82 protein-coding genes and 2 pseudogenes are annotated in these 97,917 nt (G+C 60.4%); 59 read left to right on the top strand and 25 right to left on the bottom strand.

The window, feature by feature from the left end:
• Positions 1 to 68: 68 nt before the first annotated feature.
• From AWT76_RS02875 to AWT76_RS02835, 9 genes and pseudogenes are all read right to left on the bottom strand, one after another.
• Positions 69 to 714: pseudogene (locus AWT76_RS02875) on the bottom strand (VirB8 family type IV secretion system protein).
• 298 nt (positions 715 to 1,012) lie between these two features.
• Entirely contained in the window at positions 1,013 to 1,534 is a 522-nt protein-coding gene (locus AWT76_RS02870) for a type IV secretion system protein (RefSeq protein ID WP_407071402.1), read from the bottom strand.
• Positions 1,531 to 2,697, bottom strand: coding sequence for a lytic transglycosylase domain-containing protein (locus AWT76_RS02865; RefSeq protein ID WP_072244824.1), 1,167 nt, complete (start codon positions 2,695 to 2,697; stop codon positions 1,531 to 1,533). The genes AWT76_RS02870 and AWT76_RS02865 overlap by 4 nt, the downstream gene beginning before the upstream one ends.
• A 4-nt stretch (positions 2,698 to 2,701) precedes the next feature.
• On the bottom strand, positions 2,702 to 2,917 hold the full coding sequence (locus tag AWT76_RS02860; RefSeq protein WP_072244823.1) for a hypothetical protein: 216 nt from the start codon (positions 2,915 to 2,917) through the stop codon (positions 2,702 to 2,704).
• Positions 2,914 to 5,298 (bottom strand): VirB4 family type IV secretion/conjugal transfer ATPase, encoded by a 2,385-nt coding sequence (locus AWT76_RS02855; protein WP_072244822.1) that lies wholly within the window; start codon positions 5,296 to 5,298, stop codon positions 2,914 to 2,916. The genes AWT76_RS02860 and AWT76_RS02855 overlap by 4 nt, the downstream gene beginning before the upstream one ends.
• Positions 5,288 to 5,566: a VirB3 family type IV secretion system protein gene (locus AWT76_RS02850; protein WP_072244821.1), complete on the bottom strand. Its 279-nt coding sequence runs from the start codon at positions 5,564 to 5,566 to the stop codon at positions 5,288 to 5,290. The genes AWT76_RS02855 and AWT76_RS02850 overlap by 11 nt, the downstream gene beginning before the upstream one ends.
• Before the next feature lie 9 nt (positions 5,567 to 5,575).
• Positions 5,576 to 5,866, bottom strand: a complete 291-nt coding sequence (locus AWT76_RS02845; RefSeq protein WP_072244820.1) for a TrbC/VirB2 family protein — start codon at positions 5,864 to 5,866, stop codon at positions 5,576 to 5,578.
• The gene (locus AWT76_RS16585; RefSeq protein ID WP_407071403.1) at positions 5,863 to 6,441 is read right to left on the bottom strand and encodes a lytic transglycosylase domain-containing protein; all 579 of its coding nucleotides are present in this window, start codon (positions 6,439 to 6,441) and stop codon (positions 5,863 to 5,865) included. Before AWT76_RS16585 ends, AWT76_RS02845 begins: the two co-directional genes overlap by 4 nt.
• A gap of 130 nt (positions 6,442 to 6,571) precedes the next feature.
• A complete protein-coding gene (locus AWT76_RS02835; RefSeq protein ID WP_072244818.1) occupies positions 6,572 to 6,931 on the bottom strand; it encodes a hypothetical protein in 360 nt (119 codons plus the stop codon).
• A 221-nt stretch (positions 6,932 to 7,152) separates the two neighbouring features.
• Between AWT76_RS02835 and AWT76_RS02830 the strand changes: the two genes are divergently transcribed.
• The 5 genes from AWT76_RS02830 (at position 7,153) to AWT76_RS02815 (ending at position 12,648) form a co-directional block, all read left to right on the top strand.
• Positions 7,153 to 7,401: a hypothetical protein gene (locus AWT76_RS02830; RefSeq protein ID WP_072244817.1), complete on the top strand. Its 249-nt coding sequence runs from the start codon at positions 7,153 to 7,155 to the stop codon at positions 7,399 to 7,401.
• Between the two features lie 180 nt (positions 7,402 to 7,581).
• Positions 7,582 to 8,583 carry a DUF4236 domain-containing protein gene (locus AWT76_RS02825; RefSeq protein WP_072244816.1) on the top strand — a complete coding sequence of 334 codons (1,002 nt, stop codon included), beginning with the start codon at positions 7,582 to 7,584 and terminating at the stop codon, positions 8,581 to 8,583.
• A 13-nt stretch (positions 8,584 to 8,596) separates the two neighbouring features.
• A complete protein-coding gene (locus AWT76_RS16580; protein WP_141655852.1) occupies positions 8,597 to 8,917 on the top strand; it encodes a GIY-YIG nuclease family protein in 321 nt (106 codons plus the stop codon).
• 163 nt (positions 8,918 to 9,080) lie between these two features.
• The gene (locus AWT76_RS02820; RefSeq protein ID WP_072244815.1) at positions 9,081 to 10,871 is read left to right on the top strand and encodes an ATP-dependent nuclease; all 1,791 of its coding nucleotides are present in this window, start codon (positions 9,081 to 9,083) and stop codon (positions 10,869 to 10,871) included.
• On the top strand, positions 10,864 to 12,648 hold the full coding sequence (locus tag AWT76_RS02815; RefSeq protein WP_218055467.1) for an ATP-dependent helicase: 1,785 nt from the start codon (positions 10,864 to 10,866) through the stop codon (positions 12,646 to 12,648). The genes AWT76_RS02820 and AWT76_RS02815 overlap by 8 nt, the downstream gene beginning before the upstream one ends.
• Positions 12,649 to 13,166: 518 nt before the next feature.
• Here the strand turns inward: AWT76_RS02815 and AWT76_RS02810 are convergent.
• From AWT76_RS02810 to AWT76_RS02800, 3 genes are all read right to left on the bottom strand, one after another.
• The gene (locus AWT76_RS02810; protein WP_072244813.1) at positions 13,167 to 14,369 is read right to left on the bottom strand and encodes an IS91 family transposase; all 1,203 of its coding nucleotides are present in this window, start codon (positions 14,367 to 14,369) and stop codon (positions 13,167 to 13,169) included.
• 11 nt (positions 14,370 to 14,380) lie between these two features.
• Complete coding sequence (locus AWT76_RS02805) at positions 14,381 to 15,253, bottom strand: tyrosine-type recombinase/integrase (protein ID WP_072244812.1); 873 nt, start codon at positions 15,251 to 15,253, stop codon at positions 14,381 to 14,383.
• Between the two features lie 265 nt (positions 15,254 to 15,518).
• The gene (locus AWT76_RS02800; RefSeq protein ID WP_245638756.1) at positions 15,519 to 16,118 is read right to left on the bottom strand and encodes a rhomboid family intramembrane serine protease; all 600 of its coding nucleotides are present in this window, start codon (positions 16,116 to 16,118) and stop codon (positions 15,519 to 15,521) included.
• Positions 16,119 to 16,421: 303 nt separating this feature from the next.
• Between AWT76_RS02800 and AWT76_RS02795 the strand changes: the two genes are divergently transcribed.
• The 11 genes from AWT76_RS02795 to AWT76_RS16575 all read left to right on the top strand — a co-directional run bounded on the left by AWT76_RS02795 (position 16,422) and on the right by AWT76_RS16575 (position 35,472).
• On the top strand, positions 16,422 to 17,078 hold the full coding sequence (locus tag AWT76_RS02795) for a hypothetical protein (RefSeq protein WP_072244811.1): 657 nt from the start codon (positions 16,422 to 16,424) through the stop codon (positions 17,076 to 17,078).
• Positions 17,079 to 17,316: 238 nt separating this feature from the next.
• Entirely contained in the window at positions 17,317 to 18,159 is an 843-nt protein-coding gene (locus AWT76_RS02790; RefSeq protein ID WP_072244810.1) for a hypothetical protein, read from the top strand.
• A 355-nt stretch (positions 18,160 to 18,514) separates the two neighbouring features.
• Positions 18,515 to 20,518 (top strand): AAA family ATPase, encoded by a 2,004-nt coding sequence (locus AWT76_RS02785; RefSeq protein ID WP_082700072.1) that lies wholly within the window; start codon positions 18,515 to 18,517, stop codon positions 20,516 to 20,518.
• 48 nt (positions 20,519 to 20,566) lie between these two features.
• On the top strand, positions 20,567 to 21,553 hold the full coding sequence (locus tag AWT76_RS02780) for a helix-turn-helix transcriptional regulator (protein ID WP_072244808.1): 987 nt from the start codon (positions 20,567 to 20,569) through the stop codon (positions 21,551 to 21,553).
• A 33-nt stretch (positions 21,554 to 21,586) separates the two neighbouring features.
• Positions 21,587 to 23,155 carry an ADP-ribosylglycohydrolase family protein gene (locus AWT76_RS02775; protein WP_072244807.1) on the top strand — a complete coding sequence of 523 codons (1,569 nt, stop codon included), beginning with the start codon at positions 21,587 to 21,589 and terminating at the stop codon, positions 23,153 to 23,155.
• 251 nt (positions 23,156 to 23,406) lie between these two features.
• A complete protein-coding gene (locus tag AWT76_RS02770; protein WP_245638755.1) occupies positions 23,407 to 25,830 on the top strand; it encodes a PD-(D/E)XK nuclease family protein in 2,424 nt (807 codons plus the stop codon).
• 2 nt (positions 25,831 to 25,832) lie between these two features.
• The gene (locus tag AWT76_RS02765) at positions 25,833 to 29,039 is read left to right on the top strand and encodes a UvrD-helicase domain-containing protein (RefSeq protein ID WP_245638754.1); all 3,207 of its coding nucleotides are present in this window, start codon (positions 25,833 to 25,835) and stop codon (positions 29,037 to 29,039) included.
• Positions 29,036 to 30,151: a DUF6361 family protein gene (locus AWT76_RS02760; protein WP_072244804.1), complete on the top strand. Its 1,116-nt coding sequence runs from the start codon at positions 29,036 to 29,038 to the stop codon at positions 30,149 to 30,151. Before AWT76_RS02765 ends, AWT76_RS02760 begins: the two co-directional genes overlap by 4 nt.
• Positions 30,148 to 31,908, top strand: a complete 1,761-nt coding sequence (locus tag AWT76_RS02755; RefSeq protein ID WP_072244803.1) for a phospholipase D-like domain-containing protein — start codon at positions 30,148 to 30,150, stop codon at positions 31,906 to 31,908. The genes AWT76_RS02760 and AWT76_RS02755 overlap by 4 nt, the downstream gene beginning before the upstream one ends.
• A complete protein-coding gene (locus AWT76_RS02750; protein ID WP_072244802.1) occupies positions 31,905 to 35,000 on the top strand; it encodes a helicase-related protein in 3,096 nt (1,031 codons plus the stop codon). Before AWT76_RS02755 ends, AWT76_RS02750 begins: the two co-directional genes overlap by 4 nt.
• Positions 34,987 to 35,472, top strand: a complete 486-nt coding sequence (locus AWT76_RS16575; protein WP_141655851.1) for a hypothetical protein — start codon at positions 34,987 to 34,989, stop codon at positions 35,470 to 35,472. The genes AWT76_RS02750 and AWT76_RS16575 overlap by 14 nt, the downstream gene beginning before the upstream one ends.
• 71 nt (positions 35,473 to 35,543) lie before the next feature.
• Here AWT76_RS16575 and AWT76_RS02740 read toward each other — a convergent pair whose 3' ends face one another.
• Positions 35,544 to 36,611, bottom strand: a complete 1,068-nt coding sequence (locus AWT76_RS02740; RefSeq protein WP_072244800.1) for a helix-turn-helix domain-containing protein — start codon at positions 36,609 to 36,611, stop codon at positions 35,544 to 35,546.
• A 226-nt stretch (positions 36,612 to 36,837) separates the two neighbouring features.
• On the opposite strand from AWT76_RS02740, the gene AWT76_RS02735 reads away from it, so the two are divergent.
• The 9 genes from AWT76_RS02735 to AWT76_RS02700 all read left to right on the top strand — a co-directional run bounded on the left by AWT76_RS02735 (position 36,838) and on the right by AWT76_RS02700 (position 46,812).
• A complete protein-coding gene (locus tag AWT76_RS02735; RefSeq protein ID WP_072244799.1) occupies positions 36,838 to 37,722 on the top strand; it encodes a recombinase family protein in 885 nt (294 codons plus the stop codon).
• Between the two features lie 293 nt (positions 37,723 to 38,015).
• Positions 38,016 to 39,161, top strand: a complete 1,146-nt coding sequence (repA, locus tag AWT76_RS02730; protein WP_176699316.1) for a plasmid partitioning protein RepA — start codon at positions 38,016 to 38,018, stop codon at positions 39,159 to 39,161.
• Positions 39,151 to 40,074, top strand: a complete 924-nt coding sequence (locus AWT76_RS02725; protein ID WP_072244797.1) for a ParB/RepB/Spo0J family partition protein — start codon at positions 39,151 to 39,153, stop codon at positions 40,072 to 40,074. Before repA ends, AWT76_RS02725 begins: the two co-directional genes overlap by 11 nt.
• A 203-nt stretch (positions 40,075 to 40,277) precedes the next feature.
• A complete protein-coding gene (locus tag AWT76_RS02720; protein WP_072244796.1) occupies positions 40,278 to 41,411 on the top strand; it encodes a helix-turn-helix domain-containing protein in 1,134 nt (377 codons plus the stop codon).
• A 113-nt stretch (positions 41,412 to 41,524) separates the two neighbouring features.
• Positions 41,525 to 43,708 (top strand): ParB/RepB/Spo0J family partition protein, encoded by a 2,184-nt coding sequence (locus AWT76_RS02715; protein WP_072244795.1) that lies wholly within the window; start codon positions 41,525 to 41,527, stop codon positions 43,706 to 43,708.
• 100 nt (positions 43,709 to 43,808) lie between these two features.
• Positions 43,809 to 44,282 carry a hypothetical protein gene (locus AWT76_RS02710; RefSeq protein ID WP_072244794.1) on the top strand — a complete coding sequence of 158 codons (474 nt, stop codon included), beginning with the start codon at positions 43,809 to 43,811 and terminating at the stop codon, positions 44,280 to 44,282.
• A 386-nt stretch (positions 44,283 to 44,668) separates the two neighbouring features.
• Complete coding sequence (locus AWT76_RS16825) at positions 44,669 to 44,833, top strand: hypothetical protein (RefSeq protein WP_007803240.1); 165 nt, start codon at positions 44,669 to 44,671, stop codon at positions 44,831 to 44,833.
• A 285-nt stretch (positions 44,834 to 45,118) separates the two neighbouring features.
• Positions 45,119 to 45,742 carry a hypothetical protein gene (locus tag AWT76_RS02705; RefSeq protein WP_067296441.1) on the top strand — a complete coding sequence of 208 codons (624 nt, stop codon included), beginning with the start codon at positions 45,119 to 45,121 and terminating at the stop codon, positions 45,740 to 45,742.
• Positions 45,742 to 46,812 (top strand): helix-turn-helix domain-containing protein, encoded by a 1,071-nt coding sequence (locus AWT76_RS02700; protein WP_067296439.1) that lies wholly within the window; start codon positions 45,742 to 45,744, stop codon positions 46,810 to 46,812. The genes AWT76_RS02705 and AWT76_RS02700 overlap by 1 nt, the downstream gene beginning before the upstream one ends.
• A 132-nt stretch (positions 46,813 to 46,944) precedes the next feature.
• Here the strand turns inward: AWT76_RS02700 and AWT76_RS02695 are convergent, their stop codons facing one another.
• A complete protein-coding gene (locus AWT76_RS02695; RefSeq protein WP_072244793.1) occupies positions 46,945 to 47,265 on the bottom strand; it encodes an H-NS histone family protein in 321 nt (106 codons plus the stop codon).
• Between the two features lie 427 nt (positions 47,266 to 47,692).
• Between AWT76_RS02695 and AWT76_RS02690 the strand changes: the two genes are divergently transcribed.
• From AWT76_RS02690 to AWT76_RS02615, 18 genes and pseudogenes are all read left to right on the top strand, one after another.
• Complete coding sequence (locus AWT76_RS02690) at positions 47,693 to 48,097, top strand: single-stranded DNA-binding protein (RefSeq protein WP_009827211.1); 405 nt, start codon at positions 47,693 to 47,695, stop codon at positions 48,095 to 48,097.
• Between the two features lie 276 nt (positions 48,098 to 48,373).
• Positions 48,374 to 49,585 (top strand): hypothetical protein, encoded by a 1,212-nt coding sequence (locus AWT76_RS16570; protein WP_141655850.1) that lies wholly within the window; start codon positions 48,374 to 48,376, stop codon positions 49,583 to 49,585.
• Positions 49,586 to 49,719: 134 nt separating this feature from the next.
• On the top strand, positions 49,720 to 50,919 hold the full coding sequence (locus tag AWT76_RS02685; protein ID WP_072244792.1) for a DUF932 domain-containing protein: 1,200 nt from the start codon (positions 49,720 to 49,722) through the stop codon (positions 50,917 to 50,919).
• 127 nt (positions 50,920 to 51,046) lie between these two features.
• Positions 51,047 to 51,190, top strand: a complete 144-nt coding sequence (locus AWT76_RS16565) for a hypothetical protein (RefSeq protein ID WP_245638753.1) — start codon at positions 51,047 to 51,049, stop codon at positions 51,188 to 51,190.
• A gap of 111 nt (positions 51,191 to 51,301) precedes the next feature.
• Entirely contained in the window at positions 51,302 to 52,513 is a 1,212-nt protein-coding gene (locus tag AWT76_RS02680) for a site-specific integrase (RefSeq protein WP_072244791.1), read from the top strand.
• Complete coding sequence (locus tag AWT76_RS02675) at positions 52,510 to 53,430, top strand: tyrosine-type recombinase/integrase (protein WP_072244790.1); 921 nt, start codon at positions 52,510 to 52,512, stop codon at positions 53,428 to 53,430. The genes AWT76_RS02680 and AWT76_RS02675 overlap by 4 nt, the downstream gene beginning before the upstream one ends.
• Positions 53,427 to 54,416: a tyrosine-type recombinase/integrase gene (locus AWT76_RS02670; protein WP_072244789.1), complete on the top strand. Its 990-nt coding sequence runs from the start codon at positions 53,427 to 53,429 to the stop codon at positions 54,414 to 54,416. Before AWT76_RS02675 ends, AWT76_RS02670 begins: the two co-directional genes overlap by 4 nt.
• Positions 54,417 to 54,525: 109 nt before the next feature.
• Positions 54,526 to 54,858 (top strand): annotated as a pseudogene (locus AWT76_RS02665) (JAB domain-containing protein); the annotation flags it as partial.
• Between the two features lie 109 nt (positions 54,859 to 54,967).
• A complete protein-coding gene (locus AWT76_RS02660; RefSeq protein WP_072244788.1) occupies positions 54,968 to 55,486 on the top strand; it encodes a DNA repair protein RadC in 519 nt (172 codons plus the stop codon).
• A 102-nt stretch (positions 55,487 to 55,588) separates the two neighbouring features.
• A complete protein-coding gene (locus tag AWT76_RS02655) occupies positions 55,589 to 56,080 on the top strand; it encodes a DUF6878 family protein (RefSeq protein ID WP_072244787.1) in 492 nt (163 codons plus the stop codon).
• 10 nt (positions 56,081 to 56,090) lie between these two features.
• A complete protein-coding gene (locus tag AWT76_RS02650) occupies positions 56,091 to 56,468 on the top strand; it encodes a DUF6915 family protein (protein WP_072244786.1) in 378 nt (125 codons plus the stop codon).
• A gap of 1 nt (position 56,469) precedes the next feature.
• The gene (locus tag AWT76_RS02645) at positions 56,470 to 56,667 is read left to right on the top strand and encodes a hypothetical protein (RefSeq protein WP_072244785.1); all 198 of its coding nucleotides are present in this window, start codon (positions 56,470 to 56,472) and stop codon (positions 56,665 to 56,667) included.
• A gap of 76 nt (positions 56,668 to 56,743) precedes the next feature.
• Positions 56,744 to 57,163, top strand: coding sequence for a hypothetical protein (locus tag AWT76_RS02640; protein ID WP_072244784.1), 420 nt, complete (start codon positions 56,744 to 56,746; stop codon positions 57,161 to 57,163).
• Positions 57,156 to 57,800 carry an antitoxin of toxin-antitoxin stability system gene (locus tag AWT76_RS02635; RefSeq protein ID WP_072244783.1) on the top strand — a complete coding sequence of 215 codons (645 nt, stop codon included), beginning with the start codon at positions 57,156 to 57,158 and terminating at the stop codon, positions 57,798 to 57,800. Before AWT76_RS02640 ends, AWT76_RS02635 begins: the two co-directional genes overlap by 8 nt.
• Positions 57,801 to 57,857: 57 nt before the next feature.
• The gene (locus tag AWT76_RS02630) at positions 57,858 to 58,451 is read left to right on the top strand and encodes a DUF6088 family protein (RefSeq protein ID WP_072244782.1); all 594 of its coding nucleotides are present in this window, start codon (positions 57,858 to 57,860) and stop codon (positions 58,449 to 58,451) included.
• Positions 58,444 to 59,463: a nucleotidyl transferase AbiEii/AbiGii toxin family protein gene (locus AWT76_RS02625; RefSeq protein ID WP_072244781.1), complete on the top strand. Its 1,020-nt coding sequence runs from the start codon at positions 58,444 to 58,446 to the stop codon at positions 59,461 to 59,463. Before AWT76_RS02630 ends, AWT76_RS02625 begins: the two co-directional genes overlap by 8 nt.
• Positions 59,464 to 59,605: 142 nt before the next feature.
• Positions 59,606 to 59,818 (top strand): hypothetical protein, encoded by a 213-nt coding sequence (locus AWT76_RS02620; protein ID WP_072244827.1) that lies wholly within the window; start codon positions 59,606 to 59,608, stop codon positions 59,816 to 59,818.
• 12 nt (positions 59,819 to 59,830) lie between these two features.
• Positions 59,831 to 60,910, top strand: coding sequence for a hypothetical protein (locus AWT76_RS02615; protein WP_176699315.1), 1,080 nt, complete (start codon positions 59,831 to 59,833; stop codon positions 60,908 to 60,910).
• 114 nt (positions 60,911 to 61,024) lie between these two features.
• Here AWT76_RS02615 and AWT76_RS02610 read toward each other — a convergent pair whose 3' ends face one another.
• Positions 61,025 to 61,318 (bottom strand): hypothetical protein, encoded by a 294-nt coding sequence (locus tag AWT76_RS02610; RefSeq protein WP_072244779.1) that lies wholly within the window; start codon positions 61,316 to 61,318, stop codon positions 61,025 to 61,027.
• 176 nt (positions 61,319 to 61,494) lie between these two features.
• On the opposite strand from AWT76_RS02610, the gene AWT76_RS02605 reads away from it, so the two are divergent.
• The 11 genes from AWT76_RS02605 to AWT76_RS02555 all read left to right on the top strand — a co-directional run bounded on the left by AWT76_RS02605 (position 61,495) and on the right by AWT76_RS02555 (position 82,148).
• Positions 61,495 to 65,874 (top strand): bifunctional class I SAM-dependent methyltransferase/DEAD/DEAH box helicase, encoded by a 4,380-nt coding sequence (locus AWT76_RS02605; RefSeq protein WP_072244778.1) that lies wholly within the window; start codon positions 61,495 to 61,497, stop codon positions 65,872 to 65,874.
• Positions 65,875 to 65,877: 3 nt separating this feature from the next.
• Positions 65,878 to 66,909, top strand: a complete 1,032-nt coding sequence (locus tag AWT76_RS02600) for a DUF7146 domain-containing protein (RefSeq protein ID WP_072244777.1) — start codon at positions 65,878 to 65,880, stop codon at positions 66,907 to 66,909.
• A 368-nt stretch (positions 66,910 to 67,277) separates the two neighbouring features.
• Positions 67,278 to 68,210, top strand: a complete 933-nt coding sequence (locus AWT76_RS02595; RefSeq protein ID WP_072244776.1) for a DUF2493 domain-containing protein — start codon at positions 67,278 to 67,280, stop codon at positions 68,208 to 68,210.
• Between the two features lie 86 nt (positions 68,211 to 68,296).
• Positions 68,297 to 68,557, top strand: coding sequence for a WGR domain-containing protein (locus AWT76_RS02590; RefSeq protein ID WP_072244775.1), 261 nt, complete (start codon positions 68,297 to 68,299; stop codon positions 68,555 to 68,557).
• 174 nt (positions 68,558 to 68,731) lie between these two features.
• Entirely contained in the window at positions 68,732 to 69,628 is an 897-nt protein-coding gene (locus AWT76_RS02585; protein ID WP_072244826.1) for a BrxR family helix-turn-helix transcriptional regulator, read from the top strand.
• Positions 69,625 to 70,083 carry a BREX-3 system P-loop-containing protein BrxF gene (gene brxF / locus AWT76_RS02580; protein WP_072244774.1) on the top strand — a complete coding sequence of 153 codons (459 nt, stop codon included), beginning with the start codon at positions 69,625 to 69,627 and terminating at the stop codon, positions 70,081 to 70,083. The genes AWT76_RS02585 and brxF overlap by 4 nt, the downstream gene beginning before the upstream one ends.
• A 10-nt stretch (positions 70,084 to 70,093) precedes the next feature.
• Positions 70,094 to 73,819 carry a DUF6079 family protein gene (locus AWT76_RS02575; protein WP_072244773.1) on the top strand — a complete coding sequence of 1,242 codons (3,726 nt, stop codon included), beginning with the start codon at positions 70,094 to 70,096 and terminating at the stop codon, positions 73,817 to 73,819.
• A gap of 35 nt (positions 73,820 to 73,854) precedes the next feature.
• Positions 73,855 to 76,620, top strand: a complete 2,766-nt coding sequence (locus AWT76_RS02570; RefSeq protein ID WP_072244772.1) for a DNA methyltransferase — start codon at positions 73,855 to 73,857, stop codon at positions 76,618 to 76,620.
• The gene (locus AWT76_RS02565) at positions 76,617 to 79,430 is read left to right on the top strand and encodes a DEAD/DEAH box helicase (RefSeq protein WP_072244771.1); all 2,814 of its coding nucleotides are present in this window, start codon (positions 76,617 to 76,619) and stop codon (positions 79,428 to 79,430) included. Before AWT76_RS02570 ends, AWT76_RS02565 begins: the two co-directional genes overlap by 4 nt.
• Entirely contained in the window at positions 79,427 to 81,430 is a 2,004-nt protein-coding gene (pglZ, locus tag AWT76_RS02560; RefSeq protein WP_072244770.1) for a BREX-3 system phosphatase PglZ, read from the top strand. The genes AWT76_RS02565 and pglZ overlap by 4 nt, the downstream gene beginning before the upstream one ends.
• Positions 81,420 to 82,148: a hypothetical protein gene (locus AWT76_RS02555; protein WP_072244769.1), complete on the top strand. Its 729-nt coding sequence runs from the start codon at positions 81,420 to 81,422 to the stop codon at positions 82,146 to 82,148. Before pglZ ends, AWT76_RS02555 begins: the two co-directional genes overlap by 11 nt.
• A 24-nt stretch (positions 82,149 to 82,172) precedes the next feature.
• Here the strand turns inward: AWT76_RS02555 and AWT76_RS02550 are convergent, their stop codons facing one another.
• From AWT76_RS02550 to AWT76_RS02540, 4 genes are all read right to left on the bottom strand, one after another.
• Positions 82,173 to 83,315, bottom strand: coding sequence for a Fic family protein (locus AWT76_RS02550; protein WP_072244768.1), 1,143 nt, complete (start codon positions 83,313 to 83,315; stop codon positions 82,173 to 82,175).
• A 148-nt stretch (positions 83,316 to 83,463) separates the two neighbouring features.
• The gene (locus tag AWT76_RS16820; protein WP_170119136.1) at positions 83,464 to 83,634 is read right to left on the bottom strand and encodes a hypothetical protein; all 171 of its coding nucleotides are present in this window, start codon (positions 83,632 to 83,634) and stop codon (positions 83,464 to 83,466) included.
• Between the two features lie 151 nt (positions 83,635 to 83,785).
• Positions 83,786 to 84,442: a hypothetical protein gene (locus AWT76_RS02545; protein WP_072244767.1), complete on the bottom strand. Its 657-nt coding sequence runs from the start codon at positions 84,440 to 84,442 to the stop codon at positions 83,786 to 83,788.
• 10 nt (positions 84,443 to 84,452) lie between these two features.
• On the bottom strand, positions 84,453 to 85,172 hold the full coding sequence (locus AWT76_RS02540) for a ParA family protein (RefSeq protein ID WP_072244766.1): 720 nt from the start codon (positions 85,170 to 85,172) through the stop codon (positions 84,453 to 84,455).
• A 562-nt stretch (positions 85,173 to 85,734) separates the two neighbouring features.
• Between AWT76_RS02540 and mobC the strand changes: the two genes are divergently transcribed.
• The 5 genes from mobC to AWT76_RS02515 all read left to right on the top strand — a co-directional run bounded on the left by mobC (position 85,735) and on the right by AWT76_RS02515 (position 92,426).
• Entirely contained in the window at positions 85,735 to 86,319 is a 585-nt protein-coding gene (gene mobC / locus AWT76_RS02535; RefSeq protein WP_072244765.1) for a plasmid mobilization relaxosome protein MobC, read from the top strand.
• A gap of 91 nt (positions 86,320 to 86,410) precedes the next feature.
• Entirely contained in the window at positions 86,411 to 88,663 is a 2,253-nt protein-coding gene (locus AWT76_RS02530; protein ID WP_245638752.1) for a relaxase/mobilization nuclease domain-containing protein, read from the top strand.
• On the top strand, positions 88,656 to 90,638 hold the full coding sequence (locus AWT76_RS02525; RefSeq protein ID WP_072244763.1) for a type IV secretory system conjugative DNA transfer family protein: 1,983 nt from the start codon (positions 88,656 to 88,658) through the stop codon (positions 90,636 to 90,638). Before AWT76_RS02530 ends, AWT76_RS02525 begins: the two co-directional genes overlap by 8 nt.
• Before the next feature lie 574 nt (positions 90,639 to 91,212).
• Entirely contained in the window at positions 91,213 to 91,521 is a 309-nt protein-coding gene (locus AWT76_RS02520) for a helix-turn-helix domain-containing protein (protein ID WP_072244762.1), read from the top strand.
• Positions 91,518 to 92,426, top strand: coding sequence for a reverse transcriptase family protein (locus tag AWT76_RS02515; protein WP_072244761.1), 909 nt, complete (start codon positions 91,518 to 91,520; stop codon positions 92,424 to 92,426). Before AWT76_RS02520 ends, AWT76_RS02515 begins: the two co-directional genes overlap by 4 nt.
• Positions 92,427 to 92,475: 49 nt before the next feature.
• Here AWT76_RS02515 and AWT76_RS02510 read toward each other — a convergent pair whose 3' ends face one another.
• From AWT76_RS02510 to AWT76_RS02485, 6 genes are all read right to left on the bottom strand, one after another.
• Positions 92,476 to 93,411 carry a hypothetical protein gene (locus tag AWT76_RS02510; RefSeq protein WP_072244760.1) on the bottom strand — a complete coding sequence of 312 codons (936 nt, stop codon included), beginning with the start codon at positions 93,409 to 93,411 and terminating at the stop codon, positions 92,476 to 92,478.
• 47 nt (positions 93,412 to 93,458) lie between these two features.
• Positions 93,459 to 94,484 carry a TrbL/VirB6 family protein gene (locus AWT76_RS02505; RefSeq protein ID WP_072244759.1) on the bottom strand — a complete coding sequence of 342 codons (1,026 nt, stop codon included), beginning with the start codon at positions 94,482 to 94,484 and terminating at the stop codon, positions 93,459 to 93,461.
• On the bottom strand, positions 94,484 to 94,903 hold the full coding sequence (locus AWT76_RS02500) for a hypothetical protein (protein ID WP_072244758.1): 420 nt from the start codon (positions 94,901 to 94,903) through the stop codon (positions 94,484 to 94,486). The genes AWT76_RS02505 and AWT76_RS02500 overlap by 1 nt, the downstream gene beginning before the upstream one ends.
• Before the next feature lie 17 nt (positions 94,904 to 94,920).
• Positions 94,921 to 95,955 (bottom strand): ATPase, T2SS/T4P/T4SS family, encoded by a 1,035-nt coding sequence (locus tag AWT76_RS02495; protein WP_072244757.1) that lies wholly within the window; start codon positions 95,953 to 95,955, stop codon positions 94,921 to 94,923.
• A 1-nt stretch (position 95,956) separates the two neighbouring features.
• Positions 95,957 to 97,279, bottom strand: coding sequence for a TraB/TrbI/VirB10 family type IV secretion system protein (locus tag AWT76_RS02490; RefSeq protein ID WP_072244756.1), 1,323 nt, complete (start codon positions 97,277 to 97,279; stop codon positions 95,957 to 95,959).
• Positions 97,276 to 97,917, bottom strand: a 642-nt coding sequence (locus tag AWT76_RS02485; RefSeq protein ID WP_176699314.1) for a TrbG/VirB9 family P-type conjugative transfer protein, incomplete at its 5' end; no start/stop codon positions are given. The genes AWT76_RS02485 and AWT76_RS02490, both read right to left, overlap by 4 nt.

Genomic DNA, 97,917 nt, shown 5'->3' with positions numbered 1-97,917 from the left:
GGGCGCCATGAGCGCCAGCGCACCGGCGACCAGAAGGGCGTGAACGGGTGTGAGAACTGGAACAGAAGTCATTCGGAACGGTCCGATCGGATGGCATATTGGGTAACGGTGAAGCCGAAGGGTTTTGCCAGACGTCGTCGATCGAGCGGGTCCGTTCGGGCTGAAAAGCGAACATCAATGTTGCGGTGAAGGATCCGTCCTGCGCGCCCTGCGGGCTGGTCAGGCGCTTTCTGAGGCGGACCTGGGCGCGGTTGTCACCGATCAGCGTGATCGAGGCGATCTCGACGGCCATCTCTGCCGCGGGGCCGTAGCGGGTCGGCGGATAGCTTTCCTGCCCGGAGGACACATGGCGCGCATGCTGGCCTCGGCCGCCCCGGTGGATTGCGCCAGCACGCGGCGCACGCGCAGGTCGTTGTCGAGCTGGTTGTAGGCCTCGCGGTCAAGGATGTAACGGTAGATCTGCGCCTCGATAATGGCCGGGCGTTCGGCAAGCGAGACCGTCTCAACCGTGGCGTTCGGCAGAGCGAGACCAGTCGCGGGATCATAGGGCACGACGACCGGCGGCGGTGTCTCGACCATCAGGGCGACAGCAGCGGCCGCAAGGCAGCCAAAAACGCCAAAGCCTGCCCCGCCAAGGCCGATCATCCGCCAGAGCTGCTCCCTGCGCAGTGCGCCATGGATCAGTTCCTCCTCAACGAGTTCGCGCGTGCTCATGCCTGCCGTCATATCTGGAGCCTTGCTCATGGCGCGAGGCTCGGCAGGGTGAAGTCCATGTAACGGCGCTCTTCGGCGACGGTGGCGGCATCCACCACGCCCGCATTGCCCGCGCCGAGGGTTTGGATCGCTTCGAGTTCCACATCCGCGTCATGGCGATCGCGAGTTCCGCCGTGACGCGGGTGTTGTGGTCCATCGACGCCTTCAGGTCTTCCATGTCCGGGATCAGGGAGACGAGTTGCTCGACGCGCTGCAGCGATTGGCCGCCTCGGCGTGGCTGTCTGGGCTGCGGCCGACATCACGGCGCCGGTCGTGGCGCGGGTCGCAACACCTTCTGCGCCCGGATTGCCGCTGGTGGCGATCTCGCGGAGTGAATCCTCATCGAAGCCCGCACTGGCCAGCGCCTGTTCCATCTGGGTGCGCAGGGGCCCCGCGTTAGGCCGATCAGGCTCGACCAATCGCCGGCCTGGATGCCGCGGATCAGGCCTGGGATGTCTTCGAAATTGGCTTGCAACAGGTTGTCGAGATCGCCGCCCATGGCGAGACCGAGGATACTGCGCGGCCCGGTGAGCGAGGCATACATCTCGTTCAGCTGATCGAGCTGGCCTTGCAGCGTCTCGAGCTGTGCCAGCGCATTGTCCAGAAGATCGGTCTGGATCCCGAAATCCTGCAGCATCTGCTGAAGCTGGCGGATTTCCTGGGCGATGTTCTGGGTGTCGACCGTGGGCACGCCTTGCGCGGTGACAGGGCCCGCGAGGGCAGTGGCCAGCGCGAGCGTCGCGGCGGTGGTGATGAGGGAAATGCGCAAGCGCCGGATCATCGCAATGTCTCCTGGGTGAAATCCATGTATTGCCGCTCGGCGGCTTGGGCCGCGGCCATGGCGAGTTGCTCCTCGCTCAGCGGTTGGGTGTGAGCGGCCTTGATCCGGGTCCGGATCGCGACCAATCGGGCCAGCTCGGCGCGCGCATAGGTGTTGACTGCGATGGCCTCGTGCAGGTCTTCGGTCTCGCCAATGCGGGTGATGATGTCCTGAACACGCAGGGCAGCTGCGCGGACCGAGACCAGCGAATAATCCCCATAGACGCCTGCCCCATGGGCCGAAAGGCTGAAGCTCGCGTTCGCCAGAAGGACAGGGTCGATGGTGCCGAGCGCATCGATGCCGCCCACGGCGGCGAGGTAGCTGTTGTATTGCTGCGGGATCACCACGACGTAATGCTGGGTTTCCGCAAAGGGCGGGACGCCGCCGTAGTTCTGAACGTTGCCCGGGCCTGCGTTGTAAGCGGCGAGCGCGTGGATGATGTTGCCATCGAACATATTCAGCATCTGCGCGAGGTACCGCGCGCCGCCGGTGACCTGCAGCCAGGGATCGTCGTAATAGGCCGGATAGATTCCGAGATCGCCCGCCGTGCCGGGCATGATTTGCGTGAGGCCGAAGGCCCCAACGGGGGAGCGGGCCCCGATCTGAAAGCGGCTCTCTTGCCAGATCAGCGCCTGCAGAAGGCAGCGCCACTGGACCAGCGACAGGCCAGCACGGCTCACGCCAGGCAGACTGTGGGTGTGGCGGGCCGCGCGGATGATCAGCTCTTCGATCCCCTCCCGGGCATCTCCGAACATCCGGGCGGCAGCCGGGTTGTTGTCATCGGGCGCATAGAGGCTCGCCGCCGCACTTTCGACGCCGCCTGCGGCCTCCTGCCCCGCCTCGAGCCCGGCGACTGTGCCTGCGACATCGCCGGAGCCGAGGGACATGGCATCCATCAGCCCCTCTAGCGAGGCGAGTTGCTGGCGCTCGATCTCGGCCAGTTCCTCCTCCCGGCTGAGCCGGTCCTGCTGCAGCGCCAGATCGCGGTCGGTCTGCTCGAGGATTGCCTGCCGCTCTGCGAAAAGGCGTAGATCAAAAGTCGGCACGCCCTGGGCAACCGCTGGCCCGACGCTGGGACCAGCCAGCGCAAGGCCGATCATCGAGAGGGGGAGCCAGGTCCGCATCGGCTCAGCCACCCGCCCCCAGCATCACGAAATCGCAGGCCGTGTCGCGCCGCGTGACTTCCGCCCCCATGGTCGAGATCGTGGTCGTGGCGGGTCCCGCCTGCGTGGGCGCATCGCGGAAGTTGAAGCAGTTGGCCTGCGCGGGATTGTGCTGCGCACAGGCTGTCAGGGTCAGGCCGAGGCCAAGCAGCACGACGCTGCGGGTGATGGTACGGGTCATGTCACTCTCCAGAAATCAGGGCGGTCACGGTAGTCGGGGCCGACAAGAGCCTCGCCCTTCTCCATGCCGCCGAGGATGGTCACGAGGGGGCCAAGGGCGCTGAGATCGGCGTCGATCACCACCGAACCCCGGTCATCGCGCACGAGCGCGAGGCGCGAGGCGGAGCCGACGCCCAGAAGCACGTCGAGTTCCTTGTCGCTGAGGCCGAGCATTGCGTAGTCGGCGGCCGAAGCGCGGATGTTGGGCAGGAGAACTTGCGTCGGTACGGCTTCCACGATGGTCTTTCCGGTCCGGGTCCGCTCAAGCTGACTGGCATACTGGGTCATCATCACGACGACGGCGTTCTGTTTGCGCGCTGTCACCAGCCAGTTCGACAGCCGCTCCGCGAAATACGCATTGTCGAGCGCCTTCCAAGCCTCGTCGATGACGATGATCGTGGGCTTGCGGTCTTCGATCACGCGCTCGACCCGGCGGAAGAGGTAGGAGAGGACCGCCATGCGTTCCCGCTCGCTCTCGGAATCGAGGATGCCGGTGAGGTCAAAGCCCGCGACGTCTCCATCGATGCTGAAACTGTCCTCGGCATTGGCCCCGAAGATCCAGCCGTAGCGACCCTCGGCCGTCCATTCCTGCATCCGCTCGAAGAGATCGCCCTCGTCATCGGTCGAGACCAGCAGCGAGGCGAAATCCGACCAGTTCCGAAGCCCTGCATTTCCGGCGCTGGCGTTCTGGCGCACGACCTCCTGCAGACGATTGGTCTGCACCGGGGTCAGAGGCCGGTCCCGGCGCTCGAGGAGGCTTGCGAGCCAGTCGGCCAGCCAGGCCTGACCGCGCGCGTCGATCTCGGTCTGCAGGGGGTTCAGCCCGGTGGGGCGCCCCGCCCGCACCGTCGAATAGCTGCCGCCAAGCGCGCGGACGGCCATCTCCATGCCAGCGCGATAGTCGAAGACGAAGAGCCGCGCGCCTGCGCGCCGGGCCATGGTCATCAGGAAAGCCGCCAACACGGATTTGCCGGAGCCGGGGCGGCCGAGGATCAGGGTGTGGCCACCCGTAGGCTCGCGATCCGGCGCGCCCTGTTCGTGGAAGTTGAAGCGGAAGCCGCTGCGCTCGGGTGTCGGGAAAAGCGCGATCGGCACGCCCCACGGCACCTCGCGCCCCGTCTTGCCAAGCGGTGTGCGGTGGAAGGTGGCGAGATCGGCGAAGTTGTGGTTCGTGATCGCGGCCTTTCGGCTGCGCGCGCCGGTGTTGCCTGGATGCTGCGCCATGAAATGCGCCCGCGCCCCAAAGGCCTCCGAAATCAGGTTGATCCCGGAGGTGGCAGAGATGTTGCGGATCTCGGCCGCGATATCGTCGAGAGCGGCCTGGCTGCGCGCATAGACGGCCACCGTCATGTGATGCTCGCCAAAGATCAGGCGTTTCGATTCCAGATCGTCTTGCGCGAGTTCCAGTTCCTGGGCGAGACTGACGGCTCCGTCATTGGCGGCCTGCATAAGCCGCAGCTGCCGCTTGATCCGGCCTCCCATGATGTTGGCGTTGATCGGCACGAAGGAGTGGGTGACCACCATGTCGACGGGCAGGTTCAGCTCGTCGAGCATCAGGCTGTCGGTCTTGGCAGGGTAGTTCTTCACCGCGAAGATTGCGCCGAGTTTGTCGCCTACGGCACCGTCGGAGAGCGCGATGGTCGTGCCGCGGAAGGTGACGCGGGTATTGGCGACATCCTCTGCGATCACGCCCAGGCGCGACCGCGGGAAGAGCGGATGCTCCTCGCCAGTGTTCAGAGATCCGAGGAAGCCCAGAAGCTCGCCAGTGCTGGCTGCAAGCAGGCGGGGCTTCAGCTCATCGAAAGACGACAGCAGAAACCCCACCACCTCGTCGAGCTTGCGCAGGCGCCGGGTCGTGTCTGCGGCATGCCGAGTGCGCGAAGTCCCTAGACCAAACGGCAGGCGACTGCCCGCCTCGGGGCGCTTCAGGACCGTCAGGGTCAGTGTCTTGTCGCGCAGGCCCGCCTGACCCAGATGCGCGCGCCAGCGCTGATCGACGGCGGCCGCGAACCCCTCGCCCGGGATTGGTGGGAGGGTCACGTCGACCGCTTTCGAGACCTTGTGCAGGTAGAAGGAAAACTCGGTCCCCACCTGCGCAACGATGCCTGCCAGGAGCCCGCCGATCCGGTCGAGATGGATATCCTCGCTCGTGGTGCTGTTCACCCCTTCAAGCCGGATGCATTGCATCAACTCGTTGCCCCGCGTCCGGATCGTCCGGTCGGTGACGAGGCTCACATAGGGCAGCATGGACGAGAGCCGTTTTTCGCCCTTGACCCATGCGGGTAGCGCAGTCAGCGGATCGAGGGCGTCGGCCACATCATCGGCAATTCCATCACGGGGCATAGCTGTCGCCCCCATGGAGCTTGCGGTTCACCGTGGGCGGGGTTTCTTGCAAGGTGATCACCATGACATCGAGGAAGTTCGGATCCCAATCCGCAGCTTTCCAGAGCGCAGGCCAGGCCAGTCCTGCGCCCACGGCCACAATCCAGCTCTGCACCCAGAGGAACAGCAGCGTCGAGCCGAAGAGCCAGACCATGGCATACATGATCGGCAAGCCCATCAGCTTGGGCGGCCTGAGAAGGCCGATGAACACGCGGGACTGGTCGGACATGGGTGCTTCTCAGGTCGTCCAGATGGCAGCGACGATAGTGGGTGCTGCGGCGATGCCCGCGATTGCGACCACGACCCAGAGCGCCTGGCGGAAATCGAGGATGCCGAAGAGCCACGAGAGAAACACGCCGATAAGCGCGAGCGTGCCGATCACGATGCCCAAAGGACCGGTGATCGCATCGACGATGCCCTGAAGCAGGGTCTGCACGGGCGAGAGGTCAATGCTTTGGGCCAGAGCGGGGCCCGCCAGCACGATGAGGGCCATCGCGCCGAGCGCGACAAGGGAAGATTTGGACGTCACGACAGGTCTCCTCTCAGCCGCTGGAACACGGCTGTCACACGGGCCACATGGCCTTGGGTTTCTCGAAAAGGGGGAATGCCGCCATGGCGGGTGACCGCATGAGGGCCAGCATTGTAAGCCGCGAGCGCCAGCGCGGGATCGCCGAACTGCTCGAGCATCATCAACAGGTATCGCGCCGAGCCGTCGAGGTTCTGCGCGATGTCATGGGGATCGACGCCCAGATCGCGCGCGGTGTCGGGCATCAGTTGGCCGAGCCCAATGGCCCCGACCGGGCTCAAGGCGCGCGGGTTGTAGGCGCTCTCGACCTCGATATTGGCGCGGTAGAACAGCGCCCAATCGGTGACCGACAGACCTGCCTGACGCAAAGCGTCATGGCTGCCGTAACGCAGCGCCGTGGTCTCGATGGCGTGGAGGATTTCGGGGGCGGCGCGGATGGCGCGCGGGGCTACCATTGCGGCAGCCGTGACATCGCTCAGGGGATCATCATCCCCATGGGACTGCGGTGCTGCAAAGAGAAATAGGCGATCTGGAAGGGGCCCAGTCTGGGCATCATCGTCGCCGGTGAACGAGCGCAAGGTGCTCGTGGTATCAGTTGTGTCGATCAGTCGGCCATCGGGACTGACTTGGAAGATGAAACCGTCGGCAAGGGCCGGGGGTGCGGAACAAACACCTGTACCCAATGCAACGACGAGCGCAAACGCGCGGTCAGTTGTCCTTGACCAGAACCGGACCGGTTCGTGGCTCGGGCGTGCGCCCGGGTGCTGCATGGCGCTCGCGGATGCCTTCGACGAGCGGGATGTTGGCAGTCTTGCAGCCCATGTCGGCAAGGAAACTGACAAGACCGACAATCGTCTTGAACTCGCGAACCTTGAGATAGCTACGGCTCGTGACGAGCATCTTGTCGTCACGCCCGTCCTCAGCAACGGCACGGATGACCCATGTGCCGTACCAACTGTTGTGGCGCTTCTCGGCGCCTTCCTTGCAGACCACCTCGATGAGGTAGTGTTCGGCCAGCAGGCCGCGCAATCCGTCTTCTGTAACCACATTCGGTGCTTCTTCTATCATGGCCTTCCCTTGGGTCCTTTCCTGCCTGAGGTGCAGTACCGGTCCCACGGGTTCGAAACACCGTGGGCGATACAAGACAACATAAACGTTAGCAAGACAATAATATCGACTTGACGAAGATCACCTTGCTTCGATAAGAGTGATACCCGACAGATCGACAATCTTAAAGGCGGCAAAGGAGTTTTGCCCTGCACATAAACTGTGCGCGCAATATAACCTTGATGCTGCTGATCCTGGGCGTTGGAGCGGCCGGTCCGGCTGCTGCCTGCATTTCCCCCGGGCGACCGTTTCTTCCCCAGTCTCAAGAGGACATGCGGACCTACGCGGATCTGATCCGGGGGGATTTCGAGGCCTACATCGCCGATGTTCAAGACTACTTCCGTTGCCTGGACGAGGAGCGCGCGCGGGCCTTTGTCGAAGCCAGGGAAGTGAGCGAAGAATATGGGCGGCTCATCGAGGCTGTCGAGTAGCCCCATTCCCGCTGGCACTGAGCGCCTTTGCTTCTATGCCGATGATACATTGATGATTTTGTTGGAGCATGTTCGGTTTCGATCCTGTCCAAGGCCCCCACGCATCGGTTGCCTGTGCGGCCGCGATGCGGTTCAATCAGAGTTCGTATCCGGCCAATTTACTGAAAGGATTTACACCCCGTGTCTTTGCGTTTCTGGCAACGTATCCGTCTTGCGCGCGGGGTGACGCTGAACCTCTCGAAATCGACGGCTTCTCTGTCGTTCGGACCGCGCGGTGCCAAATACACCGTCAGCCCCCGTGGAAACCGCGCCACAGTCGGCCTCCCGGGCACGGGCCTCTTCTACACCATCCAGGACCGCAATGGCGCGCGTTCAGCCACCCCAACGCGGGACAAGCTGTCCCTCGGGTTTTTCCGAAGGCTCGTTACCCCACCCGAGGAAAAAGCACTGGTGGACGGACTGCGCGCGCTCAACGACGGCGATGAGGATGAGGCGCTGTCCCAGCTGGAAGCTGCGAGCGATCTGCCCGACGCCGCCTGGATGGCCGGCATGATGTGCCTGAAGCGGGAGGCATTTGCACGGGCGCGCGGGCATCTGGAAATCGCGCTTGCGGCGGGCGATAGGCTCGGCGCGCTGTTCACGAAATATGATCTCTCGCCGCAAAGCACCCTGCCGATCGCCAAGGGCATCTTTGCGCATATCTCCCCCACCGAACGCGGCACACGGCTTGCGCTGGTGGAACTGTGCGAGGCAAGCGGGGACGCCGAAGGCGCGGCGCAGCATCTCGAGCGACTGCTGGTCATAGCGCCGGAGGATCCCGTGGTTCTCTTGTCCTTCGTCCAGATCGCACTCGACACGCCCCAAGATCACAACCTGATGGACAGGGTGATCGATTTGACCGTCGCCGCCCAGAACGAGACGCCGATCGATACGGGAATTTTGCTCTACCGGGCTCGGGCGCTAGCGGCTCGCAGCCTGCCTGACGCTGCCATCGACGTACTCACCCGCGCTGGCCGCCGCCGCAAGGACCGCCCCGATCGTCTACTCCACCAGATCCGTCATGACCGCGCTGAGCTTTACGAACGCGTGGGTCGCAAGGCCCAAGCGCGACGTGAGTTCGAGAAACTCTACGCGGAGGCACCGGAGTTTGAAGGGTTGGCTGAGAGGCTGGGGTTGAGGTGATGAGTTCGTCGCGATGGGCGGGAAAACCGTCATTAGCTGCAGCCGAGAGATCAAATCGCATTTTGAAGCAAAGCAGACGTCATGTCTGGATTGGCGGGCGAAGCTGGAAGACAATAAAGGGGTGTATCTGACCACGGACATTCACACAGGCCGACGCCATATCGGCTCGGCTTATGGCGACCTCGGCACCTGGTCGCGCTGGCGTCAGTACATCGATACTGAACACGGCGGTAACGTTGAGCTGACCAGGCTCGTGCGTGAGCAAGGCTTGTACCCTATTGTCATGAGCATTTCCATTTTCCCTGCTCGAACAACGCACCGCCCGCACGCTTGACGATTTGAAGATAGCCCGCGAAACCTTCTGGAAGCGCGTCCTGCTGACAAGCGGCGACCAAGGGATGAACGGGAACTAAGCCACAGCTCAGGTTTTTCTCGATCCGGAAAGCCTGAGCTGATAGCGTTAGATATTTGAAAATAGTAAGAATTCGAGGGCGTCAGTGCATCTTTCACGCATCCAGATAAAGAACTTCAGAAACTTCGCCGATTTTGACGTCAGCGTTGGCGGGAATCTCGTGGTCGTAGGGGAAAACCGCGTCGGCAAGAGCAACCTTCTGCACGCTCTGCGCCTCGTTTTCGATCCGGCGATGCCTGACAGCGCGCGGCAGCTTGGGTTGTCGGACTTCTGGGACGGCTTGGACGAGCTGACAAAAGACGACAGCATCTTGGTCAGTGTGGAAATTAAGGGATTTGAGGATGACGAGGACATCCTCGCGATACTGACGGATTTCAGGCTTGACGATGATCCTGAAACCGTTCGCCTGACCTACGAGCTTCGCCCTCTTGCTGACCTGGAAGATGATCCCACCTCGGCGGAAGACTACGAGTTCATCTGCTATGGAGGTGAGAGCGAGGCCAAGCAGTTCGGGCATAAGCTTCGGCGGCGGATCACGATGGATGTTCTGCCAGCCTTGCGCGATGCCGAAGCCGACTTGTCGGTTTGGCAGCGCTCCCCACTTCGCCCGCTGATCGAAGAAGCCTTTAAGAGCGTGGATACCGATTCACTGAAAGAAATCAGCGAGGCAATCGAAGAAGCCACGGCAAAGATTACTCAGTTCGACGAAGTATCGACGCTTGAAAAGAATATCGCTGACTTGTTCCAAGAGATGAGCGGTCAGAAACAGGACATTCATCCCACGCTCGGGTTCAGCCCCACTGATCCTGCGCGCCTGTACCGATCCGTCCGCCTGCTAATTGATGAGGGCGCGCGTGGCATTAGCGATGCCAGCCTCGGGTCGGCCAATCTTGTATTCCTGACGCTGAAATCACTCGAATTGCGGCGACTGATCGAAGAAAACCACCGCGATCACACTTTCTTGGCCATTGAAGAGCCAGAAGCGCACCTGCACCCGCATCTTCAACGATCAGTGTATCGCCACGTGTTTACCGAGGCACAGGAAGCTGGCGCGCCGCTCACCATGTTGGTAACGACCCACTCCCCGCATATCGCAAGCGTTGCACCGTTGCGTTCTGTCGTGTTGCTGAAGGACGAAGGGGATGCGGGAACAAAGGGCTATGCGGCAGAGGCGATCAACCTTGAAGATGATGAAGTTGACGACATCGCTCGGTACTTGGACGTAACGCGCGCCGAAATCTTGTTCGCGCGAGGCGTGCTGCTAGTCGAGGGGGACGCGGAGCGGTTTCTTGTGCCTGCCTTTGCTGAAGGGCTTGGTTACGTGCTGGATGAAATGGGCATCACGGTATGTTCGGTCGCTGGTACGAATTTTCGGCCGTACGCCAAGTTCCTAGTCGGCCTTGGTATCCCCTTCGCCGTGATTACCGATTGGGATCCTATTCAAGGTAAAAAGCCTCTTGGCCGCAACCGCTCCTTGCGGCTTGTTAAAGACATCGAGACACAGCGCACGGGGACAGAACCGACAGCGCTGATCGAAGAGCTTGATGCTATCGCGGATCACGACGACTTTGCAGAGCGCTGCGAGGCCTACGGCATCTACACGAATAGCAGGACGCTTGAAGTAGACCTGTTTGATGATGGTTTTGCGGCGGCCATTATCGCGGTTCTCAGGGAGTATCCGTTTAGCGCGGCGCGCAAGGAGCATATCGACAACTGGGAGGCCGATCCCGAAGAACTCGATCCCGCCTTGCTGCTGAAGATGATCGACACGATTGGCAAAGGCCGCTTTGCGCAACGGATGCTGTCATACATCGACGGCATAGAAGCGCCCGACTACATTAAGGATGCGATCAAGTACGTGGCCGAACGTGTCTGATCGCCGCCTCTATCTCAAAGCTGCTGAAGAGTTGCGCCCGAACTCCGGCCAGTGGGCTGCCTACGAGTCTGAAGGCCACTGTGTTGTCATCGCAGGACCAGGCAGTGGCAAGACGAAGACACTTACGACTAAGCTGGCGCGCATCTTATCCGAGGATGTGCAAGAACCACGCGGCGTAGCCTGCATCACGTACAACAATGAGTGCGCGCGCGAACTTGAACAGCGGCTTGATGCGCTCGGCATCGAGCCAGGCGGGCGCGTGTTTATCGGCACGGTTCACTCGTTTTCTTTGACGCAAATTATCCTGCCCTACGCCAAGGTTGCAGGCATGGGGCTACCTGGTGATTTCCAGGTCGCCACACTCCAAGAACAGCGCGGCGCACTGGAGCGTGCGTATGATCGTGTCATAGCGCGCGGGGAAGACCCGCATAGATTTTGGCGTCTTCGGATGGATCGTTACCGCCGCTCGCACTTGAAGCGCGATACGGCAGCCTTCCGGGAACAGGACGCAAAGTGTGCTGAGTTGGTTGTCGCTTACGAAGAAGAGCTGCGCCGCGCAGGCCTGATCGATTTTGACGACATGCCCCTGCTGTCCGTGCGCGCGTTGCGGGAACATCAATGGCTTCAGGACGCGATCAAGGCCAAGTACCCCGTCTTGATTGTCGACGAGTATCAAGACCTTGGGAGCGCCCTGCACCAGATGGTGATGGGCTTGTGCTTTAGTACGGGCATACGCTTGTTCGCGGTCGGCGATGTCGATCAGTCCATATACGGTTTTACCGGAGCAAACCCTGTCCTTCTTGAACGCCTTTCGCAGAGGGAAGACGTCGAGACCGTCAGGCTGCGCCTGAACTATCGCTGCGGGTCAAAGATCGTCACTGCCTCGCAGTACGCTCTTGGTGAAGAGAGAGACTACGAAGCCCCAGAGGGCGCTGAAGAAGGAACAGTTTTCTTTCATCCGGTGAACGGAAACTATGACGGGCAAGCCGGATACGTTTTCGACACTCTTATTCCCGATGCGATGGCTCGTCTGCCCGACCTTCGGCTTGGCGAAGTTGCAATTCTCTATCCGGCTGCCTGGATTGGCGATGCCGTTGCGAATGCAGCCCAGGCGCGCGGCTATGCAACCATTCGTGCCGATGGCAACGCGATCTACCCCCGATCTAGTCGCCTGATGCGATGGCTTGAGCAATGCGGGACGTGGTGCTGTGAAGGATGGAAGTCGGGAAACCCTAGATTTTCACGCCTGATCGATGAAGGCTGCCGCGTATTCGCTGAATCGCTTACTTCGGAAGAGTCACGCCTCGACTTTCAACGGGCGCTGATGCGCTTGCTTTGGGAACACCGAGAAAACGCGATGTCGCTACATGATTGGCTATTGAGCGTCCGGCACGAGATACTGCGTGAGTTGTTCGCGGGGTCACGGACCTTGGCAGATGAAAGCGACACGCTCGACGCATTCATTCTTAAAACAGCTCCCGGTGGTGCGAATGAAGAAATGACCTTGGGTCAATTCTGCGGCCACGGCGAAGGGAATAATCGGATCAACCTCACAACCTTGCACAGCTCCAAAGGGCGCGAGTTCAGGCTTGTCGTTATGTTCGGCATGGACGATGGCAGAATTCCTCGCCCGAACCCGAACGAAAGAGAAACCAGAGAGGCGCGCCGCCTCTTCTATGTCGGCTTCACCCGTGCTGAAGAGGAAATCCATATGCTTCACAGCGCGAACAACCCATCGCCCTTCGTAATTGAACTCGCAGAAAGACTAGAGGAATAACGCCACTCAATTAGCGAGATGTCCCTGTGAATCACATAAGCCATCTAATAGCCTTTGTTTATTCCTTATCCTTGCCCGTATGATGAACCTACCCCATTGAACAAGCCTCGCACTCGCTCAATGGGGCAGATTCGCCGCACTGGCGCGATCTACACGCTGGATCACGTGACTGAAAGACCTCTGAATCGGACGCTTGACCGACTGGCGGCGACGGCAGCTTTGTCCAAGGTTTGTGGCTGCTGTCAGCGCGAGCTGCAGCGGCGACAAATCTGACAAGGAGGAAAGCGCGGGCGGATTTCGGTGCTATGGGGATAGTGGCTCAAGGCTTGGTTGGCCGATACCATGACGCTTGAAGCTGACGACGCCGATCCGTGTCGGCCAGGTGATCTGTCTGGACCGATGCCGCCGGATCGTCATTTTGCTGTTGCCATGGGCTTGCTGCAACTCGGGTTTCGGTGGAGTGGCCGCAACGACTGCTCCGGTGCCTATGGATGGTGGAACCAGGTGTGACGGTTGGATCATGCGGCATCCTTCCATGGCGGGGCGCGGGATTTTGGTGTTTGGCCGCGGGTGAAGGTCTCAATGACGATCATGCCGCCACCGCATTTCGGGCAGGGCTGATGCGTGTTCGGATCGGCGGGATCGTCAGTTACGGCTTCACTTGTTGCCTCGTCCGGCTTTGGCTCCGCATCGAGCAAACGCCTGATCTTCTCGATCCTGTCGCGTCGGATGCCGTTCGCCAAGAAGCCCGCGTGGCGGATGCGGTGGAAGCCTGATGGCAGGACATGGTTGAGGAAGCGGCGAATGAACTCGCTCGTGGGCAGGCGCATGACCTTCATACGGTCGCCGCGCTTGATCCTGTAGTCTTTCCAGCGGAATGCCACAGTGTCGGCATCGGCACTGACGAGGCGGTGGTTGGAGATCGCGACGCGGTGCGTGTAGCGGCTCAGGTAGGACAGCACGGCTTCGGGTCCGCCGAAGGGTGGTTTAGCATAGACGACCCAGTCAAGCTTCCGCAGCGGGGCGAGATGGGCAGCGAAGGCATCCGGGTCGGCAAGCCCCGCCAGTTTCCCAAAGAAGCGCAGCTTGCCGGTCCGGTGCAATCGGATAAGCCCCTCAAGGAACAATCGCCGGAACAACCTCGACAGAACCTTCACTGGCAGGAAGAACCCCGGGCGGCAATCGATCCATCTCGTGCCATCAGGCGACAAGCCACCGCCCGGGACGACGACATGCACATGGGGATGGTGGGTCATCGCCGATCCCCAGGTGTGCAGCACGCTGGTCATGCCGATCCGGGCGCCGAGATGCTTCGGATCGGCGGCAATGGTCAAAAGCGTCTGGGCCGACGCCTTGAACAGCAAACCATAGACCGCCGCCTTGTTTTGATGCGCGATATCGGCCACCTGCGCCGGCAGCGTGAAGACCACGTGGAAATACTCGACCGGCAACAGATCCTCGATGCGCGCCTGCATCCAGTCCCGTGACGCCACGCCCTGGCACTTCGGGCAATGCCGATTGCGACACGAGTTGTAGGCGACGTGCTCGTGACCGCACTTGGTACATGCCGACACATGCCCGCCGAGGGCGGCGGTGCGGCAGTTCTCGATCGCAGACATCACTTTGAGCTGCCGCAGGTTCAGATGTCCGGCGTGCTCGCTGCGATAGGCAGCCCCATGGGCGCGGAAAATATCCGCGACCTCCAGTCTGGGACGCGACACGGAACCCGCGCTTAACCTGGACCGGCCTCTCTGCGTACCAGCAGATCAAGCGGGCTGGTGACGTCCCGGATCGTCTTGGTCGCCACCTTCGTATAGATTGTCGTGGTCTCCAGTTTGGCGTGCCCGAGCAGCACCTGGATCACCCGGATATCGGTGCCGCCCTCCAGCAGATGGGTGGCAAAGCTGTGTCGCAGAGTGTGGGGCGACGCCTGCTTCCTGATCTCTGCAAAGTCACAGGCCACCCCGAAGGCCCGGTTGAACTGCCTCGTCGAGATCGGATCGATCCTGTTGCGCCCAGGAAAGAGCCAGCCCGCGGGCCGGGCTTCGCGGTAATACTCGCGCAGAAGTTCAAGCAGGCTCGGCGACAGCATCACATGGCGGTCCTTGCGGCCCTTGCCCTGGTCGATGCGGATCAGCATCCGGTCGCTGTCGATATCGCCGACTTTCAGGTGGGTGACCTCGCTCGCCCGCAGCCCGCCGCCATATGCCACGCTGAAGGCCGCCCGGTATCTGAGCCCGGGCCCCGGCGCGGCTTCAAGAATGCGCGTAACCTCCTCGGCGCTCAGCACCACGGGGATCTTCTTGGCCGCCCTCTGGTAGCGCATATGCCGCTTCATCTCGGGTCGCGGACACGTCGTTGCAAAGAAGAAGCTCAGAACCGTCAGCCGGTTGTTGAAGGTCGGCGCGCCGATGCCGCGCTCCTTCATGTCGAGCTGAAACGCGCGCAGCTCCTCCGGGGTCGCGGTATCGGGCGAATGGCCCAGAAACCGGGTGAACTCCCGCATCGCTCGCAGATACATCGTCTGCGTCTTCGGCAGCAGCCCCTTGATCTGCATATCTTCGAGAAACCGCCGGCGCAGGGCGGGAATATACTGGTCGGACATGAAAACCTCCTGTCATCCGATTGAGAAGGTCCCAATCGTCCGACAGGCGCGCCCATCCACCAAATCCAACCACCGCGATCAGCGCGCTACACTCGCCGCAAGCGCCCCTACCGCGAGAGCGGTTTCGTCCATGTCCACACTGCGGCCTTCGACCTGCCCGACGACGCTGAACGGTGCCACGAAAGGCCGCTTCGGTAAAGCCGCGCCGCAGCCATGGTAAGCCCGGCGAAGGCCCGGACTGGGCCGGGCACGTCAGTTGTGGCGCTTAGTCCAGATCGACGCCGCCGAGGCGCGGCGCATGGACATGCGTTCGGACCAGGAAGGCAGCGGCCGCACCCGCAATGGCACCGAAGAGGTGCGCCTCCCACGAGACGCCGGGTTGGCCCGGAAGAACGCCCCAGAGAATGGAGCCATAGAGGACACCGACCAGTAGTGCCGCGCCCAACGTGATCAGCGAGCGATCCACGAGGCCGCGCACGACGAGGAAACCGAACCAGCCGAAGACCAGTCCCGACGCGCCGATATGGATGGCCGAGCTGCCGAACAGCCAGACGAGGCCTCCCCCGAGGCCGATCACCACAGCGTTCACCGGCAGCAAGGCCCGCGTGGTTGTAGCCACCAGAAGACCACCCATCACCAGCAGCGGCGGCGTATTGGCCATCAGGTGCCCGAAGCTTCCATGCAGGAGGGGCATTAAGATGATACCATCCAACCCATCGAAGTGCCGCGGGATCAGCCCGAACGCCGGGTTCAGCCCGTAGCCGGTGATCCAGTTGACGACCTGGATCGCCCAGAGCAGGGCGATAAAGGCGAAAAGCGCCGCTGCGCGCCGCAAGAAGGCGCGCATGTGATCCCGGTTCTTCATGGCGGCGACAGTAGACGTCTCCGCAAGGCCTTCAACGGCTTTCGCGCGCCACTGTGAAACGGCTAGGGGACCGAGGTTCAGGGCGGCGAACCTCGCCACGACCCAAACCAAGAGCGCGGCTGCCTATCGAAGGCTTTGGCGAGGCATCAGAGCCAGTTTTCCAAGAATGGTGAATGCCATTCCATCCCTTGCCGCTCGCCTTCGACGCTCTGCCGAAGCGAACGCTGTTTTCAGCGATCAAATCTGCTTGCTATCGTTAGTGTTGTTTTGTATCGCCGCACCATTATAGCTGGAGTCGGCGTCATGAATCACAAGGTCCGGACCGCAGCAGCAGCTGCGGCCATCACAGTATCGAGCCTCGTCGGTTCGGTCGAGCCGGCGCAAGCCTACCAAGTCGACTGTGCCATTTTGCTTTGTCTCGCGGGCGGCTGGCCGGCATCGGCGCCCTGTGCCCATGCGCGTGCGGTCTTCATCCGCAGGATCACACCCTGGCCGATCGAGCCACCCTTGCAGATCTGGCGTTGCCCGATGGGGGTGTCGTTCACCGCCCCTGCTCCCCTCTCGCCGATGGAACGGCTTTACGACATCGCCTTCCGGGAGGCGCCTCAGGTCAGCGTGTCGCAAGCTCCGCTGCCCCTGGTCCAAGCCCAGTCAGACGAGCAGGCCGACATCGACATTTCGGGCGATGCCTTTGACTTCGCCCGCAGCATCCGCGTCTTTCACATCCAGTTCAGCCAACGCGAAAACCGGGATGGCGATTGCAACCGTTACGACGCCACGCGCCTCGGTTCCTACGGTGTGCAGGGTGACTATCGATGGACACGGTCGAGTGTCGCACAGGTCCCGCCCGCCTCACAGCTGCCCGACACCGGGCACTGTAATTGGGTCAGCTACCGCTCGGTCTTCGTGGACTGGCGGGATCATGAGGGGAACTACGGTTTCGAAGAGGTCCGCTACTGAACTTGCCCGGGCCTGTCCGAGGCAGGTCCGCACCCAATCATCTTGCACCTGTGACGGTGCACCGAACCCAAAAAGGGAAACGACGCCAGACCGAAAAGCCTGACGCCGCGCTAGAAGAACCCGTGAACAAGGATCTTCTAGCGCACTGTCCGAACCGCCGCAACCAGCAAAGTTGTTTTGCCGGCAAGAATGTTGTTTGCTCTCGGCATGGGGTCGTCTCTCACAGGAGACACCAACCATGGAACCCACGACCGGCCTGATCCTGAGACGGATCACCCAGACAGAGCTGTCCGTTTCCGCCCACAAGCTGGCGACCGTCATCCTCGACGCCATTGCGTGGAAGGAGGGCTACAACGGGCTGCCGCGCGGGACGGCCGCCTTCACCCTCGCCGACCTGGCGTCCAAGATGGGCATCTCGCGCCAGTACCTGACCGCGCTGCTGGCTGAACTCGAGGCATCCGAGCTGGAGCTGATACGCGAGAAGCCCAACGGCAAATTCGCCCCCTGGCTGTTTCGCTTCACGGCCTTCGATACTGAAGACGGCGATCAGGATGTTGCGTCAGGCACAGGCGACACATCACTATCTAGAGAAAGAAATAACAAAACTATTTTTTTAGGACAAATCACTATTTCTGAAGCGTCCAACGTCTTCCAGACTTGTTGGGCGGAGTTGATCAAAGCTGCGAAAAGGGCCCTGCCCTGCTGGAACGTCGACACGCAGGTGATCTGGGACCGCTTCCTGGCCTTCAACCGGGCGCGCGGGAACGACAGGGTTCCTGCCGGCTACCTGCTCGGGTTCATGCGCCGATGGCGAACCTCACCTGGTTCGGTAAGCCGACCGGCGGAAGCGCCCACGCCAAGACAGGCAGCGGATCCACGGGAGCGTGAGTTGCACGCTCAGATAAAGGCCGCACCCAGCGGTAACCGGCAGTTTCACGCTTCAGACCTGTGTCGGCTCATCGGGCAGGCTGCCTACGACGCGCGGGTCGTCGATGTCATCCGGCAGTTCGGCTGTCCAAGGTTCACCGCGACTCTCGCCGTTCATGGGAGGGCCGTGATAGCTGGAGAAATTTCGCGATGACGTTGGAGGGTTAGCACACGCATGGCCAAAAAGGGGTAAAACTGCCAAGGCATTCGAGAGTGTCAATCAGAGCAGATCGGCAACCGTTGCAACCAAGCATTGTTGGCCAGAACAGAGTGCCAACGGCCCTGCATTGCCACCTCGCGGATCAGCGTCTGCACTTCCATCTTTGTGATGCTTCGCTGGACGGTCGTGCGACAAACGCAGGCCAAGGACTCGGCCTTCGGGCTAGAGACAAGTGGTCATTTTCACCATGGCGCTCATGCAAAAAACATCCCGACGAACCTTCTCCTCGGGGTATGTCCATATCTGACGTATTGCCATGTCACTTCTGTCGAAACGACGGAGCTGAGCAATGACGCACGAACAATATCTCGCACTTGAAATGATCGCTCGATTGGCCAACCGTTTCGGTCCAGCCAGCCGTATAGCAAAGGAACTGCCCGGCTGGCTGGAGTACCTGACCGAAGTCGAATGTCCCGAACGGCCTCGTACCCGACCAAGCTCTCAATGGTGGAACAAGATCAGGACCCTCGCGCATGACCTTGTGCCGACCGCCGGGGGCGGAGAGGGCGAGATCGTTCAGCGCAACTCAACCCTCCTTGGCGAGCATTTCGGGCTATCCCCGGCCGAAACATCCATGTTGACCTTCGTCGCGTTCTACAAGTTGTTCGACGGGTTCGAGCATGTCGTCGATGGCGCGCTGGAAACCAGAGAGGTCACGGTGCCACTGCTTTTGTCGTGGTTCTGCGCTGCGCCCGAGCCTGAAATCCGCGCAGCCATGCGCGCATCCGGCCGACTGACAAACTCGGGATTGGTGCAGCGCAACAGCGGCGGACGTCATCGCCGGATGCCGTTCGATCTGTCCGATCGCCTGACCCTAGCGCTACTTGCCGAAGTCGATTGCATTACCGACCTGATTGCCCTGATGTTCCCGCGTGCAGCTACGCCGCAGGCTCAATGGCAAGACTTCGAAGGTCTAGGCCAGGACGCGGACCTGATGCGTGACCTGCTGTCCAACGCGATGGCCAAACGCCAACCAGGCGTGCACATTCTTCTCTACGGCCCTCCTGGCACAGGCAAGACCGAGTTCGCCAAGGTGCTCGCGCGTGAGGTCGGAGCCGAACTGCGCTCGGTCGGAGAAACGGACGATGACGGAGGCGAGCCGTCGCGCCGGGAGCGCCTGGCCGAACTCACCATGGCATCTCGCATGCTGGGGCAAAGATCGGATACCGTGCTGCTGTTCGACGAGATGGAAGACCTGATTGGTGGGCACAGCTTCCGCTTTAGCCATGACATGCCGTCGAAGGTCCATTTCAACCGAATTCTCGAAACCAATCCGATCCCGGTGATCTGGACCACGAATTCAGTTCACGCCTGTGACCCTGCCTTTCTTCGGCGGATCAGCTACTCGGTGATGATGCGCCCGCCATCGGGTCGTGTGCGAGCGCGTATCTGGCAACGCCTCGAAGAGCGACATGGTGTCGGGATACCGGACGCCGCCCTGCCGGATATGGCAGAACGTCATGATCAGGCCCCGGCGCTTGTTTCGGACGCGATGGTGGTGGCAAGGCTTTGTGATGGTGGGCCTGATGTTGTCTCGCAGGTACTTGATGCCGCCGCCCGTCTGGCAAAGGGCGGAGCCGATAGCGCGCCGCGGCATTATTCAGAAGTGCCTTGGCAACCTGGTCTGGCTCGCGCCGACGCCAATCTGGCCAAGATCGAAGCGCGCCTGGCGTCTCCGAGCGCACCTCGCCGGGTCAGTTTCTGTCTTGAAGGACCGGCGGGGACCGGCAAAAGCGCATGGGCACGGCATCTGGCCCGGGTCATCGGCATGCCGGTAATAGAAAAGCGCGCCTCGGACCTCATGTCGAAATGGGTTGGCGAAAGCGAGCAGAACATCGCGCGGGCCTTTTCTGACGCACGCGCCGACGGTGCCATGCTCATCTTCGACGAGGCGGACAGCTTGCTAGCTGACCGTCGTGGCGCGGAACGCAGCTGGGAGGTGAGCCAGGTCAATGAGATGCTGACCTGGATGGAAAGCCACCCGTTGCCCTTCGTCTGCACTACCAACTTCGTTGAAAAGCTCGACCCTGCAACACAGCGCCGGTTTACCTTCCGCATCCGCTTCGATTTTCTCTCCGCCGATCAACTTCCGCTGGCTTGGGCTGCGCATTTTTCATGTTCACCACCGAAAGAATTGTCTACGCTTGATCGACTTGCTTCGGGAGATTTCGCGAACGTTGCCCGTAGAATGGAGGCACTGGGTGTTTCGGACCCAGAGGAAATTCTGCGCGCTCTGATCCTTGAAGATGAGGCAAAGACAGGAACAACGCGACCGATTGGCTTTGGCCGTTGACGCAAAGTGCGCCGTCAGAATGATTGTACTGTATTGCCAGGAGGAGTCATGCGCTACGCTCGCCAAGAAGATTTGCAACGACTCGCTCTGATAATGCAGGGGTCAGCGGAGGGGATTTCGCTTTCTGACATAGAGCGAGAATTCAGCGTATCCCGTCGCACGGCAGAACGCATGCGTGATGCCGTACGCAACGCCTACCCTCAAATTGAGGAAATCTCCGGCGAAAGCGGTCGAAAATACTGGCGCTTCCCGCCGGGATCATTGGGTCGCATGGCTGAACCCACGCTTGATGAACTGACCGCCGGCCACCGCGCTGCCGCTATTGCGCGGCGCGAGGGCGATGAGCTAACAGCGGAAACATTGGAGCGCCTTTTGGTAAAGGTGCAGGCAATGTTCCGCGAGGATCGCCGCCGGTCGATTGCTGCTGACCTTGAAGCACAACTATTGGCTGACGGCGTTGCCTTCCGGCCCGGCCCTCGAGAAAAAATCTCGCCCGAGACTTTATCTACAATTCGCGAAGCAATCCTTGCAGGGGTCATGATCTCTGCTGATCATCGTGCCCGTGCTTCGGCAAAGCTTTCACGTAATACCCGACTCGGCCCAATTGCCATGTTATTTGGTCAAGGGCGCCAATACCTTTTGGCTTGGAGCGAATATCAGAACGATCTTCGACTGTTTGCACTGGCTGGGTTTGAACGGGTTTCGTTGGAACCTGAGGTCTATGAGCGCCCCAAAGGGTTCGATCTGCAGGAATGGCTATCAGAGAGCTTTGGTGTATGGCGGGAGGAACCGCTTGATGTCGTCTGGCGGTTTCTGCCTGACGTTGCCGATGAAGCTGCGGGGTATCTGTTTCATCCCAAACAGCAGACCGAGCGGATGGAGGACGGATCACTGATCGTCCGTTTCCGCGCCGGAGGACGGCAGGAGATGGACTGGTATCTGGTGAGGTGGGGCGATCAGGTCGAGGCGCAGTTTTTGGCAGTTTCTGGTAGCCCAGTTTCTGATACGACCGAAACTGACGCACCCCAAGAGTAACTTCAGCTCGAATCGACAAAGAAAGTACAGCGCTTGCTTCGTGACAGCACATCCCACCCCCTTCGCATCGACAGCCTGCCTATTGGGAACGGTCATCTCGGTCTAACCCTTTGTCCTGGCAAGAAAGGCGACAGTGTCTTTGGCGAGGGATGGGACCGCGATCTGGATGTTGATCTGGACGTGATAAGGGCCTGGGGAGCGAAAGCGGTCCTGACCTTGATCGAGGACTCTGAGTTCGATCTGCTTTCTGTCACGGAGCTTGGTGATGCGGTAAGGGCACGCGGGATGGATTGGCATCACATCCCGATCCCCGATCTGGGTGTGCCAACGCCACAGGCCATGGCGCGCTGGCGCGAGTTGTCGCCCCGCCTTCACCGCATTTTGGAAAATGGCGGCCGGGTGCTGGTCCATTGCCGGGGCGGGCTGGGACGCGCGGGGACGATTGCTGCCATTCTGCTCGTTGAGCGCGGGCGTTCAGCGGGCGAGGCAATGACCCTCGTCCGCGCAGCACGGCCCGGGGCAATCGAGACGCGGGTTCAGGAACGCCTTGTGAGCGATTACGCCCGACATGAAGGGCTACCCCTGATCCGACTACATGCCAGTCTACTGGGTGGCGCTATCGGCGACAGTCTGGGTGCCGAGATCGAGTTCCTGTCGCTCGCGGAGATCCGCCGTCGTTTCCCGGACGGCATTTCGGAGCTCCCACCGCACATGGGTGTGCACGGCGCAATTACAGACGACACCCAGATGACGCTGTTCACGGCCGAGGGAGTCTTGCGCGCGCGCGTACGCGGCGCTCTGAAGGGTATCTGCCACCCACCGTCCGTTATCCATCACGCGCTGTTGCGCTGGTACAGAACCCAAGGCAGCAATCCGAAAGTTCAGACCGACGATGTGGGGCTAATCAACGACCCACGCCTTCAGGTCTGCCGCGCGCCGGGCAATACCTGCCTGTCATCCTTGGCGGCGAGCGCCCAGTTTGGGGACCCTGCACAAAACAGCAGCAAAGGATGTGGAACCATCATGCGGGTGGCCCCCATTGGCTTGATGTTCCCGCGCGACCAGGTGCGCGCAATGGCCATCGAGACATCCGCCCTGACGCATGGCCATCGGACCGGCCAGCTTGCAGCGGCAGCCTGGGCGGAAATGCTTGCCGATGTCACTGCAGGCGCCAAGCTTGAGGAGTGTGCAGCCCAGACTGCAGCGACCTATGCGCGATTGGCTGGGGGCGAAGAGACTGCACAGGCAATTCAAGCTGCGCTTCGCGCGCCTCGAGACGGTACTGGGGAAACAGTCGAATCCTTGGGTGGTGGCTGGACCGCCGAAGAGGCGTTGTCGATCGCGCTTTATGCCTGCCTGGCCGGAGGCTCCTTCGAAAAGGCCCTCCTGATTGCAGCCACCCATGGTGGGGACAGCGATTCAACTGCGGCGATTGCTGGCAATATGCTGGGTCTGATTGATCCTGCCGCTGTCCTTCGACACCGGTGGGCCGATATCGTTGAAGGTGCAGACATCATCTCGCAGCTGGTGCGGGACTACAGGGAGCTTTCATCAGATATCGATGCGGCAGAGGAACTCTTCGAAGTCTATCCGGGTGGGTAATCGTAGGGTCAAACATCCGAAAACGGGCTTGTTAAGCGCGCAGAAGAGAACGGGAATAGTCGTATAAACCATTGATCCAGAATAGCATCCCGTTACACTATTCAATTTATGCAGCGAGATCGAAACTCATGTTCTACCCTTTTCTCGTCGTCGATCCTCGCTCCGGCCTGCAGTACCGGCTGACTGATACCGGCCTCGCTGAGCTTTCCCTTTCACCCAAAGCGCCAGAATGGGCGCCGGGGCGGGCGATTTTGGAGAACCCCGATCCGGTCTGGCGCGATAGCCTTGCCAATGCGCCGGTCGAAACGATCTCGGCCATCAGTACGGCGCTGGAGGGTCTCGTGTTGGCCACTGGCAATCTGCGCGCCCCAGCGGCGGGGGCGATGGAGGTCAGCCGCGCTCAGCGGCATCTGAATGCGCTTATCGAACTCTGGCGCAAGCTGGGTGACACCTTGCCCGAAGGGCTGGCCCCGGTGCGCCATGTGCTGGAGCTGCCGCATGGGCGGTTTCTTGACCCGCTACCGGTGGTTCAGGGATCGCTCGATCCGCATGCGCCAGCCGCAATGAAGGCTCTTTACGCCCGGCTTCAGCAGGAATTCGGGGCCGTAGACGTACCCGCCAAGAGGCGCCCGGCGCGTGAAGGGTCGCGGTTGCATGCTTTGCAAGGCGGGGTGGCCGAGGCATCAATCGAGGCCGGGCCAAAGGATGACAGCCTCGCCTTTTATGGTCTGCGCGATTTGGCTGCTTGCGCTGATTTTGCCGCCGCCCGCGCGCGTGCCCTGATTGAAAGCGGTGTCTCGGCGCGGGAGATTGCTGTGCTAGCCTCTGGTGACCCACGCCAGATTGCCCGCGCCTTTGCGGAGCAGGGCGTGCCGATTTCCGGGCTTCCCGCCAGCCTGCCCGAGCGCGACATCATCGGTGAGACAGCACTTCAACTGGCACTGGCCAAGCGAACACCCACACCTGCGATGGTTCTGGCCAGCCTCGCCCTGTCGCCGCTGATGCCATGGTCCGCACAGACCGGGCGCGATCTCGCCGAAAGCCTGATTAGCGGTGATTTTCGGGGAGAGGTCCTTTCGCCCACCCCCGCGCACAAAGACCTCTGGACGGACATTCGCGCCTCAGCGGGCAGTCTGGCCCAACTGCGTTTCCTGATCGACCGTATCTGTGAGCGCATTGCGCAGGGACATGACGTCCGCGCCCGTCTGTCGATCCCGCCCGGCGAGGGTAGCCCAGACTGGGAAGCGATCCTGCGCGGTATCCAGATTGCATCCCCGTCAAGTGCCGATCCAGAGCGCAACCTTGAAGGTGTCAGCCTCTGGTCTGCACAGGAAACGCCGTGGCGGCCCTGCCGGCATCTGATCGTCACGGATTTCACCGATGGTCTGTATCCGACGCGTCCGCGCGCCAATCCGATGTTTCTGGACAGCGAAATCATCACGATCCGAGCCACGACAGGGCTGCAACTTCGCGGCCGGGCTGAGGGTTTGGCGCAAAGCCTGTCTCTTTTCGATCAGCAACTTCAGACGGTTACCGGCACAGTTACCTTTCTGATCCCGTGGCGCGATCTGTCTGGGGCACGGCAGCAACCCTCGGCAGGGCTTTCCTTGGTCGCGCGGGCGATATCGGGCGTCGAGGACGCGCAGGATCTGATCCTGGACCTGTCGCGATTGCCGCCCGGCGATTGGCCTGTGGCGCACCACCGCTTGTCGCCCCTTCCAGAACCGGACGATCTGCCCAAGGCCCTGTCTTTCCCCGGCCTCGACTTGTTGGCCCTGCGGCGCAAGGATGATGGAACAACCAAACCTCAATCGCCGTCTCGGCTGGAAACGCTTCTGGTCAGCCCCTTGGCCTGGCTTTTGGACGAGGTGGGGGCCGGCGACATGTCCTGGTCGGCAGAGGAACTTGATGTCATGGCCAAGGGCAACATTTCCCATGACGTGTTTGAACATGTATTCCTCAAAGATCAGCCTGTGCCGGAACCTGCGGCACTGACTGCGGCGGTCGCCGAAGCCTATGATCGCGCGCTCACCCGCCATGCGGGATTTCTGCGCAGCGCATCATGGGAAATGGAGCGCAGCGGCCTCGAACGTGAGATTCTTCAGGCAGCGCTGCGCTGGCGCGAACATCTGCTGGCGCTTGGTGCAAAGATCATCGGTAACGAGATCTGGCTGGCCGGTGAGGCGCATGGCATCAACCTGCACGGCAAGGCCGATGCGATCCTTGAGTTGCCTGACGGTGCGCTGCTTGTCGTCGATCACAAGAAAAGTGGCACATCGGCCCGCCGCAGGCGAATGGAGGCTGGATGGGATCTGCAAGCGGGGCTTTATCGTGACATGCTAGCCCGTCCCATTCGGCGCGACGGCGATGGAATGGACCCTCTGATCGGCCGAAAGGTCGGTATTGCTTATCACCTGATGAATGATGGTGGGCTCTTAACTTCCGGCCTTGTGCCTGCAGAAGGATCACCCGCCCGCGACATGGGCGATGCCGTCAATGATGCGGCTGTTGCAATGCTTGCTGAACGGCTGGCGCAGCTTGGCGCCGGGCGGGTCGTACTGAACACCTCGGCCGACGAGGGGTTTTTCAAGAAAGAGGCGGGGTTCACACCTTATGCGCTGACTGATGGCTCGACCCTGGTTACCGCGTTCATTCGCCAGATCGAGGAGGCATGACCATGAACGGAGCAGACTCAGACCGAGGATTGGTCATCGTGCCCGCCGGCGCGGGCGCAGGGAAAACCCATCGTATCAAGACCCAGCTTTCCGACTGGGTGAAGCGCGGCGTGGTGCGGCCCGAACGTATTCTCGCAGTGACATTTACCGAAGCCGCCGCGGGCGAATTGCGCGAACGTATCCGGGCGGGTCTTCTTGCTGATGGACTGGTCGCCGAGGCCATGGCGGTTGAGCGAGCCTACGTCTCGACGATCCATGGGCTGGGCCTGCGGCTGTTGACGGAACATGCGCTGGCGGCGGGTGCCTCGCTGCAACCGCGCCACCTTGGCGATGCCGAGCGGGACCTGCTGATCCGGCAGGCGCTGGCGCATGCCAAGGCGCTTGACCCGATCAAGGCCGAACCTGAGCGGTTCGGATATCAGCCCAACTGGCAAAAGGGCGAAACGGTCGAAGATTCCCTGCGGGGCCGGGTTCTATCGATGATCGACCTGTTGCGGGGTCTGGGTGACAAAGGCGGTGATCCAGGCCTGATCGCACCCGCGTTAGCGCGGCTCGATACGATCTATGGCGAGGTGCTCGCGGATCCCGCCGCCGCCCGTGATGCTTTGGCGGCGGCGATTTCCGCCATGCTTGCCGCCTTTCCCGAGGGCGGCATGGCCACCGTTACCGCCAAGGGCCCCCGCGAGACGCTGGAAAAGAACCTTGCCCTTTTTCGTCGCGTTGACCGCGATCCAACCCTGCTGGACCGGGACTGGAGCCTCTGGCAGTCCCTGCGTAATCTTTTCACCTCGAATAGCAAAACGAAGACGCCCGAGGGCTATGATGATCTTGCCACCGCGATCATTCAGGCCGCAGATGCGCTGCCTGCGCATCCCGGCCCCTTGGCAGATGCAAAGCTGCATTTTCGGTGCCTGATCGCTTGTGCGCAGGAAGTGATGGAGGCGTATGAAACGCGCAAGAAAGCACTTGGGCTGATTGACTATGCCGATATGATTGCGGGTGCAGAACGGCTTTTGCGCACCGATCCAGCAGTGCGCCAAGCTGTATTGGATGAGATCGATTGCGTCATCATCGACGAATTTCAGGACACCAATCCGGTGCAGTTCGCGCTGCTGTGGCAGTTAGGTGCCCGCGCGCCACGTACGCTGCTGGTGGGGGATGTAAAACAGTCGATCATGGGGTTTCAGGGGGCTGACCCTCGGCTGTCGCAGGCCCTTGCATCGGCCAACCCCGATGCGACGCAGCCCCTTGACCGCAACTGGCGGTCAACACCGGCGGTTATGGACTTCGTCAATGCCATGGGCGCAGGGCTGTTTGGCGCAGGCTACAACCCGCTGTCCCCGACCCGTGATCCGGTGCCCGGTCCTGCGCTGGAAGTGCTGAACATCGTCAAAGGGCGCGGGGTGAGAAACTTCTCCAAGCCGCAGGAGCACATCGCCGAGCGCATCGCCCGTATCCTCACTACAGGCGAAACAATCACCGATCGGCACACCAAGGCCACAAGGGTCGTCCGCCCCTCTGATATCGCGCTTTTGGTTTGCCGCCACGCAACTGCCGCCCGCTATGCCGAGGAACTGCGGGCGCGTGGCGTACCTGTTCGCATCGCCGAAGATGGCTGGGCGACATGTCTGGTTGTTCAGGCCGCCCGTGCTGCACTGAGCTATGCCGCGAACCCTGCCGATACCAATTCGGCGCTTTTGCTGCGCACCCTCGGCCCCGATCCCCTGAGCCTGCAATCTGCAATGTCTGCGCAAATCGAAGGACGGCTTGCGGATGATCCGGTTCTCATGCGACTGGCGGCTCTGTCAGACCACCTTGCAAGCTTGCCGATTTCCAACGCACTGGATCTTGTGATCAATGTCGCTGGGCTGCGGCTTTGGGCTGACCGTCAGCCCGATGCGGCACAGGCGCGTGCAGACCTTCTGCGACTTGAAGCCGAAGCAAGCGACTTTGAATCTGCCCATCGTGACCTTAAAGCCGCCGCCGGATTCCATGGCGAAAGCGCCAAGGTTTTTCTGGGCTGGCTTGATGCCCGATCAGGTGAGCGCGATTTCGACCGCCGTCCCGACCCTGCTGCAAACAGCGCCGAAGCGGTAGAGATCGTGACCTGGCACGCCTGCAAGGGTCGCGAATGGCCGATCACTGTGGTGGCTGAATTCGATCACGGCATCGAAGAATGGCCGGGAAGCACTGCGACCCAGTTCACCGCGCTTGACAAGATCGACGATATGGACGCCGTGCTGGCCTCGGCCGCGCTAATCCACACGCCCGGATTTGCGGCCCCAGAGGCCGAGCGGCGGTTCATTGAGGATCGTCGCGCGGATTTCGAGGCCAATGGGAAGAACCTGCTGTACGTCGCCCTGACACGGGCGCGCGATCGGCTGGTGCTGGAATGGCCGGGCTTCATCAAGGAGCGCGATGAGGAAGCACCTGAAGCCAATTGCCTGTTCCATGTATTCACAGATGCCTGCGCGCCGCAGATCGGTGGTGATACACTGCGCATCGGCGGGATTGATTGCCCGGCCATCATCAGGCAGTTGCCTGAACACGCGGGCTTCACCACGTATTCCGAGGCAGAGATCACGGATACACCACGGCTCGGCAGCGCTACCCCCTTGCCTGCTGTAGACTTGACGCCTTGGAGGTTGCAGCCATCACAAGCCACGACGGCCCTGCCTGCACCAGAAAGCCAAGGTATCAGCTTGGGTACGCCATGGCCCGGCAAAGTCAGTGACGCGGCCCGTGGGACAGCGATTCACCTTGCATTGCGGACTTGCCTGACGCGGCCTGATCTTACTGAAGGCCTGCCCCAGGCTACCGGGTTAGACGACACAACTATGGAACTGGTCGCGGCGCGAGCAGCTGCGCTGAACGCCTGGCTTGCGGCCGATGGATACACCGATCTGCTTTGCGAAATCCCTCTTCTAGGACGTACTAAAGAGGGTGCTGAAATTCCCGGTATGGTCGACCTGCTGGCAGTTGGGCCGAAGGGTTGCCTTTTGATCGACCACAAATCTGGCGGTGCGGGTGAGGGTTTCGGCCTCTACTGGCCGCAGCTCTCCAGCTACGGCGCACTGGTGGCAAGACTGTTCCCGCAGCATCCGCTGCAAGGGTTGGCTGTGTTCTGGATAGACCATGGGCGGCTGGAACTGGCGCAGCTACCCGTCACTGTCAGATCGACAAACATCATTTCTGAGGTCGGTAGATGACTAATTCAGCCTTGGGATGGGTCTCTTTCGGCAGCGCCGAGGCCGAGGCAGTGAACGCGCTCATGGGCGCATTGACCGACAGCGAAGCTCGAGACGAACTCGGGATCGGCGCGATCCGCGATGGATTTTCGGATTTGCTGTTCCCGGGCACCAGCACGGTTCAGACACGATTGCGCTATTTCCTAATGATACCTCAGATTTTTCATGACATCGATCTGCGCGCTCGGGACCGTCAGGCGGCGTTGCGAGACGCCGAGGCCGGCCTAATCGCCCGAATTCTCGCGTTGCCCGAGGGAGCTGACCGCGACCAGCTAATCGGAGTCGATGCAGGCGCAAAGCTGAAGCGGATGCCCAGTGCGATCTATTGGGGTGGTATTGGTGCATGGGGTATTCGGCTGGACGACAGAGCCCGCATACGAGACGTTCTGGAGCGGATGGCTGAGGGTGAGAGATGCTGGGCTGAAATGCCGTCTATCCCGAAAGATGACACGCGAGGCTTTAATCTAACAAAGGACGAGGCTGACTGGATAGTCGATCGCTGTGCCTCTTTGCGAGATGGCCAGACGCTGCTGGGGAACCTCATGTCTAGAGCCCGCAACATTTCCCAAATCAACGACCTGAACAAGGTGGCTCAGCTCGACCTTCCCCATAACCTGCAATTGCAACTCAATCACGCGCTTGCCTTCGCAAATACGCTTTTTGGTGCATCTCTGCTCTACAACCTCTTGCTGGCAGAGCGGTTCGCCCCCGACACGGTCGAGCAGTGGCAGCAGCAATTGGGCGAGTGGCAGAAAAGTGAGATCGCACCGGCAAAGGACGCGCGCACGCTGATTGCCCCGTTGCTAGAAGCATCGGCAGAGATCGCCTTTCGTCCTAACGATTGCACTATGCGTTTCCTCAATGCCTGGCTTGGTGTCATGCACGCCCCGACAAGCAACGATGCACGCGACATCATAATCGCCCGAGAGCGACAGGCTAAACCTGGTCGTGCCCGCCTGCAGCTCAATGGCGATTATAACTGGAGCGGCAGCTCAGGCGCGGGACGGCTGACCTTCCGCTGGGGCCGGGTTCACCGCTACCTGCAGGATATTTCCGAGGCGAAAGAAGCATGAAGGGCGAAAAAATCCTCGCCCCGGCTGAGCGCATTGATTTCGGAGAAGCCTTGGTGCCGCCCGAAGGTTATCGTCTGGAGGCGGCCATTGGCACGACTTTCTCAATGGACATTGCGACTGCCCTCACAGTGCCCGTCGCCATGGCATTGCGTGGAGGGATCGAGCGTGACGAGCTGATCGAGAATCCGCTTGCGGCACTGGCTGCAATGCAGCGCCTACAGGATCGTGTCAGGATCTTCGTAGAGGTAGGCAATATTCATCCACCAGTCGGCAAGCGCAATGCACTGATCAGCTTGCTTGAAGGACTTGTCGTCGAGGTGGCGCCGCCAAAGCGGGCGAGTTTCCACCCCAAGCTCTGGCTGATGCGCTTTTCCCCAGAGGCCGGAGGCACGACTCGTCAAAGGTTGGTGATGATGTCTCGTAATCTGACGAGGGATCGATCTTGGGATGTAGCATTGCAGCTTGAGGGCGAGGAAACGGAGAAAAACCAAGGAGGAAACCAACCACTTGTCGACCTCATTGACTGGATGCCTGGGCCCAAGCCCCGAGCTTTGCAGGAACTGCGTAACCAGCTTGCTTTTGTGAAATGGCAAGCCGTGCCAGGATTCCGCAAGCCCGTGTTTCACGCACACTTTCCTCGGTCGCCTCATGTCTGGCGGCCAGGCAAGGGGCAGATGGCCGTTATCTCACCGTTCTGCGATGATGCGGCATTGGACATGTTAGGGCGTGAACGGATCTGCGCTCTGGTTGCCTGTGATGACTGGCTCGCCCGTTTGGACGATGTTCCGAAGTGCAGCATGACGCTGATGGACCACGCCGTACCCGAACAGGAACCGACGGGTCATCAGGAACGCGCAGGGCTTCATGCCAAGATCTTCATCACTGAGAATGCCGATGAGACTACGATTACTCTTGGATCCGGCAATGCAACCTCAGCGGGCCTCGCGGTCAGCGGAATGCGCAATATCGAGGTCTTTGCCACTTTGAGGGGCAAGACGGCTACAGTCGGCGGCATTGGTCTCGATTCCGAGGGAATTCTGGGCCATGACGGCCTCAAGCCGCTGCTGGCGGACTGGTCACCTCGCTCGCTGAGCGAAGAAGAGGTAGATGAAGCACGGTTCGAGGATGCCGTCCGGCAGGCCCGGCACGCAATCTTCGCAGCAAGGCCGCAGCTCACGTTCGCAAGTGTAGAAGACCAATGGTCGGCTGCGCTGCAAATGAAGTGTCCCGCAATTCCGGGTATTGTGCAGATCCATGCCCGGCTTGCGACACAGCATGGTTCAACGGCTATCGCGGGAGCTGGGCCTTGGATACTGGGCCTTGTAGGTTTGCTGAATGTGACCCGCTTCATTCAGATCGATTTGACAGGCGATAACGAAAAAACCGCTAGCTTTGTCACGCAGGCCGAGGCGCATGGGCTTCCAGACAGCGAGCCCCGTCTGCGGGCATTGATGGCAGAAATCATCAAGACCCCGGAGCAGATGCTGAGTTTCGTCCATGCGATGCTCGAGGTGCAACCCGACTTAACGGGCTTGATGCGAACGGGGAGCCGCAGCGGCCAAAAGACGGGTCAGAGCCAGCGCGCGGAGCCCCCAGTTCTGGAAACCCTGCTAAAGGTTCTTTTGTCCGACGACGGGCCCGCCCGGATGGCCGAGTTGGACAAGTTGCTACGGTTGATCCCTGCGGATACCCAGACTGCCGCCGAATTTCATGACCTCTGGTCCAAATTCATTGCCGTGAACGGAAAACGCAGATGAGCTTTGACCCTGAACCGGTTTTGTCGACACTGAAGCCATTCCAGCGCGCAACTGTGGAATATGTCATTGGCCGGTTTCAGGCAGGCGCGCAGCGCTTTCTGGTTGCGGACGAGGTTGGCCTTGGCAAGACGCGGGTCGCGCAGGGAGTGATCTCGGTGCTGCTGTCTCAACTGTCCAATGGCGAGCGGGCCGATATTATCTATGTCTGCTCCAATGCGGCGATCGCGCGTCAAAACCTGCAGATCCTGAATGTCTTGCACGATGGTGAGGTTCTGCCCACACGTCTGACCCTGCTTTCCGATCCGAGAACAAATCTGCACGAAAATGGGGTTAATTTCATCGCGCTTACTCCCGGCACCAGCTTTGACAAGACCGGCGGGCTTGGCCTCGCGCGGGAGCGGGCGCTTGTCCATCATCTCCTGCGCGGCAAGGTGCATGCAACCCGATTGAAAAACCTGCTGCGCGGCACTGTTCGAAAAAAAGAAAACTGGCAGCGCTACCTGGACGACGTCCCCCAACTCGACGCGGGATACCGCGAAGAAACCGCGTCTGTGCTCATGGCCGGGGACATGGAAGTAAGTATCCGGGATGCAAACCTGAAACGTTCCGAGGAACGCAATCCGATCACTAAGGCCCTGCTGCAGCGTCTTGCCGCGCATTCTTTGACCTCATTGCGTCCGAAACTGATCATCTTCGATGAGTTCCAGAAGTTCCGCGACCTTTTCTCCGATACGGAGAGTGAAGCGCAGGCCCTGATGCAGCAGTTTCTCCGGACAGAACATCATGGCGCAAAAATACTTTTTCTGTCGGCAACCCCCTACAAGATGCTGACGATCAAAGGTGATGACCCGGAACAGGGCGATCACCAGGAAGACTTTCTCGCAGCTATTAGAATGTTGCATGGTGGGGGCGAGGTCGGGAACACCGCGGCAAAAGAGCTGAAAGCAGAGATGCGGCTCTTCCGTGAGAGTCTGCGCTGCTACGCACAGGGTCTGCCAAACGAGGCGGCAGAGAAGCGCAATCAAGTCGAAGACCGCTTGCGCGGTGTCATGAGCCGCCAGGAAAGGGTTGCCGCGACTAGCACCGATGCTGGGCTGAGCCGCGAAGAGATTACAGCAGATATACGGGCCGAAGATCTTCGGCAGGCTCTGGCAGTAGACCGTGTTGCCCGGCAGGTCGGCGGCCACAATCGCGCGGATTACTGGAAATCCGCCCCGTATCTTTTTAGCTTCATGCCCGGCGAGTTCGATCTCGCCAGGAAAATTGCTGGTTACGATAAGCGTGCTGACCTTGCCAGCACTGCGCGCCCAGCACTTTTATCAAAACACCGGATCCATAACTTCGAAGCTGTACCAGCCAACAATGGACGCATGCGAGCACTGATGGAAAACGTCTTCAAGGAAGGTGAACTTCACAGACGTTTGTGGTTACCCGCCAGCCTGCCCTATTTGTCCGGTCAGCCGCCTCTGACCAAATCGCTGGTATTTTCTGATTGGCAAATGGTCCCTGAGGCCATTGCGGCCCTGACCTCGCACGAGGCAGAGCGCAGGCTACGTCATGAGCGCGGGATCAAAGGTCCTGCAAAGAAGAAGGAAGCGAGGCTGCTGCGTCTGAGTAGCGCGGCGGAAGATTTGGGCAGCTCAATGCGGGTGATGTTGCTCCTTTACCCGTCAGACTTTCTGGCGCGGGCGGTGGATCCTCTGGAAATCTGGCGGCAGAACAGTAGCTTGAGTGCAGAAGACATGCTCGCCAAAGCCAAGGTGCGAATTGCATCCGCCCTCGCCGACCAAATGTTGCCCCCCACACGTGGTGCAGCCCCATGGGAATTGATCGCATGGCTTGACACATCATGGGCCGGAACCCCCGATATTCCTCGCCCGCTAAATGATTGGGTTGGCAAAGTTCGCCAAGGTCTTGACGCAGGTTCCCGCGACGATAGCAGCGCGCCCTCGTTGCTGGATCAATTCAACGCCGGTGAAAACGTTAGCGCAACCGTACCCGTCAGCGACGCGGCGGTAACGTTTCTCGCGCGTGTGGCGCTTGGGTCTCCGGCCGTTTGTCTGCTCAGATCACTACGCCGTTATTCAAAAGAGCCGTCGGCAGATCTGGCATCGACCGCTTCCAGTGTCGCGCTTGGCTTCCTGACAATGTTTAACCACCGGGAAGTCCGACCTTTGCTACTTTCTGGCGGGGAGGAAGGGGCTTGGTCAAAGGTCATCGACTATTGCGCTGAACATGATCTTCAGGCGGTGCTCGATGAGTATTTGTTCCAGCTCACTGGAGGGAAACTGACCCCCGAAACCATTCCCGGAAAACCGCCATACGAGGGGCTGGCCCGGCGGGTGAGAGACGCGGTCGGCCTGCGAACTGCCCAGATTACTGCGCGCAATCCGTTCACCGGCAAAAGCTTCAACATGCCTTCGCACATTGCGGCCCGCTTTGCTGCAAACGCTGCGAAAGACGGCGAGGGCGGCCAGACACGCCTGGACACCCTTCGCGAAGCGTTCAACTCGCCCTTCCGCCCCTTCGTTCTCGCATCAACATCCGTTGGGCAAGAAGGTCTGGACTTCCATCACTACTGCCACCGAATCTGGCACTGGAACCTGCCTGGAAGCCCGACAGACCTGGAGCAACGCGAGGGCCGGGTTCAGCGGTATCTCAATCACGCGGTTCGCCGCAACATTGCAACCTGCCAGGTTGCAGCCGCCCGCGAAACCGATGGCCCTGCCTGGTCGGCGATGCTCGCCGCCGCAGAAGAAGAGGTCGAAGACCTAGGCATGTCACGTCTGGGGATGTGCCCGCACTGGCTGTATACTGGCAACCTCGACGCCCCTGCCCTCATCGAGTCTATTCTGCCTTTGCCTCCTTTTTCCCGCGAGGCGAGACTTACACCTTGGTTGATAAAGACCACGGCACTCTATCGACTTGCCTTCGGGCAGCCGCGACAGTCCGACTTGCTTGCGATACTCGAAACAGCCGCGTCCCAAAAAATACAGTCGCTCATGATCCGCTTGGCACCAGGAAATTTCACCTACGCACCCGATAGCGATTGCGACAAACTGCAAGGAGACGAACAGCATGAAATACCGTGACCATGATGACCCAGAGATCTTCAAAGAATGCGTTTCGGCAATCACGTTGCAAGGCCGCCCGCAAGGGCTTCTGGAAGAATGGCTTTCAGAATCGGAAGTCACCATTACTGTTGCACCTGGACCCCGCAAAGGGCCGAAAAAGGCACGACCATGGCTTGCCGTGGAAGACCTAGATGGACTGCCATGGACGAGTAAAGTACGTGAGGCCGTGATTGAATCCGACCATCTCGAAACATCATCCGGTCTGTTTATGCTGAGTAATGTGGAGCGGATTACTATCTTCGTTCTAGGCGACTCCTTTGCCGATTCTGATCTCGAGACGTTCCAAAACGCGATAGAAAATTTTGAAAAACTAAGCTATCTCAGTATCGTAGTGGCTCCAAGTGCGCTCGCCTATGCAAAGGAGCACTTTGTGTGGAAACGTTCAGGCGTTACCTTTGCCATTGCGACGGAGTCTCACCGCCGCAGGTGAAACCCTCGACATCGGCGCCATCTCACCACTGCGATCTTACTCTTAAACCACCGGGAGTTTCGCTGCGGTCTTCAGTTCGCCGCACGCCACATCCGATACCTTCCCTGCCCGGTCATCTCGCGGACCAGACCCTTTTCCTCCATCCAGGCAAGGTTACGCTGGACGGCGGCGCGGCTGGCACCGGTCAGAGCTTCGGCCATCGGGGCGGATACAAGGGGCCATTCGGTCAACACGGCGCGCAAGGCGCGAGGAGTCTTTCCCGAAAGTGAGGTCATCTCGGCTTCCGCCCGCACTGACCACGCTTCAATATCGTCGAGGTGCCGCATCGCGGTCAGACACGCCGTCTCCATTCCGTCAAGCCAGCGGGCTAGACGTTCAGCGGGTGGACCACCGGCGCGCAGCCCCCCTGCCCCGCCCATGGCTAGAGGTGCAAAGACTGCTCCCTTACCCTCACTGGTCGCGATCCGCGCAGCTGTGACGGCCGCCTCCATTCGATCGCCTTGCTGCCCGAGTCCCGCGAGGCTCCAGAGGTGAAAGCCCATGCAAGCACGGCTGATCGGGTGCAACTCGGAGGCTTGCGCCGTCAGGTCCAGCCAACCGCCGGCGCGATCCGCAAACGGTTCGGCCTCATCGGCGAGGTTCTCGGGGTCGCGGCGGTCAAGGAAGGCCGAAAGGTCCACCTCCGGTCCTGGTCCACCGGATAGCCGCCGCACCGCCCAACCGACACGCGCGAGCGCGGCAGTGTCGTTCTGTACCCCACACAGTCGCATGGAGATCCAGAGCGCCAGCCGATCTGGGCCGATGCGGTCACCCGCGAACCAGCTGAGGTCGGCAGCCTCGAACAGGGCAAGCCTGTGCCGCCATCCTTCTAGGCCCCGCTTCAGCCGGTCGTCCAGCGCACCGACGCGACCGGCCACACGAGCAAGACGCGCGGCATGGCAGGCTTCTGCTTTCCGCCAATCCTCGAGGACAACGGCTTGACACGGTTCGGCCCGTGGTCCGGGAGGCAAATAATCCAGCTCCTCTTCCATGGGACCGGGCAGGAACCAGAGATCGTCCTCGGACGACTGTTCCACCTCCTCAGCGTCGAGGAAGAGAGCATAAGATTCATCATGGAAGACAGTCGTTTGAGGCTTCATATGTGCAAAATACTAGAATTAAGCACTTTACCCAAGGGTTTTGTCGGAGTGCGTTCACGCTCCTTATATAGCACGCGCGGGCGATGGTCGGCGAGGGCTCTCTGATCGCGCTCAGCCTATGGAAACCAAGGGCTTTCCGTTGAGCAGGGGCACAGAGAGAGCCCTTGCATCCGTTTTCAAACGGTCGTTTATTAGTAGTATATGAAACTGCAAACGGCCTGTTTTGATGCCCCTGATCGGCTATGCGCGCGTATCGACCGAGGATCAGACCCCCCTGCCCCAGTCGCACGCCCTGAAATCAGCGGGCTGTGTCGAAATCCATGAGGAACAGGCTTCTGGCGGTGATCGTGCGCGGCCTGTGCTGGCGCGGGTGCTGGAACGGATCGGCAAGGGCGATACGCTGGTGGTGGTCCGGATTGACCGCCTCGCGCGATCCCTGTCGCATCTCTTGGAGGTGATCGAGCGGCTCGAGGCCAAGGGTGCCTTCTTCCGGTCGATTCAGGACCCGATCGACACCGGATCCCCGCAGGGCAAGTTCACCCTGCAGGTTCTGGGTGCAGCAGCCGAGTTCGAGCGCGCCTTGATCCGTGAACGGACCAAGGCTGGGCTTGCCAGCGCGCGAACAAAGGGGCGGGTCGGCGGAAACCCTGGCCTACGCGCGCGGGATCCGGCAGCGCTGCGCAAGGTGCGGCTGGCGCGACAAGACGGCTACATGGAGCGTCTGAACGAGACGGCACAAGATTGGGTACCCCATGTGCGCCGGTTGCGACCCGACTTGGCCTGGGAAGACGTAGTGCGCATCATCAACGGCCCCTTGCCCGAGGCGCGTCGCTGGACCCAAAGCCGTCTCTTGCGCGCTGTGAAGGCATATGTCCGCGACGGCTTCCTGCCGGCCGAGGTGCTGGCCCGCGCCGGGCGCCGCGAAACCGACGACCGTCTGCCCGCCATTGTCGCCGGAATCAAGGGCGCGGACCCCGGCATCACGCTTCAGGCGATCTGCACCCGGCTGCAGGCGATGCGCGAACGCACGCCGCGCGGGCGGACAAGCTGGCAGCCTTCGTCGGTGAAGATGCTGCTGGAGCGGGCCGAGAGGCTGGGGTTGCTCGACTGAGATCCCGGAGAATCGTCCATCCGATTCTGCCGACTGATTTCTGTACGCACTCACAATACATCTTGTGGTCACTTCGCAGCTGGCAACGAGGTGTTGAAGTAGAGTGAGAGCGCAGTCGCCCAAGACGCTGATTTTTAACAGTTTACCGTCGACAGAAATGGGTGCCTTCAACGCCCCCAGGCCGCTCAACGGTTTGGTCTGGATTTATCCACAATATCTGTTAAGCTTTGCAAAACAATAAAGACTTGAGGGCAGTGATGAACGGGATACGGGCCTCCCAGAGATTTGAAGTCATGTCCAAGCGGCTTGGTAGTCGGTTGCGTGAACATGCGCAGGAAACCTTCCCACCGGACGCTCAGAAGGGTCTCCGCCGCTTCGCCATGCGGGAAGCGGCTGAACTTCTTCGCATTAATCAGAATACCTTCCGCCATCATGTGTCAAACCTCGAAGGCTTCCCCGAAGGTGTTCTGGAGGGCGGCAACCGCCGTAGCTTCTCTGCAGACGAGATGGTCGAGGCACAACGCGTACTTCTCGAGACTGGAAGGATCAAGCCAGAAGAACACCCGCACAGAAGACCGGGAGAGGCTTGTCAGGTCTTGACGATTTTCAACCTGAAAGGTGGTTCGGCAAAGACGTCATCTGTTGCCCATGTAGGACAACTACTGGGTCTCCGCGGCTACCGGGTCTTGCTGATCGACCTCGACAGCCAGGCAAGTCTGACGAACCTGTTCGGGGTAACTCCCGAGCTTGATCCGGATATGCCAACTTCATACGATCTTATCCGATCCGACGATCCATTGCCCGCAGCAGAGATCATTCGCAAAACGAACTTCCCGACCGTGGATCTGATCCCGGCATCCATGGACATCATGGAGTACGAGTTCGAGGTCGCCTTGAGCTTCAGACACGGCGCCACCACGTTCCATAGCCGCATCCGGGAAGCGCTTGAGCCCGTCCTCAACCGATATGATGTGGTGATATTTGACACCCCACCGCAGCTGAACTTCTCTGTGATCTCTGCCCTCTTTGCATCGACCGGGGTCCTGATCCCGCTCAACGCGTCGATGCTCGATGTCATGTCGCTGGCGAGCTTTCTGGGCATGGCGAGCAACCTGATGGGCGTCGTAGAGGCACACGCCCCGGAACATGGACTGAACTTCGTGCGAGTTCTGATCACACGCTACGAAAATACGGATGGTCCGCAGGTGCAGATTTCGTCTCTGCTTCGGACAGTCCTCGGGGATGCCGTGCTGTCTGCCGAGTTCCTGAAATCAACAGCCGTGGGTGATGCTGCGAACACCCAGCAGAGCATCTTCGAGGTCGAACCTCGCGACGTGAACCGCAGAACTTACGAGCGCGCGATCGAGTCCGTCTCGCGCGTGACCGACGAAGTCGAACGCGAAATCCTGAAAGCATGGGGGCGTATCCATGGCGCGTAAGGTCTTCGGGGACTCACTCAAGAACGCGATGGGCAAAACGCCGCCTTCGGACGACGATCTGGATGTGAAGCGAACGAGCCCGACTGTAGCTCGCGCACAAGCATCCGTGCTCGAAGAGGATAAACACGCCACGCGGCTGATCGACCCGACCGCCATACGGATGTCCGCGGTCATGGACCGCATCGATCCAAGCGATGGCCTGGATGAGCTTGTCTCGTCGATCCGCGAGCACGGTCAAAAGGTTCCAGTGCTGGTTCGCCGAACCGAGGACGGTGCGCTTGAGATCGTCTATGGACGCCGTCGGCTTCTCGCTTGTCGCCAACTTGGTCAAAAAGTGCGCGCTACGGTCATGGAGATGACCGACGAGGAAGCTCTCATTGCCCAAGGCGTAGAGAATAATGCGCGCCAAGATCCATCGTTCATCGAAAGGGCTCTGTTTGTCGCCGGGATCATTCGAGAACTTGGGAAAACCGACGAAACGCGCAAGAACGCTCAAACGATCGCGTATCGGGCACTTCAGATCGATGAATCGCTCGTCTCGCGGATGAACCGTATCGCTACAGGCATCCCGATGGAACTAATCCAGGCTATCGGACCTGCACACGGCGTTGGTCGACGGGTTTGGGAAAAGCTTTTCAGGCTGTGCGAGAAAGACGTCGCGAGAGCCCGAGAAGTTGCCGGCGAAATCCCTCGCAACGTACCGGGCCCCGACCGTCTCGAAGCGGCGGTTACCTTGCTGACAGCGACCAAATCGTCGACGCAGAAGACACGTCCCAGTGAGCGCGTGAAGATCGGCCGAAAAGGCAACCGCATCACCATCGATGTGGACGCGGATCTTGTCCCTCGTGTTGAGGAGGCAGTCCGGAAGCTGGTCACAGAGCTTCTTGACCGCGGTCAAGACAGGCCAGAGTGACGACCCCGTGTCTTGACCGCGGTCAAGACATCAACAGAAACGAGCAGAGAACGAAAGGAGGACCGGCTAGAAAAAGAAAGACCCCCCGAAAGCGATGCTTCCGAAGGGCCTCAATCAGTCTCGACACCTGATTGATACCCCCAAAACGAATCGATTTCAACACCGCTCGCGGTGAACGGGGAAGCTTTTTCTTCCGAAACACCATGAGACATGCAACTGAAACAACGACCGCCCTGGCGGAACGGATATCTCTGCCCTGCCCTAACCCCTACGAGCTTCTGGGCCCGGTTCGCGTACTGAGGAAGGAGCTCGGTCTCACAACCAATGACCTCGCCGTTCTGACCGCGCTCATTAGCTTCCTACCCCGAAAAGAACGTGAGATTCAGGACAGCCAGCGACTTACGCTCACTGTCGTGTTCCCGTCGAACGCTTCTCTGTCAGAGCGCGCAAATGGACTCGATGAGAGAACACTTCGACGCAGCCTGGGACGCCTCTCAGCTGCTGAACTGATCGAACGCAAGAACTCAGCAAATGGCAAACGCTTTCCGCTGCGGTATGGAGGCGTTATCAGAGATGCCTTCGGCATCGACCTGAAGCCCTTGATCCAGAGGTACGGCTCGCTCGCGACGCAAGCCTTGCAACTCACCGAAGAACACGAGCGCTTGCGCTCACTGAAGGCTGAGGCGTTGGCCCTACGAGCTTCGCTACTCCAACAAACACGCTTCGATGAAGCAAAGCTCTCTACCCTCAACACGATCAGAAATATCCTGCGTCGAGCAACATTAACCGTTGATGCAGTCCTGAGCGTTATCTCGGAACTTAGAGCCCTCGGAGCCGATACCGACGCAAGCTACGGTGAACACCATGCCGCAGCAAAAGCTGGTTCCGAAGATAATTTACAAGCCATCGAACACCGACCTTATGCACCAGAATCCAACGATCTGCCCGCCACAAACGGACAAAATGTCCGGCACATAGAGTCTATAAAAAAAGATATTAAAAAGATTGCTCCTTCTACGGCCAATCGCGGTGAACAAACCGAAAAAACCAAACCGACGATGAACCGAGACCCAGCACGCATGGCATGGGAAGATTTCACCCATGTTGCAGGATTTTTCCCAGAACCGCCGCGTACAGGAGAAGCTCTCACCCGCATTCTATACGACCTCGGTCGATTGCTTAGAATAAGCCAAGACGAACTGCGGCATGGCATCCAGAAAGCTGGCGCGGGAAAACTGCTTCTCGTCTTCGACTACCTGATAGCAAGAGCAGACACGATCAAACACCCTGACGCCTATTTCGAAAGGATCCTACGCACACAACTTGCTCCCACATGAACTTCTTGACCGCGGTCAAGAACAACCGCGAGAGGGAAAGGAGTGTTGGTTTGAGGGTGACGGGAAGTGAGATCGGGAGAGTGGCTTCCGGCGCCCGTCGTGGAGAAGATCTGATGACCAAAGCTGTCCAGAAAGTCACCCTGTCCCCGTCGCGGGATATCCCTTTTGACAAGCTGGTGCTGAGCCAGTCCAACGTGCGGCGCATCAAGGCTGGCGTGTCCGTCGAGGAACTGGCCGAAGACATCGCTCGCCGCGGCCTCTTACAGAGCCTGAGCGTGCGGCCCGTATTGGACGATGATGGGACCGAGACCGGCAAGTTCGAGATCCCGGCCGGTGGCCGCCGGTTCCAAGCATTGTCCCTGCTGGTGAAGCAGAAGCGTTTGGCGAAGACCACGCCCGTTCCTTGCATCGTGCGCGATGCTGCGTCCGACATCCTGGCCGAAGACGATTCCCTTGCAGAAAACATGCAGCGCGTCGCCCTGCACCCGCTCGATCAGTTCCGCGCGTTTGTGGCGCTGCGGGACAAGGGTCAGAGCGATGCAGAGATTGCCGCCGCCTTCTTCGTGACGCCGCAGATCGTGAAGCAGCGCCTGAAACTCGCTTCCGTCGCCCCTACCCTGCTTGAGATCTACGCCGAGGATGGCATGACGCTGGAGCAGCTTATGGCCTTCACCGTGAACCCCGATCACGCGCGTCAGGTTCAGGTCTGGGATGTGATCCATTCATCCTGGAACAAGGAGCCATTCCAAATCCGGCGCATGCTGACCGAGACCTCGGTCCGGGCGTCTGACCGACGCGCGGTCTTTGTGGGTGTTGATGCCTATGAAGCGGCGGGCGGCACGATGCTGCATGACCTGTTCCAAGGCGATGATGGAGGTTGGCTCGAAGACCCTGCCCTGCTTGATCGGCTGGTGACGGAAAAACTCCAGGCCGAGGCAGAGACGGTTGCAGTTGAGGGCTGGAAGTGGATCGAGGTCGCACTCGACCTGCCCTACGGCTACAGCCACGGCCTGCGGTCCCTGTCCGGCGATCCGGCACCGATGACGGATGACGAAGGCGCGGCCCATGCCAAGCTTCTCGCCGAGTACCGGGCGCTGGAAGAAGAATACGCAGGTCAGGATGATATCCCTGAAGAGATCGACGCGCGGCTTGGCGTGTTGGAAACGGAGATGGAAAAGATCGAGACCCGGCCGTTGATCTTCGACGCGGAGGAGATCGGGCGGGCAGGGGCGTTCGTCACGCTCGACCGCTACGGCGCTCTGGCAGTCTATCGCGGCTATGTGCGTCCACAGGATGAGCCCGTTGACGAGACCGCGGTCCAGGATGGTGCTGATCCTGCGCTGGCGGGGCAGGGGGCTGATCGTGATCTCACCGATGGCCATGGCAGTGCCGTTCATGGCGGAACCGTCATCACGTCGGGTGGCCAGCTGATCGGAGCAGACTTGCCGGAGGATGAGGACGACGGGGCATTGAAGCCACTGCCCGAGCGGTTGGTCATGGAGTTGACGGCCCACCGGACGCTGGCGCTGCGTGAAGCGATCGGGCGCTCGCCGGATGTCGCGCTGACGCTGCTGCTGCTGAAGCTGGTGACGGACACCTTCCGCACCTCCTCTGCTTCGGGAAGCTGTCTCGAGGCATCCGTGCGTCAGGTCTATATGTCGGCGCAGGCGCCCGATCTGAAGGACAGCGTGGTGGCAAAGCTGGTCGACGAGCGTCACGCGGAATGGGAAGCCAATCTGCCGCTTGGCGATGATGCAGCACTCTGGGACTATCTGACGGTTCTCGACCAGGGCAGTCGGCTGGCCTTGCTGGCGCATTGCCTCAGCTTCGGCGTCAATGCTCTGCATGAGAAGGTGAACCCATACGGGGCAGGCATCTCCGCAGGCGGACTGACCCGTCGTATGGCGCATGCCGATCTCGTGGCGCGCGCGACAGGTCTCGATATGGTGGAGGCGGGATGGGAGCCGACGGTGGACACCTATCTCAACCGCGTGCCCAAGGCCCGCATCCTCGAGGCCGTGCGCGAGGCGAAAGGGGAGGGGACTGCCCAACTCCTCGATCACCTGAAGAAAGGCGAGATGGCCAGTGAGGCCGAGCGCTTGCTGAAGGGCAGCGGCTGGTTGCCCGAGGTCCTGCGCCGGAACGATCTCGTGGCGCTGGACGGTGAGGGCCATGCCGAAGGGCAGGGGGCGGATGTCGATGCCGAAGTGGCCGACAGCGTCAGTGAGGCTGACCTTCCTGCATTCCTGACGGATGACCTGCCTGCTGAAGGCGCGTCGATGCTGGCCGCGGAATAACGTGTTCCAGCAGGGGGGCGGGCATTCCGCCCCAAATCACCCTATAACATAACAATATCAATAAGATGAGTGCGATTACTCGCATTCGGAATGAGGAATCATGTCTGCAACAACCATCATCGACACAGCCCCCCTCGGGGCGCTCATTCGCTACACCGACGGCAGCCCCAAGCCACCGGCACGCTTCACCAAGAAGCTCGCAGCCTGGGAGCGCTCTAACGGCGTCGGCCGCCTTGTTAAAAAGGAACCACCTCGGCCCTATCCGACATGGACGGCTCCCGCGTCGTTCACGCTGCATGAGGGCAACTTCTCCTCGGACGGGGTGATCCTCGTGACCATCATGCGCAGCCATTCTGTTGACAGCGCCCTCGTCTTCGAGGTGGCCGAGGACCCGAAGCCCGGGCAGGTGCGCGTGCTTCTCGACTTCGGCGGCAACACGGAGCTGCTGCATCTGGCGGAATCCATGACTGCGGCCGAGCTTTGGATCGCCAAGGAAGGATACCGCAATGCGCGACTTGAAATCGTCGCCGATGAAGATGGCGAAAGGGCAGGGGGCGCGGACCTGGCCGCCTGAGCCCAACTGAAACCGAGGGGCCCGCCCAAGCGCGGGCCTCTCATCCATCACAACCTTGTCTCGCGATGTCGCGGGGCGCCAAAGGAGCCATCCCCAAGGAAGGACGTCTTCAACCAAGATCTAGGCCGGGAGGTTGGAGGCAAAAGCATCAGCGGGACAACCGGCTCCAGTCGTCAGGGCACTATCCCCCGCTCGCCATTCCCTTCCTTGCCCCGAATCCCGTCTTCGAGATCAACCCACGAGGGGTCGGACTACGGGCAAGCCCGTGCCGCCGGGCGGATTCGGAGCAAGTCCGAACGCACCCGGTGATGTCAGCCAGTATTCGGGCCTGCGGGGTCCTGTCGCGCGGGGGATGGTCCCCCGCCTCCAAGACAGGAGCCAAACAGATGTCCCGCAAAGATGCACACGCCTTCGCCGCCTCCCTCGCCGCCACGCTCATGGTCTCGATCGTCGTCTTCCAGGCAGGGGATGGAACCTTCGGCGCCGTCCCCGCCGATGAAATCGACGGGGACGAGGTCGTGATCGTCTCGGAGTACGATCCCTTCGGGTGAGGCTTTGGCCTCACTTCCCGAGGGCCCGGGCACGGCGCAGGTGCGCCTCCGGGCCTATCGGCGACCAAGTGATCGGCGATGCCGATCTGAAGAACGCCGGTGTGCCACCCTGGCGCAGATCGTGGTGCGCACAGGCCGCTGGGAGCCGACCTTCACCGCGAAGCGCACGAATGGCAGCGCAAAGCAGCGGGCTGACATTGCAACCATCGAAGCATCGGGAAAATTTCACTTGCCTTTAAGAAACACAACATCGTATGATGTAGAAAATCTTAAAGGGGCTGAGCATTGCCGTCATTCAACACCGTGATAGTCTCCACGCTGGTGGACGTTGAAACCCGCCTTGAGGACTTTGGCGTCACTCGCCAGCAGATCATGGCTATCGGACAAACCGCCCGCGCCTATGCGGACGACGCCAGCCCCTCCATGCCGCTCAACGCGGCTGGAATGTTGTCTTACATTCACGGCGTTGGCGAACTCCGCCAGCAGCTTGTCGGTCCTGACTACGTGCCGGACAGAACTTGCGGCATTGAAGCGGTTGTAAAACGTGATCGCACTGTCCGCATTGGCTTCCAGAACGTTGATAAATGCTGTGTCAATATGCCGCCCCTGCCACGCTCCGAAAAGGGTAGCGGCGCGGAAAGCCTTTCTGGACCCGATTTGTTCGTCAACGCAGGTATGAAACCCGGCCCCCTCACCGCCGTATTGAAGGACGGTATCCGTACCTACTATGTCATGGTTGGCCTTGATGGCAGTGTGGAACTGTCTTGTCCCGTGATCGAAAAGGGTAAGTTTGTTCACTGGATGGAACGGATATACATCTATTCGCCTGACAGCGACTGGGAGGCAGACCCGCAAACCGATACCGGCCCCATTGAAGACTTCGACATCACCGTTTCCTTCAAACACTAATGTTCAACGCAGATCGTCTCAAAACAGCCCGCGAACGGCGGATGCTGACAGCGAAGGGACTCGCAGAGCGCGTAGGCGTGTCTGCGGTCACTCTCTCAAAGTATGAAAACGGGCATCCGCCCGATGAAGCGACAGCGAAGCGCCTCGCGTTCGCGCTTTCCTATCCAATTGATTTCTTTTACCGGGAAGCGCCAGAGCGTATTGATACCGACGCCGTTAGCTTCCGCAGTCTGTCGCGTATGAAGGCCAAAGAGCGCCGAGCTGCAGAAGCAGCGGGATCGTTGGGAATCGAGCTTTACGAGTGGATCGACTCCCGCTTCAACCTGCCCGCAGCCGACCTTATCGACCTGAGCAAAGAGCGCAGCCGCCCGCATGTCGCCGCCCGCCTTCTGCGCCAGCATTGGGGCATAGGCGACAGGCCTATAGGAAACGTTCTCAAGCTGATCGAGTCAAAGGGTATTCGCGTCCTTTCCCTGTCGGAAGCGACCAAGCATGTTGACGCTTTCTCGTTTTGGCGCGGGGAACATCCCTATGTTTTCTTGAACCAAGAGAAGACGGCGGAACGGTCCATCTTTGATACGGCACATGAGCTTGGACACCTTGTCTTGCATCACCACGCAGGGTCGAAAGCCGACAAAGAGGCAGAGACGCAGGCCGACAGATTTGCATCGGCATTCCTCATGCCCGAAAACGACATGATGGACTATGCGCACCTTTTCACAGTTGGGCAGATCATTTCGGCCAAGAAGCGTTGGAAGGTATCGGCCATGGCCTTGGCATACCGCCTCAATTCTCTGGGCTATATCAGCGAATGGAACTACCGTTCTTTGCTGATCGAGCTTGGGAAGCGAGGCTATCGAAGCGGCGAGCCAGACGGAATCGAGCGTGAGGTTTCGACCGTGCTCGCAAAGGTCTTGGCCGCTCTTTGGTCAAAGGGCATGACTAAGGACGACATCGCCAAAGACCTTGGGATTCCTTTGGGGGAAATCGAGGCCCTTATTTTCCGACTATCGCCAGATCAACGGGCCGTTAATGAGCCGCACAAACCGGCGCTGCGAGTGGTGAAGTAGCACTGCAAAGCCGGATCCATGAAAGTGTGACGATCACCCGATTCGGCAGTTAATTGTCCGCTCTGTCCAGCCCTGTCATTTCCCGATGCTGTATAGAAAGGCGGTTCAGGGTTGATCGCGTCGCCCACACCCTCAACTTATGGCTAGGTCACTCGCTGTGTTGCCCGCGTCTAACGCCTCCACGAACCACTGCGGTTTGCGCCCTCGACCGGACCAAGTGAGCGCCGGGTTCTCAGGGTGCCGGTACTTCGCCGCTCCAGGCACCCGCGTGGTTTTCATCTCAGTGCCGACAAGTTCGGCCAGAGAGTAGCCCATTTCTCTGGCCACAGCTTCGACCTTGGTGCGGGCTTCCGCCTTCTGTCGAGCCTCAAAGGTGGAGATCGCCTTGGCGATGTCCTTCTGCATTTTCTTCAGCTCGGGAAGCGACAACGCCTCGAGATCGTAATCAGCCATGCTATGCCTCGTGTCCTGAATGTTCCGGTATCGATAGCCCGCCGGGGCATTGGCTCGCAACTCCCGTAGGCAGGGGCATGTGACGAGGGTTGGTTGAACTATATTCGGTGCCGCCAGTGGAGTGCTGGGCTTGGGTTCAGGGGGTCCCGATTGGCAGGATGACAGGGTCTGGCATGGGCTCCCCGCGCCTCTCTGACTTCTGGGCCATCCCTTCGACTGACAATCCCCTAATCCCGTTCGGTCTCCTGCGCGCAACCCCGCGTCAGCCCGGGCCGTGTTGGCCGCCTATGGCGTCCTGCCCGCTCCACCCCGGTCCTTTGGGGGTTTCCGGTGTCCATGCTGTCCACCGTGCACGCATCACCCGACGGGCTTTTTCCGGGTCTTGTCGAAGGGACGGTCCCGAAGACAGGAAACACAGGAGCTAATCATGCAAAACATCGTCATCCTCGCCGGCAACATCGGTCAAAAACCCGAAACCCGCACCACCCAGGGCGGCACCAACATCACCAACTTCAGCCTTGCCACCTCACGCCCCCGCCTCTCGGAGGGTCGCGTCCTGCGCGACGAGAACGGCTACCGGATCATGGACACGGAATGGCACCGCATCACCTGCTTCAACGGTCTCGGCAAGACGGTCGCCGAGCACTGCGAAAAGGGCATGAAGGTCCTCGTCCATGGCCGCATCCACTACAGCAAGTGGATCGACAGCATGGGCAACGACCGCTACGGCTGCGAGATCATCGCCGAGAAGGTCGACTTCCTGAGCCGCCCGAAGTCGGCTGAGAACGAAAACCCCGAGCTGGTCGACCGCGACGACGAGATCCCGTTCTGAGGAACGGGGTCTCCCCCTCGGGCCCGGTGGGGCAACCTGCCGGGTTCGCGGGATTGCAGCGAGGCGGCTTAGAGCACAAAGTGCCCTCGCCGGGACGGATCCACGTTGCACGCGCATTCGTTCGCTTCGCAGCCTTCCACCAAGCATTATGCTTGGTGGAAGGCTGCGAAGCCTCGATACGTGTTTCGAGGCTGATAGAAACTGGGGAAGGGGACTTCCGAAATGAGCATTAATGATGCAAATTTCTGCAACTAGTATTGGAATTTTGGTGCCAAATTGACCGGACACAATCATTACCCTTGGTGCACATGTGGGTGGTGCGTTGGCGGCGGTAACCGAAACGGTGGAGGTGCCTCCGTCGCGCCCGAAATAAAGACACTTCGGCCGATCTACTCCGAGTATGAAAAGCGCCATGCGACGCAGACGCTGAAAGGCTACGGTGCAACAAGCTACTCTCGCTGCTTCGTCAATCCCAATGCATCCTGCCCCGTCTGCGGTCAGCCCGTCTATTTTTATTCCAATGAACACGGTAGCCGCGTCTTCTTTGATGAACTTGGAAAACCCTGGGCGAAGCACCCTTGCACCGACAACGGGCGCCCCGCCTCTGGCTCTGTGCGTGCTCGCCCCTCCAGCCGACCAGTTGCTGAAATCAAAGAAATTCTTGGTGCCGAGCAAAAAATCGACCAGAGAATACTACCTGTAGGTCGGCAAGCCAGAAAAAAATCGTGGAAGCTTGCAGTGGTAGTTGAAGTCCATTTTGCAGACTTCCTGATGGAAGTTCAGGTTGAAGACCTTTCAAGTGAAAATCATCAGAAACATCGTTTCTTCATTTACTGTGATCAGCCGCTTCTATCTGAAGGCGACCTCGTCAGTCGCCGTGGAGAGGCGTTCTCTTTTCTGCATCCATTGTCACTTGAAGACATCGAGGTTACCAACGGTGACCGGATAATGGACTTCGAGGCGCTGGAGAAGGATCTTGACCCAAGTGTTATTCCCAATGAGGTTTCAGAACTTATGCCATCCGAGAGGAGGCACTTTGGGTTAGGAAGCGGCCGAACTGCCAACATGTCAGGAACATTGCGTTCTGTCCTCGAAGATTTCGCCAAAAAGGGGATAGTGGGGCCCAAACTTGTTTCCCACTATTTGAATGAAACAGGCCGTGTGACTGCTGATGGTTCGCATTGGACTCCTCGCCTTGCTTTTTTTCTGATTGCGTTATCTGGCGTCTCCCAAGTGAAACCAGTTAGGCAAAAGAAACGAACCTCAGGTAGCAAACCTCAAAAGGCTCGGAAGCCGCAACCACATGCACGCGCCAAGAAGCGCCCACGTTCATCAGGAACCCTGTCTGGCAATTCGGTTTCGCAATCAGCCAATAAAATTAGCAAGCTACGTTCCGAACCCGAAGCTCAGCTCTCCACCGATGTAGGTGAGTGGGCACGTATGCTCTCAAGGCTTGGGCGGGTTTCCAGAAAAGACGACGACGGTTGATGATTGCCCGAAACTACGATTGCCCGCATTTCTGCCTTCTAAGAATCTTTCGAGAGTAAGAGGAGTGCCGGTTTCCCGGTGACGGGTTGAAGGCTGGGAGAGTGGCTCCCGGCGCCTGTCACGGGAGATAGCCGATGGGCGTTGTAGAAGTTCTGGATCCGGTACAGCCGGCGCGGGCTGGTGGCTGGAAAGTGGATGTGAGCCGGGGTGAACGGAACGGGCGGGTGTCGTCCGAGTGGTTCAACCGGCCGGATGACGAGCGGTATCTGTCGCTCGATGATCTCTGGGCCAATGTGAAAGGCCGGTCGGAGCGCAGCCGCAGCCGTGTGGTGCAGACGGCGGATATCCAGGTCGAGGCCGCGCGCGACAACCCCGAGCGGTTGCACCTGATGCTGCCGAAAGCCGAGGCGCCTGTCGCGCCGACGCATTGGGCGTTCGGCCAGCTTGCCAGCATTGTCGGCGCGCCGGCCTCCTATCTGCGGCAGTTGCCCGCGCCGCTGGCGGGGATCAACCTGCAATATGGCCTGACCAACCACCGCGCTGAGCAGGTCAAGACCTTTGAGACCGAAGATGGCCGCACGGAGTTGCGCGCCGTGACCGGCCCCGATTATGGCCGCATCCATGACCACGAGCTGGTCGAGGCGGTGCAGCGCATCGCGGGCAATGGCACCGGTGACACGCGCTGGAAGGTGCCGGGCGTGCTGGACTGGTCGACCGGGGTCTACAACCCCGATGTCGAGATCAGCCGCGACACGACCACGCTCTATGCCTCGGACCGCGACGTCTTCCTGTTCCTGGTCGATGATCGCAACCCGATCGAGGCGGGCAAGCTGCCGGACGGCTCCCCCGATCTCTACTTCCGGGGCTTCTACTGCTGGAATTCGGAGGTGGGCGCAAAAACCCTCGGCATGGCGAGCTTCTACCTGCGGGCGGTGTGTCAAAACAGGAATCTGTGGGGGGTCGAGGATTTTCAGGAGATCCGCATCCGGCATTCGAAATACGCCGCCTCCCGCTTTGCCCATGAGGCGGCCCCGGCGCTGACGCGCTTCGCCAATTCCTCGCCGCAGGGCTTCGTGAACGGCATCAAGGCCGCGCGGCAGCAGATCGTGGCGCGCAGCGATGAGGATCGCGCGGATTTCCTGCGCAAGCGGGGCTTCTCGAAGGCGGAGTCCGGCAAGATCATCGAGAAGGTGCTGATGGAAGAGGGCCGCCCGCCCGAGAGTATCTTCGACTTCGTGCAGGGCATCACGCGGCTTGCGCGCGACAAGACCCAGCAGGATGCGCGCCTCGAAATGGAAGGGCGCGCGAAGAAGCTCCTCGACCGGGTCGGCTGACAGAGCCCCCACGCAGCGATCGCCCGACACCGGGGCGGTCGCTGTAGCCTTTTTCTCAACATGCACGCCGCTGGCTTTGCCCCGAAAGGGCAGGGGGCTTCGGTGTGCGCATTTCAGCGAGACGCCCATGACCCCCCAAGAAGAAACCGTCATTCTCGAGGCCCGCGATATCCTCGGCCGTTACCTCAGCCAGAACCCGGTGATCGGGAGCTGGCAAGCGCTGATGGACTATTGCGCTTTTTATGCCGATGCTAGGATTATGCCGACATAGCCGTGTAAGCATCTGAATAAGAAGCAATCGACATCATTCCTGTTGGCATAATCCTCGGGCCTGAAGCTTGGTATCGTCTCCTTTTTCGCATCGAAACGAGGAGACCTCACGATGAACAAACTCAAGAAGAAACGGGTCAAGAACCCTGTCACGGCCCTTTCCGTGGGCCTCGAGGAGAATTTGCATAAGCTAGGCTACGCCGCTGACACGATCTGGAAGCAGCGCAGGCTGTTGAATGATTTGCTCTCTTGGCTAGCGGGCCAGCAGATGGAGCTGAGCAATTTATCGGAGGTTCAGGTTAATCGGTTCATGGGCGATCGTCGCGCCGCAGGGGTGCGCAAGCTAAAGACGCCCAAGGCACTGGGTCACATTCTCCACCATTTGCGCGGGCTGGGCTTGGTGCCCAACCCCGAAGCACTCAAGGAACTCGGCCCCGCTGGTCCAATCTTGGACCAGTACCGGCGATTCCTGAGATCAGAGCGTGGTCTTAGTGGGACGACAGTGGATCGTTATGTCGATTGTCTGCGGCCATTCCTTGACGCGCGTATTCAAGATAGCGGTCTCAATCTTGCGAGCCTGACCTCCGCCGATGTCACATCCTTCGTGGTGGCTTGGTGCCCTTCGCGGAACACAGGCGTGGCGAAGCTGACCCTCACGGCGCTGCGGTCTTTCCTCAGGTTCCTACACCTCGACGGCGTCACGGAGCGCCCGCTGGCCCCGGCTGTACCTTCAGTCTTACACCGCCGACTTGCAGGACTGCCGAAGGGACTCGAACGCGATCAGGTACGACGGCTTCTCGCTGCCTGCGACATCAGCTCGACCGACGGCGTGCGCGACTTGGCGATTTTAACCCTGCTTGTTCGATTAGGCCTGCGGCGCAGCGAGGTCGCCAAGCTTGGGCTTGATGATATCGACTGGCGCGCTGGCACGGTCTGCGTACATGGCAAGGGGAACCGTCATGAGCGGCTACCCCTTCCGGCAGATGTCGGTCAGTCCGTTGCCCAATACCTGCGCCACGCACGACCCACGAAGGCTGAGGGTCGTATGGTCTTCGTCCGGCATATCGCACCTCATCGCGCACTCAGCCCGAGCCGGGTCAGCACCATCGTGGCGGAAACCGCCCAGCGTGCTGGCCTTGGGCGCGTTCATGCGCACCTGCTTCGCCACACTGCAGCGACAGAGCTATTGCGCGCCGGCGCCTCTTTGTCTGAGATCGGACAGCTTTTGCGTCACCGCCGAGCCCAAACTACCGCGATCTACGCCAAGGTCGACCGCACCAATCTGCGCCTGATCGCGCGTTCTTGGCCGGAGGACGCGCAATGAGCCACCTCCGAAGTGCCCTTGCCGATTATCTGACGATGCGGCGTGCCTTGGGCTACAAAATGGATCAGGTCGAGCGACGTCTTCGCCAGTTTGTTGCGTTCGCAGAGGAACGTGGCGAGACCCATGTTCGGACCGTGACAGCGCTCGCCTGGGCAACGCTTCCTTCAGGCGCAGATCCTGTTTGGACCAATAGGCGACTGGCTGACGTGCGTATCTTCGCCCGGCACCTGCATACGCTCGACGGGGTCAGCGAAGTGCCGCCAGACGATCTCATTCCAGCACGAAGACGGCGCACAACGCCCTACCTCTTCACCCCACAGGAGGTGGCCGACTTGATGCGCGCCACGGAAATCTTGCCCGGATCACACGTACAGGCCACCTACCGGGTGCTGATCGGCCTGCTGGCGGTGACCGGCATGCGGATTGGCGAGGCGATCGGCCTCGATAGTGACGACCTCAATATCGGCGACGGCATAGTGACGATCCGAAAGGGAAAGTTTGACAAGGCACGGGCATTGCCCCTGCATCCGACGACAGTCGCTGTCTTGCAGAACTACCTTCTTCGATCCGATCGTCCGCGTCCTTCCAGCGCGCCGGTTCTCTTGATCAGTGCAACTGGAAAGCGGCTGCGCTACAACATCGTGCAGCCTACTTTCCAGAAGCTGCTGCATTATTGCGGCATCGTTCCGCGTTCGCCGACCTGCCGACCCCGGATTCACGATCTACGGCACAGCTTCGCCGTCAGCACCATCGCCGACGGATATCGAACGGGTGCACCCGGCTCCCGCTTGGCCACTCTGGCCACCTACCTTGGTCATGCCGACCCCAAGCACACGTACTGGTACTTGTCGGCAGCACCAGAGTTGCTGGGCTTGGCCGGCGATAGGCTTGAGCGTCACCTTACAGGTGAAGCATGACTGAGCTCGCAACGACCCTGCAGGCGTTCTTCACTGACCGCCTCGTCCGCCAGCGTCAGGCCAGTGCCAACACGATTCAAGCCTATCGTGACACCCTGCGGTTGCTTCTGGTCTTTGCTGCGGATCGACAAGGCAAGTCACCGGTCAGACTCGACATTGACGACCTCGATGCGCCGCTTATCGGTGCTTTCCTGGACCATCTAGAGCACGGACGACAGAATGGCGTGCGCACCCGCAACGCCCGGCTGGCCGCGATCCGCTCCCTGTTCCGCTATGCAGCCCTGCGCCATCCCGAACATGCCGCCACCATCGAACGCGTTCTCGCAATACCGCCGAAGCGCTTTGAGCGACGGCTGGTGACCTGGTTAGCCGAGGCCGAGATCGATGCACTGCTGGCCGCTCCGGATCGGGCGACTTGGACCGGGCGGCGCGACACGGCGCTGTTTAGTCTCGCAGCCCAGACAGGACTGCGGGCGTCTGAGCTGATCGGGCTGACCCGTGCCGATGTCCAACTCGGAGCAGGTGCGCATGTCAGTTGCACCGGCAAAGGGCGAAAGCAGCGCATCACGCCGCTCACATCCGGCACCATCGGGATCTTAAGGGCTTGGCTTGCCGAGCGGGCGGGACAGCCTGGGGACCCGCTGTTCCCGACACAGACCGGACGCGCCCTCAGCCGCGATGCGCTTGAGCGCAGGCTGGCCAAATACGTTGCGGAAACGCAGAGCAAATGTCCAACAATGGCAAAGAAGCGCGTCTCCATGCATGTGCTGCGCCATTCTGCCGCCATGCGCCTCTTGCGCGCCGGGATCGACACCTCGGTGATCGCACTCTGGCTCGGCCACGAACAGATCGAAACGACCCAGATCTACCTGCACGCGGATCTGCAGATCAAGGAAAGAGCCCTCGAAAGGACAGCCCCGATCACCATGAAGCCCGGCCGCTTCCGGCCAACTGACAATCTCCTCGCCTTCCTCGAGGCTCTCTGATTATGCCAACCCCTTCCCAGCGATCTCCGCCAGAAACAACGATCTAGAAACCAACATCGGCATAATCTCGGCCTCGGCATAAAAAGCGTTATGCAGACTTCGGCATAACGCTCTGACCGTCCGAGGTCCCATCGAGCGATTCCATGTCCTCTATCTCGACCGCAAGAACCGCATCATCGCCGATGAGCTTTTGTCGACCGGCACGGTCGATCATGTGCCGGTCTATCCGAGCGAGGTGATCAAGCGGGCGCTGATGCTGAACGCCAGCGCCCTGATCCTGATCCACAACCACCCGTCGGGCGATCCCACGCCGTCCGAGGCCGATCTGAGCATGACCAAGGAGATCCAGAAGGGCTGCAAGTTTCTCGGCCTGACGCTGCATGACCACATCATCGTCGGCGCCGGGACGGAGCTGAGCCTGCGGGGTCTCGGCAAACTCTGACGCTGTGGCTAGATCCATCACCGTCGCCCCTTCGAGGAAGAGGGCGGCGGTTTGGTCTTTGACGGATGAGGCGGGGAGAGCGGCTTCCCGCGCCGTCGGAGATATTTCCATGTTTGAGCTTCCCCTGCCTATCCAGCCGAACTCGCGCCCGATGGGGCCCGTTCCAAATGGCGCAACTGTCGCTTCTGATCCCAGCCTGCCTTTCGCGCTGACGCGGATGCACCGGACGCCGGCAGCCCTGATGTCGGGCACCGCTGCCCCCGTGGTTGTTGAGCGTTTTGCGACGCTGGCCGACGCCATGCAGGGGGCCTTTGAGCATGCAAAGGATAACGGCCTCGATGCAGCGCCGCAGCTTCTGGCGATCCTTGATTGCGACCAGCGACTGGTTCTTGCCGGGGCTGCCAGTCATGGCGCAGTGGCTTGGTGCCACCCTGTCGCCAATGCTCTTGAGGCGCGGGCCGTCGTGACCGAGGCCGTTCAACTTCGCGCCCAGGCTGGCCGCGCCACTGATTGGCACGAGCCTGAACTGGCGCAGCGGCTGCGTCACCGTGCCGATCTGCTGGATGCCCGCCTTGTCGATCCGCTCTGGCGCGGCTTTGCCGCCCGGGCGCTGCAGATCGCGGCGTGACGCCCGAGAGACAGAGGATGGCTGGGAAGGGTTTGAGCCTTCGGGGCGCAGAGGAGTGCGCCACCCGGGGGTCTGACCTGTCCTCACCGAATGGAGATATCCATGACCCAGACTGAACCCACTCTGGCCGCCCCGCTGCGGCCTTCCACCGTCGATTTCGGGGCGATCCTTGCCGCGCATGCCGAACGCGAGGCCCGGACCCTCGCCTTGCGCCCCGGCAACAAAGACCGCCTGTTCGACGGCCTTATGGCCGCCGGAATCACCCATGTCACCGTGACCTTCGACGGTGCCGGTGACAGCGGCCAGATCGAAAGCATCGGCGCCTGGGCGGGTGAGACGGCTGTCGATTTTCCCGCGACCGAAATCCCCTATGCCGCGCTCACCTGGGACGACCCCGAGGTGGAGATGCGGCAGCTCTCGCTGGAAGATGTCGTCGAGCAGCTGGCCTACGATTTCCTCTCCGACACCCATGGCGGCTGGGAGAACAACGATGGCGCCTGGGGTGAGTTCTGCTTCGACGCCGCGGCCCGCTGCATCCATCTCGAGTTCAACGAGCGCTTCACCTCGTCCGAACTCTACACGCACGATTTCTGAGGGGGCGACGATGGCACATCCCTACCACCACGCCCTGTCCTCAGTGAAGAAATGGGGCGGCATGGTCGATGATTTCATCGCGGTGCATGCCTGGTTCGACCAGAGGAAGGAGATCACCGTCGATTTTCGGCACCGGGCGCTCCGTCATCATGCCGAGGGCATCTTCATGGCCGAGACGATCTTCGGCCAGACCCTCACGCTCTCGACCGGGCGCATCATCCCGACCCGCTGGGTCGGCGAACAGCACGTGAAGGAAGACCTCGGCTGCATCCCGAGCTTCGCCGACTGGGTGAAGGCCATCCGGCCCGAACCCTGGATGGGCCGGTCCGAGCGGATCGAGGCGCTGGTCGATCCGCATCTCGCCTCGCCCGTGGTCGAGGTGAGCTGACATGACCGATCCAGCCTATCAGCGCCTCGGTCTGTCGCCGACGGCATCGCCCCAGACAGTTCTGCGCGCGGCGGTCCGGGCGCTGCACCCCGACACGCGCGCGGTGCGCAGCTTCCGGACGGCGCGCAAGCGCTTCTACCGGCAGATGCTCTGCGCGCATGCCGCGCGGCAGGCATCGGGCGACAATCCGACCGGCTGATCGCTTCCAACCAACCCTTCATCTCAATCCAGTGCCCGGCCCCAAGGCCCGGGTTTCTCAATCTCAGGAGGTCCCCATGGCGGATTACTTCACCCATTTCTCATGCCTGATCGACGTCGGCAGCCCCGAAAAAGCCGCCCGGGCCCTTGCCCTGTTCCAGGGCTTGCGCGCCGCGGATCAGGACGCCGATGACCCGGAGGTCTCGGGCTTCACTCTTGAGCGCCAGGACGCGCCCGAGGGCAGCACCCTCTGGATCCATGACGACGAGCACGGCGATGTCGAGGCGGTCATCCACTTCGTGCTGCGCCTTGCGGAAGACCTCGACCTCACAGGTCTCTGGGGGTTCCAGTACGCGCTGACCTGTTCCCGGCCTCGCCTCGACGCCTTCGGCGGCGGCGCGCATATCATCGATCTCGGTGCCCGCAAATCCATCGGCTGGACCAGCACGCATGAATGGCTGGCCGCCGCGCTGAACGGGGAGGACGTCGATGCCTGAGGTCATCTGCACAACAGTCTACCAGTTTCCCGAACTCTCGGAGGCGGCCAAGGAGAGGGCGCGCAGCTGGTATCGCGAGCTTGGGCCCCACGACGACTGGTGGGACGCGGTCTACGAGGATTTCGAGCGCATCTGCGATATTCTCGGCGTCCGGCTCAAAACCACGCCTGTGCGGCTGATGGGCGGCGGGACGCGGGCCAAACCCTGCATCTGGTTTTCAGGATTCTGGAGCCAGGGCGACGGAGCGTCGTTCGAAGGGTACTTTGGTCACGCGAAGGGCGTCGCTGCACGCATCCGGGACTACGCCCCGACCGACGCGACGCTGCATGGCATTGCCGACCGCTTGCAGGCCATCCAGCGGCGCAACTTCTACAAGCTTGCTGCCGAGGTCAGCCATCGGGGCCGCTACTACCACGAATACACCATGTCCGTGGACGTCACGCGGGACAGCCCGACCTGGCAGCCGCCGACCGAAGACGCCGAGGAGATCGTGACCGAGGCGCTGCGTGATCTGGCCCGCTGGCTCTACCGCCAGCTTCAGGCTGAATACGGCCACCTGACCTCGGACGAGGCCATAGAGGAGGGGATCATCGTCAACGAGTACACCTTCACCGAAGGGGGGCGCCGCTTCGGGTGAGACGGCACGGTTGAAAACTGTCAGAAATCTGTGTATATTTCTGACAAAGGAGCGATCATGGAGCGCATGGCCGAGAGCATAATGAATGTCGCGACGACGTTGCCCGAGGGGGTGCCCTTGGCAGCGAAGGGCCTGCTGCACCTCGGCTCGCGCGCGGCGGTCGATCAAACGCTGTCGCGTCTGGCCGCGCGCGGCGAATTGATCCGCGCTGGCCGCGGCATCTACATGCGCCCCGTCCAGACACGCTTTGGTCCGCGCAGTCCGTCCGCTGAACAGGCGATTGAAGCGCTCGCTGTGCAGCGGGGCGAGACGATCGTGCCGAGCGGTGCTGCCGCGGCAAACGCTTTGGGCCTGACCACGCAGGTGCCGGTCAAGTCGGTTTACCTCACCTCGGGACGAAGCCGTGTGCTGAACCTTGGCCGGCAGGCAGTCGAACTGCGTCATGCGCCGCGCTGGCAGTTGGCCCTTGGGAGCAAGACCTCGGGCCAGGCCGTCCGTGCGCTGGCATGGCTCGGGCCGGATGAGGCTCCCAAGGCCCTGCAAATCCTGCGATCCAAGCTCACGGAGACGGCAAAGACCGAACTCGTGTCCGCCGCGCCGCAGTTCCCGACTTGGCTGGCACGATTGATCGGAAGGATGGTCCATGGCTGAGGCATTCCTGCGCCTCACTGCCAAAGACCGACTGGATGCACTTGGCGTCGCAGCCGATCGGCTTGGCCGGCCAGCCCACCTCCTCGAAAAGGACGTCTGGGTGGTCTGGGCGATCCAGCAATTGTTTGGATCGCCCGTCGGCACAAACCTCGTCTTCAAGGGTGGCACCTCTCTGTCGAAGGCCTACCAGGTCATTGACCGGTTTTCCGAGGATGTGGATCTGACATTCGATATCCGGGCGCTGATCCCTGATTTGCTCGAGGGCCGTGAAGATGCCATGCCCGCCACATCCAGCGAAGAGCGGCGCTGGTCGAAGCGCGTCCGACAGGCTTTGCCTGAATGGGTGGCCGGGACCATCCAGCCGATCCTGCAGCAGGCAATTGATCGGGAAGGGATCGATGCCGGCCTTCGGATTGACGGCGACAAGCTGTTCATCGACTACCCGCACCTCGCCCAAGGCACTGGATACGTTTCTCCGAGCGTAATGCTGGAATTCGGCGCGCGTTCTACCGGAGAGCCGGCATCAGCGCGCGACATTGTTTGCGATGCCGCGTCGGTGATCGAAAGCGTGGAGTTTCCGGTTGCTCGTCCCCGCGTGATGCATGCCGAGCGAACGTTCTGGGAGAAGGCGACGGCTATCCACGTCTTCTGCTTGCAGAAACGTTTGCGCGGCGATCGCTTCTCGCGGCACTGGCACGACCTTGCTAGGCTAGATGAGGCGGGCATTGCCACTGCCGCCACTGAAGATCGGGCGCTCGCGGATGCCGTGGCTCGCCATAAGACGATGTTTTTCTCTGAAAAGACCGCCGATGGCGCAAAAGTTAACTACAGCGCAGCAACAGCCGGACATCTGCAACTGGTCCCAAGCGGTGAGGCATTGATTGTTCTCGCAGATGATTACCGCCGGATGGTCGAAGATGGTCTCTTCGCCACGTCACCAGAGCCCTTCGATGTTTTGATGGACCGCTGTGCTGAGATCGCGCTCAGGGCGAATGCCGCTTTCAAAACTTGAGGGAGCCTTTCCGATGGGAACGGGTTTTATGCGAAAAGCTTCTCGGGCAGTGAGAGGTTCGTTCCACCTTTGTTCCGAGCGGCGTCTATGGTATATGTTGGGTCAGTTATCGATTCTGGCACACGATATGGAGGCCGAGGGCATGGCAAAGAAATCAGGCGGCAACGGGCATTACCGCAGCGCAATCACAGGTCGCTACGTCACCACGGCGCACGGAAAGCGCAGCCCCAACACGACGGTCTATGAAAAGACAGGCGGCGGCGCGACCGGGTCGGCGCGCAGCGCCAAAACCGGACGTTTCGTGACTGAGGGGTTTGCAAAGCGTAACCCTCGCACGACCGTGAAAGAAGATTGATGGAGGCAGGACATGAAGGACTTGAGGCTTCGCAATCTTGAAAAGTATCGGACGGGCGGAACGCAGGATCGAATGGAACTTTCGCTGCCCAGGCCAACGAGTCCTTCGGGCAAGGTGTATCATTATTCCCCAAAGGAGGATGCTGCCCCGCGTCTCTTCCTAGTGGGTGAGGCACCAGAAGAGCGTACGATCTCAGATGTTAACAGGTCTCGCATGCGTCGCGAGCCGGGGCCGGGGCAAACGGTCTGTCCGTATTCCGGCCATATGGCTGATGATGAGGAATTCACACACGCTGATGATATTGCGGCGGTGAAAAAGCACGCGGTCTGGTTGGTCGAAAATGATGTGAGCGATTGGCTCGGTGAATATGCCAAGGATTTCAACCGCAAGTTTGGAAAAGGTGGCCTCATCTCCATGAAGATGGAGCACAAGCCGCGGCGGCGTGTTGAACCGCTTGCGATACGAGAGGATTTGCTGCGCAGCCTAGATTGCGGAGTATGCGGTCGATCCTACGGGGTCTACGCACTCGCCTTGTTCTGTCCCGATTGCGGAGCACCGAACGTAGCGATGCATTTTCGTCGCGAGGTTGAGATTGTTGGGGAGCAGATTGCTCTGGCAGATGACCTCGATGAACAGGGTAGAAGCGAGATTGCCTATCGCGTCATGGGGAACGCGCATGAAGATGTTCTGACCGCCTTTGAAGCGACGCTGAAGACGGTTCATGCGTACTTGGTTCGCACGCATCTGCCCGAGATGGTCGAAAAACTCATCGGCAAAAAAGCGATCGGCAATGCTTTCCAGAATGTTGACCGTGGTAGGAGTGTGTTTGCCAAGATTGGGATCGACCCATTTGATGGCCTGAACGATCTCGAAATCGAAAATCTGCGTCTGAACATTCAAAAGCGCCACGTTCTCGGCCACAATCTCGGCGTGGCAGACGAACACTATGCGAGCTTCTCAGAAGATCACGAACCTGGTGAGACCGTCACGCTGATTGGTGAGGATGTGAAGCGGTTTGCAGATTATTGCCTGAGAGTGGTCGAACGACTTGAGGAGTATCTGCTTTCGAACGTGACACTGTCGGAGCCCTAAGCTGTTCCCATTGAATACTCGCTGTTTCTAAAGCTCAGCGCACAAGTCGGTTTTTACGCCAAAGCTTCCACGAGCAAGGCTTCGCGCCCTTCACTGACTTTCAGCTGATCACTCTCACTTGTTCCCGTCGATCCACTTCGACATCAGCCCCTTGTCTTGGAAACACTCATCCGGCACGGCGCGGCGTTTGATCCGGGCGAGACGCTCGGCGAAGGCGACCTGCTTTGATGTCGGGCGGCTGTCCTGCGTGCCCGGCTTCAGCTTGGCCTGCGCGTCGATCCAGACGCTCAAGGAGCGCCGATCTTGCTGAACCTCCCACGGCAAAAGCGTCTGGTTGCGCAGGGCCAGCGCGCGGGCGTAGGCGATCTGCTTGGGCGTCGCGGGCAGGGCGTAAGTGGTGCTTTCCATCGGGGATCTCCCTTCTTAGCGTAGCTCGTAAAATAGAACATAATAGGAACAAAAGCAAGCCACCTGCGGAAATCATGGGGTTTGAGAGGAAGAGGATGGCCGGGGAAGGTCAGGCCTGAGGGTGCCCGAAAGAGGGTGTCCGGGCCTGATCCTGTTCCTCATTCCGGAGTTTCCCGATGACCCATCTCGCCCATTTTGCGACCGAGCGCGCGCTTGCGCCTGTTGCCCCCATCCCGTCCCTCGATACGGCCGCTGCGATCTTGAGCGTGGCCGAAGCGCTGCAGCCCGATCTGGCGCAGGGTTTCCAGATCGATGCGCTGCGCCTGCGCGTTGAGATGGAGCGCGTCTTTGGCGGCTCTGACGCGACCGGCGCCTGGGACTGGAAGCTGGCCTATGAAGCGGGCGAGGCAGCGCTGGTCTTGTTCCTGCGGAAGTTCGGCCGTGCGCTCCTGGCCCGGGCGGGCTCGCCCGCGGCTCTGCTGCCGATTCTTGCCAAGGTGTCCGGCCTTTTGCCGACCCATACGCGGCGGTCTGAAGAGATGGAGCGGTTCCAGCAATTCTCGACACCGCTGCCCATGGGGCTGGCGGCACTGGCTGCAGCACAGATCACCGCGCGCGATCTTGTGCTGGAGCCCTCGGCCGGGACCGGGCTTCTGGCGATCCTCGCCGAGATCGCGGGCGGCAGCCTCGCGCTGAACGAGCTGGCCGAAACCCGCGCCGATCTTCTGCGTCGCCTGTTCCCGGGCCGTCCGGTCACCACCTTCGACGCCGCCCAGATCGACGATCATCTCGACGCGGGGCTGCGCCCGAGCGTCATCCTGATGAACCCGCCATTCTCGGCGGTGGCCAATGTCGACGCCCGCACCACCGAGGCGACAGCCCGGCATCTGCGCTCGGCGCTCGCGCGCCTGGCCCCCGGCGGACGGCTGGTCGCCATCACTGGTGCGGGCTTTGCGCCCGATGCCCTGGCCTGGGCCGAGCCCTTCACCCGCCTGACCGAATCCGCGCATCTGGTCTTTACGGGTGCGGTGTCCGGTGCCGCCTTCGCCAAGCACGGCACCAGCTTTGAAACCCGCCTCTCGGTCTTCGACAAATGCCGGGGCGGTGAGGCGGGTGGCATCACCGCCGATCTGGCGCGCCCGATATCGCCCGATGTCTCCGTTTTGCTTTCACAGATTTCAGCCAGTGTCCCCCCACGCCTCGCGCTGGACCCTGACATAGCGGCAGCAAATCGCACCACCTCCTCCTTCTCGGAAAATCCTGCCCGCGCCACGCGCACGGCCATCAGCACATCGCGCGCGACCCCTGCGGCCCAGCCCCAGCAGTCCAGTGCACGAATCGAGGCTGAAGATCTGGCCTATACGCAGCGCGATGCGACCGAGGATGCCAATACCGCGCGCCTATCTGACGCGATCTACGAGACCTTCCGGCTGCAGGCCATCGACATTCCCGGCGCGGCACCGCACCCGACGAAGCTGGTGCAGTCGGCGGCCATGGCATCTGTCACGCCTCCGAAACCCAGCTACCGCCCCAAGCTGCCCGCTGCCGTCAAGTGCTGTGGCCTGCTCTCTGACGCGCAGCTTGAAACGGTGATCTATGCGGGCGAAGCACATGGCGCGTATCTCGCGGGGTCTTGGACTGTCGATGAAACCGGCGACATGGTCTCGGCTGCGCCCGACGATGCCGCTGACGCCGTCCGTTTCCGCCGTGGCTTCTTCCTGGGCGATGGCACCGGGGCTGGCAAGGGCCGCCAATCCGCCGGTATTCTGCTCGACAACTGGGCGCAGGGACGGCGCAAGGCACTCTGGATTTCCAAAAGCGACAAGCTGCTGGAAGATGCGCAGCGCGACTGGTCTGCCTTGGGGCAAGAGCGGCTGCTCGTCACGCCGCTGGCGCGCTTTGCCCAAGGCAAGGACATTCCGCTGACCAAAGGCATTCTGTTCACCACCTATGCCACGCTGAGATCCGAGGAGCGGGGCGCAAAAAAGTCCCGCGTCGACCAGATCGTCGACTGGCTCGGGGCTGATTTCGACGGGGTGATCTTGTTTGACGAAAGCCATGCCATGGCCAACGCCGCCGGATCAAAGGGCGAGCGCGGCGATGTCACGGCCTCGCAGCAGGGCAGGGCGGGCCTGCGTCTGCAGCACAAGCTCCCCAATGCCCGCGTGGTCTACGTCTCCGCCACCGGCGCGACTTCGGTGCACAACCTCGCCTATGCGCAGCGCCTCGGGCTCTGGGGTGGCGAGGACTTTCCGTTTTCGACGCGGGCGGAATTTGTGCAAGCTATCGAAGCTGGCGGCGTTGCCGCGATGGAGGTCCTGGCCCGCGATCTGCGGTCGCTTGGCCTCTACACGGCGCGCTCGCTATCCTATGACGGCGTCGAATACGAGATGCTGGAACATGCGCTGACGCCGGAGCAGCGCGGGATCTATGATGCATATGCCGGGGCCTTCGCCATCATCCACAATAACCTTGCCGCTGCGATGGAGGCCGCCAACATCACGGGGGATGCCGGCACGCTGAACCGGCAGGCCAAGTCCGCCGCGCGCTCGGCCTTCGAGTCCGCCAAGCAGCGCTTCTTCGGCCATCTGCTGACCTCCATGAAAACCCCCACCCTGATCGCCGCTATCGACGCCGATCTGGCAGCAGGCCATGCAGCGGTGATCCAGATCGTCTCGACGGGAGAGGCGCTGATGGAACGCCGCCTGTCAGAGATCCCGACGGAGGAGTGGAACGACATCCGCGTCGACATCACACCGCGGGAATATGTCCTCGACTACCTTGCCCATTCCTTCCCGGTGCAGCTCTACGAGCCCTTCACCGACAGCGAGGGCAATCTGTCTTCCCGACCGGTCGTCCGCGATGGCCAGCCCGTCGAATGCCGCGAGGCGGTTCGCAGGCGGGATACGCTGATCGAGAAGCTGGCATCACTACCGCCCGTGCCGGGGGCGCTCGACCAGATCGTCCAGCGGTTCGGTACCGATCTCGTGGCCGAGGTCACGGGCCGCTCGCGCCGCATCGTGAGGAAGGGGGAGGGTCACTCGGCACGGCTCGTCGTCGAAAGCCGGGCCGGATCGGCAAACCTCGCGGAAACCGCAGCCTTCATGGACGACCAGAAGCGCATCCTGATCTTTTCCGACGCGGGCGGCACAGGGCGCAGCTACCACGCCGATCTTGGGGCCAAGAACCAGCGTCTGCGGGTCCACTACCTCCTTGAGCCCGGTTGGAAGGCCGATGCAGCCATCCAGGGCCTCGGCCGGACCAACCGCACCAATCAGGCGCAGCCGCCGCTGTTCCGTCCTGTCGCCACCGATGTGAAGGCAGAGAAGCGGTTCCTCTCCACCATCGCGCGCCGCCTCGACACGCTGGGGGCGATCACGCGCGGCCAGCGCCAGACCGGCGGGCAGGGGCTGTTCCGGCCCGAGGACAATCTCGAGAGCCCTTACGCGCGCGACGCGCTCCGCCAACTCTACCGCCGTATCTATCGCGGCGATGTGGCGGGCTGTTCGCTCGGGGCCTTCGAGGACGCTACCGGTCTCAGCCTGACCGATGACAACGGTCTGAAAGACGACTTGCCGCCGATCACGACCTTCCTCAATCGCCTGCTCGCGCTGACGATCGACATGCAGGCCGTGCTGTTCGCTGCCTTTGAAGAACTTCTCGATCAACGGATCGAGGGGGCCATCGCCGCCGGGGTCTACGACCTCGGGCTCGAGACGCTGCGCGCCGAAAGCTTTCGCGTCACGGATGCGCGGGTGATCTACACCCATCCCGGCTCCGGCGCGGAAACCCAGCTTCTGACCATCGCGGAAAAGCGCCGCAACACGCCGACCTCGCTCGCGGATGCGCTCGACTGGCTCGACGATCCCAAGGCTCGCCTTCTCGTCAACAGCCGATCGGGTCGGGCCGCCGTGCAGGTGCCCGCCACCAGCCTAATGCTGGACGACGGCACCATCGAACCCCGCCTGCGGCTGATCCGCCCGACTGACGCCAGCACCGTGCCTATGAAGATCATGGAAGACACACATTGGCTCAAGGCAGATCGCGCGGACTTTACCGCCGCGTGGTCCGCGGAACTGGCCGAGGTGCCGGAGTTCTCGGAAACCACGCTGCATATCGTGGCGGGGCTCTTGCTGCCGATCTGGAAGCAACTGCCGCAGGATGAGACCCGCGTCTACCGACTGCAAACCGACGATGGCCAGCGCATCATCGGTCGCCGCGTCTCGCCGTCTTGGGTCGCGACCACGCTGGCGGATGATGCGCCGAAACTGACAGCCGCACAGGTCCATGCCCTCGTTCTGGAGGGCAAGACCGTGGTGCGTTTGACCGAAGGGATGGAGTTGCACCGCTCGCGCGTCATGGGCGTCAACCGGATCGAGCTGTCGGGCTTTTTGGGTGCCGCCAAGGACCGGCTGAAGGCAGATGGGTTCTTCTCGGAGATCATCGCCTGGAAGCTGCGGCTCTTCTGCCCAGCAGACTCCAGCGGCATCGCAGTGCTTGATCGTCTGCTTGCACGTTGTCCCGTGACAGGACTACATGCGCGTGGAGGGTGCTGAGCCATGTATTCCGAGACTGAAGATGTGATCCGCGCTCTGGCGGAGAACGCAGAGAGCGTGTGTCGCGCCTACCTTCCCGCCGGACGGCGGGAAGGGTCCTACTGGATCGTGGGCGATCTGCAGAACAACCCCGGCCGCTCGCTCTTCGTGCGGCTGACCGGACCCACATCAGGACCGGGCGCGCGCGGAAAGTGGCAGGATGCGGCGGTGGGACTGCATGGTGATCTTCTCGACATCATCCGCGAGCGAACCGGGATCTCGCGCTTTCCCGATCTCTTGGCCGAGGCCCGGGCGCATCTTGGCCGTCCCCAGCCGGTCCTCCCGAATACGCCAGTGCCGAAGAAGGCCAAAGCCCCCGGTGGCACGCCAGCGGCGGCGGCGCGATTGTTTGCAGCCTCGGTGCCGGTCGCAGGCACGCTTGCCGACACCTACCTCCGCTCCCGAGGCATCACCCAAGGCGGCACGATGAGCGCGCTGCGCTTCCACCCGAAGTGCTGGCATCGAGATGAGGGCCAGACCCGGAGCATCCCCAGACCGGCGTTGATCGCCGCGGTCACCGATGGGGCAGGGGCTTTGCAGGGTGTGCATCGCACCTGGCTGGCTCTTGACGGTCAGGGGAAAGCGGATGTCGAGACGCAGCGGCGTGCCATGGGTCACCTCCTTGGCAATGCTGTCAGGTTGACCCCGCATGACGACATCCTCGTGGTCGGCGAAGGCATCGAGACCATGCTGTCCCTGTCCGAGGCGGCCTCCGGCCTTCCCGTCTGGGCGGCTCTCTCGTCGGGTCACCTCGGGGCGGTCCTGCTGCCGGAGGGGCTGCAGCGCCTTTACATCGCCATAGACCGCGATCCGGCCGGGCAACGCGCGGCAGAGAGGTTGAGCGCCAGAGCAACCGAGGTCGGAATTGCCGTTCGGGTGTTGGAGCCGCGTCTCGGGGATTTCAACGATGATCTCCGGGCGCACGGCGCGGACGCGCTGCACGAGCATCTGGCCATTCAGATCGGGCCCGAGGATCGGCAGCGCCTGTTCGGCTGAGCTGCATCGCGCAAGGGGCGGTTCGGGAGTGCGGGGCAGGGTCCCTGCAGTCCTGTCGCGGCTAGGGATCATCACCTCTGCCTCTTCCCGGGTAAATCTCATCCACCCGACACCCTCACGGCCTTCAAGAGATGGGCGTGCTGCCGTCAAAGGGTCCGCCCCCTCAAGGGCGGCAGGCAGGCTATTTCCGCCGCGGGGGACGAGCCCCCGCTTTGCATCGCGAAACAAATAGCCTGTCTGCCGCCCTCCTCCACTGCGTTTCGGCCCCGAAGAGGGGGTGAAGGGGCGTCCGCCATGACGGCTCAGAGCTGCCCATGAAGGCCGCGCGGGTTGTCGCGCGGACGAGACAGGCCCGGAGGCAAGAACCGATGACGATCCACACCCACGACGACGCGTATGAACCCGCCCACACCGCATCCCAGACCGCCCATGCGCTCGACGAGCTGCAGCTCTATGGCTACCGTCCCTTTGACGAGCCCGATCCGCGTCCGATGCCCGATGGGCAGCGCCTAGCGGTCGCCGTCGCCGACATCTTCGATGCCCTGGTTGCGACCCTGGAAGACACCCGCATGGAACCCGACCTCGAAGAGGTGCTCTGGGGCCAGGTCAACCTCTTCCACCGCGCCACGGCCCGGATCGAGCGGTCGCTTGACGAGAACGAGCAGGCGCAGCGCCGCCTCCAGCGCGAGCAGGACGGCTCCGAGGTGAAATCCACCGAACTCGAGCGCCTGACGGCCGAAGGCCTGACGCTGATCGAACGGCGCAACTGCATGGACATGATGCGCGATCACGCCGCCACCGAGTTTGTCCATCACACGGGATCGACCTGGCGCCCCCGCACCGGCTCGATGGTGAACCTCCAGCACATGACCGCGGCGCTCATTGACAGCCGCGACTTCCTGGCCGCCAAGCGCCGCGCGGAAACCGAGGTGATGCTCCCCGCAGGCCCCAAGGTTGCCCTCACCGGTGGAACCGACTTCAACGATCATCGCCTGATCTGGGGCAAGCTCGATCAGGTCCGGACCAAGTATCCCGACATGGTCCTTCTGCATGGGGGAAGCCCGAAGGGCGCAGAACTCATCGCCGCCAAATGGGCCGAGGCCCGCGGCGTGACGCAGGTGGCCTTCAAGCCCGACTGGAGCAAGCACGCCAAGGCCGCGCCCTTCAAGCGCAACGACGCGATGCTGGAGGTGCTGCCCGTGGGCGTCCTCGTCTTCCCGGGCACCGGCATCCAGGAGAACCTCGCCGACAAGGCCAAGAAGCTCGGCATCCCGGTCATGAAGTTCGAGAAGGGGGCGTGAGCCCCCTTTTTCCCCTCGCGGGGAAATCGAGGTGGAAGCGCACACTTCCACCTGATATTGTGTAGAAAACCTCAGTCGATCACTACATGTACCACAGCCCGATCCAGCTCGATGTCTTCCCGACCGACGTGCAGATGCGCCGGATCGATCCGGCGCGCAACATGCGTCGCTTCTACCGGCTGAGCATTCAGCCCGATCTCTTCGGCGGGGCGAGCCTCGTACGTGAATGGGGCCGCATCGGCGCGCGCGGGCAGATGATGATCGAGCAGCATCCGGATGAAGGGCGCGCCGTCACCGCGCTGATGAAGCTTGCCGCGGCGAAGAAGCGGCGGGGCTACGTCGGCTGATCTACGTCATCCGGACAAAACACCCGGCATCGGCATCGATTCAAAGTGCCTGTCATTGCAATGGTTCTGCGTGATTTACGTTGAAAAACTGCGATCTAGTCTCTACGGTCACCGCAAGCCCAGTAATTGGGTGCGCATAGTTTCAATGCGTTCAGTGGTCTTGGGGAGGAAGTCGTGTCCAACGACAAGTCGGATTTACGCTGGGGAGTTGAGCAACGTCTCGAGTTCATAGAGTTCCGCCTGTTCTGGGACGGGCATGTTAACCGCAGCGATCTGATGGCTCAGTTCGGGGTATCCGTGAACCAGGCTTCCATGGATCTGAACCGCTATATCGGCTTTGCACCGGACAATATGGTCTATGACAAGAGCGCTCGAACCTATGTCCGTGGTCCTGGGTTCACCCCCCAGTTCCTTGAACCGGACGCGAGCCGCTATTTGGCTCAGTTGAGATCAGTTGCCGATGGCATCCTCGACCGAGAGGATTCGTGGATTGCCGATCTACCGGCCTACGCGGCTTCCCCGACACCCGTGCGCGGGGTCGATCCTGTGACACTCCGTTTCGTCATAGGCGCAATTCGAAGTGCGGAGGCAATCGAGGTCAAGTATCAGTCACTTTCCAATCCAGAGGCGCGCTGGCGCTGGATTGCTCCACATGCGATCGCGTTTGACGGGTTTCGCTGGCACACACGGGCATATTGCCAGATTGGCGAATGCTTCAAAGATTTTCTGCTTTCGCGAATTATTGAAATACGTGAGTCGCGAGAGAGCCTTGTGTCACCAGACGATGACAGTGATTGGAATGCTGAAGTCGTATTAGAAGTCGGTCCACACCCGGCGCTCTCGGAAACGCAGGCCAAGGTGATCTCCCTTGACTACGGTATGCGAGGCGGCAAGGCGAAGATTAAGGTCCGACGAGCGCTACTCTATTATGCTTTGAGACGGCTAGGGCTTGATACAGATCCAGCAGCGCGCCGACCGCAAGATCAGCAGATCGTCCTGCTGAACTCTTCTGAGTTTGGGCTTTCTTTCCCAAGTGCATCTGGGTCAGCGGTTGGAGGTATGGGCGCATGATCCAATCACTTGATCGCTTTGTTGAGGATCTTGCCGTGGTCAACAGCAAGCTGCTGTTACTGATTGGCCCGCCAAACTCTGGAAAGAGCGATTTACTCGCTCAGCTGGCCAGACGCAGGCAGCTTCAAATCCTCAACGTTGGTGCTTTACTGAGCCGTGAGCTGCTCACCATTCCGGGTCCGAGAAGACATCTGCAGGCAGCCGATCTGTTGAAGGAATTGGCCGATGATTTCACGTCCAACGGCCTCCTGCTCTTGGACAACCTCGAGCTGCTATTTGACAAGAGCTTGCGGCTTAGCCCACTTGATTTGCTTAGGCGGCACGCTCAGGCGCGACGCGTCATAGCTGCTTGGCCCGGCTCTTTAGCGGAAAACAGATTGTCCTATGCGACGACAGGACACCCAGAACATCAAGACTACGGCTGTGATGGCTTGGTCCCGTTCAGAGTTAATTGAAAGGAAGACAATGCGTTACGGCGATCTCATCCAATTTGAACCCATTGAGTCAGTTATTCAGCTGCTAGACGCTAATCGTCCTGATGAAGCCAGAAAGCTGGTATCGACTTATGTCATCTCCGATGACATGGCCGACCGGATTTCAAAGCTCATGATACCTCAAATCTCGTTTGACGAGGCCGTTGATCACAAGGGAGTACTTGTGGTTGGCAACTACGGGACTGGTAAGTCCCATTTGATGTCCGTGCTGTCACTCGTCGCCGAAGATGCCTCGTATGTGCCAATGATCCAACATCCGCAAGTCGCGGAAGCTGCCAAGGCGATCGCCGGCCGTTTCAAGGTGCATCGGATCGAGATTTCCAGTCAAATGTCCCTGCGGGACATCATAACGCAACAGCTTGAGGTTTTCCTTGAAAACCAGGGCGTGGCATACTCTTTCCCGCCGGCTGACAAAGTCATCAACAACAAAGCCGCGTTTGAAGAGATGATGTCGGCATTCGCGGAGGTTCACCCCGACCAAGGTGTGCTTTTGGTCGTGGATGAATTTCTTGAATACCTGCGATCGCGCAAAGACCACGATTTGGTTCTGGATCTTTCGTTCCTGAGAGAGATCGGTGAGGTGACCAAGCACCTTCGGTTCCGCTTTGTGGCGGGTGTTCAAGAGGCAATTTTTGACAGCAGTCGCTTCCAGCATGTGGCAGACAGCCTGCGTCGCGTGAAAGACCGGTTCACGCAGGTTCTGTTGGCCCGCCAAGATGTAAGCTTTGTTGTCGCCGAGCGGCTTTTGAAAAAGTCTGCAGATCAGCAGGACAAGATTCGCGCCTATCTTGGACCGTTTTCTAAATTCTATGGATCAATGAACGAGCGCATGGACGAATATGTGCGATTGTTCCCTGTGCACCCGGATTACATCGGGACGTTCGAACGGTTGGTCTTTACAGAAAAGCGGGGTGCGTTGGTCACGTTGCGCGATCAGATCCAGGCAATCCTGAAAGATGAAGTTCCCTCGGACCGTCCTGGACTTATAGGTTTTGACAAGTTCTGGGAGACGGTCGCAACGAATTCCGTTCTTCGCTCTGATCCAAACATCGGGCCGGTGCTTAAAGTATCCGAAGTACTGTCAGAACGCGTTTCCAAGGCTTTCAGTCGCCCAGCCTATAAGCCAATGGCTTTACGCATTATTGATGGTCTTTCCGTCCATCGATTGACTACTGGCGGTGATATCTATGTGCCAGTTGGTCCAACGGCCGAGGAACTGCGCGATACGCTGTGTCTTTTCCAGCCTGGCATTGAAGATATGGGTGGGGATCCATCTGATGATCTGCTGACAGCGGTGCAAACTACGCTGCGAGAAACTCTAAAAACCGTAAATGGTCAGTTCATATCGAAGGCACCGGACACGGAGCAATATTATCTCGATCTGAAGAAGGACGTGGACTACGACGCCCAAATCGAGAAGCGCGCAGAAGCATTGTCCGAGGATGCTCTCGATCGAGCCTACTATGGGGCCATTCGCCAACTCATGGAGCGCACGGACGAATCCAGCTACGTGACGGGACATCAGATTTGGCAATATCAGATTGAGTGGCAGGAACGCCGCGTTGAACGGATCGGCTATCTGTTCTTTGGTGCTCCTAACGACAGACCCACTGCGCAGCCGGAAAGGGACTTCTATCTATATTTCATTCAACCATTTGATCCACCGCGTTTTCGCGACGAACAGAAGGCTGATGAGGTGTTCTTTCGCCTGAAGGCGCCGGATGACACGATCAAGCGATTGCTCGGCTTCTACGCGGCGGCGCAGGAGCTTGCGTCGACCGCAAGTGGTGGTGCGAAGGGGGTCTACCTTGACCGCGTTCGGGACACGCTGCGCGAGATGGGCAAGTGGTTGCAGGATAAACAGCTTGAGGCTTTCGAGGTCACGTTTCAGGGGAAATCCAAAACACTGCGAGACTGGACCAAGGGCATTTCCCTTCGGGACAAAGCTCGCTTGGGGCCTGATGAGCGCATCAACTTCCGCGATGTTGTCAACGTAATCGCAGGGATCGCGTTGAGCAGCCGTTTTTCTGATGTTTCTCCGGAGTACCCAACGTTCTCTGCGCTAGTCACGGGATCCAACAGAAAGCAACTGATCGGAAACGCTCTTCGTGCCCTGAGCGGTAGCAACCGCACAAAGGATGCTGTGATCGTTCTCGATGGCCTCGAAATGCTGGACGGGGATCGTATTGATCCTGTCCAATCGCGGTATGCACAAGAAGTTCTAGCCCGACTAAAGGCCAAGGGACACGGACAGGTGCTCAACCGCAGCGAGTTGCTGGTTGGCAATATGGAGGACGAGTATTTCAGCCCTGATAAATACCGGCTCGAAACCGACCTGTTGGTCGCTGTGCTTGGATCTCTGGTCTATTCGGGTGATATCGTCTTGGCGATTGCCGGCGACAAGATCGATTCAGGCAAGATCAGTTTGCTTGCTGATCGTCCGCTTGAGGAGCTGAAACAGTTCAAACACGTTGAAGCCCCGAAGGAAATCAACGTCGCTGTGTTGCGGTCCCTGTTTGAGATGCTGGAACTGCCACCAGGGCTTGCGCAGCAGGCCACCCAAGGCTCGGACGAGCCGGTCAAGGCGCTTCAGGAGGAGGTCAGTAAGCTCACGAAACGGGTGCTTGCCGCCTCCACCGACATGGCGAACCGGCTGAGCTTCTGGGGTCAGCCGCTGCTACGTGACGAAGAGATCCGCGATTGGCGATCAAAGCTCGATGAGCTCAAGGCATTCTCGGAAAGCCTATCGCCCTACAACACTGTCGGAAAGCTCAAGAACCTACGCATTGGGTCTGCTGACATCGCAGCCCAGACGAAGAACCTCGAGATTCTGAACTCCGTCGAGGGGCTCAACGGCCTGATTGGCGAACTTGGGAACACCGCAAGCTATCTTGGCCAAGCCGAGATGGTGCTGCCGTCCGACCATGCATGGGTGAAGCAGGCCCAGGATACGCGCAAACAGGTCCTTGAGGCCCTGTCCACGAGCCGAACCAGTCAGAATGGCTCAGACCACCGGCAGACCCTTAGCAAGCTTAAAAAGGACTACGTGACGGCCTACGTCAGCCTGCACAGCAAGGCGCGTCTCGGGGTGTCCGAGGACAAGACGAAGACCTCGCTGCGTAAGGATTCCCGCCTCGTTGCCATGCGGGCATTGGCGAATATCTCGCTGATGCCGACAAGCCAGCTCACCACGTTCGAAGAAAAGCTCGACAAGCTGAAAAGCTGCGCCTCGTTGATCGACTCTGAACTGGCGGCCAGCCCGGTTTGCCCGCACTGCAATTTTCGCCCGGCGAATGAACAAGGTGACATGCTGCCCGCGGCCAATGTGCTCAAGCAGCTGGATGACGAACTCGATCAGCTGCTGGACGGTTGGGTGCAAACGCTTCTCGACAACCTCGAGGATCCGATCATCCAGTCGAACTTTGAGCTGCTGAAGGAAGGGTCCCGCAAGATCGTCACCGGCTTTGTCGATACCAAGTCGCTGCCCGATCCTGTAACGCCCGAGTTCATCAACGCGGTGCAAGAGGCCCTGTCGGGGCTCGACAAGGTGGTCGTCTCTGGCGGCGATATCCGCCAGGCCCTGCTCCAGGGCGGCTCGCCTGCGACGCCCGAGGATCTGCGCAAGCGGTTCGAGGCGTTCCTGACCGACCGCTGCAAGGGCAAAGACACCACAAAGCTGCGCTTTGTGGTCGAATGATCAACCGCCAACCCATTTTGAACTGAGACAAACACATGACAGAGCAGATGAAGATGGATGGTGGCAAGAGCGGCGGACCGGTCGAGTGCCTTGGCATGACCTTTCCAAGTGACGATGCGCGGCGAGAGCATTTTCAGAAGCTGCTCGCGGAAAAGCTCCAAGATCCCGCATTCCGCGCTCAGGAGGGATTTCCGAAGGGAACCGATGACGCGATCCTCGCTATGTCAGATCCACCCTATTACACGGCATGTCCAAATCCTTGGCTGGCCGATTTTGTCGAGCACTACGGCAAGCAGTATGATCCCGCCTTTGAATACGCCCGTGAACCGATGGCAATCGACGTTTCCGTGGGAAAAACCGATGCGATCTACAAGGCCCATGGCTACCATACGAAAGTGCCCCACCTTGCTATCGTTCCGTCTATTCTGCATTTTACCGAACCGGGCGACATCGTTCTAGATGGTTTTGCGGGGTCAGGCATGACTGGCGTTGCTGCACAGTGGTGCGGAACCGCGCCTTCTGCCTATCGCCACAAACTGGAGATGGAGTGGAAGAAGGCTGGAACGCCCGCACCGAAATGGGGTGCGCGACGTGCAGTGCTGAATGATCTGTCACCCGCTGCGACGTTCATCGGTGCCAACTATAACTTGCCATTCGATGTTGACGCCTTCGCCAAGGAAGGAAAGCAACTACTTCGCGATGTCGAGCGTGACATTGGTTGGATGTATGAGACGCTCCATTCAGACGGAAAAACAAAGGGCAGGATCGAGTTTACCGTTTGGAGCGAAATCTTCACCTGTCCGGAATGTGCGGGAGAGGTCAATTTTATCGATGAAGCCCTAGATGACGACAACAGAACGCGCGACTCCTTTCCCTGTCCTCATTGTGGTGCGGCTCTCAACAAGGACAAGCTTGAGCGGGTTATGGAAACACGCATCGACCCAGCAACAAATACACCTTGGCAAAAAGTTAAGTTCAAACCGTCATTTATCGCGTATTCGGTTGGAAAGAAGAAATATCAAAAGAAACTGGACCAAGGGGACCTCGAAACTCTCGCTAAAATCGAGAACCTTCCGTTGCCGCCGGAAATGCCTACTGTTCGATTTCCAATTGAACAAATGTATCACGGTTCACGAATAGCCCCAAAGGGATTCTCGAATGTCCATCACTTCTTTTTGCCACGGGCTGCCCAAGCAATGGGGCTGCTTTGGCAAAAAGCGCAAAGCTGCACCGACAACCGAACACGAGACATTCTCCTTTTCATGGTTGAGCAGTCCATCTGGGGCTTTTCTGTCCTGAACCGCTACAGCCCGACTCACTTCTCTCAGGTAAACCGTGCCCTTAATGGCGTCTACTATGTGGCGTCCCAACACTCCGAGTGCAGCCCTTGGTACAACCTGACCGGCAAACTTGACCGACTTGAGAAAGCATTTCGGGGATATCGAACTGGCGGGAAAGCTGCGGCCATTTCAACGGGAACGGCAGCAAGTATGCCTCTTGGCGATAACAGCATCGACTACGTATTCACTGATCCGCCTTTTGGAGCGAACATCTTTTACGCAGATCTCAACTTTTTGGTTGAATCTTGGCACGGCGTAACGACTGATGCCAAGCCAGAAGCGATAATGGACAACTTTAAAGGCAAAGCGCTTCCAGAATACCAGCACCTCATGCAGCGTTGCTTTGCGGAATATTACCGTGTTCTGAAGCCAGGTCGTTGGATGACAGTGGTTTTCTCGAACAGCAAGGCGTCTGTCTGGAATGCGATCCAAGTTGCACTTCAACAAGCGGGTTTCGTCGTGGCCGAGGTAACCGCTTTGGACAAGCTCCAAGGCAGCTATCGTCAGGTCACCTCGACGACGGCCGTCAAACAAGATCTGGTGATCTCCGCCTACAAACCCAACGGTGGGCTTGAGCAGCGTTTGGCAGAACGGGGCGCAGCGCCAGATTCTGCATGGGACTTTGTACAGACACATTTGCGTCAACTCTCTATCTCGAAGTCGAAAAACGGGGTGTTGGAATTTGTGGTTGAGCGGGATCCTCGACGGATTTATGACCGTATGGTTGCATGGTTTGTCCGCCATGATTTCCCGGTGCCGCTCTCTACAGAAGAGTTCCTTGATGGCTTGCGGAACCGCTTTCCAGAACGTGATGGGATGGTTTTCCTTTCCGAACAGGTCGCTGAGTATGACCGGAAACGCGCCCAAGCCGCCCAAGCACCGCAGATGGAGCTTTTTGTCTCTGATGAACGCTCGGCCATCGACTGGCTGACGGATTTCCTGCGTAAACGTCCCTCCACCTATCAAGAAGTGCATCCGGACTTTACGACCCAGGTCGGAGCCGGTTGGAAAAAGCATGAAGAAAGGCCCGAGCTTGCGGCTCTGCTGGATGAAAACTTCCTGCGCTTCGATGGGTCCGGCGACGTGCCGAGCCAGATCCACAGCTATCTGTCGACCAATTTCAAGGATCTTCGTGGACTGGAAAAGGAAGACCCGCGCCTGAAGGCAAAGGCGAAGGATCGCTGGTTCGTGCCTGACCCGAACAAGGCGAAGGATCTCGAGCAGAAGCGCGAACGCTCGCTGCTGAAAGAGTTCGAGGCGTACAAAACCGCGACCAAGCGCCAGCTGAAGGAGTCTCGTCTCGAGGTGCTGCGCGCCGGTTTCAGGACCGCCTGGGCAACCAAGGACTACAAGACGATCATCGGTATCGCCGAAAAGCTGCCTGACGAGACGCTGCAAGAGGATGAAAAGCTCTTGCTCTGGTACGACCAGGCGCTGACCCGCACGGAGGCTGATGCGTGACGCATGCCGCCCAAGACTATGGCATTGGCACGTGGTGCTGGCATGAACGACATGCCGCACCCTGCCGTGTTGTGGACCGAGAGGAAATGTGGGGCGCGACCTCATACCGGGTTTGGCTGCCGGGCAAGGATGCCGTCGTCCGCGCCAGGTCGCGCGACCTAGGGCCGCTCGAAGCCGTCCGACCATCAGTCGATCAGATCTTGCATACCGCCGCTGCGGCAAAGCTTCTGGATGCCCTCGAAGACAACCTTCTTCTGGCGCCGATCCAGTCGAGCGTCGTTCCCCTGCCGCACCAGCTCTACGCCTTGAACCGCGCCATGAGCCGGGATCGAATTCGCTATCTGCTTGCGGATGAGGTGGGGCTCGGCAAGACCATCGAAGCTGGGCTGATCCTGCGCGAGCTCAAGCTGCGGGGCATGGCCAAGCGGATCCTTGTCGTCGCGCCCAAAGGTCTCGTGCGGCAATGGCAGGCAGAGATGCGCCTGCATTTTGGCGAGAACTTTCAGTTCATCGAGCCGTCAGAGCTTTCTGCATACCGGCAGTTTCGCGATGACGAGGAGAACCTCTGGCGGCTGCACGACCAGGCGATCTGTTCGCTGGATTCTGTAAAGCCGCTCGAAGGTCGGCGCGGCTGGAGTGCAGAGCAACTCAGCACCTATAACCGTGAACGTTTTGAAGATTTGGTCTCCGCATCCTGGGATCTCGTCATCATTGACGAGGCTCACCGTATGGGCGGCAGCACTGATCAAGTCGCTCGGTACAAGCTCGGCGCAGCGCTTGCGGAAGCTGCCCCATACCTGTTGCTTCTATCCGCAACGCCACATCAAGGAAAAACGGACCAGTTTCACCGGCTGATGCAGCTGCTCGATCGTGACGCATTTCCGAATGAAAACAGCATATCCAGTGATCGTGTCCGTCCTTTTGTCGTCAGGACCGAAAAACGATTGGCAATTGATGCCGAAGGTAAACCGTTGTTCAAGCCGCGCGTGACACGTACACAAGCGGTCGCCTGGCTGGATCGCCACAGCGCGCAGCAGGGCTTGTACGAAGCAGTCACTGAATATGTTCGCCACGGCTACAATCAGGCCATGGCATCCAAGCAACGCCACATCGGTTTCTTAATGATCCTGATGCAGCGGTTGGTGACATCCAGCACTGCGGCTATTCGAGCGACTTTGGAAAAGCGGCTTCTTGCTCTGGATGACGATCATCGTCAGTTGCAGCTTTTTTCTACGGAAGGTGTTGGAGACTGGCATGAGCTGACGGGTGATGACCAGATCGACGTTGCCGTGGCATTTGAAGCCCTGGGCGATGAACGAAAAGATGTCGAAGCGCTTCTCTTTCTTGCGCGCGAAACTGAGGCACAAGGGACTGACGCCAAGGCCGAGGCGCTCCTGGAGCAGATCTACAAGATTCAACAAGAAGAAAACGATCCAGAGCTGAAGGTTCTGGTGTTCACCGAGTTTGTTCCAACGCAAGCTATGCTCGCGGATTTTCTTGAGAGCAGGGGCTTCTCGGTTGCTACGCTTAACGGGAGTATGGATCTCGAAGCGCGAGGCCGCGCTCAGCGAGCTTTTTCCAGTGATGTGCGTATTTTAGTCTCGACGGATGCCGGCGGCGAGGGCCTTAACCTTCAATTTTGCCACATCATCGTCAACTTCGATATGCCGTGGAATCCTATGCGTGTTGAGCAGCGGATTGGTCGAGTGGATCGCATTGGGCAGCCCCATATTGTGCGGGCAATCAATTTTGTGCTCGAAGACACCGTCGAGCATCGTGTCCGAGAGGTACTCGAAACAAAGCTCGCAGTGATCGCGGAAGAATTCGGCGTCGATAAAGTTGCTGATGTGATGGATTCGGTAGAAGCAGAACCTTTGTTCGACGAGTTGTTCGTTCAGGGACTTCAAGACCCCGCGTCGATCGAAACGGAATGCGATGCGGTTCTGGCCCAGCTTCGATCCACGCTGGTCGACAGTCGAAAGAGCAGCGATCTTCTATCAGATGGACATGATCTGGATGCTGATGGCGCGCGAAAGTGGCGGGATCACCCGGCGCAGTTTTGGCTGGAGCGTGCAATTACGACCGGACTGCCAGCGCGTGGAGGAGAAGCTGCGCGAGATGGCGACACGTGGCGGATACGATGGGCTGATGGCAGCGAGTCACCCGCGGTTTGCTTCGATGCGCGAACGGCCGGTGCCCGACCTGATGTAGAATGGGTCACGCTTGAAGATCCTCGGGCACAGGCCCTGATTTCCGACCTACCAAGATGCGTTTCCGGCCAACCGGTCCCTGCCGTCCGCATAACCGGACTACCTGATAGTGTAAAAGGCGTTTGGTCACTTTGGGAAATCAGCCTTGCGGCTGATGATTTCAGCCGCCGTCGCTTCTTGTCGGTATTCGTCAATGATGAGGGGCGCGCCTTCCAACCTACGGCAAAGCGTATTTGGGATGTCCTCTTGACTGAACAGGTCGAGCAGTTCGAACCCCATACTTCACAAGACCCAGATGACTTGTTCGACCGTTCAAAAACTGCTGCGGTTTCTCAAGGCGAGCGGATGTTTTCTGATCTGGTCACAGAGCACATGACGCGGATTGACGAGGAGCGTGCACGGGCGCTGTACGCCTTCGAGGCTCGCCACCAGGCGATTGGGAGGGTCGGCCTTCAAACGGTTCGAGATTTTCGTAGAAAACGCCTCCAGAACGAGCATGCTGCACGAATGGCGAAATTAGGTGCGGCAGCATCCTATTCCCCAGATCTTAATGCACTTCTCGTTCTGCGTATTGGCGAACCGCTGGATGATGGAAAATGAGTGAGTGGGCCGACCGCATCCTACGAGAATTCACTGCGGATCTTTCCCGTTTCTGGATCGCTTTGGATCCGGATGGCCTTCTCTTGGAAGAGCGAGTTCTGCATGGTCTTCGTGAACGTGGATTTGAGGTTCTCCCCTTCGAAGATTCAGTATCGTTCAGAGCCGATTACGAAGAGCGTTTCCGTGCGGCATGGGATGCTGGTGAAGATGGTTCTGCCAAGGCGCTTGTCTTGCAGCTAAGGGGGACGGATCTCAATTCACTCCCGTGGGACTACATCAGATCGGCGCGCCAAGTCAGTCTGGGTTTGGCTGATCTATTTCCCAAGCTGAACTACGGCGTCGTCCATAGGATTGAAGCTGAACATCATGAAGCGCTTTTCCAATCATATCAGAAGCATACGACACAACCCCTTGGAGAAGGGGCAACCAAGGATTTTATACTGACGCATATCTTTAGGCTCAGCCCCTATTTGCTAAGCAGGCCAGAAGATTTCTGGCGGGAAGTTTTGCGTCTTCACTATCGCGGAACCGGGCTCCCGGAACATCTCGCAAAGCACGTTGCGGCGGTCCTGAGAGAATCCTCCCTTGGAACATTGCCAATCGCAGAACTGCTGACATCCAAGGCATTTATGGTTCGGGCATTACAAGATGCGTGGTCTCGCTTCGTTGTCCGGTATGGTGTTGAGACCTACGGCAGGGACGGAGACTGGACGGCAGACGAAAATAACGCGCTTATTGTGCCATTCGATCATCCTGATGTGCGCGTCATTATTGACACGATGTTTCTGGAGGGCGTCCTTCAGCCCATAGCTGTACATGTACGACCTGCAGACTTACCGGATTGGATACGGGTAGGATTGATCGACGATCCGCAGGCACTTTCCCGACTGGTGTCAGAAGGTGCGACTAGGATCGCAGCCGACATGCCATTGATCGATGCGCCTTATCGCGACTGGGTGGAAGCGGCCCGTCGCCTGGCGGAACTTATATATCGCTTCAATGAACTCAAAGCCGCAGATGCTGCTGGCCTACAGGAGCAGGTTCGGACGTTGCAACTGAACGCCGATGCGCGGCTAAAGGAGTGGGTGTTTCGGCACTTCACAGACTTGCCTTCATTGCCCGTCGCGAAAGCGCCTGTGATGGTGCACCATGTGCCAAGATATTTAGCTATGCGCCGTAGCTCTGGTGAAGATCGAATTGCTCTCGTAGTGTTTGATGGCTTGGCACTGGATCAGTGGGTCCAAATCCGTGAGGATCTGTCTGCGAGAGTTTCTGAATTTTCTGTAGATGAAGGTGCGTGTTTCGCGTGGCTGCCGACACTGACTTCCATCTCTCGCCAAGCGCTTTTTTCTGGTCTAAAGCCTCGCGAATTCCAGAGTTCGATGGGCACGACAGCGCAAGAACCATCACTCTGGTCTAAGTTTTGGCAAGAGAATGGACTGAGGAAGCCCGAAGTCACCTATCAAAAAGGGCTTAAACGATCCGAACAACTGGCGGCATTAGAGGAAACTCTGTCAAGGCCTACGACAAAAGTGGCTGGCATCGTTGTCGACATGATCGATGAAATCGTGCATGGCGCAATGCTGGGTAAACGTGGGATCGCTGGACAAATTCGCGATTGGTGCGAAACTGGCTTCATTGAAAAACTATTCACCATGCTTAGCCAGCATGGGTACCATATTTACCTGACAGCAGACCACGGCAACGTTGATGCGGAAGGTATTGGGCGGCTCAGTCAAGGCGTTGTATCCGAATTGAAGGGTGAGCGAGTTCGGGCTTATCGCAGCGAGGATCTTGCTTCATCTGTTCCGCCGGAAATTGACGCCTTCCAGTTCGGAAAAACAGGACTGCCATCAGATTTCTTGCCGCTGTATGCGGAAGGACGGGGTGCTTTTGTCCCCGCAGGCCATCAAATTGTCGCTCACGGTGGGATGTCTGTAGAAGAGCTGATTGTCCCATTCGTAAAGATCCGAATGAAGAAAGAAGAGAATGCAACCTAAAGCGCCCCAGATCGGCTTTGATCGTTTCATCCGCCTTGATTGGGCCGCGGCCGCTTTGCGGGTACGGTCGGGTGCTGCGGACATTGGCGAGCTCGATCAGATCCTCACGGAAGCTCATGCTGGGCCAGAAGCGAAGAAGAAGACACGGACTGTCCTGAACCGTCTCTGGCTTGAACCGCGCGAGGAGGTCGTCGGTTTGGCGGATAGAGGGGTCGACATCTTTGCCAAGGTTTCGAATGCACAAGTCGAAGTGCTGACCTGGGGGATGGCCATCGCAGTGTATCCCTTCTTTGCAAAGGTTGCCGAAATCGTCGGTCGACTGACGGCCATTCAAGGCGATTGCACCACTGCTGAAGTACACAGGCGGATGGCGGAGATATACGGCGAGCGAGAAGGCACTCGCCGCATGACCAACATGGTCCTACAGTCGCAGGTCGACTGGTCCGTGCTTAGCAAAAGTGAGAATGGCAAAACGCTGACGCGGAAGCCCTCGATGGCGGTCCAAAGCCCGGAGACGGTGCAGTGGCTTTCCGCGGCACTGCTTATGCATGTTGGACGCCCTTTGGGTCTTGATGGACTTGCAGGTCAGCCGACGATGTTCCCGTTCTCGCTTGGTGACAATCTTGGCTATTTGCTTTCGTCGTCTGATGTTCTGGAAGTGAGAGCAGACAGTGCAGGAACCCGCATCGTCGGTCTGAAGGATCGCTTGGGAGCGTGATCTGCTGGCTCTTGGCATGCAGATCTATTTTACGGGCGGCTGATCACTGGGTTTGTTTCGTTCGGATTCGAACATCAGCCAATACCGCGTATGCCGCCGCTCCCCGGTCCGGTTCAGCGCGCCCATCTCGACCAGGTCCTGAAGATCCCGGGTCGTGGTCGCGCGCGATGTGCCGGTGATGGCGATGTAATTCTCGGCGCTGAGCCCGCCCTTGAATCCCTCGGGCCCCTCTCGGAACATGCGCTCGATCACCTTGGCCTGCCGGTCGTTCAGCCGATCGCGGAACTGGTCGTAGAACTTCGCCTTGGCGATGAAGAAGGCAACCCGCGCAAGTGTGACCTGCTGCGCGTTCAATACCGTCTTGCCAAACCACAAAAGCCACGCGGTCACATCCAGCGTCTTCTGGTGGGCTTCGAGCTGGTCGTAGTACCCCTTGCGGTCGCGTTCGATCGTATAGGCCAGTGCGATCAGGCTCGGCTGGCCGATATTCTGCGCAAGGGACTTTTCAGCCAGAGCGCGGCCCAAGCGGCCATTGCCGTCCTCGAATGGATGGACGCTTTCGAACCACAGATGCCCAAGTGCCGCACGCGTTAGCGCGGGCAATGGCGTGGATCCCTCTGGCGCCGTGCGGTTGAACCAGTCGACGAAGACGTCCATTTCACCTTGGACTTGCGCCGATGGCGGCGCTTCGAAATGCACCGTCGGTCGGTCAATGCGGCCGGAGACGATCTGCATGGCGTCGTCATGCCGACGGTATGCACCGATCGTCTCGAGGCCGCGGTCATGGGACAGGAGCATACCGTGCCAGTGAGAGAGCGTGTCGTGTGTCAGAGGGGCCGCGTGGTTCGAATAGACATCGACCATCATTTCGGCGATGCCCTGCTCGCGGGGCCTGGAGGGTACGCCCTCCGTGGTCAGTCCGAACTGCCGCCGCAACGAGGACTGGACACTCGACCGGTCCAGAACCTCGCCCTCGATAGCACTCGTCCGCATCGCCTCCTCACTCAGAAGCTCGATGCGCAGCCGGTCGCGCTCCTCGCCCGTCACATGGCGGACCGCACCAAGGATTTCGCCTGAGGACAGCAGAAAGCGCCGTTCGAGTGGCTCGATCGCAGCGCGGTCATAGCGGAAGTTCGGCCAGTCGGGTTGTGTCCAGTTCCAGCGCATGAGCTATAGAATCCCTTTCTATAACTCACTGTGTAGCAAATAGATGATTTATGGAAGTGGGTTCTATGCACCACCAACGAGTCCAAAGGTTGGACACATCTCCATGTAACGGCCCGGATCAGCCGTACTGTATCCGATTGGACAGAGGTCAGGCGGCGTCGCTTATTGGTTCGTAGCGGACGTCGGCCAAAGCATCGTCCAGCCACGCGGGCTGCAGATCGCCATTGTTCCATTGGTAGAGGAAACCCACCAGATTGTCGGTCTTCTTGCAGAGGATACGCATGATCGGTTCGCCGGTGAGGCGGGGTTTTGGGGTCATGACGCGCTCCTGCTATCTGGACCTCATAACTGGTTAAAGGGAGGTCAAAAATTTCTTGTCGGCGGTGTTAACGACAGGTTTCTGCAACTGCAAGGTGTGGGCGGTAGCTTCGGCAAAAACCCACCGACAAAAGGACAAGTTGTCTTTATAGTCAGGTTGTTGACGTATCATTTTCTCTATTCTGCGCTGCGGCGCGAACGGCAATCTCATCCAGGAGAATGTCGATCTCCGCCCAGACACGCGGTTCGATCTGGCCGCGGATCAAGGCCCACTTGCTGAGCACATCGAGGGGGTCATGGGCGTGCAGGATGGAAGTCAGCGCATTGGCATCGACGGCCAGAGATGTCCGCGCGCGCCATTCGGTGATCCGCGTTCTCTGCTCTTCGGAAGGTGGGACGAACTCTGGCCCGAGCTGCCAGGTCTTCACGGCACGGCGCAGAGCTGCCCGGATGACATGAGCGGGGTCGACGCCGCAGTCGATGAGGGCTTCTTCCTGCCGTTCCAGCGCGTTCACCCGGATATCGATCTTGCGGGTGGCCGGAATGCGTCGGACCCTAGGCTGCGACGCCGTGGGCGCTGTTATGATCTCGGCCGCTGTCTCCGGGCTTGCTTGCGGCGAAGGCACGGAAGGCCTGCTTGGCGCCGGCGCTTGATCTTCATCCGCCACGTCTGCCGTCATGCTCATCGGCATCAGGACGGTCTCTTCCCGGTCCCCCTCTTCCCTTCCCGGGTCTTTCTCCCCCTCCGGCCGAAGGGACGCGGCATAGGCTGGGTCGGGCCGGGTGATGGTTGGAATCTTCTTTCTCAACGCCCTGCCCTCACGCGGCCAGGATGTTGTTGAGGATGTCGGTGGCCTCCTCAAGGGCCGCGACGACATGACGGACATGCGGGCGCATGAGTGGGTTTGGGTCGGCCTGCTTTTGCAGCGCGATGGCATGGAGTAGGCCTTTCTCGTCCATCTCCTTGTAGACGTTGCGGCGCATCATCACCGTCTCGATCACCGGAAACCGGGCGATCGCCACTTCGATCAAGCCGGCATCCGCGCGCGTGGCTTTCGGGTCAACCATGTTTAGAACGACATGGTGGCGCGGCAAGCTCGCCGGGTCATCGACGCGCGCGCGCAACCTTTCGAACCAGTCGGCCGTCTGCGCGCCGACATCGAGATCCGAGGTAGAGAGCATGACCGGTGTCACGATGTGATCGGCGAGAACGGCGATCCCGTCCGACCATTCCGCGCCGACGCCTGCCGTGTCGATGAAGACGAAATCCGCCGAGTCCGCATCATAGACCTGCTCGATTTTGCGATCGACGGCCCCTACACTCTCGACCGAGATTGACCGCAGCAGAGGCGACCCGAGACCCGCCGCTTCAGCTCGTTCGTGCCAGGCGCCAAGCACTCCGGTGCTATCAGTGTCGATCAGCAGAACCCGTCGCCCGGCAGCCACGGCAGCGCTGATCAGGGCGCGCGAGAGCGTGGTTTTACCACTCCCCCCTTTCCGGGCCATCGCGGCGATGACCACGAGATTGTCGTTAGGCATGGCGCAGACCTTTTGCAAAAATAGTGAAACGCTACAAAGATGTAATAATGTTGCTAACCTCTTGGTGCATCGGCGTCAAGCGGAAGGCGGGATGCATGATGCGGTGGGCAGGATGCATTCGCCGTTACGCGTTTTGCAGCGACCAGACAGCGGGGCGCAGGGGACAGACGCCGCGATCCAGGTTGCGCGATGCTTTTGCCAGAAGACTTGCTGCATTCGGCAATCTCCAAAAGACGTAAAGCGCGGAACGCGACGCGGGGTGCACGCGACGCCGTGCATGAAGCGCGAGACGCGATGCGTGTTGCAATCGACACGGCACCACTTGCCCGAAGACGCGCTGCAGAGCGCAAACGACACCGTGCATAAGACGTGATGCACGGTGCAGGGAACGCGGAACGCGTTACATTGAGCGCGTTGCGCGCTGCATTTGACAAAGGACGTCAAATCGGCCCCAGGGGCCGATTTTCTACATTGAGTACAAGCCCTTAATGCCTTCTCCGCTTGTGCTGGGAGAAGGCCGGCTTGTACGAAGGTGGCAAGAAATAGGAACGTTAACTTCAAAATGTCACGCGGCCGAAGACTGACCGAAACAGACCGTCTGAGCATCGCCAAAGAGCGTGCGCAGGGCGTCGTCGCTGCTGATCTGGCCCAGCGGTATGGGGTCAGCCTGAAGACGATCTACAATGCCGTGAACCACGCTCTGGACCGACAAAACGCGAATGGCAGCCGGCCGATCGTCATTGGTCTGCGGGTCAGCCGACGTGAGTTGGCCGCGTTTGATGCCGCACTTGCCCGTCATGGCATCACCAGTCGCACAGATGCCTTGCGCCATTTGGTGTTGGCTGCTGATGAAATCCTGGAACCCGATCACGCGTTGACTGAGGCCCTTTCTGCTCGGGCGGCCGACATCAGCCGTATCGGCAACAACATCAATCAGGTGGCACGGCGGCTGAACGAAGCCAGGCTAAAGGGCCAGCCTTTGTCCTACACTGCGGAAAGCCACGGGCATATTCGCGAATTCGCAGGGCTGATCCTCGATCTGACTGATCGCTTGCAGGCGCTTCTCTTGAAGCGTCGTGCCGATCTGGCGCTCAAGGTCACAAAGGCATGGGCCCCGCTCGTCCCGGATCGGCTAAAGCGTGGGTAAGCGCCTTGCCCACGGTGTCGGGCCCGCCCTCTTCGATCGCGACTGGAGCCGGGTCTCCGGCAGCTGGCAGGGACTCGCCAGGAACGCGCAGATGGTGCGCGCGGCGCGTGGCTATTCCCCGGCCATATTCAAGCCGATCTCGAAGGGTGGGTGCCACACCGGCGCGCAGCTCAAGGCCCAGCTGACGTATCTTACCACCAAGTCGAGCCACATCCTCGACAGTCGTGGCACACATGATGGCAAGAAGACCCTGTCCGAGGCCGAGATCGACCGGGTCGTGCGCCGCTTTGAGAACCAGTGGGGCGAGCGGCACAGCCCCAAGCTCGGCCATACCTCGCATCTGCTGATGGCATTTCCCGTTGGCACCAGCGGTGAGGAGGTGCGCGCGATTACGGAATCCGTCTGCGAGAAGTTCTTTCAAGGTGAGGGGTCGCAATTCGACTATATTGCTGCAATACACCAAGATCGCGCGCATCCACATGCGCATATCGTTCTGAACCGCCGCAGCAAGGATGGCGAAATGTTCTTTCTCGGGAAGGATCACCACTTCAACTACGACGCCTTCCGGGTGGCGATGGTCGAGGCGGCGCAGGTCCACGGGATCCGGCTCGAAGCGACACGGCGTCTTGACCGGGGGGTCACGACCTACCGCGCCGAGATTGATGAGGTCTACAAGGCCCGTGACGAGGGCCGGCCGCCGGTCGAGCGTCAGCGCACCGGGGCCGACCTGGCCGCCGCCCTGGAGACGGTGGCGTGCAACGCGCTGACCTATCGGGGTCTGGCTGCCGAGGCGTCCCGGTCGAACTTCGATGACGTGGCCGAGGCCCTCGAGCGGGCCAGCACCATCCTTGCCAGTGGCGGTCAGGTCCAATCTGACGGAGCCATCTACATGTCCCAAGACGAAACAGCGTTCGACACGCTGATCACCGAGTTCTCTCAAAACATCCGTCAGATCGAAGCGGCGATCGACCGGGCGCCCGCAGCCGAGCGGCCGGAAATCGAGCGAAAGCTTACCGATGTCCTGGCCTCGGTCGCGCATCTCAATCCGCTGGGAGATCGCTCGGCCGCGCTGCTTGATGCGCCGTCCCGCGATGGGGTCTACGCGCGGGCGAGTATGCGCGAGGACCAGATGATGCGTCTCGACGACGGGGATGTGAAGGCACGGCTTACGCAGGCGCTGCAGGGCACGGGGATCGACCCCGAGGCCGTAGCCGCCCGCATGCGCGAGGGTGCCGGCAATGCAGCCCTCGAACGGCAGTGGCTGGCGCAGGATCTGCGCGCCATCGCCACGGCGGGCGACCTCGATCTAGAGAAGGGCGAGGATCGCGAGGAAGCGCTGGACCGGCTGGAAGCCGTTCACGTCCGCCTGGGCGATACACTGACCGATGCCCGCATCTTGCGGGCGGTCGACGATGTCGATGAGGCGGAGGATGCCGAGGTCTCGCTCGCCGAACGTCTGACGCCACTGGGCCGCGATCTCGACGACGCGGGACCGGACGCCTTCGCCCCGTCCGAGCGGCAGGACTTCCAGCAGCTGGTCGCCCAGTTCCGACGGACAGATTTCACCTACCCGTTCTCAGACGACCCTTCCGTGCGCAGGGCCGGTGCTGTCGAAGTGGAAGAAGCCCGCGCCGCCTTCAACGCCTATGCACAGCGATCGCCCGATCACGCCGAATTGGCCTCGATGGCTTGGGACAAGATCACCGACAGCCGCAAGCCGCAGGAGTTCGCCGTCGAGCAGAAGGATCGCAGGCTCCACGCGGGCGACATGGACCTGGCACTGCGCGATCCTACGCAACATCTCGGTCCGATCACCGAAGATGACCGCACCCTCGCGCGCTACCGCGCGGAGATGCCCGATGAAGAATTTGGGACGGCGGTGCAGGATGAGATCAACCGGCTGCGCGCCGCCGGGGCATCGCGCGCCTATATCAGTGAGCGTAGCTTCGATATCGAGGACCAAGCGCGGCAAGACTATGCCGAGCGGCGCTTCATGGCCGAGACCGCCCCAGACGTGGCGACGTTCCTGCGGCGGGCTGAAGCCGAGGAGGGCACATCTCTCCCCGAAGGAGTCGGGCAGCGCCTGATCGAGCAGATCGACAGAAACCTCACGCCAGATGCGGTTACCGCCCTGCGCGCGGGCCATGCTGATGTGTTGGACAAGTTCACCGAACATCCGCTGCGGCAGCTGGAGCTTGCGAAGGCCTATCTGGAAAGCAGTGAGGTGACTGCCCACGGCCCGGCCATGGAGCGGGTTCTGGATGCCTTGGCTGAGGAACAGATCGAGGCACAGCGCGCGCGTCACGCCGCAGCCCATGGCGAAAAGGGGATCACCCATGGATAAAGGCAAGATCGCGGGCGGGATCCTCAGCCTGACGCTGGTTGGCCTCGCCATCGGCTATGTCGTGGCCACCGGCTACCTGACCATCCGCTACGGGCTTAGGACGGACGCCTTCGACGTCACCCTGCTTGCGCGCGAGTATCGCGCCCTTGGAACAAGCGCCCCCCGGGACTTCCTCTGGGTGAACCTGATCCTCGCGGGCTTTGGCATCGCCGCGCTGATGCTGAGCGTCACGCTTCTCGGCGACGCCCTAACGCGCTTCGGCACGACCCATTGGCAGACCCGGAACGAGATGAAGCGCAACGGCTTCTTCGCCAAGCCGGGCGGCGGCTTCCTTCTCGGCAAGCTTGGCTCTCCGAAATCGAAGCGCCCCTTCCTCGTGTCGAAAACCTTCCCGCATGCGCTGATCGTGGCGCCGACGGGCCGGGGCAAGGGGGTGGGTTTCGTAATCCCGAACCTGCTCACCTACAAAGGCTCGGCCGTGGTGCTCGACGTGAAGGGCGAGAACTTCCGCGAGACCTCGCGCTTCCGCGCCAGCATGGGCGACAAGGTGTTCCGGTTCGCGCCAACAGACTGGGACCGGCCGACGCACCGCTACAATCCGCTGGCGCGCATCGCGGCCATGACCAATCCCGACCGGCAGCAGATGGAGCTGAAGCTGACCGCAAAGCTCTTCCTGCAGACCGACAACGAAAAGCTGAGCGGGCTTCTGGCCGGGGGCATCGATCTGTTCGTGGCGGCCGGCCTTCTGGCCTTCGAGCGCGGCGTGCCGACCATCGGCGAGATCTACCGCATCACCGCTTCGGGCGGCGACAAGCAGAAGGAATACCTCAAGCGCGCGCAGGAGGTGAAGAACAAGTCGGCCAAGCTGATCTTCGAGCGCATGGCATCGACCAACAATGACACCCTGACCTCCTACCTGTCGCTCTTGATGACCTCGGGTCTCGACACCTGGGACAACCGTGCGATCGACGCGGCCACCGCGACCTCGGATTTCTCCTTCCGGGACATCCGGCGTCGCCCCCACGCGATCTATCTCGTGGTCGAGTCCGAGATGATCCGCCCCCTCGCCCCGCTGATCCGGCTGTTCTTCTCGGACCTGATCGCCTCGCTGCAGGCGCAGGAGCCGGGCGATGACGAGCCTTGGCCGGTGATGATCATGCTCGACGAGTTCGATCGCCTTGGGAAAATGCCGATCGTCGCCGAAAGCATCAAGACGCTGCGCTCCTTTGGCGGCAACCTCGCCATCGTCACCCAGACCATCCCGGCGCTGGACGAGATCTATGGCGAGAACACCCGCCGGTCGCTGCAGGGCGGCGCGGGCGTGAAGCTCTACCTCACCCCGTCCGAGCAGAAGACCATCGAGGAGCTGAGCCAGGCTGTGGGCAAGACCACCAAGCGCGTGATCACCCGGTCACGCGCGGTCGGGCGTAACCCTTTCGAGGGGCGCAGCGTCTCCGAGCGGACAGAGGACACGCCGCTCCTGACCGAGGATCAGGCACGCCGCATGGACCTCGACGAGGTGATCCTCGTCATCGACGCGCAGATGCCGATCCGCGCAAGGCGGATCAAGTATTTCGAGGACCCGTTGCTCAGGGTGCTGCATGCCGGTCAGGCGGGGAGTTTCCCATACCCAGATGAAGACGGCCTGCGGCGCGATCGGCAGATGACCGAGACGCGGGAGACGGTGGAGAAGCTGAAGCAGGAACTGCGGGAGGTGCGGGCTGCTGCTGGGGCGCAGGGCTCTGAGGCAGCTGCGCTGCCCAAATCGGCTCACTCTCCCTCGCAAGAGCCACTCGATTCAAAGCCTGCGCCGTCGGGCCGGGCGCGAGGGAGGGCCGCACGGGCCGCTGCGGGTAGCGCAAGGTCAGATCATCTTTCCTTCGATCTGGCCGGGCTCGGTCTTCGGGCGTCTGACAGTGTCGAACTGGCAGCGGCAGTTCAGACAACGCGAGGGATCATTGCGGAGCATGCTTGAAATGGTCTTGGAACTTTCATGGAGCACCTCAGCAAAAACAGAGGAAAACACAATATCTGGTGGATTGGTGATGGTGATGGCGGACTGAAATCGCTACAGGCGAACTTTGTTCTTGCATTGGCGACCGAATCTGCTATCTAGGCTACAGTGTTCAGGCGATGGATAGCGCCACAGGCTGACTGGTTCGCCAGTCGAGGAGGCTTCGGTCTCTACCCACTTTGGGGGCAGCGGCGATCGCGAGCGAGAGATGCGATCGGCGACGACTTCCGACTTAAGGCCGCAGCGCACGTTGCGGCACGGGGATACCTGGGGGTTACCGTTTGCCCACTTTGCCTCTTGGGGTCGGCGCACAGCCATCGGGTGGTCCGGTGGTGATGCCCAGGAGGATGCTGAAATGGGAACAACTGATCCCAAGAAGCCCCTGAACACCGGGCAACGGGTCCGTCGTTGGTATCGGCGTGTTCTTCGGAACAGGTCGATACTCTTGGCCGCGTTTTGGATGGTTAAAGCCATCGTGAAACTGGCGCGGTTTTTCCTCGACGGCTCCTAGGTGTTCATTGTTTGGAGGGAGAAAATGCTGAACAAAGCCCTGCGGCTTGTGAGGGTCTATCATGACCTGTCACAGGTCGACGCCGCTGAGCGCTTGGGCCTTTCAAAATCCTACGTGTCTGAAATCGAGAAGGGCGACAAGAACGTCTCAATGGCCACACTGCAGAAGTATTCCGACGCCTTCGACATTCCCATGTCCTCCTTGCTTTTGTTCGCCGAGAAGGTGGAAGGGGCGGGGAAGGCCGAAAATGTAAGGGTGTTCGTCGCCGACAAAGCAGTGAAGATGCTGGACTGGGTGGCTACAATTTCGGATTACAGAGGGTCTGAGCGATGAGCTACCCCCGCAACCAGTCCATTTTTTACAAGACCACCAGTCCCCAAATGCTGGCGGACCGGTTGCGGGTAACGCTCGATGAGTTGAACGAGCTTTGCGCAGCAACGGACAATTACAAGAGATGGACCGACAAGAAAACTGGTCGGCCGATCCAGGAACCCAAGCCGAAGCTGGACAAGGTACACAAGCGCGTAGCCTTGCTTCTGGCCAAAATTGAGACCCCAGATTACCTGCATTCTGCAATCAGGGGGAGATCCTACATCACCAACGCAAGCGGGCATTCTGTGGATGCGGGCTGTGTGAAGATCGATGTCCGGAAGTTTTACCCGTCCGTCCGATCACAGGCGGTCCACCACTTTTTCCTGGATCGAATGCTTTGCTCGGGGGACGTAGCAGGCATTCTGACCAAGTTGCTCACAGTTGATGGTCACCTCCCGACTGGCAGCAGCTCCAGCCCGATCCTTTCCTACTTTGCCTACGAGGACATGTTCGACGCCTTGGCTAAGCTGGCGGCAAGCAAGGGCTGTGTCATGACCGTCTATGTGGATGACGTGGTATTTACAGGCATAGGTGCGACCAGGGGCCTTCTGTATGCAGCAAGGAAGATCTTTTCATCCTATAGGTTGCACGGTCACAAGACCAAGGTGTTCCGCCCCGGCCAACCTAGGATCATCACCGGCGTCGCCGTCACCAAAGAAGGCATGAAGCTTCCAAATAAGCGGCAGAAGGGAATTGCGGAAGACTTCGCAGTCTTTGATGCCCTGCCAAATGGTCGCGAGAAGCTGATGATCGCAAGGCGGCTGACTGGACGTCTGTTTGAAGCCAGCCAAGTTGATCCATCATGGAGAAGCAAGGCAGAAATGGTCGCAGCGCAGCGGGACGCCCTTCAGTGCTACGATCGATAGAGCCAACTTAGCAGCCATCGGCTAATTCGTGAAAAATGCATTATGCATGTCAGTGCAGCATGTCGCGTTCGGATTTCTCGACAGCACGTTGCTTCTCAAACGCTGCCTTCATCTTCGCGGGTGTCCCGAATACTTCATTGAGCATATCTGCAACTGCTGAGTTCATCGCCACGAAATCAGCTTCAGCATCGCCGGCGGCAAGGCCCACATCCATCGTCGTGCCATTGTCCACAACAAGGCGCACCCTTGCTTGATCATCGTTGTAAAAATCGAAGGGAGAATCCAGCAAGAGTGGCGTGAATGAAACCTCGAAATACTCGTGGCGCTCCTCGCCCTCGTCATCCTCACTGGTGAAATCAGCCACGAAATCATGGGTGTTGATGAAGTGGATGGTCCAGCGCCGATCATACGTTGTGCCATCTGTTGACAGCATCGCCGCGACAGGATCGCTGAGATCGCGGCGAAGACGAGAGACTAGGAAATCGGTCATCGCCAGCTCTGTCAGGCTGAGCCCCGTATCCATATCGAATAGATCGACAAAGTTGATTGCCCAAAGAAAAGCACATTCCCGCATGCGGGTTAATGTGTCCTCCCGCGTCGCCTCTTCTGGCGTGACGAGCACCAAGCTGTGGTTCTTCGGTCCCAAGTATGCGCAGATGCTGGCGATGGTGTTCGAGATGAAACCATCACTTTCAGGAACTCCATATGCGGCCGCGTCGTTCGCGCTCAAAACGCCGATGTATGCTTCAGGCGCTTCCTGGAAGATATCGTGATAAACACCTGCCATCTGCCGACAATAGCTTTGCCAGGCATTGATTTGCTCAAGCGCTGTGAGCTGCATGGTCGTCGGCATATCGGTTTCGCCCGTTGCCCACTTGGCCACCGTTTCTTCGCGCACCCCCCAGAACTGGGCTGCTTCGAGGTTGGTAAAGCCAAACCGCCTGAGTATGACCGAAGCCATGGTGACCTTCTGCTTATCGGTCATGTGTTCCCTCCGAATTCATCTCGATTTCGTCAGCATTGTCGCCGTGGTCACGGACCCAGCCGCTTCGCCCTCTCGGCCATCCGTACCACCTGCGCGCTTGCCGTTGCCGCGGCGCTCCGCACGGCCGCGGGGGCCTGAACGGCCCCTCGTCCGATCACTTCACCTGTCGTGAGCGCACCGATCCGCGCCCTGCCCTTGACGCCGTCGGTATTGAATATCCCCCGCATGATCCCGGTCGATCCCGCGACCACAGCGGGTGCCGCAGCCACCATCAGGTTCCCCGAGATCCCCCGCACAATCAGTGGTGTTGCCGCAACGAAGCCCTTGGCTAGGAACACCATCACGAAGAACGGGACCAGCGAGCCGATGTTAGTGGCCGAGTTCGGGTCACCGAGCTGGGCCAGCAGCGAATTCGCCATACCGACCACGGTCGAGAACATGGCGGCGATGACGATGGGGTAGAAGGCGTAGCTGATCGTCGTCGAGACCCATCTGTGGAAGAAATCCTTGGTCGCATCGAAGAGCGACAGCGCGATCATGATCGGCGCAAGGCCGAGCATCAGGGTGAGCATCATCTTGGCGAAGATGAGGACGATGCCGGTCATGAAACCAAGCAGGCTCAACATGACAAGGCCGATCCCGCCGAGGATCGCGCCGGTCATCCAGTTCAGGTTGTTGCCTATCGCGTTCAGGTATTGGCTGAACTCGGTGATCAGCCGGTCGAATTCGCCCGCGAAGTAGGTGGCCCCTGCCCCGCCGCCGCCAACCGAGGAGATCAGGGCCCCGGCGACGTGGTCGAGCCCGCCGATCACGGCATTGGCGACCGCGTTGAAGTTGGCCCAGTTGAATGCGAAGAGCCCTATCAACATCAGCTTGATCAGGTACCAGAAGAAGCTGGCCCCATCCATGCTGCGGAACTGGAAGGCCATGTTGATGCAGACGCCGATCAGCGAGAGCGTGACCATCAGCAGGACGATCGTGCCGGTATTGCTTGCCACCGCCCCGAACTGGGACTCGGCGGCATCGGCAAGGAAACCGTCAGCGGTTCCAACCATCCAGCTGACGATGCTCATTACCAGTTGCCTTGGGTTTCGCAGATATCCTGGACGTCCCGGGCGATCTGGTTCTGCTCGTTCCGAAGGGCCAATTGGGCCTGAGTGTGCTCCGCTTGGGTGCTTGTCGCGAACCGTTCCTCGTACTCGGCCGAGGCTGCATCCCATGACGGGAAGCGCACATCACAGCCGCAATCGCCGGTTTCCTGGATCGCCTCCCATGACCGCAGCTCGTAAAGCCGCATCAGCGTCAGCGCCTTATAGGCCTCGCGCGGGTGGACCTCGTCCATCCAGGTCGGGCGAGCGGGCCGGTCGTTGCAGATCCGGTACTGCTGGGGCGTGATGGTCACGGTGAGATCGTTCGTGACCTGAGGCGAGGTCTGGGCCGCGAGTGGTGCGGCCAGCAGGGTGACAGCTGCGGCGAGGATGGTCTGGCGCATGGGGGTTTCCTTTCGGTTCATTTGGCCGCGACCGTGGGGCGCTCGGCGCCCCCGGCTGGACCCGTGTTCTGGTCTGGATGTCTTGCCTGCCCCGGCAGGAAGAACTCGGTGATGCCGCGGGCGCCGTCATGGCGACCGGCCTGGATGACCACGTCGATGGAGCCTTCAATGTAGTCGACCATGTCGGCATAGGTCATGGGTACGTCAGTCTTGAGGGCTGCGATGGCGAGCCGGCGGACGGCCAGCTGTGGGGTCTCGGCATGCAGCGTGGTGAGCGAGCCGCCGTGGCCTGTGTTGATCGCCTCAAGAAAGGTCATTGCCTCCCGCCCCCGGACCTCCCCCAGTACGATGCGGTCGGGCCGCATGCGCAGGGTCGAGGCCAAAAGCACATTGGCGCTGCGGGCCTCGGTGTCGCGGTCGGCAATCAGGGTTACGGCGTTTGGCTGTTCGGGGCGCAGCTCCGCCGCCTCCTCGATGGTGATGATCCGCTCTTCGGGCGGGATCAGCGAGAGGATCTTGCGCGCCGCGACGGTCTTGCCGGTCGACGTACCACCCGAGACGATCATGTTGAGCTTGTTCTCGACGCAGAAGCGCAGGGCGGCATCAATGTCGCCGGAGGCCACGACATCGCGCAGCGCAGCGTTTCGCTCAAAGCGCAGGCCCTCAAGGCTGCGCTCCTTGCCATAAAGAAACCCGAGCTTGATCGCCTCCAGCGGCAAGGTGGAGAAGAACCGCAGCGATATGGAAAACCCGCCTTCAACGGCGGGAGGCTGGATCACCTGCGCCCGGATCGGACGATCCCGATAGAGGATCGAGACCGAGACGATGGGCTTCTTGGTGCTGAGCGTCGTCGAGGCGGCCGAGGCGATCTGGTTGCCGAGATCCTTGATCTCAGTCTGGGTAAGCGGGTTGCCGAGGCCTCGCATGAAATGATCGCCCTGGAACTCGCCCCAGACCTGCCCGTCGGGGTTGATGCAGATCTCGATCGTGTCGTCCCGTTGCACGGGCGCGCCGAGGCGATCCAGTGAGGCTTCGAGATAGCTCGCCGCCATGTCAGAAGATCTCCAGGTCGCGGTCGACCATGACCGTGATCCGCGTGCCCTGATCGACATGGATCACGGGCCGGATCGCCAGATAGTCCTGCATGACGCTCTGGGTGCTGTCGCGCAGGTCCGTGCCGACGTCGCTCGCGATGTCGGCCGCTGCCTCATCCTCGATCTGTCCGGCGGCCGCCGCGGGCAACGCCCCGATCAGCGAGATCAGCGCGGCCGAACCGAAGCGCTGCGCGAAGCGCGTATCGACAAATCCTGTTGTGCCGGTGCGGCCGAGCTCGTCGCCACCAAAGGCGCTGATCTCGACTGTCTGGTTGTCGGGCAGGATGATACGGTCCCAGGCCACCATGACCCGGGATTGCGCGAGCGCCACATCGGAGCGATAGCGCCCCACAAGACGTGCACCGCGCGGGATCAGGACGCGGGTACCGTCGAAGGAATGGACGTCCTCGGAGACGATGGCCCGGATCGCGCCGGGCAGCGTGCTGTCGAGCGCCGTCTCGGTCACGGCCTGGATCATCGTGCCTTGCACGACGTTGTTGCCGGGGTTCACGATCACTTCGGCCCGCGTCACCGGGGCGGGCCGTGCGCCTGCGCGGACGAAGGCTTCGTCCTCATTAAGGCGCGCGGCCTCTATGCTGTTCTCCCGGTCGCTCCCCGCCCCCATCCCGGAAAACGCGATCATGGGCGATGCGATGCGTTCGGCCCGCGCCTCGGCCTCCGCGATGCGGCGGCGCTCGAGTTCGGCAAGCCGCAGCTCCTCTTCGTTCGGACCGAGGTCGGTGGGTGCAGGGGGCGTCAGCCGCGCGACTTCGAGGTCCATGCGCAGCTGGTCAAGCTCGCGGTCGCGTTCGGTCAACTGCCGCTCAAGCGCGCGCTGCGCCTCGGTCGAGGCGGTCTGCAGTGCCGCGATCTGTGCCGTGAGATCGGCGATGGCCTGCTCCGCGCCGCTGTCAGATGCCTCGACGGGCCGCGCGCGCAGGTCTTCGAGTTCCGCGCGCAGCGTCGCGAGGCTTTCCATCAGCGCCAGTTCCGACGCGGAGGGGCCGGTCTCGGCCGGCGGCGGTGCAGACTCGACCACGGGCATGGGTGCGAGGTCGCCGAAGCCCGACCCCGCGGTCTGGAATTCTTCGGGAGCTGCGGTCGGAAGGGGCGCCTCGGGCGACGGCTGCAAGGCCGCCCAGGCAAGCCCCCCCACGGCCACAATCCCGGCCACGCCAAGAACCGCCGTTAGCGGAGATGGACGTGTGACCGCCCGCTTCTTGTCGCCCGTCGCCTCAAGGGCTGCAAGGCGCGCGGCAAGGTCTTCGGTGTCCTGGCTCATGATGTGGGTCCACCCATATCCTGAACACAGACCTCGTCTTCGCCGAGGCGCAGCACCCATTGCCGGTTCACGCCCGAGACGCGGATGACGCCGTCCTCGATCGCGGTGCTATTCACCGCCCGCTCGCCGCCATTGGCATAGCGGAAGATCGCCGGGACGGGCGCGTTCCGCGCGAAGCGGAAGTAGGTGAAGGTGCCATCATCCCAGATGGCGGTCGGTGTGAACTCCTCCCGGGCGCTGACGGCATAGTTCGCGTTCGGCGCATCAGCCGCGACGGCCCGGGCCGGTTGAACGCGGCTCTCGGGATAGCGGAACTGCACGACGTAATGCGGGGTCTCGCGCGCCTCGACCACGTGGAAATAGTAAGAGCGGCGGTTCGTGTAGACGGTGATGTTGGTGGCGACACCGGAGGCCGCGGGTTTGATTGCGAAGGCACGCCCGCCTGGCACGCCGTCGAACTGGAAGCCAACCGTGTCGCCCGCGATGATCGAACGGATCGTCTCGCCCTCGCCGAACTCGACGGTGGTCACCCGGGTCAGGGTGGTGACGACGCGGTAGACCTGCCCCTCGGTCCAGGTGGCGATCCGGACGCGGTTGTCATGGGGACCGGGGCGCGGCGTGGTCTCGGCAAAGGCTGC

Origin of the sequence: Roseibaca calidilacus, assembly GCF_001517585.1 — a bacterium.
In the GTDB taxonomy this organism is placed as follows: domain Bacteria; phylum Pseudomonadota; class Alphaproteobacteria; order Rhodobacterales; family Rhodobacteraceae; genus Roseinatronobacter; species Roseinatronobacter calidilacus.
The sequence above is the reverse complement of the archived record's forward strand: the minus strand, read 5'-3'. Positions and strand labels throughout refer to the sequence as shown.

Excerpts from the sequence above, each read along its gene's own strand:
- AWT76_RS02870 (WP_407071402.1), bottom strand. The coding sequence starts at position 1,534 with ATGATCCGGCGCTTGCGCATTTCCCTCATCACCACCGCCGCGACGCTC.
- AWT76_RS02865 (WP_072244824.1), bottom strand. The coding sequence starts at position 2,697 with ATGCGGACCTGGCTCCCCCTCTCGATGATCGGCCTTGCGCTGGCTGGT.
- AWT76_RS02860 (WP_072244823.1), bottom strand. The coding sequence starts at position 2,917 with ATGACCCGTACCATCACCCGCAGCGTCGTGCTGCTTGGCCTCGGCCTG.
- AWT76_RS02855 (WP_072244822.1), bottom strand. The coding sequence starts at position 5,298 with ATGCCCCGTGATGGAATTGCCGATGATGTGGCCGACGCCCTCGATCCG.
- AWT76_RS02850 (WP_072244821.1), bottom strand. The coding sequence starts at position 5,566 with ATGTCCGACCAGTCCCGCGTGTTCATCGGCCTTCTCAGGCCGCCCAAG.
- AWT76_RS02835 (WP_072244818.1), bottom strand. The coding sequence starts at position 6,931 with ATGATAGAAGAAGCACCGAATGTGGTTACAGAAGACGGATTGCGCGGC.
- AWT76_RS02830 (WP_072244817.1), top strand. The coding sequence starts at position 7,153 with ATGCTGCTGATCCTGGGCGTTGGAGCGGCCGGTCCGGCTGCTGCCTGC.
- AWT76_RS16580 (WP_141655852.1), top strand. The coding sequence starts at position 8,597 with ATGGGCGGGAAAACCGTCATTAGCTGCAGCCGAGAGATCAAATCGCAT.
- AWT76_RS02805 (WP_072244812.1), bottom strand. The coding sequence starts at position 15,253 with ATGTCCGACCAGTATATTCCCGCCCTGCGCCGGCGGTTTCTCGAAGAT.
- AWT76_RS02800 (WP_245638756.1), bottom strand. The coding sequence starts at position 16,118 with ATGAAGAACCGGGATCACATGCGCGCCTTCTTGCGGCGCGCAGCGGCG.
- AWT76_RS02795 (WP_072244811.1), top strand. The coding sequence starts at position 16,422 with ATGAATCACAAGGTCCGGACCGCAGCAGCAGCTGCGGCCATCACAGTA.
- AWT76_RS02790 (WP_072244810.1), top strand. The coding sequence starts at position 17,317 with ATGGAACCCACGACCGGCCTGATCCTGAGACGGATCACCCAGACAGAG.
- AWT76_RS02785 (WP_082700072.1), top strand. The coding sequence starts at position 18,515 with ATGACGCACGAACAATATCTCGCACTTGAAATGATCGCTCGATTGGCC.
- AWT76_RS02780 (WP_072244808.1), top strand. The coding sequence starts at position 20,567 with ATGCGCTACGCTCGCCAAGAAGATTTGCAACGACTCGCTCTGATAATG.
- AWT76_RS02765 (WP_245638754.1), top strand. The coding sequence starts at position 25,833 with ATGAACGGAGCAGACTCAGACCGAGGATTGGTCATCGTGCCCGCCGGC.
- AWT76_RS02760 (WP_072244804.1), top strand. The coding sequence starts at position 29,036 with ATGACTAATTCAGCCTTGGGATGGGTCTCTTTCGGCAGCGCCGAGGCC.
- AWT76_RS02755 (WP_072244803.1), top strand. The coding sequence starts at position 30,148 with ATGAAGGGCGAAAAAATCCTCGCCCCGGCTGAGCGCATTGATTTCGGA.
- AWT76_RS02750 (WP_072244802.1), top strand. The coding sequence starts at position 31,905 with ATGAGCTTTGACCCTGAACCGGTTTTGTCGACACTGAAGCCATTCCAG.
- AWT76_RS16575 (WP_141655851.1), top strand. The coding sequence starts at position 34,987 with ATGAAATACCGTGACCATGATGACCCAGAGATCTTCAAAGAATGCGTT.
- AWT76_RS02740 (WP_072244800.1), bottom strand. The coding sequence starts at position 36,611 with ATGAAGCCTCAAACGACTGTCTTCCATGATGAATCTTATGCTCTCTTC.
- AWT76_RS02735 (WP_072244799.1), top strand. The coding sequence starts at position 36,838 with ATGCCCCTGATCGGCTATGCGCGCGTATCGACCGAGGATCAGACCCCC.
- repA (WP_176699316.1), top strand. The coding sequence starts at position 38,016 with ATGTCCAAGCGGCTTGGTAGTCGGTTGCGTGAACATGCGCAGGAAACC.
- AWT76_RS02725 (WP_072244797.1), top strand. The coding sequence starts at position 39,151 with ATGGCGCGTAAGGTCTTCGGGGACTCACTCAAGAACGCGATGGGCAAA.
- AWT76_RS02720 (WP_072244796.1), top strand. The coding sequence starts at position 40,278 with ATGAGACATGCAACTGAAACAACGACCGCCCTGGCGGAACGGATATCT.
- AWT76_RS02715 (WP_072244795.1), top strand. The coding sequence starts at position 41,525 with ATGACCAAAGCTGTCCAGAAAGTCACCCTGTCCCCGTCGCGGGATATC.
- AWT76_RS02710 (WP_072244794.1), top strand. The coding sequence starts at position 43,809 with ATGTCTGCAACAACCATCATCGACACAGCCCCCCTCGGGGCGCTCATT.
- AWT76_RS16825 (WP_007803240.1), top strand. The coding sequence starts at position 44,669 with ATGTCCCGCAAAGATGCACACGCCTTCGCCGCCTCCCTCGCCGCCACG.
- AWT76_RS02700 (WP_067296439.1), top strand. The coding sequence starts at position 45,742 with ATGTTCAACGCAGATCGTCTCAAAACAGCCCGCGAACGGCGGATGCTG.
- AWT76_RS02695 (WP_072244793.1), bottom strand. The coding sequence starts at position 47,265 with ATGGCTGATTACGATCTCGAGGCGTTGTCGCTTCCCGAGCTGAAGAAA.
- AWT76_RS02690 (WP_009827211.1), top strand. The coding sequence starts at position 47,693 with ATGCAAAACATCGTCATCCTCGCCGGCAACATCGGTCAAAAACCCGAA.
- AWT76_RS02685 (WP_072244792.1), top strand. The coding sequence starts at position 49,720 with ATGGGCGTTGTAGAAGTTCTGGATCCGGTACAGCCGGCGCGGGCTGGT.
- AWT76_RS16565 (WP_245638753.1), top strand. The coding sequence starts at position 51,047 with ATGACCCCCCAAGAAGAAACCGTCATTCTCGAGGCCCGCGATATCCTC.
- AWT76_RS02680 (WP_072244791.1), top strand. The coding sequence starts at position 51,302 with ATGAACAAACTCAAGAAGAAACGGGTCAAGAACCCTGTCACGGCCCTT.
- AWT76_RS02675 (WP_072244790.1), top strand. The coding sequence starts at position 52,510 with ATGAGCCACCTCCGAAGTGCCCTTGCCGATTATCTGACGATGCGGCGT.
- AWT76_RS02670 (WP_072244789.1), top strand. The coding sequence starts at position 53,427 with ATGACTGAGCTCGCAACGACCCTGCAGGCGTTCTTCACTGACCGCCTC.
- AWT76_RS02660 (WP_072244788.1), top strand. The coding sequence starts at position 54,968 with ATGTTTGAGCTTCCCCTGCCTATCCAGCCGAACTCGCGCCCGATGGGG.
- AWT76_RS02655 (WP_072244787.1), top strand. The coding sequence starts at position 55,589 with ATGACCCAGACTGAACCCACTCTGGCCGCCCCGCTGCGGCCTTCCACC.
- AWT76_RS02650 (WP_072244786.1), top strand. The coding sequence starts at position 56,091 with ATGGCACATCCCTACCACCACGCCCTGTCCTCAGTGAAGAAATGGGGC.
- AWT76_RS02645 (WP_072244785.1), top strand. The coding sequence starts at position 56,470 with ATGACCGATCCAGCCTATCAGCGCCTCGGTCTGTCGCCGACGGCATCG.
- AWT76_RS02640 (WP_072244784.1), top strand. The coding sequence starts at position 56,744 with ATGGCGGATTACTTCACCCATTTCTCATGCCTGATCGACGTCGGCAGC.
- AWT76_RS02635 (WP_072244783.1), top strand. The coding sequence starts at position 57,156 with ATGCCTGAGGTCATCTGCACAACAGTCTACCAGTTTCCCGAACTCTCG.
- AWT76_RS02630 (WP_072244782.1), top strand. The coding sequence starts at position 57,858 with ATGGAGCGCATGGCCGAGAGCATAATGAATGTCGCGACGACGTTGCCC.
- AWT76_RS02625 (WP_072244781.1), top strand. The coding sequence starts at position 58,444 with ATGGCTGAGGCATTCCTGCGCCTCACTGCCAAAGACCGACTGGATGCA.
- AWT76_RS02620 (WP_072244827.1), top strand. The coding sequence starts at position 59,606 with ATGGCAAAGAAATCAGGCGGCAACGGGCATTACCGCAGCGCAATCACA.
- AWT76_RS02615 (WP_176699315.1), top strand. The coding sequence starts at position 59,831 with ATGAAGGACTTGAGGCTTCGCAATCTTGAAAAGTATCGGACGGGCGGA.
- AWT76_RS02610 (WP_072244779.1), bottom strand. The coding sequence starts at position 61,318 with ATGGAAAGCACCACTTACGCCCTGCCCGCGACGCCCAAGCAGATCGCC.
- AWT76_RS02605 (WP_072244778.1), top strand. The coding sequence starts at position 61,495 with ATGACCCATCTCGCCCATTTTGCGACCGAGCGCGCGCTTGCGCCTGTT.
- AWT76_RS02600 (WP_072244777.1), top strand. The coding sequence starts at position 65,878 with ATGTATTCCGAGACTGAAGATGTGATCCGCGCTCTGGCGGAGAACGCA.
- AWT76_RS02595 (WP_072244776.1), top strand. The coding sequence starts at position 67,278 with ATGACGATCCACACCCACGACGACGCGTATGAACCCGCCCACACCGCA.
- AWT76_RS02590 (WP_072244775.1), top strand. The coding sequence starts at position 68,297 with ATGTACCACAGCCCGATCCAGCTCGATGTCTTCCCGACCGACGTGCAG.
- brxF (WP_072244774.1), top strand. The coding sequence starts at position 69,625 with ATGATCCAATCACTTGATCGCTTTGTTGAGGATCTTGCCGTGGTCAAC.
- AWT76_RS02575 (WP_072244773.1), top strand. The coding sequence starts at position 70,094 with ATGCGTTACGGCGATCTCATCCAATTTGAACCCATTGAGTCAGTTATT.
- AWT76_RS02570 (WP_072244772.1), top strand. The coding sequence starts at position 73,855 with ATGACAGAGCAGATGAAGATGGATGGTGGCAAGAGCGGCGGACCGGTC.
- pglZ (WP_072244770.1), top strand. The coding sequence starts at position 79,427 with ATGAGTGAGTGGGCCGACCGCATCCTACGAGAATTCACTGCGGATCTT.
- AWT76_RS02555 (WP_072244769.1), top strand. The coding sequence starts at position 81,420 with ATGCAACCTAAAGCGCCCCAGATCGGCTTTGATCGTTTCATCCGCCTT.
- AWT76_RS02550 (WP_072244768.1), bottom strand. The coding sequence starts at position 83,315 with ATGCGCTGGAACTGGACACAACCCGACTGGCCGAACTTCCGCTATGAC.
- AWT76_RS16820 (WP_170119136.1), bottom strand. The coding sequence starts at position 83,634 with ATGACCCCAAAACCCCGCCTCACCGGCGAACCGATCATGCGTATCCTC.
- AWT76_RS02540 (WP_072244766.1), bottom strand. The coding sequence starts at position 85,172 with ATGCCTAACGACAATCTCGTGGTCATCGCCGCGATGGCCCGGAAAGGG.
- mobC (WP_072244765.1), top strand. The coding sequence starts at position 85,735 with ATGTCACGCGGCCGAAGACTGACCGAAACAGACCGTCTGAGCATCGCC.
- AWT76_RS02530 (WP_245638752.1), top strand. The coding sequence starts at position 86,411 with ATGGTGCGCGCGGCGCGTGGCTATTCCCCGGCCATATTCAAGCCGATC.
- AWT76_RS02525 (WP_072244763.1), top strand. The coding sequence starts at position 88,656 with ATGGATAAAGGCAAGATCGCGGGCGGGATCCTCAGCCTGACGCTGGTT.
- AWT76_RS02520 (WP_072244762.1), top strand. The coding sequence starts at position 91,213 with ATGCTGAACAAAGCCCTGCGGCTTGTGAGGGTCTATCATGACCTGTCA.
- AWT76_RS02515 (WP_072244761.1), top strand. The coding sequence starts at position 91,518 with ATGAGCTACCCCCGCAACCAGTCCATTTTTTACAAGACCACCAGTCCC.
- AWT76_RS02510 (WP_072244760.1), bottom strand. The coding sequence starts at position 93,411 with ATGACCGATAAGCAGAAGGTCACCATGGCTTCGGTCATACTCAGGCGG.
- AWT76_RS02505 (WP_072244759.1), bottom strand. The coding sequence starts at position 94,484 with ATGAGCATCGTCAGCTGGATGGTTGGAACCGCTGACGGTTTCCTTGCC.
- AWT76_RS02500 (WP_072244758.1), bottom strand. The coding sequence starts at position 94,903 with ATGCGCCAGACCATCCTCGCCGCAGCTGTCACCCTGCTGGCCGCACCA.
- AWT76_RS02495 (WP_072244757.1), bottom strand. The coding sequence starts at position 95,955 with ATGGCGGCGAGCTATCTCGAAGCCTCACTGGATCGCCTCGGCGCGCCC.
- AWT76_RS02490 (WP_072244756.1), bottom strand. The coding sequence starts at position 97,279 with ATGAGCCAGGACACCGAAGACCTTGCCGCGCGCCTTGCAGCCCTTGAG.